General features: G+C 39.4%; 106 protein-coding genes and 1 tRNA gene (2 of these 107 only partly in view). 10 read left to right on the top strand and 97 right to left on the bottom strand.

All coding sequences use genetic code 11. The features are described from left to right. Both yqeK and rsfS read left to right on the top strand, forming a co-directional pair. Positions 1 to 219, top strand: partial view of a bis(5'-nucleosyl)-tetraphosphatase (symmetrical) YqeK gene (yqeK, locus tag BPR_RS07305; RefSeq protein WP_013280828.1) — the 3' end only. It extends 363 nt beyond the left edge of the window; 219 of the gene's 582 nt are visible here — the last part of the coding sequence; its start codon lies beyond the left edge, outside the window; it ends in the stop codon at positions 217 to 219. 11 nt (positions 220 to 230) lie between these two features. Beyond that, positions 231 to 593, top strand: coding sequence for a ribosome silencing factor (rsfS, locus tag BPR_RS07300; RefSeq protein ID WP_013280827.1), 363 nt, complete (start codon positions 231 to 233; stop codon positions 591 to 593). A 134-nt stretch (positions 594 to 727) separates the two neighbouring features. On the opposite strand, the gene lexA is transcribed toward rsfS, so the two are convergent. After that, positions 728 to 1,345 carry a transcriptional repressor LexA gene (gene lexA, locus BPR_RS07295; RefSeq protein ID WP_013280826.1) on the bottom strand — a complete coding sequence of 206 codons (618 nt, stop codon included), beginning with the start codon at positions 1,343 to 1,345 and terminating at the stop codon, positions 728 to 730. A 261-nt stretch (positions 1,346 to 1,606) separates the two neighbouring features. Here lexA and BPR_RS07290 point away from each other — a divergent pair, with 261 nt between their 5' ends. The 3 genes from BPR_RS07290 to BPR_RS07280 all read left to right on the top strand — a co-directional run bounded on the left by BPR_RS07290 (position 1,607) and on the right by BPR_RS07280 (position 4,384). Next, positions 1,607 to 2,026 carry a LysM peptidoglycan-binding domain-containing protein gene (locus BPR_RS07290; protein WP_051525907.1) on the top strand — a complete coding sequence of 140 codons (420 nt, stop codon included), beginning with the start codon at positions 1,607 to 1,609 and terminating at the stop codon, positions 2,024 to 2,026. A gap of 123 nt (positions 2,027 to 2,149) precedes the next feature. Beyond that, the gene (locus tag BPR_RS07285; protein ID WP_042256739.1) at positions 2,150 to 3,679 is read left to right on the top strand and encodes a DHH family phosphoesterase; all 1,530 of its coding nucleotides are present in this window, start codon (positions 2,150 to 2,152) and stop codon (positions 3,677 to 3,679) included. Positions 3,680 to 3,709: 30 nt separating this feature from the next. Then, a complete protein-coding gene (locus BPR_RS07280; protein ID WP_051525906.1) occupies positions 3,710 to 4,384 on the top strand; it encodes a DUF975 family protein in 675 nt (224 codons plus the stop codon). An 83-nt stretch (positions 4,385 to 4,467) separates the two neighbouring features. Here BPR_RS07280 and BPR_RS07275 read toward each other — a convergent pair whose 3' ends face one another. Beyond that, the gene (locus BPR_RS07275) at positions 4,468 to 5,529 is read right to left on the bottom strand and encodes a tyrosine-type recombinase/integrase (protein WP_013280822.1); all 1,062 of its coding nucleotides are present in this window, start codon (positions 5,527 to 5,529) and stop codon (positions 4,468 to 4,470) included. A 265-nt stretch (positions 5,530 to 5,794) separates the two neighbouring features. Here BPR_RS07275 and BPR_RS07270 point away from each other — a divergent pair, with 265 nt between their 5' ends. After that, entirely contained in the window at positions 5,795 to 6,925 is a 1,131-nt protein-coding gene (locus tag BPR_RS07270; protein ID WP_052301809.1) for a D-alanyl-D-alanine carboxypeptidase family protein, read from the top strand. A gap of 262 nt (positions 6,926 to 7,187) precedes the next feature. Here the strand turns inward: BPR_RS07270 and BPR_RS07265 are convergent, their stop codons facing one another. The 7 genes from BPR_RS07265 to BPR_RS21080 all read right to left on the bottom strand — a co-directional run bounded on the left by BPR_RS07265 (position 7,188) and on the right by BPR_RS21080 (position 14,571). Further along, positions 7,188 to 7,769: a Crp/Fnr family transcriptional regulator gene (locus BPR_RS07265; protein ID WP_013280820.1), complete on the bottom strand. Its 582-nt coding sequence runs from the start codon at positions 7,767 to 7,769 to the stop codon at positions 7,188 to 7,190. A gap of 112 nt (positions 7,770 to 7,881) precedes the next feature. Beyond that, positions 7,882 to 8,310, bottom strand: a complete 429-nt coding sequence (locus tag BPR_RS07260) for a hypothetical protein (RefSeq protein ID WP_026662550.1) — start codon at positions 8,308 to 8,310, stop codon at positions 7,882 to 7,884. Positions 8,311 to 8,468: 158 nt separating this feature from the next. Continuing rightward, on the bottom strand, positions 8,469 to 9,938 hold the full coding sequence (locus tag BPR_RS07255; protein WP_013280818.1) for a DUF1266 domain-containing protein: 1,470 nt from the start codon (positions 9,936 to 9,938) through the stop codon (positions 8,469 to 8,471). Then, on the bottom strand, positions 9,938 to 10,996 hold the full coding sequence (locus BPR_RS07250) for a DUF5067 domain-containing protein (RefSeq protein ID WP_013280817.1): 1,059 nt from the start codon (positions 10,994 to 10,996) through the stop codon (positions 9,938 to 9,940). Before BPR_RS07250 ends, BPR_RS07255 begins: the two co-directional genes overlap by 1 nt. A 247-nt stretch (positions 10,997 to 11,243) precedes the next feature. Next, entirely contained in the window at positions 11,244 to 12,461 is a 1,218-nt protein-coding gene (locus BPR_RS07245) for an iron-containing alcohol dehydrogenase (protein ID WP_013280816.1), read from the bottom strand. A 202-nt stretch (positions 12,462 to 12,663) separates the two neighbouring features. Continuing rightward, complete coding sequence (locus tag BPR_RS07240) at positions 12,664 to 13,206, bottom strand: histidine phosphatase family protein (protein ID WP_013280815.1); 543 nt, start codon at positions 13,204 to 13,206, stop codon at positions 12,664 to 12,666. A gap of 315 nt (positions 13,207 to 13,521) precedes the next feature. After that, a complete protein-coding gene (locus tag BPR_RS21080; RefSeq protein ID WP_042256736.1) occupies positions 13,522 to 14,571 on the bottom strand; it encodes a hypothetical protein in 1,050 nt (349 codons plus the stop codon). A gap of 885 nt (positions 14,572 to 15,456) precedes the next feature. On the opposite strand from BPR_RS21080, the gene BPR_RS07230 reads away from it, so the two are divergent. Together BPR_RS07230 and BPR_RS07225 are read left to right on the top strand one after the other, a co-directional pair. Then, positions 15,457 to 16,788, top strand: a complete 1,332-nt coding sequence (locus BPR_RS07230) for an MATE family efflux transporter (protein ID WP_013280813.1) — start codon at positions 15,457 to 15,459, stop codon at positions 16,786 to 16,788. A gap of 163 nt (positions 16,789 to 16,951) precedes the next feature. Beyond that, positions 16,952 to 17,452, top strand: coding sequence for a DUF2798 domain-containing protein (locus tag BPR_RS07225; protein ID WP_013280812.1), 501 nt, complete (start codon positions 16,952 to 16,954; stop codon positions 17,450 to 17,452). Between the two features lie 161 nt (positions 17,453 to 17,613). Here the strand turns inward: BPR_RS07225 and BPR_RS07220 are convergent, their stop codons facing one another. From BPR_RS07220 to BPR_RS20365, 51 genes are all read right to left on the bottom strand, one after another. After that, positions 17,614 to 18,555 carry a phosphatase PAP2 family protein gene (locus tag BPR_RS07220; protein ID WP_013280811.1) on the bottom strand — a complete coding sequence of 314 codons (942 nt, stop codon included), beginning with the start codon at positions 18,553 to 18,555 and terminating at the stop codon, positions 17,614 to 17,616. A 250-nt stretch (positions 18,556 to 18,805) separates the two neighbouring features. Beyond that, positions 18,806 to 19,315 carry a hypothetical protein gene (locus BPR_RS07215; protein ID WP_013280810.1) on the bottom strand — a complete coding sequence of 170 codons (510 nt, stop codon included), beginning with the start codon at positions 19,313 to 19,315 and terminating at the stop codon, positions 18,806 to 18,808. A gap of 110 nt (positions 19,316 to 19,425) precedes the next feature. Next, complete coding sequence (locus BPR_RS07210) at positions 19,426 to 20,274, bottom strand: polysaccharide deacetylase family protein (RefSeq protein ID WP_242662211.1); 849 nt, start codon at positions 20,272 to 20,274, stop codon at positions 19,426 to 19,428. Beyond that, positions 20,271 to 21,236 (bottom strand): homoserine O-acetyltransferase MetA, encoded by a 966-nt coding sequence (gene metA, locus BPR_RS07205; protein ID WP_013280808.1) that lies wholly within the window; start codon positions 21,234 to 21,236, stop codon positions 20,271 to 20,273. Before metA ends, BPR_RS07210 begins: the two co-directional genes overlap by 4 nt. 31 nt (positions 21,237 to 21,267) lie before the next feature. After that, on the bottom strand, positions 21,268 to 23,295 hold the full coding sequence (ligA, locus tag BPR_RS07200; protein WP_013280807.1) for an NAD-dependent DNA ligase LigA: 2,028 nt from the start codon (positions 23,293 to 23,295) through the stop codon (positions 21,268 to 21,270). A gap of 59 nt (positions 23,296 to 23,354) precedes the next feature. Beyond that, complete coding sequence (locus BPR_RS07195; RefSeq protein WP_013280806.1) at positions 23,355 to 24,068, bottom strand: pseudouridine synthase; 714 nt, start codon at positions 24,066 to 24,068, stop codon at positions 23,355 to 23,357. Between the two features lie 72 nt (positions 24,069 to 24,140). Further along, positions 24,141 to 25,025, bottom strand: a complete 885-nt coding sequence (locus BPR_RS07190) for an adaptor protein MecA (RefSeq protein WP_013280805.1) — start codon at positions 25,023 to 25,025, stop codon at positions 24,141 to 24,143. A 69-nt stretch (positions 25,026 to 25,094) separates the two neighbouring features. Next, positions 25,095 to 26,105 carry a hydrogenase expression/formation protein HypE gene (gene hypE / locus BPR_RS07185; RefSeq protein WP_013280804.1) on the bottom strand — a complete coding sequence of 337 codons (1,011 nt, stop codon included), beginning with the start codon at positions 26,103 to 26,105 and terminating at the stop codon, positions 25,095 to 25,097. Positions 26,106 to 26,127: 22 nt separating this feature from the next. Next, on the bottom strand, positions 26,128 to 27,171 hold the full coding sequence (hypD, locus tag BPR_RS07180; protein ID WP_013280803.1) for a hydrogenase formation protein HypD: 1,044 nt from the start codon (positions 27,169 to 27,171) through the stop codon (positions 26,128 to 26,130). 1 nt (position 27,172) lies between these two features. Continuing rightward, positions 27,173 to 27,391 carry a HypC/HybG/HupF family hydrogenase formation chaperone gene (locus BPR_RS07175; protein WP_013280802.1) on the bottom strand — a complete coding sequence of 73 codons (219 nt, stop codon included), beginning with the start codon at positions 27,389 to 27,391 and terminating at the stop codon, positions 27,173 to 27,175. Positions 27,392 to 27,393: 2 nt separating this feature from the next. Next, positions 27,394 to 29,805: a carbamoyltransferase HypF gene (hypF, locus tag BPR_RS07170; RefSeq protein WP_013280801.1), complete on the bottom strand. Its 2,412-nt coding sequence runs from the start codon at positions 29,803 to 29,805 to the stop codon at positions 27,394 to 27,396. Further along, entirely contained in the window at positions 29,805 to 30,305 is a 501-nt protein-coding gene (locus tag BPR_RS07165) for a 4Fe-4S dicluster domain-containing protein (protein WP_013280800.1), read from the bottom strand. The genes hypF and BPR_RS07165 overlap by 1 nt, the downstream gene beginning before the upstream one ends. A gap of 44 nt (positions 30,306 to 30,349) precedes the next feature. Then, entirely contained in the window at positions 30,350 to 31,432 is a 1,083-nt protein-coding gene (locus BPR_RS07160) for a hydrogenase large subunit (RefSeq protein WP_013280799.1), read from the bottom strand. Positions 31,433 to 31,447: 15 nt separating this feature from the next. Then, a complete protein-coding gene (locus BPR_RS07155; RefSeq protein WP_013280798.1) occupies positions 31,448 to 31,780 on the bottom strand; it encodes an NADH-quinone oxidoreductase subunit C in 333 nt (110 codons plus the stop codon). Continuing rightward, positions 31,780 to 32,466: an NADH-quinone oxidoreductase subunit B family protein gene (locus BPR_RS21575; protein WP_013280797.1), complete on the bottom strand. Its 687-nt coding sequence runs from the start codon at positions 32,464 to 32,466 to the stop codon at positions 31,780 to 31,782. The genes BPR_RS07155 and BPR_RS21575 overlap by 1 nt, the downstream gene beginning before the upstream one ends. 29 nt (positions 32,467 to 32,495) lie before the next feature. Then, complete coding sequence (locus tag BPR_RS07145; protein WP_013280796.1) at positions 32,496 to 33,365, bottom strand: complex I subunit 1 family protein; 870 nt, start codon at positions 33,363 to 33,365, stop codon at positions 32,496 to 32,498. After that, the gene (locus BPR_RS07140; protein ID WP_242662209.1) at positions 33,365 to 35,164 is read right to left on the bottom strand and encodes an NADH-quinone oxidoreductase subunit 5 family protein; all 1,800 of its coding nucleotides are present in this window, start codon (positions 35,162 to 35,164) and stop codon (positions 33,365 to 33,367) included. The genes BPR_RS07145 and BPR_RS07140 overlap by 1 nt, the downstream gene beginning before the upstream one ends. 163 nt (positions 35,165 to 35,327) lie before the next feature. Beyond that, a complete protein-coding gene (locus tag BPR_RS07135; RefSeq protein ID WP_013280794.1) occupies positions 35,328 to 35,630 on the bottom strand; it encodes a metal-sensing transcriptional repressor in 303 nt (100 codons plus the stop codon). 133 nt (positions 35,631 to 35,763) lie between these two features. Next, positions 35,764 to 36,207, bottom strand: a complete 444-nt coding sequence (locus tag BPR_RS07130; protein ID WP_013280793.1) for a MarR family winged helix-turn-helix transcriptional regulator — start codon at positions 36,205 to 36,207, stop codon at positions 35,764 to 35,766. Between the two features lie 78 nt (positions 36,208 to 36,285). Next, complete coding sequence (locus tag BPR_RS07125; protein WP_143754273.1) at positions 36,286 to 38,703, bottom strand: HAD-IC family P-type ATPase; 2,418 nt, start codon at positions 38,701 to 38,703, stop codon at positions 36,286 to 36,288. Positions 38,704 to 38,765: 62 nt separating this feature from the next. Beyond that, the gene (minE, locus tag BPR_RS07120) at positions 38,766 to 39,044 is read right to left on the bottom strand and encodes a cell division topological specificity factor MinE (protein ID WP_013280791.1); all 279 of its coding nucleotides are present in this window, start codon (positions 39,042 to 39,044) and stop codon (positions 38,766 to 38,768) included. Positions 39,045 to 39,060: 16 nt separating this feature from the next. Further along, positions 39,061 to 39,840, bottom strand: coding sequence for a septum site-determining protein MinD (minD, locus tag BPR_RS07115; protein WP_013280790.1), 780 nt, complete (start codon positions 39,838 to 39,840; stop codon positions 39,061 to 39,063). Positions 39,841 to 39,852: 12 nt separating this feature from the next. Further along, on the bottom strand, positions 39,853 to 40,605 hold the full coding sequence (locus BPR_RS07110; protein ID WP_013280789.1) for a septum site-determining protein MinC: 753 nt from the start codon (positions 40,603 to 40,605) through the stop codon (positions 39,853 to 39,855). A gap of 134 nt (positions 40,606 to 40,739) precedes the next feature. Continuing rightward, positions 40,740 to 41,693, bottom strand: coding sequence for a translation elongation factor Ts (gene tsf, locus BPR_RS07105; protein WP_013280788.1), 954 nt, complete (start codon positions 41,691 to 41,693; stop codon positions 40,740 to 40,742). Between the two features lie 177 nt (positions 41,694 to 41,870). Then, entirely contained in the window at positions 41,871 to 42,611 is a 741-nt protein-coding gene (gene rpsB / locus BPR_RS07100; RefSeq protein WP_013280787.1) for a 30S ribosomal protein S2, read from the bottom strand. Between the two features lie 301 nt (positions 42,612 to 42,912). After that, the gene (locus BPR_RS19760; RefSeq protein WP_013280786.1) at positions 42,913 to 43,698 is read right to left on the bottom strand and encodes a hypothetical protein; all 786 of its coding nucleotides are present in this window, start codon (positions 43,696 to 43,698) and stop codon (positions 42,913 to 42,915) included. Positions 43,699 to 43,721: 23 nt separating this feature from the next. Further along, positions 43,722 to 44,681 (bottom strand): DUF6115 domain-containing protein, encoded by a 960-nt coding sequence (locus BPR_RS07085; protein WP_013280785.1) that lies wholly within the window; start codon positions 44,679 to 44,681, stop codon positions 43,722 to 43,724. 51 nt (positions 44,682 to 44,732) lie between these two features. Then, positions 44,733 to 45,125: a hypothetical protein gene (locus BPR_RS07080; protein WP_013280784.1), complete on the bottom strand. Its 393-nt coding sequence runs from the start codon at positions 45,123 to 45,125 to the stop codon at positions 44,733 to 44,735. Between the two features lie 76 nt (positions 45,126 to 45,201). Further along, the gene (locus BPR_RS07075; RefSeq protein WP_013280783.1) at positions 45,202 to 46,779 is read right to left on the bottom strand and encodes a FapA family protein; all 1,578 of its coding nucleotides are present in this window, start codon (positions 46,777 to 46,779) and stop codon (positions 45,202 to 45,204) included. Positions 46,780 to 46,800: 21 nt separating this feature from the next. Continuing rightward, on the bottom strand, positions 46,801 to 47,574 hold the full coding sequence (locus tag BPR_RS07070; RefSeq protein WP_013280782.1) for a FliA/WhiG family RNA polymerase sigma factor: 774 nt from the start codon (positions 47,572 to 47,574) through the stop codon (positions 46,801 to 46,803). Between the two features lie 26 nt (positions 47,575 to 47,600). Continuing rightward, complete coding sequence (locus tag BPR_RS07065) at positions 47,601 to 47,954, bottom strand: hypothetical protein (RefSeq protein ID WP_013280781.1); 354 nt, start codon at positions 47,952 to 47,954, stop codon at positions 47,601 to 47,603. Beyond that, positions 47,951 to 48,436: a chemotaxis protein CheD gene (locus BPR_RS07060; RefSeq protein WP_013280780.1), complete on the bottom strand. Its 486-nt coding sequence runs from the start codon at positions 48,434 to 48,436 to the stop codon at positions 47,951 to 47,953. Before BPR_RS07060 ends, BPR_RS07065 begins: the two co-directional genes overlap by 4 nt. Before the next feature lie 15 nt (positions 48,437 to 48,451). After that, entirely contained in the window at positions 48,452 to 49,084 is a 633-nt protein-coding gene (locus tag BPR_RS07055) for a chemotaxis protein CheC (protein WP_013280779.1), read from the bottom strand. Between the two features lie 14 nt (positions 49,085 to 49,098). After that, on the bottom strand, positions 49,099 to 49,593 hold the full coding sequence (locus tag BPR_RS07050) for a chemotaxis protein CheW (protein WP_013280778.1): 495 nt from the start codon (positions 49,591 to 49,593) through the stop codon (positions 49,099 to 49,101). 44 nt (positions 49,594 to 49,637) lie between these two features. Continuing rightward, positions 49,638 to 51,764, bottom strand: coding sequence for a chemotaxis protein CheA (locus BPR_RS07045; RefSeq protein WP_013280777.1), 2,127 nt, complete (start codon positions 51,762 to 51,764; stop codon positions 49,638 to 49,640). Positions 51,765 to 51,905: 141 nt separating this feature from the next. Then, on the bottom strand, positions 51,906 to 52,976 hold the full coding sequence (locus tag BPR_RS07040; protein ID WP_013280776.1) for a protein-glutamate methylesterase/protein-glutamine glutaminase: 1,071 nt from the start codon (positions 52,974 to 52,976) through the stop codon (positions 51,906 to 51,908). Then, the gene (locus BPR_RS07035; RefSeq protein ID WP_013280775.1) at positions 52,977 to 53,699 is read right to left on the bottom strand and encodes a flagellar brake protein; all 723 of its coding nucleotides are present in this window, start codon (positions 53,697 to 53,699) and stop codon (positions 52,977 to 52,979) included. A 39-nt stretch (positions 53,700 to 53,738) separates the two neighbouring features. After that, complete coding sequence (locus tag BPR_RS07030; protein ID WP_013280774.1) at positions 53,739 to 54,668, bottom strand: MinD/ParA family protein; 930 nt, start codon at positions 54,666 to 54,668, stop codon at positions 53,739 to 53,741. A gap of 11 nt (positions 54,669 to 54,679) precedes the next feature. After that, positions 54,680 to 55,948 (bottom strand): flagellar biosynthesis protein FlhF, encoded by a 1,269-nt coding sequence (gene flhF / locus BPR_RS07025; RefSeq protein ID WP_013280773.1) that lies wholly within the window; start codon positions 55,946 to 55,948, stop codon positions 54,680 to 54,682. Position 55,949: 1 nt separating this feature from the next. Beyond that, entirely contained in the window at positions 55,950 to 58,007 is a 2,058-nt protein-coding gene (gene flhA, locus BPR_RS07020; protein WP_013280772.1) for a flagellar biosynthesis protein FlhA, read from the bottom strand. 46 nt (positions 58,008 to 58,053) lie between these two features. Next, positions 58,054 to 59,205 carry a flagellar biosynthesis protein FlhB gene (flhB, locus tag BPR_RS07015; RefSeq protein ID WP_013280771.1) on the bottom strand — a complete coding sequence of 384 codons (1,152 nt, stop codon included), beginning with the start codon at positions 59,203 to 59,205 and terminating at the stop codon, positions 58,054 to 58,056. Next, positions 59,180 to 59,965, bottom strand: a complete 786-nt coding sequence (locus BPR_RS07010) for a flagellar biosynthetic protein FliR (protein WP_013280770.1) — start codon at positions 59,963 to 59,965, stop codon at positions 59,180 to 59,182. The genes flhB and BPR_RS07010 overlap by 26 nt, the downstream gene beginning before the upstream one ends. A 15-nt stretch (positions 59,966 to 59,980) precedes the next feature. Then, positions 59,981 to 60,253 carry a flagellar biosynthesis protein FliQ gene (gene fliQ, locus BPR_RS07005; RefSeq protein WP_013280769.1) on the bottom strand — a complete coding sequence of 91 codons (273 nt, stop codon included), beginning with the start codon at positions 60,251 to 60,253 and terminating at the stop codon, positions 59,981 to 59,983. A gap of 21 nt (positions 60,254 to 60,274) precedes the next feature. Beyond that, the gene (gene fliP, locus BPR_RS07000; protein ID WP_013280768.1) at positions 60,275 to 61,219 is read right to left on the bottom strand and encodes a flagellar type III secretion system pore protein FliP; all 945 of its coding nucleotides are present in this window, start codon (positions 61,217 to 61,219) and stop codon (positions 60,275 to 60,277) included. After that, entirely contained in the window at positions 61,209 to 61,556 is a 348-nt protein-coding gene (locus BPR_RS06995; protein WP_013280767.1) for a flagellar biosynthetic protein FliO, read from the bottom strand. The genes fliP and BPR_RS06995 overlap by 11 nt, the downstream gene beginning before the upstream one ends. Positions 61,557 to 61,573: 17 nt before the next feature. Further along, positions 61,574 to 62,812 (bottom strand): flagellar motor switch phosphatase FliY, encoded by a 1,239-nt coding sequence (gene fliY, locus BPR_RS06990; protein ID WP_013280766.1) that lies wholly within the window; start codon positions 62,810 to 62,812, stop codon positions 61,574 to 61,576. A gap of 4 nt (positions 62,813 to 62,816) precedes the next feature. After that, positions 62,817 to 63,800: a flagellar motor switch protein FliM gene (gene fliM, locus BPR_RS06985; protein ID WP_013280765.1), complete on the bottom strand. Its 984-nt coding sequence runs from the start codon at positions 63,798 to 63,800 to the stop codon at positions 62,817 to 62,819. 66 nt (positions 63,801 to 63,866) lie between these two features. Beyond that, positions 63,867 to 64,406: a flagellar basal body-associated FliL family protein gene (locus BPR_RS06980; protein ID WP_013280764.1), complete on the bottom strand. Its 540-nt coding sequence runs from the start codon at positions 64,404 to 64,406 to the stop codon at positions 63,867 to 63,869. A gap of 22 nt (positions 64,407 to 64,428) precedes the next feature. Next, entirely contained in the window at positions 64,429 to 65,262 is an 834-nt protein-coding gene (locus BPR_RS06975) for an OmpA/MotB family protein (RefSeq protein WP_013280763.1), read from the bottom strand. Further along, positions 65,262 to 66,065, bottom strand: coding sequence for a motility protein A (locus BPR_RS06970; protein ID WP_013280762.1), 804 nt, complete (start codon positions 66,063 to 66,065; stop codon positions 65,262 to 65,264). Before BPR_RS06970 ends, BPR_RS06975 begins: the two co-directional genes overlap by 1 nt. A 70-nt stretch (positions 66,066 to 66,135) precedes the next feature. Next, complete coding sequence (locus BPR_RS20365; RefSeq protein ID WP_013280761.1) at positions 66,136 to 66,312, bottom strand: flagellar FlbD family protein; 177 nt, start codon at positions 66,310 to 66,312, stop codon at positions 66,136 to 66,138. A gap of 528 nt (positions 66,313 to 66,840) precedes the next feature. Here BPR_RS20365 and BPR_RS06965 point away from each other — a divergent pair. Continuing rightward, entirely contained in the window at positions 66,841 to 67,695 is an 855-nt protein-coding gene (locus BPR_RS06965) for an alpha/beta hydrolase (protein ID WP_013280760.1), read from the top strand. 133 nt (positions 67,696 to 67,828) lie between these two features. Here the strand turns inward: BPR_RS06965 and BPR_RS21285 are convergent, their stop codons facing one another. From BPR_RS21285 to BPR_RS19745, 36 genes are all read right to left on the bottom strand, one after another. Further along, on the bottom strand, positions 67,829 to 70,978 hold the full coding sequence (locus BPR_RS21285; protein ID WP_013280759.1) for a flagellar hook-basal body complex protein: 3,150 nt from the start codon (positions 70,976 to 70,978) through the stop codon (positions 67,829 to 67,831). Between the two features lie 207 nt (positions 70,979 to 71,185). Then, entirely contained in the window at positions 71,186 to 71,611 is a 426-nt protein-coding gene (locus tag BPR_RS06955; protein WP_026662520.1) for a TIGR02530 family flagellar biosynthesis protein, read from the bottom strand. A 48-nt stretch (positions 71,612 to 71,659) separates the two neighbouring features. Further along, positions 71,660 to 72,373 carry a flagellar hook assembly protein FlgD gene (locus tag BPR_RS19750; RefSeq protein WP_013280757.1) on the bottom strand — a complete coding sequence of 238 codons (714 nt, stop codon included), beginning with the start codon at positions 72,371 to 72,373 and terminating at the stop codon, positions 71,660 to 71,662. A gap of 74 nt (positions 72,374 to 72,447) precedes the next feature. Continuing rightward, positions 72,448 to 73,992 (bottom strand): flagellar hook-length control protein FliK, encoded by a 1,545-nt coding sequence (locus BPR_RS06945; protein ID WP_042256726.1) that lies wholly within the window; start codon positions 73,990 to 73,992, stop codon positions 72,448 to 72,450. Positions 73,993 to 74,110: 118 nt separating this feature from the next. Continuing rightward, a complete protein-coding gene (locus tag BPR_RS06940; RefSeq protein WP_013280755.1) occupies positions 74,111 to 75,037 on the bottom strand; it encodes a MotE family protein in 927 nt (308 codons plus the stop codon). A gap of 23 nt (positions 75,038 to 75,060) precedes the next feature. Beyond that, the gene (locus BPR_RS06935) at positions 75,061 to 75,513 is read right to left on the bottom strand and encodes a flagellar export protein FliJ (protein WP_013280754.1); all 453 of its coding nucleotides are present in this window, start codon (positions 75,511 to 75,513) and stop codon (positions 75,061 to 75,063) included. Between the two features lie 8 nt (positions 75,514 to 75,521). Further along, the gene (fliI, locus tag BPR_RS06930) at positions 75,522 to 76,880 is read right to left on the bottom strand and encodes a flagellar protein export ATPase FliI (protein ID WP_013280753.1); all 1,359 of its coding nucleotides are present in this window, start codon (positions 76,878 to 76,880) and stop codon (positions 75,522 to 75,524) included. A gap of 20 nt (positions 76,881 to 76,900) precedes the next feature. Continuing rightward, on the bottom strand, positions 76,901 to 77,776 hold the full coding sequence (locus BPR_RS06925) for a FliH/SctL family protein (RefSeq protein WP_013280752.1): 876 nt from the start codon (positions 77,774 to 77,776) through the stop codon (positions 76,901 to 76,903). After that, positions 77,769 to 78,827: a flagellar motor switch protein FliG gene (gene fliG, locus BPR_RS06920; protein ID WP_013280751.1), complete on the bottom strand. Its 1,059-nt coding sequence runs from the start codon at positions 78,825 to 78,827 to the stop codon at positions 77,769 to 77,771. Before fliG ends, BPR_RS06925 begins: the two co-directional genes overlap by 8 nt. A gap of 31 nt (positions 78,828 to 78,858) precedes the next feature. Further along, complete coding sequence (locus tag BPR_RS06915) at positions 78,859 to 80,478, bottom strand: flagellar M-ring protein FliF C-terminal domain-containing protein (RefSeq protein ID WP_013280750.1); 1,620 nt, start codon at positions 80,476 to 80,478, stop codon at positions 78,859 to 78,861. A gap of 65 nt (positions 80,479 to 80,543) precedes the next feature. Beyond that, the gene (gene fliE / locus BPR_RS06910; RefSeq protein ID WP_013280749.1) at positions 80,544 to 80,882 is read right to left on the bottom strand and encodes a flagellar hook-basal body complex protein FliE; all 339 of its coding nucleotides are present in this window, start codon (positions 80,880 to 80,882) and stop codon (positions 80,544 to 80,546) included. 48 nt (positions 80,883 to 80,930) lie between these two features. Then, complete coding sequence (flgC, locus tag BPR_RS06905; RefSeq protein WP_013280748.1) at positions 80,931 to 81,380, bottom strand: flagellar basal body rod protein FlgC; 450 nt, start codon at positions 81,378 to 81,380, stop codon at positions 80,931 to 80,933. Between the two features lie 41 nt (positions 81,381 to 81,421). Next, positions 81,422 to 81,817, bottom strand: a complete 396-nt coding sequence (flgB, locus tag BPR_RS06900) for a flagellar basal body rod protein FlgB (RefSeq protein ID WP_013280747.1) — start codon at positions 81,815 to 81,817, stop codon at positions 81,422 to 81,424. Positions 81,818 to 82,086: 269 nt separating this feature from the next. Then, positions 82,087 to 82,866: a GTP-sensing pleiotropic transcriptional regulator CodY gene (codY, locus tag BPR_RS06895; RefSeq protein ID WP_013280746.1), complete on the bottom strand. Its 780-nt coding sequence runs from the start codon at positions 82,864 to 82,866 to the stop codon at positions 82,087 to 82,089. 165 nt (positions 82,867 to 83,031) lie between these two features. Continuing rightward, positions 83,032 to 85,140, bottom strand: a complete 2,109-nt coding sequence (gene topA, locus BPR_RS06890) for a type I DNA topoisomerase (RefSeq protein ID WP_013280745.1) — start codon at positions 85,138 to 85,140, stop codon at positions 83,032 to 83,034. 141 nt (positions 85,141 to 85,281) lie between these two features. Then, positions 85,282 to 88,032, bottom strand: a complete 2,751-nt coding sequence (locus BPR_RS06885; RefSeq protein ID WP_042257725.1) for an FAD-dependent oxidoreductase — start codon at positions 88,030 to 88,032, stop codon at positions 85,282 to 85,284. A 143-nt stretch (positions 88,033 to 88,175) separates the two neighbouring features. After that, positions 88,176 to 88,520, bottom strand: coding sequence for a hydrogenase maturation nickel metallochaperone HypA (locus BPR_RS06880; protein WP_013280743.1), 345 nt, complete (start codon positions 88,518 to 88,520; stop codon positions 88,176 to 88,178). 116 nt (positions 88,521 to 88,636) lie between these two features. After that, positions 88,637 to 89,305, bottom strand: a complete 669-nt coding sequence (hypB, locus tag BPR_RS06875) for a hydrogenase nickel incorporation protein HypB (protein ID WP_013280742.1) — start codon at positions 89,303 to 89,305, stop codon at positions 88,637 to 88,639. 2 nt (positions 89,306 to 89,307) lie between these two features. Continuing rightward, positions 89,308 to 90,426 carry a DUF5692 family protein gene (locus BPR_RS06870; RefSeq protein WP_013280741.1) on the bottom strand — a complete coding sequence of 373 codons (1,119 nt, stop codon included), beginning with the start codon at positions 90,424 to 90,426 and terminating at the stop codon, positions 89,308 to 89,310. A 262-nt stretch (positions 90,427 to 90,688) separates the two neighbouring features. Continuing rightward, positions 90,689 to 92,272 carry a coproporphyrinogen dehydrogenase HemZ gene (hemZ, locus tag BPR_RS06865; protein ID WP_013280740.1) on the bottom strand — a complete coding sequence of 528 codons (1,584 nt, stop codon included), beginning with the start codon at positions 92,270 to 92,272 and terminating at the stop codon, positions 90,689 to 90,691. Beyond that, positions 92,266 to 92,928, bottom strand: coding sequence for an MBL fold metallo-hydrolase (locus BPR_RS06860; RefSeq protein WP_013280739.1), 663 nt, complete (start codon positions 92,926 to 92,928; stop codon positions 92,266 to 92,268). Before BPR_RS06860 ends, hemZ begins: the two co-directional genes overlap by 7 nt. Before the next feature lie 68 nt (positions 92,929 to 92,996). Further along, positions 92,997 to 95,279, bottom strand: a complete 2,283-nt coding sequence (locus BPR_RS06855) for a RelA/SpoT family protein (protein ID WP_013280738.1) — start codon at positions 95,277 to 95,279, stop codon at positions 92,997 to 92,999. Between the two features lie 4 nt (positions 95,280 to 95,283). Then, positions 95,284 to 95,808 (bottom strand): adenine phosphoribosyltransferase, encoded by a 525-nt coding sequence (locus BPR_RS06850; protein WP_013280737.1) that lies wholly within the window; start codon positions 95,806 to 95,808, stop codon positions 95,284 to 95,286. A gap of 127 nt (positions 95,809 to 95,935) precedes the next feature. After that, positions 95,936 to 96,008 (bottom strand) — tRNA-Thr (locus tag BPR_RS06845). 104 nt (positions 96,009 to 96,112) lie between these two features. Next, entirely contained in the window at positions 96,113 to 98,650 is a 2,538-nt protein-coding gene (glgB, locus tag BPR_RS06840) for a 1,4-alpha-glucan branching protein GlgB (RefSeq protein WP_013280736.1), read from the bottom strand. A 77-nt stretch (positions 98,651 to 98,727) separates the two neighbouring features. Beyond that, positions 98,728 to 99,966, bottom strand: coding sequence for a DUF1015 domain-containing protein (locus BPR_RS06835; RefSeq protein ID WP_013280735.1), 1,239 nt, complete (start codon positions 99,964 to 99,966; stop codon positions 98,728 to 98,730). A gap of 122 nt (positions 99,967 to 100,088) precedes the next feature. Then, positions 100,089 to 101,258 carry a phosphoglycerate dehydrogenase gene (locus BPR_RS06830; protein WP_013280734.1) on the bottom strand — a complete coding sequence of 390 codons (1,170 nt, stop codon included), beginning with the start codon at positions 101,256 to 101,258 and terminating at the stop codon, positions 100,089 to 100,091. A gap of 23 nt (positions 101,259 to 101,281) precedes the next feature. Further along, entirely contained in the window at positions 101,282 to 102,361 is a 1,080-nt protein-coding gene (gene serC / locus BPR_RS06825) for a 3-phosphoserine/phosphohydroxythreonine transaminase (RefSeq protein ID WP_013280733.1), read from the bottom strand. A 249-nt stretch (positions 102,362 to 102,610) separates the two neighbouring features. Continuing rightward, positions 102,611 to 104,206 carry a L,D-transpeptidase gene (locus tag BPR_RS06820; RefSeq protein ID WP_042256720.1) on the bottom strand — a complete coding sequence of 532 codons (1,596 nt, stop codon included), beginning with the start codon at positions 104,204 to 104,206 and terminating at the stop codon, positions 102,611 to 102,613. A gap of 51 nt (positions 104,207 to 104,257) precedes the next feature. After that, on the bottom strand, positions 104,258 to 105,940 hold the full coding sequence (ilvB, locus tag BPR_RS06815) for a biosynthetic-type acetolactate synthase large subunit (RefSeq protein WP_013280731.1): 1,683 nt from the start codon (positions 105,938 to 105,940) through the stop codon (positions 104,258 to 104,260). A gap of 26 nt (positions 105,941 to 105,966) precedes the next feature. Next, positions 105,967 to 107,640: a dihydroxy-acid dehydratase gene (ilvD, locus tag BPR_RS06810; protein WP_013280730.1), complete on the bottom strand. Its 1,674-nt coding sequence runs from the start codon at positions 107,638 to 107,640 to the stop codon at positions 105,967 to 105,969. Positions 107,641 to 107,654: 14 nt separating this feature from the next. Next, entirely contained in the window at positions 107,655 to 109,346 is a 1,692-nt protein-coding gene (locus tag BPR_RS06805; protein WP_013280729.1) for a glycosyltransferase family 39 protein, read from the bottom strand. Beyond that, positions 109,321 to 110,424, bottom strand: coding sequence for a 3-isopropylmalate dehydrogenase (gene leuB, locus BPR_RS06800; protein WP_013280728.1), 1,104 nt, complete (start codon positions 110,422 to 110,424; stop codon positions 109,321 to 109,323). The genes BPR_RS06805 and leuB overlap by 26 nt, the downstream gene beginning before the upstream one ends. Positions 110,425 to 110,538: 114 nt before the next feature. Beyond that, positions 110,539 to 110,892, bottom strand: coding sequence for a preprotein translocase subunit YajC (gene yajC / locus BPR_RS06795; protein WP_013280727.1), 354 nt, complete (start codon positions 110,890 to 110,892; stop codon positions 110,539 to 110,541). 69 nt (positions 110,893 to 110,961) lie between these two features. Continuing rightward, on the bottom strand, positions 110,962 to 112,143 hold the full coding sequence (gene tgt, locus BPR_RS06790; RefSeq protein ID WP_013280726.1) for a tRNA guanosine(34) transglycosylase Tgt: 1,182 nt from the start codon (positions 112,141 to 112,143) through the stop codon (positions 110,962 to 110,964). Positions 112,144 to 112,190: 47 nt separating this feature from the next. After that, entirely contained in the window at positions 112,191 to 113,312 is a 1,122-nt protein-coding gene (locus BPR_RS19745) for a M15 family metallopeptidase (protein WP_013280725.1), read from the bottom strand. Between the two features lie 220 nt (positions 113,313 to 113,532). Here BPR_RS19745 and aroC point away from each other — a divergent pair, with 220 nt between their 5' ends. Next, a complete protein-coding gene (gene aroC / locus BPR_RS06780; RefSeq protein WP_013280724.1) occupies positions 113,533 to 114,639 on the top strand; it encodes a chorismate synthase in 1,107 nt (368 codons plus the stop codon). 131 nt (positions 114,640 to 114,770) lie between these two features. Here aroC and BPR_RS06775 read toward each other — a convergent pair whose 3' ends face one another. After that, positions 114,771 to 115,343 carry the 3' portion of a lactonase family protein gene (locus BPR_RS06775; protein ID WP_013280723.1) on the bottom strand. The gene runs 492 nt beyond the window's last position, so 573 of the gene's 1,065 nt are visible here — the last part of the coding sequence; its start codon lies beyond the right edge, outside the window; it ends in the stop codon at positions 114,771 to 114,773.

The raw sequence follows: 115,343 nt of genomic DNA, 5'->3' as shown, positions 1-115,343 counted from the left end.
TCTCTTCTTGAAAAAATAGTCTATATTGCTGATTTTATTGAACCTAACAGGAAGCCACTTGAAGGTATGGACGAAATCAGGAAAGAAGCTTTTTCAGATATAGACAGATGCCTTGCTCACATTCTTCATGATTCTGTTCAATATCTTAATACAATTGGAAAAGAATGTGATGATGCTACAATGGAAGCTTACGAATATTATAAAAAGTTTTATAAATAAGTGAGGTAAGAATGGCAGATTTAAATGTATCCAAAAAAATGGCTCTTATGGCTGTAGATGCTCTTGAAGACAGAAAAGGTGAAGACGTTAGAGTTATTGATATCAGTGAGATATCTACACTTGCAGATTACTTTATAATAGCAGGTGGTACTAACATTAACCAGGTCCAAGCTATGGCTGATAATGTACAGGAAGTACTCGGAAGAGCAGGCTACATGACCAAAAATGTAGAAGGTTATGAATCAGGAAATTGGATTTTACTTGATTTTGGCGATATTATTGTTCATGTATTTGATAACGAGAACAGACTCTTTTATGATCTTGAGAGAATCTGGAGAGACGGAAAGAACATTACTAAAGAGGAATTAGCATAAGTCAATAATAGAGTTGAAGACTGTTAGTCTTAAATCTTAAAGAGCCGCTGGTAAGATAAACTTACCAGCGGCTCTTTAAATATCTAAAACAATATATTGCTTGTAATGCATTTGCTCTATAAAAATATAAAGAATCAATAGAATCTCATAACTCCAAAAACCTTACCGAGTATCTGACAATCATCTACAATGATAGGATCCATGGTATCATTTTCAGGCTGCAATCTGATATGGCCTTTCTCTTTATAAAAAGTCTTAACAGTAGCAGAATCATCAATAAGAGCTACAACCTGATCGCCATTTTTAGCAGTGCTACACTGCTGAACAAAAATCTGATCTCCATTATAAATACCGGCATTGATCATTGAATCGCCTTTAACCTTAAGTATAAAGGCATCAGCTCCCTTAGGACACATACTTGCAGGAATAGGGATATATGAATCTATATTCTCCTCAGCAAGTATAGGCATTCCTGCAGCAACCTGACCAATTACTGGTATACTGACAATCTCAGTCCTGACCATGTTAAAGCCGTCATCGCATATCTCAATAGCACGTGGCTTGGTTGGATCACGTCTTATATATCCATTTTTTTCCAAAGTTTCCAAATGAGAATGAACTGAGGATGTGGATTTGAGATTAACCGCCTTACAAATATCCCTTACAGCAGGTGGAAATCCTCTCTGAAGAGTCTGTTCCTTGATATAATCAAGAATCTCCTGTTGTTTCTTAGAAATATTACCTTTTTCCATTTGTCCCTCCTGTTATCATTTCATTTATCTGGTCCATGATCACTTATACAGTAAAAAACGCAAGTATATAAGGATCTACATGGTATAAGTATACCATCACAGGATAAAATAAGCAAATATTTGTTCGGAAAATATGTTCGATTTTTGTTGACAAGCAAACGTTTGTTTTGTATTATTATGTCAGAACAGTTGTTCGTAACAAATGTTCGTCTGTAACTGATATGATTCTATATTTGGTTTCGATATGAAGAGGGCGTGATTATGACTAATGCTATGTATGCAGCCGCAAGTTTGTATAATGATCCCAGATTTTTTAGTAAGAGTGAGGTCAGGATTAGAGCTAATAAGGTCAGAAGACAGCGTATTTTTCAGCTTCAGTTAACTACAACTATCATAATAGCAACAATTGTTTTATTTGCTATTATATTTATGTGTTCTTCTTTTAGTTCAGATGCTCAGTCTGATATGTATAAACCAGAGTTTAAATACTATACAACAGTTATGGTCCATAGCGGAGATTCTCTTTGGAGTATCGCATCTGATCATTATTCCGAAGATCATTATGATGATCTGAATTCTTATATTACAGAGATATGCAGAATCAATAGAATGAATACTGATAGCATTCTTAATGCAGGAGAGAGCCTCATAGTTCCATATTATTCCTGTGAATACAAATAATTTTTCGATATTAAATTTACTATATTTTTCTGAAAATAATAAATAATTTAACAAAAAATTCAATAATACACTTAAAAAAATACTCCTTGATGATATATAATATATTCATTGAGGAGATTTTTTATGAAACTTTCTGCACTGCTTAAGTATAATTCCATAGTCATCCAATGCCATGATAATCCGGATGCTGATGCTATATGCTCAGGATATGTGTTATATAGATATTTTTTAAAACACGGAAAAAAGGTACGTCTTATCTATTCTGGTAATTTCAAGATTACTAAGAGTAACCTTGTTTTCCTTATTAACGAACTGCATATTCCAATCGAATTTGTCAGCAATCTTAAGTCCAAGCCTGAACTGCTTCTTTTAACTGATTGTCAGTATGGAGAGGGTAATGTCAAGAAATTCCCGGCCAAGGAGGTAGCTGTAATAGATCATCATCAGGTTTACAGCACTCTCCCTAAACTAAATGAAGTACGCAGTAATTTGGGCAGCTGTTGTTCTGTTATATGGAATCTTATCAAAATAGAAGATGAGACTAGCAGTATAGATATCGATGAGAATATCGCTACTGCTCTTTATTATGGCTTGTATTCAGATACTAATGCCTTTTCTGAAATGTCTCATCCTCTTGACCGAGACATGATAGAAGCTCTTGACTATAACAAGAATCTTATTATGAAGCTCAAGAACATGAATCTTACGCTCAAAGAGGCCAAGATTGCAGGAGTTGCCATGCTTGGCGTTGAGTATCATGCAGAAAATAAGTATGCAATTCTCAGAACAGATCCGTGTGATCCTAATATTTTGGGACTTATTGGAGATTTTATCGTAGCTGTTGATAACATAGATGTTTGCCTTGTTTATAGTGTTCTTTCTTTTGGTGTCAAGTTCTCAATCAGAAGTTGTTCCAATGAGACAAGAGCAGATGAACTTGCAACTTTTCTTGCCAAGAAAATTGGATCCGGTGGAGGACACACTGAGAAAGCCGGAGGTATCCTCAAGAATGAACTTATTATCAAACAGTATCCTGACTATATAGAGATTGATGATGATTCAGCCAGACACTCTATCTCCAATATCATTCGCGAACGTATGGCAGATTACTTTGAAAATGCTGAAATTATTCATGCAAATGATACAACTCTTGTTTTGTCTCATATGTCCAAATATGAGAGATCGCCTATTACTTTAAGTTATATAGACCCTCATGAGCTTGTTCCTACCGGTAATATGGCTATCATCAGAACATTGGACGGAGATGCCAATATAGAGATCAGAAATAATACTATTCTGATTTTGGATTCAAATGGTAGCGTTAAGGTCATCTCTGCCGAAAAGTTTAATTCAAGCTTTAAAAAGACACGCAAGAAATTTAAATTTAACAGTGACTATATACCTTCTATCAAAAATGCAGATACCGGTAAGTCTTTTTCATTATTACCGCTTGCCAAGAGCTGCGAATCTACTGGAGATATTAAGATATATGCCAAAAAGCTAACCAAAACTACCAAGCTTTTTTCTTTTTGGGACAGTGACAAATACATGATTGGACAAAAGGGGGATTATCTAGCTGTAAGCCAGGATGATATTCATGACATATTCATCGTGGAAAAAAATATATTCAAAAAAACTTACAAATCTGTTTAACAAACATTATTTATGAGGAGGAGAACAATTATGTGGAACAGAAAAGAAGTAAAAGAAAAAGGAAAGGCAAATTTTAAAAAGAATTATGGAAGATCAGTTCTTGTAGCTCTTATTTATTCAATTTTCTTTATTTCAACATCGAGTATATCCAGTAAGACAAGTGCTGAACAGCTTCAGAACAATTTGGAGACAAATCCGGATTTTGTTTATATTTTCATGGCTACTATGGCTGTATTATCAGCTCTTATATGCATCATGACAATTCTGGATATATTTTTATTAAATCCGCTTGAAGTAGGCTGTATGAGATTCTTTTTGAAGAATCAGGATGTAGAGGGCGACTTTGGAGAACTTGGTTTTGCATATAAGAATAATTATCTTAATTCAGTTCTCGCTTTATTTTTAAGGAGCATTATTGTCTCAATTTTCTTTTTCCTTTTGGTTATTCCTGGTTGGATCCTGACTTATTCTTATAGAATGGTACCCTTTATTCTTGCGGATGACCCTAATGTATCAGCTATCGATGCGCTTAAGAGATCAAGAGCAATGATGAAAGGCCATAAGTGGAATGCATTTGTTTATGACCTTTCATTTATAGGATGGTTTTTCTTATCCTTCATTACATTAGGAATTGTTGGAATCTTTTATGTTAATCCTTACAAACACAATGCTGATGCTGCACTTTATCAGGCTATTAGAGGATAACCTACTTTACAAAACACAAATATTCATGACGATAAAAAGCGTTAAAGATAACAATTTAGCTATCTTTAACGCTTTTTTTAATACTAATCTCTAAGGTGTACCATTTTGGCAGCTTTTCGTCTATTGGCATCATCCTGAGCCGCATAGTGCTTACGTGTAGTATTAACATCTTTGTGCCCGAGAACGTCAGCTACAAGATAAATATCCCCGGATTCCTGATAAAGGTTAGTACCAAAGGTACTACGGAGTTTATGAGGAGTTATCTTTTTAAGAGTTGTGACATTTTGAGCATATTTTTTTACCAGCTTTTCGACTGCTCGTACTGAAATCCTCTTATTCTGAAGAGAGAGGAATAGGGCATTTTCACTGCCTTCTTCAGGTATGATTTCTTTGCGCTGATTTATATAGGTTAACAGGGCTTCTCTTACCTCATCAGGAAAATAAACTACAGTGTTATATCCTCCCTTTCGATGAATTCTGAGACCATTTGTGTCAAAATCAATATCATCGAAATCTATTCCTACACATTCAGAAACTCGTATTCCTGTCCCGAGAAGAAGAGTTAAAAGAGCTACATCTCTAAGCTTTGTTTTCTCATGGTATTTGAGCTGAGCCTTGGTAAGTTTTTCTCCGGCTTCAACCTGATCTAGAAGAGTAGCAACTTCATTTGGCTCAAGTCTAATGATTTCATGTTCATGAAGTTTGGGCATATTTATAAGTTCTGCTGTATTTCTGGAAATCTGTTCAGATTTATAAAAGTAACTATACATTGAACGAAGAGCTGACATTTTTCTTTTTTTGCCCTGTTCATTATTAGTTATTTCACGGTCGTCCTTGGCATATAAAGATAAATATTCCAGGTATTCTTCTATGTCTTCACGTTCTATCTGATTTAAAATGGAAACATCATAATCTCGTATATCTTTTTTACTTAGAGATGGATTAACATTGTGAAGATATTCAAAGAAAGTGCGCAGATCATATGCATAACCAAGTCTTGTACGGGCAGAAGTCGTAGGCTCTATGCCTCTAAAAAACTGTTTGCAAAATCTGGGCAGAGTATCCAGAACCTCACGCATTCTGAGGATATTTATTTTATCCTGTTCATTATAATATTTGTCATCATTTTTAATATTGTTCTGCATATCTACAGTATATCACATTCATGAACATGTGATACAAATTATGGTATTATATATAGATCAATTCGCTAGATATAGATACATATTATCTTCGAAAAGAATTGATTTTATGGTCGTATTTACGTAATGAATATGACATCATTTTGACATATTTAATGTGCACAAATAGTCAAATGTAAATATGTTTATTATAAGTATTGAAGTGACTTTAATATAAATGTTAAAATTTTGAAAGTTGCTTTATTCTTTTGTTGGGTGGTATAAGATTTTGAATAATAAAATAAATTATAGAAAAAGAGATGGCCAAAGACTGACCATTTCTGAATATAAAAAGAGAAGAAAAGTAGAAATAATAAGAAGACTATCACTTTTTTCTCTATCTGTAGTTCTTGTGTTAGTTATGATCATATCAGCAGTAATCAATTTTAAGAATACAGACAAAAATGAAGATACTTCTGCTAATGCGGATGAGTCTGTTTCCATGGCTTCAGAGACTGTCATAGTTGATACGATCGTTGAAGAGTCTCAGGAGCCTGAAGAAATTAGTCCATATAAAGAAAAATCACTAGATTCTGCCTCTTTTTTTGAAGGATACAAGGTTGAGGTTTCTGATTCCACTGATTATATAAATAGCGAAAATGTACTGAGTACATACGCGCTTTTAGTAAATCTGGATAATGGAACAGCAGTTGCTTCCAAAGAGGGCACAGTTCGTATAAATCCGGCATCCATGACCAAGATTCTGACCCTTCTTGTAGCGGCTGAACATATAACTGATCTTGATGATACTTTTGAAATGACTCAGGAAATTGGGGATTTTGTCTATTCCCATGATTGCAGTGCCGTTGGATTTAGCGTAGGAGAGAAGCTTACTGTAAGAGATCTGTTGTATGGAACAATTCTGCCATCTGGTGGAGACGCGGCTATGTGCCTTGCTGAGTATGTTGCCGGAAGCCAGGAAGCATTTGTTGATATGATGAATGACAAGCTTACTGAACTGGGATTATCAGATTCAGCTCATTTCACAAACTGTATTGGAATCTATAATGAAGATCATTATTGTACATTAATGGATATGGCCATGATATTAAAGGCTGCAGAAGAGAATAATCTCTGTCATGAAGTTTTAAGCACAAGAGTATATACGACCTCGAACACAGTTGAGCATCCTGAAGGAATAACAATATCTAACTGGTTTATTCGAAGGATAGAAGATAAGGATACTCATGGAGAAGTTGTTGGCGCCAAAACGGGTTTTGTAGTACAATCAGGTTGTTGCGGTGCAAGTTATCAGATTTCAAATGACGGAACTCATTATATTTGTGTTACTGCAGATGCATGGAGTTCCTGGAGATGTATTTATGATCATGTTGAAATATATGATACATACACAAGCTAACTTATAGAATACCGAATTTCTTCAAAAATACGGTATTCGTATTGGTATAAGGCATAAGCCCAAAGATTATTTTGAAATTTATTTGAAGGAAGTGAGAAACATGAAATTAAAAAAATATGATAAAGTCATAGCTGTTATAGCACTGTTTTTGATTCTTGCCATGGTACTTGGTTCGGTTGCAGGATCTTTCTTGTCATTATGATAAAATACAATTTTTAACTATTCGCAAAACACATGTTTAACGAATAGTTGCTAATCTGGATCAAGGGCGTGCAAGACTTTTTTGTCTATGTTCCTTATCCAGATACTTCATTCCCGGTACGTTATCAGTCTGTTCATCACCAGAGGAATTATTGTCATATATTGCATAACTTCTCAGCATATTTTTTATCATATCGGATGTCTTATAATTCTCTGAATTATTTAGATCATTGCTCAGTTCTGCAATTTCAGTTGTAAGCTGGCCAATTTGATGCTGCATTCGCATCATATTATTTGCCATATTTTTCATGATCTGAAGAACATTTTCCGGATTTGCTTTCATGAAATCCATCATTAGTTCTTCTGTTACACGAAGAATTTTAAGGTTTGAATACGCAATTATTGTATATATAGCCGGCTTTTTGGTCAGAATTCCAAATTCACCAAAGCAGGTTCCGGGACCAAGAAGCCCTAATAGAACCTCATTTTCTGTCCCGTAACCTGTATACATTTCTACATGTCCCTTGAGAATTTTGTACATATCAAGGTTAATTTCGCCTTCTTTAAGGATTGTCATTCCCTGAGGAACATCATATATCTGATTTCTGATAGTTACACTATTTTCATCAAATTCTTTTACCATATTGACTTCATCCCATTATTGAAAACGTTTATTTTACACAAATAGTATATATTTTTATGTATCAAAAATCATCAATAATGCGATAAAGTATCTATTAAAAATATCTTAATCCTTAGTCGTAGCTCTGAATCTGCTTAACCGCATCAGCTGTCATGTATTCGCATGCATAGAGCCTTCCGTCATCTGTTATCAGGAAAGGTGTTCCGTCTAACATAAAGAAGTTAACTACAAACTCATCAACAGTATACTTTTCTACGCTTCCTATTCCATTGTAGGTTGCATTTTGAGCGGTATAGCTCTGGTATACATGACTATGTCCATCATTAATGTAAGCAACTTCATTGCCATCCGGTCTTTCATACAGAGCCATAAGGATCTCTTCATCATTTTCATCCTGTCCATGGAGAGCTACCAGGAATTTGGCTCCGCTTATGTACTTGGATGCATCATTGGCAGCAAATACATTAGTAGTGGCAAATCCCCCAAATACCATTACAATTGCTAGAATAAGGCCTGTTAAAAAAGTAAGAAAATTTTTCATCACACTTCACCATCCTTTTTTGTATTTTTTAATTACACTTCTTTATACGATAATCAAAATACATGTGGCAAAAAATCGTAAATAAATAATCTCCTGCATTATCCATACGCAAAAGCACCTATGCATTTATCGTGCACAGGTGCTTCTTAAATTACGTTTTAGTTATTTTTTCTTTCTCTTGCCTTTTCTATGTTTTTCTCAAGATTGTTAAAGGCTGAGTTTCTGATGTAACTCTCAAATTGCTCAGATTTAGTTTCGTAACAGTTTATTTCAATATCAGATACTTTTTTACCGTCAAAAGAAATACTGAGCGTACTTTTGTTAACATAATCATTAATTGCAGCTAAAGAAATCTCAATTCCAGCTTCTGTTTTCTCATATTCTCTGTTTAATGTCTTAAGTAGTAAGAGACATTCACTTTTATTCATACCAACTTCAATATTTGAAGGTAGTATAAAGGAAACATCACCAAGAGAACTTGCAGATATAGTTTCTACCAAAGCTTCCTCTGCTCTTCCGGAAGTTCTTGCAACACTTGTGCAAACAAGATTAATACTCTTTCCACCACGTGTAAGGCATATCTCATTGTCTGTGGTTCCAGGCTTAAAGGTCAGATCATTTTCCTCAAGGCTCCATTCATTATCAAGGAATGCTTGTACAGTAGCAGGAATATGATATAAATCTCCTTCAATCTCTACTATCCCACTTGTTGGCATTATGCCGAGGTTCTCCGGAGCAATATATGCCTGTGCAACTTCGGGAACTTTATCATTTTGCGCAGGATATGGCTTTTGAGGATCCATATGATCATAGTACATGGCGCTTGCCTTGGGAGTAAGCTCCATATCAAAGTCTACAGCATATGGTCCTGTGTAATACTCACCACAGGTCACAAAGTACTGATGCCAGTCAAGCCTCTCCTGAATATCTCCGGAAAAACCAAAGCCTCCCTTTGATATCCAGTTAATATAGCCCTTAAGATAGTTATCTCCAAAGCTGTCCCAGTCAGAAAAGCGTTTCTGTATAAGCCTTCCAAGAGGTATAGCATATTCCAGATATTCATCAAATTCAAGGTAACCAAGACAATAACCTTGAGCCAGTATTTGCTCAGCTCTTGACATATCCCAGCCATCATCTGAGTCAATGCCATCAAAACATGTAAGTTTATCTAACTGCTCAAGAAGAGATTCTCTGTCTGTAACATGCCATCCAGCTTCCAGTCCCCCTGCAAGCCAGTCAAGGTTCTCATCATCTCGTTGCATACCGCCAATAACTGTAACATCAAGGCCGTTGATTTTGGATTGAACGGCATTTGTGGCACATAGCCATGAAATAAGATCGGCACTGACATCATCAATTGTGAGTCCTGCGTAAGACTCATCCTTTTGAAATACAGGTATATCTGATACAGGCGACTTATTGTATTCATTCTCTTCATTAGAAAAAGAGTAATCATCGTTGCCATCAAAATGATCGTCATATTCATCGATTTCCAGAATATCTTTGATAAATAGATCAATGTTACCATATACGGCATCAATAATACTGCATCCAGTCACGCTAATCATCATAATACTGCTAATAATAACAGCTGACAGAATTCGAATAGTTTTTTTACCTATTTTCATTATTTGCTCATTTCATCTTTCATATCAGTTACAAACTTGCCAACTATTGTGTCAAGAAGTGTAAATCTGTCGATATATACTGATGAATCAAAGACATTGTTATTGAAATCTTCTGAATTCTGGAAGAGTTCCTCAGGTGTGTATGTTCCTGATGCAATTACACTGTTCATATTAGAAGAATCAAGAAGTGAAAACTCAATTTCACCAACTTCATTTGTTCCAAAGCAACTGATGATCATGTCTGATTCGCCAGGCTGTAATTTATTTCTTACATCCCATCCACCAGCATGGATTTTCTCAAGTTCTTTGCCGTTCTGAACAGCTTTTGCGCCTATCTTCTTAAGGTCAAGTTCTTCATCAGTTGTGTTAGTAATAGTTGAAATTACATAAAATGCACCACTGTCATCATGCAATTTGTCAACTCCAAGAAGAGCTAATTCTATATCAGCCTGAATTGCACTTTCAACTGCATAAGGAGTAGCTACAATTACTTCTCCATCAGTTTCTGTTACAGCATCTGCAAGCTGGATGTAGTATTTAAACATTCCGTCTTTACCTTCTACTACAACAGGTGTATTAAGATCAGTTAATTTGTATACAATTCTAAGATTCTTGGTTTCACCGGGAAGAGTTTTTTCTGAAAGATAGAAAACTTCATCCTTTTTCCTGAGATCATTGATTCCGGTAGATGCTGTTTCATCAAGTTCTACTCCATTCTGAGTAGCTTTATCATACAGTCTGTAAAGTGACATTTCCTCATCTGAATTGTTTGTAAATGCGAAATCAAGCATCAGAACATCATCACCAAGATCAGCTGTTCTTGCGATGACTGAAATATCATATTTGTTGGCTTCCTCGTTAGTAGAAGCTTCTTCTGAAGCCTGAGTGTCGTCCAATGATGCTTGCTCAACACTCTCGGCAGAATCCGACGTAGCTTCAGAAGATGTTTCAACAGCAACGGCTTCTGTATCTGCAGCTTTTGCATTATCTTTACCACATCCGGCCAGCATAGATATGGCCATCACCCCACATAAAACACTTGCAACAATTTTTTTCATATCTTTTTAATCTCCTTAAAAAAAATCCTCATGCGAAAACGCACAAGTGAAATTATATCATTCTATAATTACTACAGACAAGTGACGAATTATGTTTCAAGAATCAAAAAAAATATCTCATCGATATGTTTTTTTCTGGCTATTGCGCAAGACACATTTTCAAAGTCCTATTGAACAAAACAAAACGCCCCTGTAGAAAATACTACAAGGGCGCTTATATTAAATATAGTTAATGACAAAAAAGCAATTAGAAATCTACTTCTGTATCATAATAGCAGCACTTAAGGAGCTTCTCCATTTCTTCCTGACTAGGCTGACGAGGGTTAGATCCTGTACATGCATCAAGAATTGCATTTGCTGCGATGTCATGGAGTCTTTCAAGGAATACATCCTCTGCAACAAAGCCCTGATCTGCAGGAAGTCCATCTGCACCATAGTGATTGATGCTGTGAGGGATGTTAAGGTCATCATTCATCTTGCGCAGGTAATCAATGAGGAGTTTAACCTTCTCATCATCATTTGATCCGCCAAGATGCATATAATCTGCAATTACGCCATAGCGCTTTTTAGCAGTCTCATCCTTGGCATTAAATGCGATAACCTTAGGAAGGTACATAGCATTAGCAGCACCATGAATAATATGAGCTCCTTTATCTGCAAAAACAGCACCTGTCTTATGTGCCATAGAATGAACAATTCCAAGAAGAGCATTTGAAAATGCCATTCCGGCAAGGCACTGAGCGTTGTGCATAGCATCTCTTGATTCCATATCACCATTATAGGATTTAACAAGATTAGCCTGGATCATCTCAATTGCATGAATTGCAAGTCCATCTGTATAATCACAATTAGCTGTAGAAACATAGGCCTCAATAGCATGGGTCATGGCATCCATACCGGTATGAGCTACAAGCTTGATTGGCATTGTATGTGTGAGTTCAGGATCAACAATAGCAACATCTGGTGTAATCTCAAAGTCAGCTATAGGATACTTGATACCCTTCTGATAATCAGTGATGATTGAAAAAGCTGTAACCTCTGTAGCTGTTCCGGATGTAGATGGAATTGCACAGAAATGAGCTTTTGTACGAAGCTTAGGAAGTCCGAATACCTTGCACATATCTTCAAAAGTAGTCTCAGGATACTCGTATTTGATCCACATAGCCTTGGCAGCATCGATAGGTGATCCACCGCCTATTGCAACAATCCAGTCAGGCTGGAACTTCTGCATAGCCTCAGCACCTTTCATAACTGTCTCAACAGATGGATCCGGCTCAATTCCCTCAAACAGCTCAACTTCCATACCGGCTTCCTTAAGGTAATCTTCTACCTTCTGAAGGAATCCTCCTTTTTTCATGGAGCTTCCACCAACACATACGATAGCTCTTTTACCTTCGAGAGTCTTAAGAGCTTCCAGCGCTCCCTTTCCGTGGTAGATATCCCTTGGTAGTGTGAAACGTGACATAAGAAAAATCCTCCTTCTAAATTGTGTTAAAAATATAACGTAACCCTATTAAATTATAACTCAATTTATCGTAAATATATACTATTTCTTAGTCATTTCTAAGCTCTATTGCACTGTTTTCATTGATTTAATTTATCCAAATAATTCATATGATAAATTATTATGATTCGCAGAAATTAGTACTAACTGCAATATTCAGTTATCATGGATTTGTAAAAATATATTTCTTGATTTCGCAGTTCTGGATACCGCATGAAGAGAATTCCTCATTATTCATGTCCCTGAAATACGATTCGACAATCCTGACGATACCATTGTGGGCTACAAGGATAACTTCCTTATCTCCTGCCTTGATATCATCGAGAAGATTATAGATTCTCTGAGCCATTTGAAGCATAGATTCTCCCGTTCCAAAGCGGCATGCCATATCTTTTTTGGCCTCATGGAACTCTTTTCCATCACGGGGAGTCGATTCCCAAATTCCAAAATTCTGTTCTATTACTCGAGGCTCAACTTCCATTGGAATGCCTGTTATCTCAGAAATATGTCTGGCTGTCTCTTTGGCTCTTACAAGAGGTGATGTCAGGATAATATCTGCATGGATTCCCATATCCAGAATCTTACGCCCTGTCTCTATAGCCTGCAGATGCCCTCTTTCAGTAAGCTCAATATCTGTCGCTCCGCATATCTTGTTTTCTACATTCCACACGGTTTCACCATGTCTTACAAAGTAAAAATGATCCATTTATCTATTACTCCATTTCATTGAGATATAAGTCTATTAACTATGTCATTTGCCATAATTAATAGTTGACTTTATTTATTGGAATTATATTGCTACTTTTACCTACTTCAGAATAATAACATGAATAACTGGATGAAATGAAATTATTTCAAATTCTTATAGCTTAATCAATGAGTTTGCACTATAGATTTATTTTTTTGCATTAAATAATCCCCTGCAGATTATATCTGCAAGGGATCATGAAGGTGACGATTTTTTATTGATTACTATTACTTATATTTCATCATATAATTGTTTCTTAATAAGAATAATAACTTATTCTGATAATATCGTAGCTCCGAATATATCTACAAGATGCATATATCCGCAATAACCATTAGCATCAAGAAGTGTTGTTACAGGATAACCAGCCGGAATAGTAACTCTGAGCTTCTGTCCAAGCTTATTCTTAAATACTATGTTAATTGCTACGTCAGGTCTCTGTGTAAAGGCATTTACCATATTCTTATCAAGACAAGCTTCTGTATTGGTCTCAATAACTACTTCGCCACCCGTTGGTGCATTTACTACTGTATCAGTTACCACAGATACTAGCTGGGCAGGTGTGATAGTGAAAAGATCAAGAGAAACTGTCTTGGTTGGAGCTGTTGCATTTCCAAGTTCTGTAGTAGGAAGTGCATTTCCTACTGCTGTAGTAACAACGTTAATTGCTACAGGTGCCGGAGCTTCTGGTTCCTGAGGCTGCTCTATTGGCTGATATACAGGCTCTGGAGCTGGTGAGGATTCTTGCTGCTCGGGATCTAGTGTAGGTGTTTCCTGAGGTTGATTTTCATCTGTTGCAGGTGCAGGATCTGGATCAGAGGATGGGTATGGATCAGGTGTTGGTGTAGGTGTAGGTGTAGGTGTAGGTGTAGGTGTTGGCGTAATCTCTGAACCCGGCGTAGCCCCTGAGCCTTTTGCAGTTAAAGTTAATGTATAATTTGTGCCATTATACTTAAGATTTACACAGTCGTTTTCTCCAAGAGCTCCACTAATAGGATCAGCTAAGCCAGTGGCTTCTTTGTATGTTCCTGGATCCCATTGACAATCAAAGGCATGTCCTGCTCCATAATCAATTCCATTCGGTCCGGTTATATCTCCTGATATTAATGTACCTTCTCCTGTTCCAGGATAAGGATTATCATCATTCTTAGCATTTGTGTCGTCTGTTAAATAAAAACCGGCATGTCCTGCAAACAGATAGTCACCTTCACCTAACTTATAGAGGTTTGCTGTATCAGTGTATTCATCTGCAAACGCTACTACAGGCGCCTGCACAAAAACAATTGCGCTTAAAGCTACAGCTATAAATTTACTAATCTTCATTAAGTACCCCTCTTTCATAAAAAAACGCGGCTTAATAAATCTCTTGAAGTCGCATATTTACTACGTTACATGGGTAGTTTACCACCCCTCCGACAAAAATTGCAATTAAACTGCGTTAAAGTTTATATAAACTTGAAATAATATTATTAAAAGCTAATAAATAGTTCTTCGTAATATTTATATAGTTTTTTCTATAATCATGTAGTGTTTATAGCCATAAAAATCTCCAAATAATACCACGTAATATATATACCCCAATTTGTTATTACAACGAAATTTAAAAATAGGAAAATAATAATAATAAATCAATTATTTATCTGCCAATGGTATTATATTTTTGCTCTAAAATTAGCTCATATAGAAAAATTTGAAATATTTTATAATAATAAAGGGCTACATTTATAAGAGTTAGTATTATTTTAAAGCTCACCATAATAACAAGATATACTTATCCAAGCATTTGGTATTACAACAATCTTACATATTTATCCAGACCGTTATCTAGACCTATTACTTACTCCAGACCGTTATCTAAACCTGTTACTTATTAAAAAGAGACATTTTAGAATTTTATCCAGGCTTGTTACTTATTAAAGAAACATTCCAGAACTTTATCGAAGCCAACTACTTATTAAGATTTGACGCTACAGACCATTATTCAGGCCAACTACTTATTAAGATTTGACACTCCAGAACATAAATGCTAATATATCAAAGTTATAAATATAGTGAGTAGGGCGGATTATATCTGCCACGGTACGGATATCCATAATCCTTGAGGAATATGGATATCCTTTTTTATTTATTGATCTAATAATACAATGAATATAGGCTAACATGAGAAAAAGTATTTTGTGTTAGCTTAGCATCAAGAAAGGACTTTAAATGGAAAACGAATTATTTGAAAAAGCCCCAATTCCAAAAGCTTATCTTAAGATGGCTCTTCCTGTAGTAATGGGAATGATTGTAACGCTCATCTACAACCTGGTTGACACTTACTTTATAGCCTTAACTAATGACACTAATCTGATAGCGGGTATTTCTCTTTGCGCGCCGCTATTCACCCTTCTTTTGGCAATAGGCGATATATTTGGCATAGGAGGAAGCTCTGTAATATCTAGGCTTCTGGGCACCGGTGATATTGAAAATGCCAGGAGAAAAAGTACATTTTGCTTTTACCTGTCTGTAATAACAGGCATTATTTTTACGGTATTGATGCTGATATTTAAGGATACAGTTCTGTCAATTCTCGGTGCAGATCAGGTAACATATCAGTTTGCCAATCAATATTATTCCTGGCTCATACTTGGATCAACATTTGTAATATTCGCACTTGTACCATCTAATCTCCTACGAGCAGAGGGAATGTCACTTAGTTCAATGATAGGCTCTATTATCGGAACTATTGTTAATATTATCCTTGACCCGATCTTCATCTTTACGCTTGGGCTTGGTGCTGCCGGAGCAGCAATTGCAACTGTAATCGGCTATATTGTAACATGTCTCTTTTTTGTTATATGCATTATCAAAAAGAGCAAAGTCCTAAGTCTGGATATAAGACTTTTAACACTTGATGCTGATTCATTTACTGATATTTTTTCAATCGGCCTTCCTTCAAGTATTACCAACCTGATGCAGACAATCGGAATCACTCTTACCAACAGATTTCTTTTGCCATATGGCTCGGATAATGTTGCAATAATGGGAATTGTTCTTAAGATTGTTAATATCGCGCTTTTAGTTATTGTAGGCCTTTCCTTTGGAGGCCAGCCTCTTATCGGATACAATTATGGTGCTAAATTAAAAGATAGACTAAAGAAGATCATCAGATTTGGTATGGCGCTTACAGGAGGCACAGGATTTGCATTTCTGGTTATCCTATCAATTGCAGCTAAACCTATAATAGGAAGATTTCTGGATGATCCCGAGATGATACAGACCGGTGCATATATGTTAAGACTGCAGCTCTTGGGTGCTCCTCTTATGGGAATATGTCTTATAATAATTTGCACATTCCAGTCAACGGGCAAAGCTATAGGCGCATTTATTCTATCAGCCTGCAGACAGGGAATAGTCTTTTTGCCTGTTATATTTGTAATGAGTCATATCCTGGGGCTTACAGGCGTAATCGCTGCGCAGTTTGTAGCTGACTTATTTACTACAATTATAGCATTTGCCTTATTTAACAGGCTTTTAGGAAAAGAAATCAAGAAATAAAATTTACTATTACATAAACCAAAATTATGTGATACAATCAGAACTCGATGCAAAAAATAACGAAGATATAGAGCTGGTTTTTATTGGAAACGAACACCATTTGGTGACTAACGAACAACACGCCTCCGGTCTTCCCCTGGTTTAAGAAAGGAGAACCCCAGGTATGTTACCACAGAATAAGATTCAGGATGTATTTTTCACTATTTTAATGGCATTTGTCATGGTGTATGCAATGATCTGCTACAATATTTCTCTTAATGTAGGCGGACTTCAGAACTTTGTATTTCTTGCCGCATTTAAAGAGATGCTGATCATGTGGCCAATAGCAGTTGTACTTGAGCTTTTATTTGTAGGAAAGCTTGCCCAGAAACTTGCGTTTAGATTTGTTACTCCGGGTAAGGACCCTATGATCATGATGATACTTGCAATTTCTGCAATGTCTGTATGCCTTATGTGCCCACTTATGAGCCTTGCTGCTACTATTTTATTTAAGTCTGCAGGCTCTGAGTTTGTAGCTGTTTGGTTTCAGACAACAGCACTTAATTTCCCAATGGCGCTCTGCTGGCAGATATTCATCGCAGGACCTCTTGTAAGAAATGTATTTGGATTTTGCGTAAGAGCACTTTTCAAAAATGCCGGAAATAAGGATAAAGAAGCTGCTTGATGCATATATTTCTATAAAGTAATTCATATATCATAAAATGGACCATTAGCACCTGATGCCTGAATATCTCATTATATGGCATATAGTAAATGCTAATGGTCTTTTTTCTTAAATATTTAATTTTATACATCAATTGCATTTGTATATGATGCTACTTACTCTTACTCCGCACACTCTTTTCTAATAACTAGAGGCCAAATTATCATAGCAAATAGTACCATGATCAGTCTTGCAATGAAATTTCCCCAATGACCGCCAAATGCAGCAACGATTGTTGCAGGAGCAAACAGTTCTTTCCAGGCAAGGCAGAGACCAGCACCAACGCATACAAGCAATGGCAGATATCTGGATCCAAATGGGATTTCGTAATGAATATAGTGCCTGTCTACATAACTACCAATTAAGAATCCAAGGAAAGCGCCTGCAGCCTTAAAGCAGTCATTCATCATCTTCTGAGGATCAACAAGGAGTTTTCCTGCTGCGTCATAATCCATAGGATATGACTTAAGCTGAATGTATGCTAATGAAGCAATAACTACTATGACTCCAATAGCAGTCAGGATATCATAAACCTTCTCATTTCCATCTATTTTTTTAGAAACGATACCCACAACGAATATTACAAGAATTGATTCAAGAAAAGCTACAACAACGTCCTGAGGAGTATGTACTCCAAGGAAGTTTCTGGAAAATCCTGTAAGTACGATTAGAACTGCGCACAAAACTGCGAGCCACTTACGTTTATCTTTTTGCCAGACAAAAATCGTTCCATATACTGTAGTTGCTGTTCTGGTATGACCACTTGGGAAAGAATATCCTGTTGCAGCCGTTTTGGAATCACCTGCAGGCTCTATAAGATCTGACCTTATCCATGGGCGATAAGCACAAACTGTAAGCTTAATTACGCCGTTTAAAAGCTCTCCAAAGAAATGGTTTGTCATGAAGATATAGCCCCACTTCTTATCAACTCCCCAGAAAATAATAAATGGTAAAAATGGTAAGAAGTTTACTGCAAACTTAGATAAAGCATTGAAAAACTCATCAAACAATCCCCCTGTTGCACCTCTCAGTTCCTGAAGCCAAAGTAAATACTGAATGTCCATAGCACCCTCCATAAAAATGATTATTAGTTATTTTATGCTCTAAGCATTTCACGTCTATATATACGAATAGAAAACTAATCAGGGCAAAAGTATTTAAAGTTTTTAGATATTTGTTTGGCATGGTGATTTAAGCAATTAAAATGCCCTGAACATATAACGCTAAAGAACTTAACGCATAATTATCAGGGCATAAAATATCAAACAATTATTATCTCAAAATCATAAGTATCCTGCAAAGCAGATTAAATAATCATTTGTATTTGGCATTTAATTTTTCAATTGCATCTTCGTGTCTCTGGATTGCAAAAGTAGCTGATTTAATCCTGAGCTCAGTATTCATACGTTTCTTATGAATCTCGTTGCTCTTAACATAGTAATTGTAAACAGCCTCATCATCAACTTCCAGGAATTTATCTGCAATACAACCGGGAAGAACAAATTTCTTGACCACATCGGCAAACTTAACTTCGATATACTTGCCATCCTGAGTCACTACCTGTCCTTCTCCATATTTTTTGTGAGTAACCTTTAATTTAAGCGCAGATTTCTCACCAAGATCTTTTTCCTCTTTATCAAGTTCACTTAGCGCAGCAGCAAGATCTACCTGCTCCTGTTTAAGCTCTTCAATCTTATTAGCATTTTCTTCGAGCATTTCCTTAGTCTTTTTAGTTGGCGTTTTCTTTTTTTCTGTGTTCTTAACTTCAACTTCTTCGTTATCCATGCTAAGGCCCATAGTTATAGTCTCCTTGTCAAAAAACATAAAGAAATTATCGACTTAACAATAATATTTTATCGTATTTCTTGTTAAAATACAAGTTGACTAAAGCCTTTAGAACACGCAGAAACAGCCAATACCCCCTTAAATATTTATTAAATTTCTGTATACTTACCCGGTAATAGTATAACGGGCTTTTTATCAACTTCTATCCAAACACTTATTGCACTTGGATTGTATGCAAATGTTCCGTCGACTGATACCTGAATCCTTGATGATGCATCCAAATAATCTACAATATCAATATTGGTTGCATACCAGATATCATCGTGTCCATACATTTCTCTTGCAAATTTCTCTATAATATCCCAGTTATTATCTCTCTCAAACTCATAACTATGTCCCCAAACATAGAACATGTACATGTATTGAGTTTTATGAAGATCAGTAAACTCTTTGGCCAGATCAAAAAGAGACTTATCTGCATGATGACATGTAGGATGCCATTTAAGGTAATCCTCCGGAAGTGCAAAAGAATGCGTTGAATTAACTGTCCTGGCGTGCACAATTCCGCAGCTTCTGAATATTTCAGCTACTGTATCATCATAGGAACCATTGGGATATGCCATGCCTCTTACAGTTCTATGAAGTTCTTTTTCCAGTACTCTTCTATCTTCCAGAACCTGAAGCGCTATCTGCTCTTTGGGGCATCTGGCAATAGTCGGGTGAGTATAGGTATGGCAGGCAACTTCGTGGCCTTCATATAGGCTCTTATATTCAGTAACGGGAATTCTCTCATTGTAAGCTTCACTATAAGGTATATCAAAAAGACCGGAATTTACGTTAAAAGTTCCCTTTAAACCGTACTCATTAAAAAGAGCAACCAGCCTTCTGTCAGGAATCTTGCCATCGTCGTAGCTAAGAGTCAATACTTTATGCTTACCTTCAGGAAAAGCAGTATATATATTCCTAAGCTTTATATCCATTTCTATGCCTTCTTTCATACTTTTTTGGTAAGTACATCAGATGCCATTTTTATCTTCTCATCATCAAGGATCTGGCCCCATTTATAAGGTGTATTCTGATATACGTAGTAGTTGAGCCAGTTTGTATAAAGATTGTTGGCATGAGACCGCCACAAGAGGTCTGGTCTGTTATCTGGGTTATCATCAGGATAATAATTATCCGGAACATGAATCTTAAGCCCCTTAGACAAATCTCTTCTATACTCAGAATCCAGCGTGAGCCTGTCATATTCAGCATGGCCCATTACAAAGATCTGACTACCGGTTTTATTCATGCACAAAAAGATTCCGGCTCTGGGAGACTTAGCAAGTACCACCAGATCTTCGCATTTTTCTATTTCTGAAGCCGGTGTTTCTGTATGTCTGGAATGAGGCATATAAAAAGCATCGTCAAAGCCACGAACAAGCGGAACTTTTCTGTTCATTACCCTATGCTTGAACACGCCAAACAGTTTCTCATCGAGAGGCTTTTTATCTATTCCATAGTGATAGTATATTCCGGCCTGGGCACCCCAGCATATATGGAAGGTAGAAGTTACATTTGTTTTGGACCACTCAAATACCTTGCACAGCTCATCCCAGTAATCAACTTCTTCAAAATCCATCTGTTCAACAGGAGCTCCTGTAATAATGAGTCCATCATAGGTGTTATCTTTAAGCTCATCAAAGGTGCTGTAAAACCTGTTAAGATGATTAGGTGATGTATTGCTGGAATGATGTGAACTCATCTGCATGAACGATACATCAATCTGAAGAGGTGTATTTGACATTGACCTGAGGAGTTGTAATTCTGTGTCCTCTTTAAGTGGCATTAGATTCAATATGCAAATCTGCAGGGATCTGATATCCTGATGCAGCGCTCTGTTCTCATCAACTGCAAAAATATTTTCCTGCTCCAGTATTTCCCTTGCAGGAAGGTCATTCTGAATCTTAATTGGCATATATGTTTACCTCTGTCTTATAATTTGTAGGTTACTTGATCATTTCAAGAAATTCTGCTTCGTTAATTACCTTTATACCAAGATCATTTGCTTTAGTAAGCTTACTGCCGGCCGCTTCTCCGGCAAGGACAAGGCTTGTTTTCTTGGATACGCTTCCTGAAGCTTTACCACCATTTTTGACGATAAGTTCCTCTGCTTCTTTCCTTCCAAGAGTTGGTAGTGTTCCTGTAACGACAATAGTCATGCCTGAAAGCTTATCTGAGGAGTCATTTGATTCAACAACTTTCATGTTAAGGCCAAGAGAATTCATCTGCTCCAGAATTTGCAAATTATGCTCATCGTGGAAGAATTCATACAGGTCATTTGCGGTTGTTTCACCAATATCAGGTATCTGCAAAAAGCCTTCTCTGGTAACTTTGGTAAGTTCCATAAGATCATCAAAATGCTTCATTATCTCTCTGGCTGTAGACTTTCCTACATTTCTGATAGCAAGTCCTGTCAGGAGTCTTACAGGATCATTCTCTTTAGACTTTTCTATCTCTCCAAGGAGCTTATCAGTATTTTTTACCTTACCGATTATTCCTTTTTCAATAAGTTCATCTCTATGCCTACCAAGTGTATAAATATCTGCGTAGGTTTTGAGATAACCTTCTGATACAAGTGCATCTACAAGTGTATCTCCAAGTCCCATGATATTCATGGCATCGCGGCTTGTGAAATATGCTATAGTTCTTGTAACCTGTGCAGGACATGTAGGATTTATGCATCTGATATCTGCTGTATCTTCTTCTCTGACAAGTAGTGAGCCGCAAACAGGACAATGCTCAGGAGCTTTATAAACAATTTCAGGCGCCTTAACACATCCATTAAGCTTTGGAATGATCTCTCCACTCTTAAAGAGCTTATATTCGCCGCCAATTCCAATCTGCATCTCATTAATATAATCCTGATTGTGAAGAGTAGCTCTTGAAACGCTGGTACCACATAGTCTTGCAGGTTTACCTGTCTCTCTGTCATGGAAGCTTCCTGTAAAGGTTAGCTTACCGGTTCTTCCAACATCTACTATAATTTCGTCCATGACTACTACGCGTTCTTCTGGAGGATACTTATAGGCTATATGTCCACTTGAATACTTACTTCCGGCAGGAAAGTCATCTCTCCAGGCTGTGTGGTCAACCTTAATAACAGCTCCATCAAGGTCATATTCCAGGTTTTCTCTCATATTGCCAAATTCGGTGATTGCAGCAATTACTTCCTGAGTATCACTGCATTGTTTATGGAATACAACTGGAACACCGGCATTGGCTAGTATCTCAAGCCCCTTACAATGAGACTCCATTAGTTCCTGTGGGCCATCCTGAATGTTAAAAACAAACATCCTAAGCCCTCTGTCTCTTGTGATAGTAGGATCGAGCTGTCTTAAGGTACCTGCTGCAAGGTTTCTTGGGTTCGCAGCTATTTTTTTACCTGATTTTTCCTGTTCCTCATTAAATTTCTCGAAATTCTCGTGAGACATATATACTTCTCCTCGAAGTTCAAGATAATCATAAGGAAGGTCTATTACTCTTTTTACATCCGGAATCATAAGAGCGTTGGCAGTTACATCTTCACCTATAAGTCCATCACCTCTTGTCTCAGCAAGCTCTAAATGTAGCTTATCATCTTCCGGACTCTTCCTGTATCTTAGTGACATACTAAGGCCATCAATCTTAATTTCCGCAGAAAATAAAGCACCAGGATGAAGGGCGTGCACTTTTGTGACCCATTCACTTACTGCCTCAGTGGTAAATACATCTTCAATTGATAGCATTGGAACATTATGAGTAATCTTGACGCCAGCTTCTCTTTTGGCAACTCCGCCGACAATCTGGCTTGGAGAATCATTTGATACAAGTTCCGGATATTCAGACTCCATTTTCTTTAGCCTGATCATAAGCTGATCATATTCATAGTCAGATATTTCCGGCTCATCCTGATTGTAATATAAATCCATATGATGCTTGATCTCTGAAACAAGTGCATCATAATTATTTCTGATTTCTTCTGTAATTTGTGACATTTTCCCCAACCTTTTAAGTATATTATATGAGCAAAACTAGCTCAGGTTTTTCATAATAATTATTTTCTAAGTCCGCAGGCCTTATATAAAGACTCGATACTTTTTTTATCGAGTTCCACATATTGCCCAGGCATAATATCATAGTCAGATAGTTTTACTGTCATGACTCTGATTCTCTTTAGGCTTTCTACATTATAGCCAAGAGCATTACACATTCGTCTGATCTGCCTGTTGAGTCCCTGCGTAAGGATTATTCTAAAACTCTTTTTGCCTGTTCGTGTGACTTTACAGCCTCTGGTGGTCCTGTCAAGTTCTTCCAGATACACTCCATTAGACATTCTATTAAGGAAATCCCCACTAATTTCCCTATCTACTGAAACCTCATATTCTTTTTCATGTTTATTGGAAGATTTCATCATTGCATTTATAAGATTTCCGTCATTTGAGAGGATCAGAAGCCCCTCAGAATCCTTATCAAGTCTACCTGCATAAGTAACTCTTGTAGGATATTTAACTTCACTGGTAACAGTCCTCTCAGCATGGGTGTCTTTCTCAGTACATACAACGCCAACAGGCTTGTAGTAAGCAAGAACAACATTTTCTTTTACCAGACTAATCTTTTTATTATCTACAAATACTTCATCTGAATCCTCAACCTGAATTCCTGCCTGGGCTGATATCCCGTTAACCTTGACTCTTCCGGCTGCCACCAGCTTATCAGCTTCACGTCTTGAACAGATTCCGCATGCAGCTATGTATTGATTTAACCTCATTTTGTATCCTTATATAAAAAAGAAGCGGCTCAGCATGAATCTAAACCGCTCCGTATTTATGTTTATTTTCGTTTAAATAACCTTGGCAAGCTCAGCAAGCGCATTTTCTTTGATAAGGCAATCGAAGTTCTCCTTGTAATGAGCAATCACGTGCTGATTGGTAGCCTGAAAATGTCCGAATTCATAAGCCATCGTGAAAAGAGCCGCAAATGCCTTGGCATCTTCGTCACCACGCAAAAGATCAAGATAATACTTACCATCCTCAGGATTCTTGTAAAGAGCGCTCTGAACACTAAGGCTCTTAGGAGCTTTAGCACAGAATGAAATCACCGTGCGTATATCGTCAAATGTAAATACATACTCATGGAATTTGAGTCTGCCAGCATCTCTCTTGGCTTTTTCTTCAGGAGTCAGAGCTTCCTTGGATATAGTGGCTCCGTTAGATAAAAGAGCTGCTTTTTTCTTACCATCTTCTATAGTAGCATTCTGGTTGATCTCAACTTTATCTGAAGGTTCCTGTTTCTCAGCAATGCCTGTCTCTTCCATAATATTCTTTACAGAATTGGTGAGCTGTTTGAGACTCTTTAAATAATCATTAAGTCTGTTGATACGTTCTTCATCAACTGAATCACCTAAATCCTCAAGAACATTTTTAGGAATCTTGATGCCGGCCTTATCAGTGAGATTGCGAAGAATCTCTCCAAATGAAGCTGAAGCATTTTCTGAAAGAGTAAGAGAAATCGAATGATCAGGTAATACTGTAATCTGCATCGGCATAAAGGAACCTGTTGGTTTATAATCAACTTCCTCCTCAGCTTTCCTCATAACTTCATGCAGAAAATCCATAGCTTCTTTCTTTTTCTCAAAGAGATCCTCGAGCTTGATTCCCTGCTCATCCATATCATCTTCTGTAATAATACAGGTTACTGTATCTTTATTAATTCTCTTGAATTCCATTAAATATATAATTCCTTTCAATAAGAACGGGAAAATCAGTTTTAAAAGTCAAAACCTATTTTACAACATTTAACAAATTCTTGGAAGTCCTTCTCCATACATAAGACCAATTATACGTTTTCCGCCAATTCTGGTATTTAAGACCACACTATTATTTTCGGCAGTTTGATCATTTTTCTCAACCCTGCCAATTATACAGCAGTTTTCGCCATATTTTGACTCTTTTATAAGAGAAACTGCTTTCTCTGCATCATCCCTGTGAACAGATAAGACCATCTTTCCCTCATTACCCATATACATCGGATCAAGGCCAAGTATTCCGCAGAAATCCTTAACTGCAGGAGAAACCGGAAGTGCCTCTTCTTCAAGCTCAATAACGCATTTAGAAGAAGAACTAAATTCATTGAGTACAGTTCCAAGGCCACCTCGGGTAACATCTCTCATAGCATGAACTCTGATGCCATTATCAAGAAGCTTGCCGACCATTTCACAAAGTGGAGCAGCATCAGATACAATATTTGACTCAATTCCCATTCGGGTTCCGAGTATTGCAGCGTGATGATCTCCAAGAAAACCGGATATAATAATCCTATCTTCATCCTGAAGTTTGAAAGGTCCCGGAACATCAAGGTTCTCATCAATAAATCCTACACCTGATGTGTTAATGATAAGACCGCTCTCACCGCCTTTATTTTCAACTACTTTGGTATCACCTGTAATTATCTTAATACCTGCTTCATTCGCTGTCTCAGCCATAGAAGCAATAACCTTATCAAGAACTTCAATATCAAGACCTTCTTCAAGAATGCATCCACAAGTCAGATACATTGGCTTGGCGCCGCTCATGAGAAGGTCATTAACTGTTCCGCATACACAGAGCCTTCCGATATCACCACCTGGGAAAAGAATAGGTGTAACAACAAAACTGTCAGTTGTAACTGCAAGTTTTCCTGCTCCGGGAACAACTGCAGAATCCTCTAACTTATCTAATATTTCATTATGAAAGTGCTTGGCAAAAACATCTCTTATAAGCTGTGATGTTGATTCACCGCCACTTCCATGGGCCATAGTAATCTTCATTTATAACTCCGAATTTATCTATTTATTTTCTTCCTGATACAAAAAAGTTGTAACAGCTTCCTTCTGTTGAAACCATGCACGCACCATGAGCATTGTCAGGTGTGCAGCTCTTTCCAAATAAAGGACACTGACTGGGTTTTATCTTGCCAACAAGTACGCTTGCGCAACAACATCCGGGAGGCATATGATCTTCATCAAGATCAAGACTTCCTGCGTCATATTCTCTGTACTCATCCTTAAGGACCATTCCAGAGCCGGGTATTTTACCCATTCCTCTCCAGGAAGCATCTGACGTAGTAAAATATTTGTTAACTACTTCTTTTGCCTTCTCATTGCCATTTTCAGTGACAGCACCCTTGTACATATTTCTGATTCCGGTTTTTCCCTTCATAGAAACAAGAGCATAAATTGTCGCAAGAAGCTGTGGGCCTTCAAAACCTGAAACAACAAATGGAATTCCCAATTCTTCTGATAGTTCTTTATATTCATTACTTCCGGTAATGGTAGCCACATGTCCAGGAGCAATGAATCCGTCTATTCCTCCGCCGTTATTAACAACCCACCTGATCACCTGTGGCATAGTTTTAAGGGAAGTGAGAAGTTTTAAATTATGGAGTCCTTTCTCAATAGCCTTCTCAAGTACCATTGCATATACAGGAGTTGTTGTCTCAAAACCAATAGCAGCAAAAACATAGGTATGAGAAGGATCTTCTTCAGCCATTTTGACTGTTTCCATTGGAGAGTAAACCATTCTGACATGAGCTCCGTCTCCCTTGGCATCTGCAAGTGACTTCTCAGAGCCTCTGACTCTAATAAGATCTCCAAAAGTCAGAACAATTGTGTCATCCCTCATAGATAGTTCAATGAGCTTATCTATTACTGCTGTTACTGTTACACAAACAGGGCATCCCGGGCCTGAAATAAGTTTAATTTTGTCAGATAACATAGAAGGAATACCATTTTCAGAAATAGCTGCTGTATGAGTACCGCATACTTCCATGATACGCACTTCTTCGCCATCGTATTCTCTTAATGCCTTAACAATATCTTTTAATTCCATTCCCATATCAGATGCTCAGACCTTCAATTTCGTTAAAAAGTTCGTTCATCTCATTTGCAAGCTTATCATCCATTTTCTGGATTATACAGCCTGCGTGAACAAGAACGTTGTCACCAATTGCAACATTTACAAGCCCTGAATCAGCAACAACCTTATTCCCATTAAAATCAACAGTTGCAAGATTGCCATTAAGCTCAACAATCTTACCCGGAAGTGCAACGCACATAATTATTCCTCCTTGAGCATCAGGTAATACGCCTGACCTACAGAAATTCCTGCATCCCCTGCTGGAACCTGTTCATTAACATATACATCAAATCCAAAATCAGATAATCTGTCAATCGTTTTGGATAAAAGAAGCCTGTTTCCAAACACTCCACCGGAAAGACAGACCTTATTCTCACCTCTTTTGTTCCTGATCAACTGGCACATTCTGACTATTGTATCAGTAAGAGCCATATGAAAAGAAAAGGCAAGTTCATTTGAAGGTATTTCATCTTGATAAAATGCTTTTTCTATCTGTTTAAAAAGGCTAAGCTGATCAGCTATGAAGTGATCATTCTCCTGCAATATATCGCAGTTAAGCTCACGATATATGCCTTCACTATCACTTGAACCATTTGCTTTGGCAAACTCCCAGGCTGCCTTTTCAAGTGCTATGGCACATTCTCCTTCAAAGGAATTTTCATCTCTTATCCGAAGAAGTGAACTGATACAGTCAAACAGTCTTCCTATGCTTGATGTAGTGAATACATTTATATTATTATCAAGTGCTGCTCTTATAATTGCAGATACTTTTTCTGAATATCCTGCTGCATTATAATAACACTCTTTTACAAGTTTTGCATTCCTTGAAGCATTATCGCCTCCGCAGAGATTAACATAGCTCATATGGCCGTCTCTTTCAAAATCTGCTCCTGATAAGTACATGAATTCTCCGCCCCAGATATTGCCGTCAACGCCATATCCAGTACCATCAAAAGAAACTCCTATACAGCTTTTTAGCCCTTTTTCTGCCATGACAGATAAAATATGCGCATGATGATGCTGAACCTTGTAAATTGGCAAATTATGCTTATCTGAGTATTCTGTGGCCATTCTCGCAGACTCATATAAAGGATGCATATCGCAAACTATTTTTTCCGGTGCAAATTTATATAACCTTTCATACTGAGATATCAGTCTCTTTAGATTATCGTTGACGCCATAATCTCTTAAATCCCCCAGGTACTGAGAAGGAATGATCTTATCCTTGTAAGCCAAAGAAAAAGTGCTCTTAAGGTCACCTCCGAAAGCAAGAATTCTGGAAGAAGTTCCACTATATGAGGTATAAACAGGAAGAGGTACAAATCCTCTGGCTCTTCTGGTAAAGAGGCCTAAAGTATTCCCGTTTCGTAAGGTACAGGTATACATGACCGAATCATCCTGAGGCATATTGATCCTTCGTTTATGCATCAGAACAGCCTGAACCTGAGTATTAGTAAATTCTTTAATAAAAATATCATCATCTATTATTATCGGCTCATCGGATCTATTGGCACTTGTAACTATTAATGGTCCAACAGCATCACAAAGCAATCTGTGAATTCCTACAGATGGCAAAAAAGCTCCAATATATCTGCTATCCTTGCATACTTCATAATCAAAAGACTCTTTTGTATTTAAAAGGACAATGGGTCTGGCCGAGCTTTTTAGTAGTTCTTTTTCCTTAGAATTAACAAAACAGTATTCTTCTATTGAATCAATATCAGAAAACATTACAGCAAAGGGCTTTTTCTCTCTTCCCTTAGCATTTCTAAGTTTAAGCGCAGCATCATTAACCGGTTTACATACAAGTTGATAACCGGAGGAGCCCTTAAGTCCTATGATTTCATTATTCTCAAGCAGCTTTATTGCATTTTTAACTGAATCATAAGAATTATTATCAGATATATCATTGCGTATAATATTTATTATGTCTATTTTATTATTTGTATTATTGTCACTATCATTTATAAGGGACAAATACTTTATCTCATATTGAGGCCCACAGTTATGACATGAGATAGTCTGGGCGTGAAGACGTCTTCCTGTCTTATATTCCCTTGCACAGTCAGGGCACATCTCAAAATCAATCATCGCTGTAGTCTTGCGGTCATAGGGGAGCTTATCAAGTATGCTTATCCTGGGCCCGCATGAAGCGCAACTAATAAGAGGATAATTGTATCTTCTGTCACTGTCATCAAGCATTTCAGACATGCAGTCATCACATATGCCTATATCAGGAAGAAATACAGGTAGTTCAGATGATAGATCAACTTCCTTGCTGTCTATGATCGTAAACTGTAACGGCTCTTCCAAGTTATGAATACTGTTAGAATTAGAGAAAGCTGAAGATAATCCGTCTAAATATCTGTCATACTCAGCTTTATCAATTATCGTCTTTTCTACACTTAAAATAAAAGCACCTGAAGGATACTCGCTCTCTAACATCCTGGTAAAGTCGATAATTATCTTTTCTTCACCAAAAACAAGTATATCAACAGCTGCTCCAATATTTCTCACAAATCCTTTAAGACCATATTCAGTTGCTTTTTTTAATATAAAGGGGCGATAACCAACTCCCTGTACCGCCCCTTTAACTGTGATCTTATAAATCATTATTTCTCTTCTGTTTTCTCCGGTGCCTTAGCTGGAGCTGCCTGAGCATTTGCTCCAGATGCAGGAGTTGATCCTGCCTGAGCCTGTGCCTGTGCAGCTTTTGCCGCAGCTGCTGCAGCCGCTCTTTCTTTGGCTGCCTTCATTAGTGCTTCCTGAGCTGCGATAGCCTTTTCAGACTGTTTGAAGGTCTTGGTAACCTTCTCTTCGCCTGGCTCCTGGAAACGAAGTCCCATTGAAAGACATTTTTTTGGACAGTTATCAACGCAGCATCTGCACTGAATACAGCTCATAGGTCTGATTGACCATGTCTTAGCTACCTTGTCAACTGTAATAGCGTGAGTAGGACATTTGATGGAGCAAAGTCCACAAAGCACGCATACATCCATATCGTTTTCTACATGTCCTCTTGTACCTGTAGGATATTCCTTTTCGACTTTTCTGGTCTTAGGTTTTGATACAAGATTATGAAGAATTGTATTTTTAAAACTTGCAAGTGCCATTTTTAATCTCCAATCTAAAATTCATATTCTGTGTATCAATATCCTTATCTTTCAGTACAACTGATACATGGGTCGATAGTAAGTACAAGAATCGGTACATCAGCAAGGTCGCATCCCTTAAGAGTCTCAACCAGTCCAGGAAGGTTAGAGAATGTGGGGGTGCGGACTCTAAGTCTGTCGATGAACTTAGTTCCATTAGCCTTAACATAGTAAAGAGCTTCACCTCTTGGCTGCTCAATACGCATCATATATTCGCCATTTGGCATGCCTTTAACAGGAACATCAATTTCTCCATCCTTAGGCATTTTGTCGATACACTGACGAATAATGTCAAATGCCTGGAAAATCTCCTTGATACGGCACTCTGTACGAGCATATGAATCGCCTTCTGTAGAAATAATAGGCTCAAAATCTATATCGCCATAAGCAGCATAACCTGTACATCTGATGTCTCGGTTAACACCACTTGCACGCAGGAAAGGGCCAGCACATCCGAGCAGATCAGCCTGTTCAGCAGAAAGATAACCTACTCCGCGAAGTCTTGTCTGAACAGCTGCATCTGTAAGGAAAGGCTTAGCAATAGCTTTCAGATCCTCTTCCATCTTATTGATCCTCTTATAGAAGTCCTGAAGCATTTCGTTTGAAACATCTCTTCTGATACCACCAACCTTCATGATAGAGAAGATTACACGGCCACCGGTAGATTCTTCAAACATATCAAGAGCATCTTCTCTAAGTCTCCAGCAATCCATATAAAGAGACTCAAATCCAAAAGCATCAGCCAAAAGGCCAAGCCACAGAAGATGTGAATGAACTCTTGAAAGCTCAGACCAAATTGTTCTCAAATATTTAGCACGTGTAGGCACGTCAATATCCATAATATGTTCAATAGCCTCTGAATATCCAAGGCCATGACCTAATGAGCAAATACCGCAGACACGTTCTGCGACATAAACCATTTCATTAAAATCTTTTTTGTCGACCAGCTTCTCAAGACCTCTGTGAATAAAACCGATAGAAGGAATTGCTTCTACTACCTTCTCATCCTCCATAACGAGATCAAGGTGGATAGGTTCCGGAAGAACCGGATGCTGGGGTCCAAATGGAATTACACTTCTTGTAGACATTTTTGGTTCCTCCAATTATTTAAATGGTGTTTCAATCGCTGTGCGATAGAACTTACCTTCAAAATCTAAATTGATCATCTTGATATTGACTCCGAAGAGATCATGCATCTCGTTCTCATGTATGAAAGCACATGGGAATGCACTTGAGATACTGGAAATCTCCTGATCCTCTGAAAGAGTAATCTTGAGCTGTTTAACTTCGTAATCTTTACCAAATGTATAAACAAGTTCGTAACCATCAGGAATACGTGTAGCACACTGCTGCATAAGATGATAGCCCTGAAATTTGAGCTTTTGAACTTCATCAAGAATGCTTTCAGGAGCAACATTTGTAAAATCCATATTCATTATTTGTTCTCTCCTTTCTGAGCATTAGCTGCAGGTGCAGCCGCAGAATTAGCAGCCTGAGCAGGTGCCGCAGCCGCAGGAGCTACAGGTTTTGCCGCTGGAATAGCGGGCTTAGCACTGGCTTTAATTTTCTCTTCAGCCTGCTGTCTAAGAGCTTCTTCAGTAAGAACTGCATCATACTGAGTACTTGGATCATAATCATCAGCAGTCATATGAACAGCCATCTTACTGTAATCTACTGTACAGTAACCAGCCTTCATAGACTCTTTAAGTTTCTTTCTCTTTTCCTCAAGGATACCTACAGCCTTAACTACACCTTCAATAAGAGCTTCAGGTCTTACAGCACATCCCGGAACATAAACATCAACCGGAACAACTTTATCAGCACCTCCAAGAATGTTGTAGCACTCCTTAAAAATACCGCCGTCACAAGCACAAATACCACAAGCAACAACAACCTTAGGATCTGGCATCATGTTGTAGAGCTGTCTGATTACAGGTGCAGTCTGAGCATTCACACCGCCTGTAAGAAGAAGCACATCTGCATGCTTAGGATTACCGGTATTGATAATGCCAAAACGCTCAACGTCATAAAGAGGAGTCATTGTGGCAAGAACTTCTATATCACAGCCATTACAGCTGGAACCGTCATAATGTAACACCCATGGTGATTTAGAAATATTCATTGATCTTCCATTCCCTTCATTTTCACATATTATTTCAATACGTTCAGAATTAACAGATTAGTTCCTGCAAATGCAAGAATCACACTCCATGTAACAATAAGCATTGTTTTGTACTTAACTCGTGGGAACAGATTATCAATAAGTGTTTCCAGGAAAAATACAACTGCAACTGCGATAAGTGCCCAAACTCGGCTGATAGGATTGTTAGTAATAAAGAACATTCCTACGATACCAAGCATAAGTACAAGATCGTACCACTCTGCTATTTCTACAAGTGCAAGGTTACTACCGGAAAGATCTGTTTGTAGTCCCTTAACCATCTCCTGATGCATATGATGAGATGTACTAAGGTCGAAAGGAGACTTTCTGAGCTTGATGATAAGAATAAATACAAATCCAATGAAGAAACCTGGAATCTGAGCGATAGCAGGAATTTCTGAATGGATAAGATCATCTACCATGAAGCTTCCGTTTGCATAGTAGAAACCAATAGCAACAAGAAGTGTCATTGGTTCATAGCACATCATCTGGAGAAGCTCACGCTGTGCACCCATAATACTGTAAGGGCCGTTTGTTGAAAATGCTGCAAGAACAAGCATTACCTCAGACATTGACAGTGCGAAGAAAACCAAAAGCATGTCACCGCCTGCAAAGAAAAGGCTTCCAGTAAAAATGGTAAAAATAAGATATACAGTTACAAACAGAACCTGAATACCGTTAACAACAGTAGTCTGCTTATGAAGCAACTTATTAACATCATAAAATGGCTGGATAATTGGCGGGCCCTGTCTTCCCTGCATACGAGCAGAAAAAACTCTGTCAAGACCTGACATAAGTCCTCCGATAATCGGTGCCAAAAGTATATAAATTAAAGCTTTTACAATCATCCAAATAGTCATCAGATAGCACCTCCAACCACAACAATAAGCATAACCAGAACAAGGATTGTTGAAACCCAGATACATGGCCAGAGCAGTTTCTTCTCACCAAAGAAGTCTTCCATGTACCAGTTGGACATATAAAGTGCTCTCTCCTTGCCAAAAGAATCGATGTAATGTCTGTCATCACCAGCATTGACACCGGCTACATAAGACATTGTCATCTTGGAATTCTTACCAATTGAAAGGAATCTTGCACCAATTGGAATCATAAATATCATTGTGACCATGATCATCATAATGATGACATCACCGCCTCCAATAACATCAGGAATATTTGTATGGAATGCCTCATCAAGAATAGGCTGGATCATGTGACCTGACATCCAAGGGAATGCAAAGCACATAACAACTATCATTGCTGTAAGAGGGAACATGGAAACCATTTCACTCTTAGGTGTAATATCTTCAAGCTCGAAAGACTGATGAATTACTGTACAGATCTTGCCAAGCCATTTAGCCCAATAGAAAAGTGTTGAGCCTGAACCAAATACAAGGAACAGTACAAGCCATACAGAACCTGAATCAACGAATGATTTAAGGGCAGCCCACTTGGAAACAAGCATGCCAAATGGAGCCATGAACATTCCGCAGATACCAATGATCATGATAAATGCAAGTCTTGGAAGTTTGATAATAAGACCATGCATATCCTCAATATCACGGCTGTGCATGCAGTTCTCAATATCACCAACTGTCTGGAACAGAAGTGATTTAGAAACAGCATGGAACAGAACAAGCATTACTGCAGCCCAAACACCTTCTGTTGTGCCGGTTCCGGCGCAGGCTGTAATAAGACCAAGGTTTGAAATTGTTGAATAAGCAAGTACCTTCTTACCATCACTAACAGTAATTGCAAGAAGTGATGCTGCGAAGAATGTAAATCCGCCAATAACGGTGATCATAACACCTGTAAGTGTTCCTTCCATAACAGGAGCAAGTCTTATAAGCATATATACACCGATCTTAACCATTGTAGCTGAATGAAGAAGTGCACTTGATGGTGTAGGTGCAACCATGGCACCAAGGAGCCATCTTGAGAATGGGAACTGTGCACTCTTTGTAAGAGCTGCAAAAGCAAATAAAGTTACAGGAATCATTATAAGCTCTGAAACACCGGCACTTGTAACCTGACTGAGATTAGAAATGCCAAGAGCAAGATTACAGTACATAAGTCCGGCTGCAAAACCGCATCCGCCTAAAAGGTTCATCCAAAGAGCTCTGAATGAATTGTCTACAGCTTCCTGAGTTCTGGTGTATCCAATCATAAGGAATGAACATACACTAGTAATCTCCCAGAAGAAATAGATCCATGAAAGGCTGTCTGAAGAAATCAGACCAAACATTGCTCCAAGGAATACGAACATGAGAGCAAGGAAATAATTAGAACGATCAGCAACATCAATATGATGATGATGATAATCCTTCATGTAACCTGAAGCATAGATACAAATAAGAATACCAACAATACCCACGATAAGATACATAACTGCAGCAAATGTATCAATACGGAAATGTGTATTGCCTTCTACAGCCTTACCGGTAAGATCCATCCACAGAACAGGAATTGTTCCTACAAGTGAGATAAGGATAGCATAGTATTTTTTGTATTTAATACTAAGGAAACAAACAAGACACATAAGAACTACTTCACCGCACATGATCACAGTGTCGGCAACGTGTGTCTCTTCAAGATACATAAACTGTGATGTATCACCGGACATAAGAACATTCACAGCTACGTAAATAGCTACTGCCATGATAGAAAAACCACCTAGAAAAATTGTGATACTTCTAACGGGTGTAGCTTCTTTCTGGATGAAAACAAGAAATGCAATCAAGAAAGGAAATAAGATAAGAAAATTAACTAAGTTTGGAATAGCCAAGGTGTTACGCCCCTTTCACACAATATTTCATGATTCCTCATGAATTTTTCATAAATTTGTCGATAGCTTCATTGAGTTCAATGATAGCTTCTTCGTCACCATCTTCTACCGCATGAACAATGCAATGCGCAATATGCTCTTTAAGAATCTCTTTGCCACAGTTATTTATAGCAGATTTAACTGCTGATAACTGAATAAGAACTTCTGAGCAATCTCTATCGTCCTCTACCATTTTCTTAACAGATTCAAGGTGTCCGATAGCCTTGGAAAGCCTGTTAACAATGACTTTGGTGTGGGCAGGATCATGGTGATGGTTATGATTATGGGTATGAGAACTCATAAAAACCTCCAAAAATAATGTGCGTTTTCGTTAATTTTTTCACGCACTCGGGTGAAAAAATTAAAAAGCCGATAAAACGCACACTAAAGCCGAAATTTATTATATTTCTATTGCAACAAAAAATCAATAAGGATTATCTTACATTTCCTATAATCTTATACAAAAGACTATACAATAATTCTGCATCCTTAGAAGCTAGATTTACACAAGAGCCAATTTTGCCCGGAATACATACAGCCTGATCCTTGAGTTTCTCACCTTCATCAGTAATTGTAACAACTAGGTTTCTCTCATCCTCATTGGATCTGACTCTGCTTATATAGCCTTTAGATTCAAGCTTTTTAAGCACAGGAGTAAGTGTACCTGAATCAAGATACAGACACTCGCCAAGCGTCTTAACATTGACACACTTCTTCTCCCAGAGGACCATCATAGTGATGTACTGGGTATAAGTAAGATCAATCTCATCAAGATATGGTTTATACTTTCTGATAATTTCCTTGGAACATGCATACAAAGGAAAGCAGATCTGATTCTCCAATTTTAATGATGCGTATTTTTCTTCGTTGTTTTCCATAACACTTCTCCTAATATAATTGAATACTATTAAATTATATCATAAACTTTAATATAATTGTCATTTAATTATTAAATTTTATTGAGAATTTAGGCATTTTTTTGTAAACTTTTTCTCAATAAAAGTAAATAATCTAGTTAAATATCGCATAAATGGTTCTGTTGCAATTGCAAAAAGCACAAATAGCATCACACATTCTGTCGATACATAATTTATTGAAAACAAATCATGAAACAAAAATGCTCCAATGATCATAATTAAAACACAGCCAAGAAGTACTCTTAGTCTGTAAGCATTCAGTGGTGCCGAAATATTTGCGAGAATGATAAAACCAACAATTGCCAGTAAAAAAGTTGATGCAACTGATATATCATCAGGCTTAACTCCAAAAGTATTTCCAAATACAACCAGTGCTGCGATTGCAAAGAAGTCAGTTAATGCAGCCGGCATAGCTTTTAACAGCACCTTCACAAGAAAATTACCGCTGATTCTCTTGTTATTAGGCTCAAGAGCAAGAAAGAATCCCGGAATTCCTATATTAACAAGGCTGACCATTGTAATCTGCGAAGGTTGAAGCGGATAAGTCAATACACTGATAATTGAAAACAGTGCAAGTAATAAAGAAAAAATATTCTTAACCAGGAACAATGTAGCTGTCCTCTGTATATTATTGATATTCCTTCTGCCCTCTGCTACTATTCTGGGCATTTTGGAAAAATCACTATCCATCAAAACAACCTGCGAAGCCTGTATGGCAGCATCAGATCCGGCGGCCATGGATATCGAACAATCAGCGTCCTTCATAGCCAGGATATCATTAACACCATCACCAGTCATTGCTACTGTTCTGCCCTGTTTCTTCAAAGCTCTAACTATTATTTGTTTTTGCTCAGGTGATACTCTGCCAAATACAGTGTACTTAGTCGCGCATTCCGAAATCTCTAAGTCATCAAGTAATGAAGCGTCCACATATTTATCTGCTCCTGCGATTCCAGCCTGTATTGCCACTTCGGAAACTGTAACCGGGCTATCACCTGAAATAACCTTTATATCAACGCCCTGCTTATTAAAGAATTCAAAAGTCTCTTTGGCATTTTCTCTAATAGGATTCTGTAAAAGAATAAACGCAAGAGGCTCACAATATGCCCCCTTTAAGCTTCCTTCCGGTGCCTTAAGGGATACATTTTCATTAGCAGGATCAAATATTTCCGTTCCCATTGCTCCGCCTAAATATCTGGCAAAGCATAATACTCTTAGTCCCTTTGATGCAAACCTATTGATTGCATCCTTATATAGATCATAATTACTATCAAGTATAAATTCCGGTGCTCCCATAATGTAAGTAGAATTATCAAACTGTACACTACTGTATTTATACTTGGAATTAAAAGAGTTAAAGCTTAAACATGTTCTGCCTGATGCACATTTAAAAAAGTCTTCAAGAGCATGCATAGTAATATTATCATCAGGAACGCAGCTAATATAATCAGAAATCAAAACGTTCATTTTCTGCAACTGATCATCGTCATCTGTATAGCCTGAATCTGCCAGAACAATATCAGCAACAAGCATACTGTTATCTGTAATTGTTCCGGTTTTGTCAACGCATATAGTATCTACTCGTGCCAAAGATTCTATACTGCGCATATCATGAAGCATTACCTTATTTTGAGCAAGCCTTATGGTACTAAGGCCCAAAGTGATACTAAGAAGAAGATACAAGCCTTCAGGAATCATTCCTATAAGGGCAGCAACAACAGATGGTACGGTCTCAGCGAATGAATTTCCCTGTATCACAATGCTTTGAACAAATAAAGCAATTCCAATAGGAATTATCACAGCACCGGCTGCTATAACAATTCTATTGATCGATCTGACCATTTCTGACTGCTCCGCAGAAGGCATCTTTTTGGCCTTTAGCATAAGCTGTGAAATATATGATTCAACGCCAACTCTTGATAGCCTGGCAAGACATCTTCCGGATACAACAAAACTGCCGGATTTAAGTTCACAATCCCTGCCTTTTATTATTTCATCTGCTTCTCCGGTAAGAAGAGCTTCATTCACTGAAACTTCCCCATCAATGACAACAGCATCTGCGCAAATCTGGCTTCCTGCCGTCAAAAGAACCACATCCCCGAGAACAAGTCTATCAATGAAAACAGTATCTTCGCTTCCATCTCTTATAACTCTTGCAGACGACTGATTCAAAACACTAAGTTTATCCAAAACCTTTTTAGCCTTTAATTCCTGTGCAATTCCAATTAGTGAATTGCATATAATTACAGGTAAAAAAGTAAGTGATTTATAAGCACCTGCTGCAACTAAGAGAATTGTCATTATCAGGAAAATAAGGTTAAAATATGTAAACACATTTTCCTTTATGATATCTGCTGTAGTTTTGGCAGTATTATCAATTTGTACGTTTCCATAGCCTTCTTTATATAGTTCTTTGGCTCTTGCTGTTGTTAACCCTACGTTGTATTCCTCGTACATTTTGTGCACCCCTCAAGGTCAAAAAAACTCGGAAATCTGATGAAATCCGAGTTTCCTGACTATTATTTTGCTGAATGATTCATGTTCTTTATAGGAATATTGGCATAAAGAGCAGGAACTGTCTTGCCATCGTTTTCTTCAGTATCCATCTGTGTAAAGTTGATATCAATGCCTTCCATATCGATTTCTGCATATTTAGAAAGAACTTCTATAATATCGCTTCTGATTTTCTGCATAATCTCAGGAGAGCATGTGGCACGGTCTGAAACAAGTACAAGCTTAAGTCTGTCTTTAGCAACATCACTTGAAGATTTCTTTTTGAAAAAATCTGATAGTTTCATAAGTCCCTCCCCCTATTTACTTTTTCTTAAACCAAGAAAAAATACCTTTCTTGGCATCGAGATCCAAGAATGGAACCTGCTCGCCTGTTACTCTTCTGCAAATATTCATATAAGCCTGGCCGGCAAGCGAATTATCACCTACAAGTGGCTCACCATTGTTTGTTGCAATAACAATATTCTCATCATCAGGAACCTGACCAATGAGTTCAACTGCAAGAATATCAATGACATCTTCAGCAGACATCATATCGCCGCGCTTAACCATATCAGGGCGAAGCCTGTTAACGATAAGATGAGTCTTGCCAATCTCATTAGCCTCAAGAAGCCCAATGATCCTGTCAGCATCACGTACAGCAGAAACCTCAGGTGTAGTAACTACAAGAGCTCTGTCAGCACCAGCTATGGCATTCTTAAATCCCTGCTCAATTCCGGCCGGACAGTCAAGAATAATGTAATCATATTCCTGTTTAAGTTCATCTGTAAGCTTCTTCATCTGTTCGGGAGTAACACTTGTCTTATCCTTGGTCTGAGCAGCAGGTAAAAGAAAAAGTGACTCATATTTCTTGTCACGAATAAGAGCCTGTTTGATCTTGCAATTACCTTCAATAACATCAACAAGGTTATAAACAATTCTGTTCTCAAGTCCCATAACCACATCAAGGTTACGAAGACCTATATCTGTATCAATAAGAACTACTTTTTTATTGAGCTTGGCAAGTCCTGTACCAAGATTGGCAGTAGTGGTTGTCTTACCAACACCACCCTTACCGGATGTTACAACTATAACTTCTCCCATACTATCCTCCAATTATTTTTTACCAAATTGTCTTAAAAATGATGGTCCATACAAAGCTTTTATGATATGACCATTTTCTATGTACGCAACCTCAGGCTCATTCTCGCTGCACATGATCTTCTTTTTCTTGAATCTGAGCTTCGAACCCTTATCAGCATCTGAATCAGGTGAAATAGCAATTGAATCAGCTATCCTGACCTGTAAAGGGTTGAGTTTAAGAGCCATTACTATGGCACTGGTGTCTCCACCTGCACCGGCAAAAGCATTGCCTCTCAGTTCACCCAGTATAAAAATACTGCCATATGAAGTAACACTGGCACCAGGTTTGACATCACCCAGTATTACTACGTTTTGTTCGCAGGAAACATCTTGACCGGAACGAAGATTACCAACAAGAACCTGCGCATTATTATCGCAAGCGTCCGTTGGAACTGTCACATTGACTTTCTCAGACTTGTCAGGAAGAACCTTATCGTCTGCCTTCTTGGACTTACTAAAAAGTCTCTCTGTTTCAGATTCCTCGTCTATGATACAAGTGATACTAAGCTGAGTATTATCAGCGATAATGTTAAGGACATCCTCTTCCTCTGACTCTGAAAGCTTTCTCCCCCGAATGATAAGCCCCATGTTATTCTTGCCAAGGAATGAAGAAGCCTCAATAAAATGATTCTTAATGTCTTCTCTCAGCTCTTCAAATGCCACACCAGGATCAAGTACAAGGATTATTCCTGACTTTGTACCTTTAATTGTTACTGACTGATTCAAAATTACTCACTCCCAACATAGCTTATAAAAATCACACCCTATTAGTATACAACATATTTCGAATAAAAAAAGATGTGAAATTGACGAAAAAAGGGCTTCGGACATTCATCCGAAGCCCAATATTACTATAATAATTAGTTAAGACCAGCTGCCTGCTTAGCAACTTCCTCAGCGAAGTTCTCGTTCTTCTTCTCGATACCTTCACCTGTCTCAAAACGAACGAATCTCTTGATTGAAAGATTTGCGCCATTAGCCTTACCAACCTGTGCGAGGTACTGGCCAACTGACTGCTTGCCATCTTCAGCCTTTACATAAACCTGATCGTTAAGGCAGATTTCCTTGAACTCCTTGTTAAGACGTCCAATAAGCATCTTCTCGATGATCTCCTGAGGCTTTCTCTTGTTCTCAGGAAGCTCTTCGTTCTCTTTCATTGCCTGAGCAAGAAGGATCTCCTTCTCGTGGTTTCTGTACTCTTCAGAAATTTCATCAGAAGAAACAAATTTAGGATTAAGAGCTGCAACCTGCATAGCTACATTCTTAACAGCATCCTTGATCTCATCGTTAACAACATCTGTTGTAGCCTCTACAATAACAGAAATTCTTCCGCCACCATGTACATAAGGAACTACGATACCATTTGAAGCAACAACCTTCTCAAATCTTCTGATGCTGATCTTCTCTGAAATAACTGCTGTAATCTCAACAAGAGCCTCATTAACTGTCTTGCTCTCATCAAGGTTCCACTTCTCAGCCATGAATGAATCAAGATCAGCTGCATCTGAGTTAACAGCCTGAGTAGCAACAGCCTCAACGAATGCCTGGAACTTCTCGTTCTGAGCAACGAAGTCAGTCTCTGAGTTTACCTCAACTACTGCTGCAGTCTTGTCATCCTTAACTGCGATTCTTGTAAGACCTTCAGCTGCAATTCTGCTAGCCTTCTTCTCAGCCTTCATGATACCATTTTTTCTAAGATACTCAACGGCTGCGTCCATATCTCCGTTAGTCTCTGTAAGAGCCTTCTTACACTCCATCATACCTGCGCCAGTTGACTCACGTAACTCTTTAACCATTGCTGCTGTGATAGCCATTTATTTATCCTCCGTATTTATAAAATTATATAAAATTATGAGACAAGACTCAGAATCGAAAACAATTCTTCGTTTTGGCTATTCGCCAAATGAAATCAATAATAAATACAACTAAATATAAGAATATAAAATTGTATTTATTATTGTTTCGCTTGTCTCATTAAAAAAATTACTCGTTTACTTCCTCAGTTGCCTCAGCATCCTCTGCACATAATCAGCTGCAGCGTCTGACTCAGCGCCCTGGTTAGCCTCGATAACAGCATCAGCCATCTTACCAACGATAAGCTTAACTGCTCTGATAGCATCATCGTTACCAGGAATGATGAAATCAAGCTCTTCTGGATCACAGTTTGTATCGCCGATACCGATAAGTGTGATTCCAAGAGACTCAGCTTCCTGAATGCAGATTCTCTCCTTCTTAGGGTCAACTACGAAGATAGCGTCAGGGATTCTCTTCATATCTCTGATTCCGCCAAGGTTAGCCTGAAGTTTAGCAAGCTCCTTCTTGAGCATAGCAACTTCCTTCTTAGGAAGAACATCGAATGTTCCATCTTCCTGCATCTTCTCGATAGCTTTCATTCTAGCGATTCTGCTCTGGATTGTCTTGAAGTTTGTGAGCATACCACCAAGCCATCTCTCGTTAACATAGTACATACCGCAACGCTCTGCCTCAGTCTTAACTGCATCCTGAGCCTGCTTCTTGGTTCCAACGAAAAGGATTGTTCCACCCTGCTGTGCAATCTCAAATACTGCCTTGTAAGCCTCATCTACCTTAACAACTGACTTCTGAAGATCGATGATGTGGATTCCGTTTCTCTCTGTGAAGATGTAAGGAGCCATTTTAGGGTTCCATCTTCTTGTCTGGTGTCCGAAGTGTACACCTGCTTCAAGTAACTGTTTCATTGATACAACGCTCATGTTATTACCTCCATTTGGTTAATTCTTCCGTATACCCCTTGGCCTCATATTGCATAGAAGAAGCGTCATCTTCCGTGCGAGACTCTCATACTGATCAGCAGCATCTGCCGACACCGGAATGAGAATTAGATATACGTGCATATTTGTGTTACTGTCAAAAGACAGTCTGCAATTCAGGGCATAAATATCCCTTAAATCAACAGCTCTCTAATATTAGCATAGCAAACCATACATTTCAACACTTTTTTGGCAAAAAATAGCAAAAAAAGAGACAACCATGACTTAAAACATGTATTGTCTCTTAACCCTGACATATTATTCTTGCAATATCTTCATAAGATGAACCCGCAGGAAATGTCTTCTGCCCGGCCCTGATGCTCCTGTCCATCTTACGTTCAACAAGGTAGTTATTAAAGGTCACCGCATCATCCACAACTCCTGCATTATAAAGAACTCTTGCAACACCTTCTGATCCTAGTCCGCTCGGAATTGTAACATTTTTGGTAACAGTTGTTTTATTACCAACAGCCTGACTTTCTGATGGCTTAGGCGCCTCTTGTACTGACGAATCAGTAGTTGCTGAACTTTTATTATCTGCGGCAATTTCTTCTGCTACAGCTGTCTCATCTGCAGACTTTATTGCTGCAGCCTGGTTTTCCTCAGCCTTATTTATTCCGCTTTTTCCGTTTGAAGCTTCATTTTTTTCTTTGGTGCTTTCAGCTCCTGAATTCTCATTTTGAACTGTTGAAATTTCTGCTTGCGAATCTTCTCTTTCCTCCGTTTCAGAAGCCATGTCCGAAACATATTCACCTGACGAAGAGATTTCTTTGTCGATTTCCTGAGATACTTCTGTTCCTTCCTGAGCCAATGCCGAACCGGGTGTAAGTGAATCATCCAAACTAACCTCGTTACTATCAGTACCTGAATCAAGGACTCCGTTTCCATCAATCATGCCAAGAGCCTTGGCTCTTTCTATAACTTCAGCATCGCTGATAGTTGTCTTTCTGCCGCCAAGGGCAAACCCCATAACTATCGCAGTAAGTATTATTCCAATCCCCATACCGCGAAGGTAATACTTTAACTTCATACCTGTTTTATCCTTAAAATATTTTATTTAACTTTTCTATGCTTGTTTGAAAGATCAATAACGAGCTTGACTTCTCCAATACCAAGGCCAAGTTCTCTCGCTATGACCATATTAGATTTGCCGGCTTTATGCATTTCTATGATCCTTCTGTTCTGTGAAATCGGATCATTGGCTGTAAGCTCCATCATGTTTCTGTCAGGATTAGCTGCTCTTGCCTCAGCAATAGGAACAACCTTGGCAGAAGCCTGTTCACCCTTATTGCCTATGACATGCAGTCCGCTTGCCTGATCTTTGGTAATAACTTCAGCTGCAATATCCTTAAGCTCCTGAATATTTTCTTCAGAGACATAACCGCTATTTTCTGGCTCAGGCTCTTCCGGTTTAACATGAACAGTAATAGAATCTTTTTTCTCATTATAGGGAATTCTGATTCCGCTAAGTCTGTCTTCATCTTCATCAAGAAGAATGGCTCTTACATTTTCTTTTTTGGATGTAATACTGTTAAGGTTTGATGTAGCGACCTTGGCTTCCCTTGCTGTAGCCTCAGCATCTCTAACTGTAGCTTCTGCATCCTTGACAGCCTGCTTAGCCTCATCAGTTTTCTTGGTAACTTCAGACACCACACTGGTAAGGTTTTTATGTTTATCATTGAGCATGTCGTACATAAACATAACTTCATCATGATTTTTATGAATATCATTGATGACAGTATCAGAATATTCATTTATTGCAGAGAGTTTTTCATTAGAAATGCGTTCCATCGCACGTTCTGTGCGATCAAGAGAATTGTCCACGGTGTCATCCACCATGTTTTCGATGGTTTCCTTCTGATCTTCAACCTCACGACGAACAAGCTCACGAATCTCCCTCTCCATGAGCATTTTGTCCTCCTCGTCCATTTCCTTACCGGCTGGTAGAAGGTACCCTAATATGATAGCTGCAAAACCTGCAACTATTAGAATAACCTCAGTAATGCTTATCATATCTCCGCCCAAATCCCCTCAATAACTACATATAATTATATAACAATATAATCATATCTTCAAATCAAAACCTGACGAAATACCAAAATTGACTGGCTTACCATTCCTATCAAGTACATGCCCCGCAATCTTCTCCATTTTCTCGGTAGACAGCTGTTTTTCTAGTATTGCACTTTTGTCATTGCCGTTATGGTTTCCACGTCTGTTACGGCCTCCGTCACCCATATACTCATTACTCCCCTTGTCCTGAGCATCAGAGTTAAGTTCCCCCGAACCAACATCTTCTTTTTGAGTAACCTGACTACGCTGATTGTCTACTTCCTGATTAAACTGAGCCTGGAAATTGCGCTGATCCATTAAAGGCCTTGCATCTTCTGCGGCCTTTATTGTACCGACTTCGCTACTGGCAGCCATCACGCCAAAATCAATCCTGTTTATTGACATGGTAGACCCCTCCTTCCAAGCTTATTATAACATGAAGAGACCTATTTTTCCTTTATATTATTTATATCGGCTAAAATTATATTGGAGCCAACCTTACATCTCCATCTTTTACAACAAATCTGCTATATTGAACAGGCTTTTTAACTATCATTGACAGCTCTCCAATATTGACAGTGGTACCGGGATAAGCAGTACCTTCAACGATTACAACCGCCTCCTTTTGTTCCGCAAGTTTCTCCATTAATTCTGAATACTCTTCAGAGTTATCCTGAAGCTGCTTAGTTAAAGTTTTATTCATAGCCATTAATTTCTGAACATTGGCAACCTGATCAGGTGTAAATTTGGCACCTGCCTTGAGCATCTTTGAAAAGCCTTCTATCGTTGGCTTTATACTTTCCAGGTTTTTCTGTGCTGCGGCCATATTTTTCTGAAGCTCTTTTAGCCTTAATTTTACCTGAGGATCAGCTCCGACTTCTATGATAGTATTAGCTCCCATATCAGATCCAAGAATCTTGGCCTGGATCTTGTCAGCGGCGATTACCTTGCCGCCAGCTATAAAGCCTCTTTTACCGGTTACATTTATTTCTGTTCCGGAAATCACATTAGAATGAAGGATACATTCACTTGTAATCGATCCCTTTGCTGTAAGAGTCGCATTTTCTACAAACTTGGCAATTATGTTTCCTCCGGCTGTTATATTTCCTCCGGCTTTTGCTCCGCATTCAAGTATTACGTCAGCACCCGCTTCAAGAGTGGCTCCTTCAACAATGCCCTTAACAACAATGTTACTTCCGGCCTTGACACTAAAGCCGGTTGATATAACGCCTTTTACAACGACGCTGCCTTCATAATCAATATTTCCGGTTGAAAGATCTACATTCTCTACTGTTAGAACGTCAGATACAACGACTTTTCCTTCTTTTATGGTTACATGGCCTGCCTTTTCAGCTGTAAGCGTCATCTTATCTTCAGACAAGATCGTGTTCTTGCCATATTTGATAAATGTAGTTTTGACAGAGGCAGCTTTTATATTCTCACCAAGTGTATTGATACCTGCTTCACCCGGGACTTCCTTATGCAGAGTCGCAAGAAGATCTCCTGCATTGACATTGTTTATAAGGTTGAGATTGTGATAATCAACGCTTCCATCTTCACGAAGAGCTGGTTTAGGTCTCAAGTTTACATTGAAATGATATTCAACTCTGGCATTTTGGCCCTGTTTAACAGGCTTACCCTGAGCAACAACTATCTCCGTACAATACTTTCTGTGTTCAAAAAAATCATGAATTACATCTTTTTGTATGCCATATACTATTTTCCTATAAGCAAGTGAACTAAGGACTTCTTCTTCAGTCATCAGTTCTGCCCCCTCAGTGGGAGGATAAAAAACAGCTGTGACAGTCATTCGGTCCTTGGAGGATTCAAAAATACAGCATTCGCGCTCAGGCATAATCTGAGCTTCTGTAAAAATGACAACCTCTTCTTCCTGATTTGTCACAGCTTCACTAATCTTAACGACATCATATTCAATTTTTTTATCATCAAGATAATCCCTGACACAGTTCACCTCAAGGGGCAAACCATCATCAGTAGGTTTAAAAACCTTTATTCCTGTCCCATGATCAGTTATAACCAGCTGAAAATACCCATTCATTGCGTCAACCTCTAGTAATAATCATCTTGGATTAGTCAGAATTCCCAGATAATCGCCAAGTTTTTCACGCATTTTCTGAAGCGCTTTGGTATGAAGCTGGGATACTCTGGATTCAGATACCTCCAAAACCTGACTTATTTCTTTAAGTGTCAGTTCCTCATAATAGTACAAAAGAATTACTTTTTTCTCTTTATCTGTAAGAGACTCAAGAGACTGCGCAAGCATCTTCTTAAGCTCTTCTTTTTCTATTGCTTCTTCAGGTTTAACAAAGCCGGAAGAACGGTTATTGGAATCTTCAGGAATATCAGCCCCCTGGTCCATAAATTCATTAAGAGAAACTACTCCGGTCACTTTCATCTGGTTCTGCCAGTTTGCATATTCATCTTCTGAAATCTGCATCTTTGCCGCAATTTCAGCATCCGTTGCAACGTGGCCACCGTCTCTTTCAATTTCTCTTATAGCAGCCTCGATTTTTTTCTGTCTCTGCCTTATGGTCCTTGGAATCCAATCCATCTTCCTGATCTGATCCAGAATTGCACCACGAATACGAAGGCTTGCATAAGTTTCAAACTTAACATCCTTCATGAGGTCAAACTTGTCGATAGCATCAATGAGACCAAATATTCCATAGCCTACAAGATCATCATATTCGACATTGAAGCCAAGGTACATGCTAAGTCTGCCTGCAACAAGCTTAACCAGCGGAGCATACTCCAGTATCAGCTTTTCTCTGACCTCAGCTGATTTGGTATTATGATATTCTTCCCATAATTTGTTTTTTGCCGCTTCATCCATGATCTAGTCCCCAATAATATAGTATTTTAGAATAAAGAGGGATTATCCTGGTCTTCAGGAACAACATTTAGGCCATCCCCAACCTCTGCACCTTCTGCTTCCATCGCTGCTCTGGCTTCTTCCTCGAGACGTTTTGCCTCCTCAATTTCAGCCAAAGCTTTTTCATAGTTGATGTCAACAAATTTAGTTATCATCTTTTCGACAATAAGCCCCAGGATCAGAAAAATAACTACAGAGGTACAAACAATAACAAACCAATCCCCCACCGGATAGTGCTCAAAGTACGTAAATATTGCAATTATCGCAGTACAACTAAGCACTATCAGTGGCGTGATCAGTTTTGTATTACATTTTTTTAATTCTTCAGTATCGGTATTCATATAATCTTTTCTGGTTTTCCAACCGCTCTGATTACAAAATTACCATTCTCCGGGTAAAAGATAACTGTTCTCCCGTAAGAATCACCGGTATCCTGTGCCAGAACCGGAATGTTCATCTCTTTGAGTTTTTTAAGAGAAGCCTGAACATTTCTGTCGCCAACACGCATAGTGCTGTTATTTGATTGGAACGCAAACATCTGAGCTCCGCCTGCTATCTTAGCAACAAGCCTTTGTCTGCTGGCTCCTTTAGCAACTATCTGCCTGATCAACTCTTCTATGCCGGTATCAGCGAATTTAGGGATGTTTGAGTTATTCTTTATCTCTGTTGAGTCCGGTAACATTACGTGTGCCAAGCCGCCTATCTTAGTAACGGGATCTCGCACTGCAATTCCCACGCAGGATCCAAGTCCAAGCGTAGTTATTCCATCGGGGCTAACACAAATATTCAGATCAGCCATACCAACCTTTATTATTTGACTCATAAATCGCCCCTTCGCTTATCCACTAATATCACCAATTCCAAGTGAAGAAAGAATCTTAGCATAACCGTCAACATCAGGTAAAAGAATAAAATATCCGCTAAGTTTAAGTTCATCAAAAAACTGAGTCTCAATAAGAAGGATATTATCGCCCATCATTCCAAACTGAATGGCAGGAACGCTCAAAATAGCAGCTGCCATATCAATTGCAACATACGGAATAGAAGGCACAAGCTTAAGGTTAGTCATCATGGAAAGCGAGTTAAGATACGATCCGGTGATGATATTTCCTACTTCTTTTAGCGCAGATAGCTCAACCTCATCAAAATCTGCTTCATCCGGCTTAGATCCCGTTCCCATAAGCTTGTCTACAAGGTGTCTGGCAGCAGTCTTATTTAAAAGAAACATGATTGCACCATCAATGTCTCCTTCAACTGCAAGATAAATGCCAGCCATTATTTGCTCAGCTCCGCCCATCATGTCTCCGACGTCTTTAAAATCAAGAAGTCGTACCTGCGGTACAGCCATATCTACCTTGGTTCCTATCATCTGAGCCAGTGCAGTAGTTGCATTACCTGCACCAATATTGCCCAGCTCTTTGAGAACGTCAAAGTACTGGCTGGACAAATTGTCCAAACTCATATCACCCATTCTTTATCCTCCAATTAGCTGGCGTTTGATGCCTTCTCTTTTTCTACCTTCTCAGAAACAACAGCCTCCAGATCGAGAATTGAAACAAGGCCACCATCATAATGTCCAACACCACTTACAAAGCCGGCGTTTGCTTTTTCTTTCTTGTCGTCATAGCGCATCTTTTCAATATTGTTAGACCCAAGTGTCAGAACCTGATTAACCTGATCTACAATAATTCCTACAAGATCGCCGCCCTCGGTCTTAAGTATAATGATTCTTGATTTATTGGTAATCTCATCCTCTGTAAGTCCCATCTTCATACGAACACTCATAACAGGAACTATCTCACCTCGGATATTGATAACACCCTTGAGATAATCATCAACCTTAGGGACTCTGGTTATCTGCTGCATTCTAACGATATTATCGATAAATTTGATGTTAATACCATATTCTTCGTCATCAATCTTGATAACAATATACTGAATAAGTTCTCCTACATCAGCTGTATCTCTAAGTTCATTCATTTCGCTCTTCTTCCTTTCTAAAAGTTAACGGACTATAGTAACTATCAGAAAATTGAGTTAGTATCAAGGATAAGTGCAATCTCACCATCTCCAAGAATTGTAGCGCCGCTTATGAGCTTACATTTATTTGTGTATTTGCCAAGCGGCTTAATAACGATTTCCTGCTGACCCATAAGTTCATCAATTACAAGACCTGCAAGCTGATCGCCTTTTCTTGCGATAACAACAACCATGTCTTCATCAGGTTCTCTTGTTGAATTTGTATCAAGAACTTCATTAAGTCTTACAAGAGGAAGCACGCTTCCACGAAGATTGATAACTTCCTTGTTCTCAACAAACTTGATATCTTTAGGCGATACATCCTCAATACTCTGAATTGAATCCAGAGGAATAGCGTATTTTTCCTGACCGATGATAACCATCAGAGCCTGGATAATAGCAAGTGTAAGAGGAAGTCTGATAACCCATGTGGATCCTTCACCAAGCTTGGTCTTAACTGTAACTTCACCGGAAAGAGACTCTACTTTGGATTTAACAACGTCAAGTCCAACACCTCTTCCTGAAATTTCAGATACAACCTTAGCTGTTGAGAATCCGGGATGGAATAAGAGTTCAACACACTGTTTTTCTGTTAAAAGAGCTGCCTGTTCAGGAGAAACAACGCCCTTTTCAATAGCTTTATTCTTGACTGCTTCTGCATCAATACCGTTACCATCATCACCAACCTCGATAACAACGCTGTTACCATCCTGGAAGGCATGAAGGAAAATCTGTCCAACTTCAGGCTTACCACGCTGCGCACGAAGTTCAGCATTCTCAATACCGTGGTCGGCACTGTTTCTGATAAGGTGCATCAAAGGATCACCAATCTCATCAACAACGGTACGGTCCATTTCTGTGTCTTCACCAGTCATTGTAAGTTCCATTTTCTTATTAAGGGTCTTATTAAGATCACGGATCATACGAGGGAATTTCTGAAGTACACTCTCGATAGGAACCATTCGAACTTTCATGACAGATTCGTGAAGGTTTGTGGTTACACTCTCAAGGTATTCAATCTGCTCGTTTACGTTACTAACACCTGATGTATTGGCTGCAGAAATAAGTGAGTTCTTGGCTATGATAAGCTCAGATACAAGGTTCATAAGAACATCGAGCTTTTCAATATCTACACGGACAGTTCTGTTTACTACAGGCTTGCCAACAGGCTTCTTGCCGCCAGCTCCGCCGCCGCTACCTGCTGCAGGTGCTGGCTTATTTGCTGCAGGAGCTGCAGCTGCTGGTGCCTGTGCAGGCGCTGCAGGTGCTTCTGCTGCAGGAGCAGCTTCTTTTTCCTCAGCGGGCTTAGCGCCACTAGGATCATACTCGCCAACCTCACAGCTCTCTACTTCAGAAACTGCCTTAACAATCTCTTCAATCTTCTCTTTACTTTCATCAGTGATCAGAATAAGACTGAAAGAATATTCAAATTTTTCATCTTCAATATCCTGGGTATTTGGCTCGGAAACAGCAATCTCGCCGATTTCTTCGAGACCTTTGAATACAAGGAAGCCTCTCGCAGCCTTAAGAATGCAAGACTCTTCAATGTGAACAGTCACACCGTAGAGCTTCTTGCCCTGTGATTTTGCTTCCTCTAATGTAGATTTAACAGACGGATCAAGGCGAATAGCCCTGTAATCCTGAGTTCCATCAGCGCCAGGAGCCGGTCCGTCTGCAGAAGCTGCTTCCTCCTTAGGAGCTGCTGCTTCTGCTGCAGGTGCTGCCGGAGCAGCGTCGCCGCCACTTGCGCCGCCATTTCTAATATCAGCAAGGGATTTAATTATGTTCTGATGCTCGTCAGTACCCTCATCCTGATTCTCTGTAATATTATCAACATAGCCCTGAATAGCATCAAGACACTGAAGGAGAACGTCGATATCAGCAGATTTGATCTTAATCTTACCTGCACGAACATCTGAGAAAACATCCTCCATATCATGAGTAAGGTTCTGCATTCTGGTATAGCCCATAGTTCCAGCCATACCTTTCATAGAATGGGCCGATCTGAAAATCTCGTTGATACAATCCTCATTCTCAGGATCCTGCTCAAGAGTCATGATGTTGTCATTAAGAGACTGAAGGTGCTCTTTTGCTTCATCAAGAAAGACACTTAGATACTGGGAAACATCCATAACCTATTTACCTCCATAAGAAAAGTGATAGTAGTCAAAATGCATACGTTTAACAGCATACTTTTGAACTATATATCGGTTTTATGAATGGAGGAATTTATTTTATGAATATAAAGAAAAGATAAAAAGTTTTGTAATCCCTCAATTCACACCGACACGCATTATTATTTCCTGAGCAACGTTCTCAAGTTTAACAACCTGATCTACAAGCCCAGCTGTTGCTACTGCCTTAGGCATCCCGTATACAGTGCAGGTGCTTTCTTCCTGACCGATAACAAAAACTTTTTTCTTAGACTTTAGATTCTTGATTCCCTCTGTACCATCTGCTCCCATTCCTGTGAGTACGACGCAACAGATCTCGTCGAAATCCGAATCCATAAGGGATTCATACATGAAGTTCGCACATGGTCTAACGCCTTCTCTTGTAGGACCATCAACATAGTGAATCGTGCTCTTCCCCCCACTCTTCACTATATGCATATGCTTGCCGCCTCGCGAGATGTATACCGTTCCTGCGGTAAGGACATCTCCTTCAGCCGCCTCCTTGACCTTGACTTCACTAAGTGAATCAAGTCTCTCGGCAAGAGAAGCTGTGAAGCCTTCCGGCATATGCTGTACCAATACAACAGGCGTTTTCAGATTCTTGGGAAGTTTAGGAATAACTGATTGAAGCGCTCTGGGGCCTCCGGTGGAGCTTGCGATTGCAACAATCCTGTTACCGGTAATCTTGTTTGCAGATTTACTGACAAGATCGATTACCTTTCTAGTTTCCTTAACATCCTCAATTGAGAAGGCCTTCGTACTGACAGGAGCTCTTGATTCTGCTACAGCCGCCAGAGTGTTAATGAAAATCTTGGTAAAATCTTCTCCTCTACACTCGGAAGCCCTGTCAGGTTTATGAACGAAATCAAGTGCACCCAGATCAAGACAGTCCATAGTGACCTTAGCACCTTCTTTTGTATCGGTGCTGGCCATCATGATCTTGGCCTTGATCTTGAGTTTCTGAAGCTCCTTTAGCATCGTAATACCGTCCATTCTCGGCATGTTAATGTCAAGAACTACTGCGTCATACGTATTCTTTTTGAGGAGTTCCAGACCTTCAACTCCGTCTTTAGCCTTATCAACTACCTGGAATCTAGCATCTGAGTTAATAATATCACTCAGTACAGTTCTCATAAGTGCAGAGTCATCAATTAATAAAATTTTTCTCATTTACGTTTGCTTCTTTCTTATTTTTCGTTCTTCTTCAAAAATAAAGTGAATGATATCTTCTCTGGAATTCTCGTCTATATATATGTATTGTATGCGGTGTTCAAAGAGTCCCGGCCTGCTTTCCAGCTCTGTGACTTTAAGCACATTGCACAGCATCTCGTACTCTTTGTCATTGGCATTTCCCGGTAGTCTGTATGAACAATAAATCGTATTTCCTTCCTCATAGCTGAAATTAGCGACAAATCGTAAACCGCCACCGCTTATGTCAACAACAACACTTTTCTGAAGATTCTCTCCCGGATCAACAAGATATCTCCGGTTCTTTTCAAAAGCATCAACTTCCTCAGGTGTGCACAGCCTTGATTTAAGCTCCAATGCACAACTGAATCTGTAATACTCACGTCTTTGAAGCTTGGCAAGCTCACTTGTGAGGTCCAGAACCAGAATATACATGTTGTCACTTCTGTACCTGTCAACTATCCTGCAAAAGCATTGAAATAAGCCCTTAGTACTGTAAAAGCATAGACTATATTCTCCATCAACAGGTAAAAGAACTATTCTGCCTTTCTCATATGGCATCAGAACTTCTATCCTGTCATCTGAAGTAATGTCCATTACTTTGCTCATATAAATATGCCTTGTTCTGGCATCTTCATCCATCCACATCTTGCCCGTAGCCTTGAGCTCGACACGGTTACCGGGTGCAATATAATCAGCAAGCATTTTGTATTATTCTCCATTCGCTATAGTGTTTGGAAAAGATTAAGCTGGTAAATTTGGTGAACTGCTCAAATTCTGAGTTGGTGTACTACTAAGTTTTCTTCCTGTAATAATATGTGAAAAGAAAGCAGCCATTCCTCTATGCTTGACTTCGGCAGTATTCCCCGGGTTCATCAGTTTACCGGCAATTGCCTCAAAAGCTCTTACCGACTTGGCATTTGGGTACTGAAGAGAAACCGGAGATTGCTGCATTACGCTTCTTGCAAGCATAGGATCCTGTGGTATGGCTCCCATATAAGTAAGTGGAAGCTTAAGATACCTTGCAACAACAGCATTAAGCTTATTAAAGAGCTGTTGCCCTTCCTCTTCAGATGTCACCCTGTTGGATACTACCTTAACTTTTGTATCCTCTCTGGAAAACCTCGGAGACTGATTAAGTGCTTTTAAAAGAGAATACGAATCCGTAATTGAAGTAGGCTCTGGAGTAGTAACAAGAATAACCTCACCACTTGCAACCAAAAATTCCATTACCGCACTCGATATTCCCGCACCGGTATCTACAATGATAACGTCCGCAATTGCATCAAGCTCAGCCAGATTGACTATTATATATACCAGATAGTCCCTGCTAAGGTTATACATTCCGGATATACCTGAGCCGCCAGATATAAAGCCAACACCTTCCGGTCCCCAGGTGATGATATCTTTGATATTCTTGCCCTGATAAATAAGATCACACAAATTGTGCTTGGGAACAGTTCCAAACATTATCTCAATATTTGCCAGACCAAAGTCTGCATCGAGAATTATAACTCTTTTCCCCATCTTACGAAACTGTATGGCAAGATTAATAGCCACATTGGACTTACCTACACCACCTTTACCACTTGTAACTGTGATGATCCTGGCAAGAGGTCTTTGAGGCTTGTTTGTATTCTTAATAATATTGCGAAGCTGTTGAGCCTGATCCATAAAGTCCCCCGTTAACTTTTTCCACCCAATAGATTCTTGACAATACGCTGTGCATCAAAAACAGCAATATCATCTGGGACATTCTGTCCGTTAGTAATATAGGCAACAGGTGCTCCGGTGTGCATTCTCATATTATAAACATTACCTTTAGCCCCTGTTTCGTCCATCTTGGTAAAGATAAGCTTATAAGCAACAAGTTCTGAGTAGGAATCAGCTATCTCTATAAGATCTCTGTACTTGGTAGTTGCTGACAAAACAAGATAATTCTCGCAGTCCATAAGATCCTCAAGAGTTCTGATATAAGCTTCAATATCACTCTTAAGTTCATCGTTATGCTGGGAATGGCCTGCTGTATCAACCATGATATAGTCATAGTCTTTAAAGTCTTCAGCAACCTGTTTCATTTCATCAACTGAATAGATAACCCTAAATGGTATTTCCAGAATAGATGCATAGGTACGAAGCTGTTCGGCAGCAGCTATTCTGTATGTATCAACCGTAACAAGAGCAACTTTCTTTTTCTGGGTGACAGAGAGTTCAGATGCAAGCTTGGCGATAGTAGTAGTTTTGCCGACACCTGTAGGACCTATGAAAATCTCCGCTCTTGGTCCCTGCCCTTGTTCGATAGGCTCAATAGGCTCTGATTTACCAAATTTGAGAACCATTTTCTGGTATACATTTGCAAGTGCAAAATCAAATGGCATACCAGGTTTACTAATTTTTTCCACTTCATCTGTAAGCTGATTTACATAAATCTCATCAACTTCATTCTCTATAAGAGTATTATACAACAATTTAATGAAGGACATCGTCTCGTCAGAAATATCACTTCCTGATGGAGAAGCCTTAGAAGTTGTCTCTTTTTCAGGCTCCAAAGCCTTGTCCTTAACATCATCTTTTTCGTTAAATTTAATATTTTTTTCAAGAAGATTACTAAGGTTATCAAGCTTTTCTTCTATGGCGCTGCCCTCATCAATAATATCCGGAGACTTATTGACCTTGATCACAGGCTTGACTATGTCAATCTGACTACCTTCTACAAGAGGATTTCTTCCTACAGGTTTGGAATTCCTGTCAGGTGTCAGAGTCCTTGTCACAGGCCTTTCTGTCTCTTCTTCCAAAGCTACAGTAACCTCGATCTTTTGAGCCTGAAACAGTGAAAAGAAACCATTCTTTTTAAGAGGTCTCACATTCATCACTACAATGTTCTGCCCCAGCTCCTTCTTAGCTTCTTCAGTTGCCTCACTCTCAGTTTTTCCAACATACTTTTTGATAATCATATTAAGCCGTTACCATCCCCACAGATTGTAATTCAATGTTAGGTTCCACTTCGTTGTAAGAAATCACAATCAAATCTTTGTAGTAATCTTCTGTCATCTTCTTAAAGTACATTCGTACTATAGGAGAAGCCATAATGATCGCAAGCCTGCCAGCCTCTTCAAGTTTCTTTACCTGTTCCCCGACAGCATTTAGAATTGCCTTGGTTCTTGCAGGATCAAGAGTCAGATAAGCTCCTGTCTCAGTCTGCTTGACACTGCTCATTATTTCCTGTTCTATCTTAGGATCCAGTGTAACAACGCTGGTAGTCTCTCCTGGCATAAAGTACTTACTTGAAATTGCACGTTTCAGACTCTGTCTGACGTATTCCGTAAGAATATCGGGATCATGCGTAGACGGTGCAAAATCAGCAAGGGTTTCGAATATAGTAACGAGGTCTCTGATAGAAACTCCCTCTTTTAACAGATTCTGTAATACTTTCTCAATCTCACCAAGGCTCATGAGCTTAGGCACAAGCTCGTCCACAAGAGCCGGATGATTTTCCTTGAGATTATCAACGAGATTCTGAACATCCTGTCTGGTCATAAGCTCAGCAATGTGCTCTCTGATGATCTCAGTAAGATGAGTAGCAATGATTGATGGAGGATCAACAACTGTATATCCAAGACTCTCCGCTCTCTCTCGCTGGCTTTCCGTAATCCAGATAGCCGGCAGATGGAATGAAGGTTCAAATGTAGGAATACCCGTGATCTCATCCTCTACATGTCCGGGATTCATGGCCATATAATGGTCAAACAGGATTTCTCCATCACTCACCTGTATACCTTTAATTTTAATGATATATTGATTAGGATTCAACTGAATATTATCTCTCAGTCGAATGATGGGAACCACAGTACCTAGTTCAAGCGCAACCTGTCGCCTTATCATAACAACTCGGTCCAAAAGGTCTCCGCCCTGATTAACATCGGCAAGAGGAATGATTCCATAACCAAACTCAAGCTCGATAGGATCTACCTGCAATAGACTCGTTACATTCTCAGGCTGCCTAATTTCTTCTGCCTGCTGTTCTTCAGGAGTTGCGACCTCCGATTCAACAGCAACCTCTTCTATTGTCTGGGATGTTATCCTTCCAAGTAAAATAAATCCTGCTCCGAAAGTAACATACAAAAGCGTTGGAAGCGGTGAAAAAATACCAAGTCCTGCCACTACGCCGCCTACAAGATAAAGAGTTTTCGGCATTCCAAAGAGCTGATTGATAAGAAGGTGGCCAAAGTCTGCTTCTTTCGAGCCCTTTGTAACAAGAATACCTGTGGACATAGATATCATCAGCGAAGGGATCGAGCTTACCAGTCCATCACCCATGGTAAGGATTGAATAGGTATTTATGGCCGTATTTACATCCATTCCCTTCCTGAGAACACCCATGGCAATTCCGCCAATGAGGTTTGTTGCTGTAATGATAAGACCAGCTGTAGCATCGCCCTTTACATACTTGGTAGCACCATCCATGGCTCCGAAAAAGCTTGCCTCTTCCTGGATCTTATCTCGCCTTTTCTTGGCCTCTGCATCAGTTATAGCACCGGTGTTAAGGTCTGCATCAATAGCCATCTGCTTACCGGGCATAGCATCAAGAGTAAATCTTGCACTAACTTCAGCTACTCGTTCAGAACCTTTGTTGATGACCATCAGCTGAACGATGATCAAAATTACATATACAATTGCTCCGACGATAAGGTCGCCGCCACCAACGAAACTTCCAAAAACTGTAATAACTTCTCCGGCGCTTCCTTCTGTAAGAATGAGTCTTGTGGAAGACACATTAAGTGCAATTCTGAAAATGGTTGTAAAAAGAAGGATTGTCGGGAAAAATGACATTTCCAGTACATCCGTCGCAAACATTGATGTAAACATGATCACAAATGAAAGGGCCATATCAAAAGCAAGGAGTATATCTAAAAGCCAATCCTTTAAAGGAATGATCAGCATTACAACCGCCGCAACAATATAAAGAGCCAGACCATAGTCATATATTCTGTTTACGATCTTTTTTCTATCCATATGCCGATCCTCCTTTCCCTGATAGTCTTAATATACTGTCTCTATATCACGCCTTGCCCTTAAGGTGATAAACATAAGCAAGTACTTCTGCCACAGCCTTATAGAGCTCGGGAGGAACCATCTCACCAATTTCAACATTTGCATATAGCATCCTGGCAAGGGGCTTGTTTTCCACGATTTCTACGTTGTTTTCTTTAGCAACTTCCTTGATCTTCTGAGCAATGTAATCAGCACCCTTGGCTACAACTATAGGAGCATCTGCTTCCTCTGCATCATACCTGATAGCAACTGCATAATGAGTAGGGTTCGTGATAACAACGTCTGCCTTGGGAAGTTCCTGCATCATACGTCTTCTGGAAGCCTGCATCATACGGCGTTTCTGAGCCGATTTGACTTCAGGATTACCTTCAGTATTCTTGAACTCATCCTTGACTTCCTGCTTGGTCATCATCATATCTTTGTGGAACTTGCGTCTCTGGTATATAAGATCCGCAAAAGCAATTATCATATAAGCTGCCGCAATGCGAATGCCAAGATCTATTATGAAGCTCCCCATAAGGCCGATAGCCTGCTTGAGCGGTATGTCATATAAAAGAAATATGGACTCCTGCCTATTACTAAAGTACGAAATGATCACAACTCCCATGATCACAAGCTTCAAGATGGACTTTAACAGGTCAAATATCTTTCTGGTTGAAAAGATCTTTTTCATACCGCTGATAGGATTCAGCTTGGACAATTTAGGCTGAAGCGGCTTGGAAGTAGGCTTAAAGCCAACCTGAACAAGATCACATAAAAACGCAATCAGAAATCCAAAAATAAAAAACGGAGCGCAGATCAAAAGTACTGTTAAAAGAGCTTTATTAATAGTGCTATAAATATAATTTACAGGCAAAAAGCCATCATACATCCTGGCTACAAAAGGGATAGTGTTATACACACTCCCGAATATAGCTTCGAAGTTTTCGCCCATAAAGCCATAGCCAAACCTGAGTATCAGGAAAAAAGCAAGTAATGAAAATGCAGTGGCAACCTCCTGGCTCTTGGCAACCTGACCTTCTTTTCTGGCGTCATCAAGCTTTTTACTGGTAGGTTCTTCTGACTTCTCCGCGCCATTTGCATCTTCTGCGAAAAACTGAAGGTTATATGGAATTAAAAGTTTTGTCTCAGCATCAGCTGCTCTGCAAACTATATACAAAATGTTCCATCAGCTCCTTCATGTTTATAAAAACAAAGTTTGATGCATCGTTTAACATGGTAACTGTAATAAACATAATAAGCAGTCCAATAATAATCTTTATCTGAATTCCAACAGCGAACATATTCATCTGTGGAGATACCTTAGCAAGAACACCAAGGATTACATTTGTAATAAAAGTAATGATAAAGATTGGCAGGCATATCCTGAAACCAATAACTATATAATCTCTAAGAAACTCCATTATGGATGCAAGAAGCCTGTCAGCGTTTATTACTGCTCCATTTATTGGTATCAGATAAAAAGTATCAGCCAAAGCCTTGAGTATATACTGATACATGCCAGTAAGTATGAGCATCATTGTCAGAACCTGCGAATAAAGGCTTCCTGTAATAGTGACCTGTTCGTTGGTATTAGGATCAAAAATATTGACCATAGAAAGACCAACCTGCATATCAACTATGGTTCCAGCAAAAGCAGATATAAGCTCGCACAACTGAACTGCATATCCTATGAGGAAACCTGCCAAAACCTCTTTTAACACGATCACTGTATATCCGATGATTGTGTTATAGGACGGGGCTTCAAAAGGAACAGCTCCATAGAGCATGATCGAAAGTAAGAGTCCAAATCCAATCTTCACAAGGTTAGGCGTTTGTCTTCCTCCAAAAAATGGTGCAATAAAGATAAAACTCGCAACCCTGACAAATATCAGAAGAAAAATTTCTAAATCTCCGTAACTAAAACTGTAATCAAGCATGCAGCCCCCTGTTTTCTACCTGACATACTGAGAAAAGTCAGACCACAGCGTAGTTATAAATCCAGCTAATTCTGTTGCCATCCAGTTACCAAGAATCATGATCATAACAAAAACTCCCAGAACTTTAGGAACAAAAGTAAGGGTCTGTTCCTGGATGGATGTAACAGTCTGAAAGATTGAGATAACAAGTCCAATGATCATTGAGGTAAGAAGTACAGGCAGAGACATTTTTATTACCATGAAAAGTGCCGAACTGATAATCTCATTGATATCACCTATCGTAATCATATGCCCATCCTCCTCTCATTCTTAGTAAAAAGATTTAACAAGATTGCCTATAATAAGGCTCCATCCGTCTGCAAGTACGAATAACAATATCTTAAACGGAAGTGAAATTGTTGTTGGCGGCAGCATCATCATACCCATACTCATAAGAACCGATGCCACAACCATGTCTATAACAATAAAAGGAATATAGATCATAAATCCGATTATGAATGCTGTTCTAAGCTCACTGACTATAAAACTGGGGATCAGGACCACATTTGGAATACTATCAAGTTCTCCATCCCATTCTATTCCATCAATATTCATAAATAGGATCACATCTTTTTTCTGTGTCTGCCCGTACATAAACTGTCTAAAAGGATCCATGGCCTCTTCAAAAAACTCCTGCTGATCCATTTCACCATTTTCAAAAGGTATAACAGCTTCGTTATAAACAGTAGTAAGCGTTGGCTGCATTATGAAAAGTGTCATAAACAAAGCTATCCCAAGCATCACCAGATTAGGCGGTGAAGTTTGGGTACCTATGGCAGTTCTTGTAAAATGAAGTGCGACGATGATTCTCGTAAAAGAGGTCATCATCACCAAAAGTGTTGGTGCAAGGGAAATAAGTGTAAGTGTGATCAGAATCCTGAGTGCACCATTAAGTGAACCATTACCATTGTCATAGGTTACCGTAACAGTATTAGCAATGTTTAGTTCCTTAAGGTCCTCCGGATCCTCGCTAGAACCAGGCTCATTAATATTGGTCCTCTCTCCCTGAGTACCGGTCAAATGACTTTCTTCGTCAGTGGTAGGATCAGTGGGCGTGGTATCAGATATAACATTTTGTGTAGCCTTAGCTGTAACAGAAGTAGAAACAAAGAGGATACAAACCAGGCCAAAAGATAAAGCTATTGCAGCAAATACCCTGGCCAGTCCAAACCCCTTATTATTTTGGTAAACTCTCTCGCCCCTCTTATTTACCATTATTGTCCTTTTTCTCACCCTTTATTTTGTCGAAAATCTCTTTAAAGCCAAGGTTTTCTCCTGTCTGCTCTTGTACAAGTTCAGAAGGATCAACCTCCCCGAGGTTTGTAATCTGATCATTCGAAACAGCGATTGAAAGATACTTATCGCCAATTCGAATGATCTGAATATACTTGTTGGTAGATATCTTGCAGGTATCAATTATCTCAATATTTCTGCTGGAATTAGAGCCTTTCTGATAATTAGCCATCCATTTGGTGACATACAAAGTAGCTGCAAGAACAAGAATGAAAATTATCAAAACCGAAATAAACTGCAAGTAAGAATCAAGTCCCATATTATCCCCAATCGGCGTTACTGTACTATTTCTGTAACTCTGACGCCGAAGCTTTCTTCAATAACTACAACCTCTCCTTTGGCTACAAATTTACCGTTAACAAGAACATCAACAGGTTCACCTGCAACCTTATCAAGCTCTATGATAGTGCCAGGAGCAAAATCGAGAATATCTGCAATAGGCTTGGCTGTTCTTCCGAGCTCAACAGTAACTTCAAGAGGAACATCCTTGATGATACCTATATTCTCGCCGCCTGCCATGATGGTTGTTCCACCGGCAAAATTCTGGAACTGAGCCGGCTGAATATTCATATTCATCATCTGCGGCATCATCTGCATAGGCATGCCCATTTGAGGCATTCCCATGCCCATACCCATCTGAGGCATTCCACCAGCCATCATATTCGGGTCCATCTGAGGCATTCCTGCTGCATCAGGCATAGGACCGGCTGCTGGAGGTGGCGTAGGTGCCGGCGCCGGTGCCGGTTCAGGAGCAGGTGCAGAATCTCCGCCGCCACTATCACCGGTAATAACTGTATCCTTCAAAGTCTTGGCAAAATCTATAGGATACAGCTGCATAAGAGTTGAATCCACAAGATCTCCGACCTGCATCTTGAAAGAAATCCTTACGAAGGTTCCCGTCAGGAATTCTGCGATGTCAGAAGGATCATCATTGATCATATCAAGAAGCGTCGCCTGTGGCGGGCTGATATCTACCTTTTGATTGATCATTGTAGAAAGAGATGTCGCTGCAGCACCCATCATCTGGTTCATAGCCTCAGAAATAGCTGACAACTGCAGTTCACCGATCTCACCCTCTGTATTTGTACCATCACCGCCCATCATAAGGTCGGTGATAACCATAACATCGTGTTCCTTGAGGATAAGGATGTTAGTTCCATCAAGACCAACTGTGTACTTGATCTGGATAAATACACAAGGTCTTTCATAGTTATCAATTACATGCTCCCAGTTTGCAAGTTCAACCTGAGGAGTAGTAATATTAACCTTCTGATTAACCAGGGAATACAGCGTAGTTGCTGATGATCCCATACTGATATTGGCAACCTCACCAATCGCATCTTTTTCTGAATCCGTCAAAAGAGATTCATCTATAGAGCCACCCCCAACAGGAGCAGCAGAGGCGTCATCAGCTGCCGGTGCATCAGCAGGAGCATCCCCGCCGGCGTCACCGCCTGAAGTATCCATTCCGGCTAGCAAAGCATTAATTTCATCTTGTGATAACATTCCATCCATGCTGCTACTCGTCCTCCTCTCTTACAACCGAAGTTATTCTTACGGCATATTTATCTTTGGCAGTACCAGGCAGTGCAGTAAACTTGAAAATATTTCCTACATATACCTGCATATCTGTATTTACTCTGTTATCAAGCCTTATAATGTCCCCTGCCTGCAAATGAACAAAATCGCTTACTGAGACATTGCACTTACCAAGAATGGCTTTGACGGGAACATCAACTCTTTTAACCATGCTCTCAAGTGTGTCCTCATAATCCTCATCTGCATTTTTCTGCATAGTCGAGAACCAGAACTTGGTATTGAGCTTATCCATGACAGACTCAAGTGTGAAGTAAGGAAGACAGACATTCATAAGACCTTCCGTATCACCAATCTTGATATTAAGAGTTACAATAGCGATCATATCTGTCGGAGAAATAACCTGAGCAAACTGCGGGTTTGTCTCAATTCTTTCCATAACAGGATTGATAGCTACAACGTTCTGCCAAGGTTCAACCATCAGCTGCATACAGATGGTGACAAGCTTTTCTATAAGTGGCATCTCAATGTCAGTAAAGGGTCTGGGCTTATCAAGAGTTCCCCCTTCACCTCCAAGCATTCTGTCAATAAAGGAAAAACCAATATTGGCCTGTAATTCCAGAATTATAGTTCCCTGAAGTGGCAGGAAATTAATAACTCCAAGAATAACAGGGTTAGACAACGCATTACTAAACTCCGAATAAGTAACTGTCTCCGAGTTAGCAACCGAAACCTGTACATTCTTACGCAGGTACAAGGGAAGCGTTGTCGACAAAAGTCTTCCATAATGTTCGTAGATCATCTCAAGAGTTCGTAGATGCTCTTTGGAGAACTTGGCAGGACGTTTGAAGTCATAATCTTTGACTTTCTTTTCGTCAGCCGCCTGCATTTGATCTACATCCAGCTCACCTGTACTGAGTGCTGCCAGCAGACTATCTATTTCGTTTTGTGACAGGACTTCACTCAATCTTTTTTCTCCTCTCTCCCGATACTAATTAGCGTATAGAGAATATGAAAATCCCAGCGATCAAATTTACTGATACAGAACGCTTGAGAATGTTACATCATAAATAAAGTTCGAGTTGTAGAGTTCCTGAACCTCTTCAAGAATCTTTTCTTTGGCAGGACCATCATCTGCCTGTAGTTCTTCGATGGTATATGAAGAAAGTGTATTGGTGACTTTACCTTTGATAAGTTCTCTCATGCCCGCAAGAGACTCAGAAGTTCCAAGTGTCGCATAGTCTGCACTTGCAGTGTTCATAGAAAATACAACTTCAACCAGCATGTAGTGGGCCTTACCATCAGATCCTGGCTTTAAGTTGATCGTAAGCTGATCATCTCCGGTAAAACCAAAGGTAGCAATATTGGAAACTCCAACGTTTCCTGAAGCTGATCCAGAGAATCCACCTGTATTACCGCCATTAGCTTCAAGCTCAAGAGCTGCCGCTATATCAGAGATAAGTTTGGCTGTCTGTGAATTGGTAGTCATAACACTTAGCATCATAAAGGCTGTCATGCCAATATTCACAACAAGAAGTGCCAGAATAATGATTGATAACAAATTCTTTTTCATTTTATTTTGTCCCCTTCACAATTTAATATGATGAACTAAGTGGATTATAGATCTTAATCTCTACTCGTCTGTTTCTGGATCTGCCTTCATCTGTGGAGTTATCTGCTATGGGATCGTACTCACCTCTTCCGGTATGGATAAGGTTTGCAGGATCAAGCGTTGTATTCTCTACCAGATAATTAAATACTGCCAGCGCTCTCCCCGAGCTGAGCTCATCGTTATTAGCGTATTTTCCTCCGGACGACATAGGAACATTATCTGTATGTCCCTCTATATCAACAGTTCCTCCGGCATAGGATTCAAGAATCTGTCCAACCTTATCAATTACAGGAATCGCATCAGATTTTATTTCAACTTTACCTGAATCAAACAATATTGAACCCTGAATAGTAAGCTGTACAAACTGGCTCGTATAATTCAGAGAAACCACGTCCTCTATATCTCCTTCTTCAAGCTCTGCCTGTATTTTCTCAGCAAGCTTTTGTGAAGCTTCAAGCTGTTCTTCTTCCGCCGCCTCCATCAGCTCTTTTTGATCCATCTCTCCAACTGCATCTCTTTCTTCATCTGCATCATCACCTGCCTGAGCAAGTCCCATTGAAGTGATGTAGGAAGATAATTCAGTAAGCTGCGATACACCATCGCCTATCAGAGCTCCTTTTCCTATAGCCATCTCGCCACCTGAAAAGATGCTGAAAGCTGAACTGAAGGATGCTGCAACCTCTTCAAATTTGGCTGCATCCATACTGGCCATTGAGAAAAGCAAAACGAAGAAACAAAGAAGCAGATTCATCAGGTCGCCGAATGTACCCTGCCAGGCCGGCAATCCAGGTTTTATTTCTTCCGGTTTCTTTGCCATTATTCTCCGCCTCCATCGCCAGTGCCATTTTCAGCCTCATATGCTGCTCTATCAGCAGGTGACAGGAATGATTTAAGCTTCTCTTCTGTAACTCGAGGGTTTTCTCCAGCCTGAATGGACAATAATCCCTCTATGACAATACTCTTTGCCATATATTCTGCATTGTCTCTGGCTTTGAGTTTATTTTCTGCGGGATAACAGAACCAGTTGGCAAGAACTGATCCATAGAAAGTAGTAATGAGGGCAACCGCCATGGACGGTCCGATAGACGAAGGATCTGACATGTTCTGAAGCATCAGAACCAGACCAAGAAGGGTACCGATCATACCCCAGGAAGGTCCCATTCCGGCCAGGTCACCGAAGAAGGAATAATTTGATTTATGTCGTTCTGACATGGCATCGATCTCAGCCTCTAAAATACTCTTAACAAGTTCAGGCTCAGTACCATCAACTATAAGGCCAACACCTTTTTTCATAAAAGCATCTTCAAGATTTCCTGCAGCTTCTTCAAGAGCAAGAAGTCCTTCCTTACGAGCAGTATTGGACAAATCGATGATCTGTTTGATAGTGCCCTTTGTATCGTCAGCAGGCATCTTGTAGATCAGCGTGTATGACTTAAGTCCGTTTATAAAGCTCGGCATACTTCTCGAAGCCAAAACCGCCATAAGCGCACCACCAAAAGTGATCATGGCAGAGGGCGCATCCAAAAAGTATTGAACACCGGCAATGCCAGCCGAGAACACGATACTGAGGATCATGAAGACGAAACATAGTCCTACACCAAGTAATGACGCAATATCCACAACATTTACCCCTTTCGTTAGATTAGTACAATCTTACGTAAATAAGAAAACCGCATACACATTCAAAACTTCAGTTATCCTGAAGCATTTCGTAAATCTCTTCAAGACTCTCCTTAACCAGGATTTTCTTGCCCCCATCCAAAAAGATAACTGTATCAGGATTCGCTTCTACCGTCTGGATATTCTGAACATTTATAAGAATTTTTCTGGTATCCAGCTTGGTCAGCATCAATACACTTTTTTGCATTTTAAATTTCACCTCTCCCCAAATTTTCAATATTTAGTGAAATTTTATTTCTACATGCATTAATTTTACCACTTTTCGTACATAAAAGCTCTAGAGTTTGTTCACATTTTAGTCATAAATGGTGCATAATTTCATTTTTGTTAATTTGTTATGAAATTATGTTGCAATAATATTGCTATCGCAATTGTTTTTGTGATATTTAGCGACCACAAACACTATATATTGTGGTATTTAATTTCATTTTACCACTTTTAAATGCACTGTACACTACTTTTTTACAAATCATTTTTGTGGGGATATCGATATTATCTATTTTATTTCGATAACATTACTTGATTATATAGATTTTATGCGGCTGTTATAAGCGTTATACCGTTTATTTATGGCAATAGTTCGTATTGACGTTATTTTGATTATAGCAAAGCAATAGCTACCAATTTTATCGCAATAAGTTAGAGGATATCCATATGAAGAAAACATATAATTAACCATATAAACCAAAAAACAAAACATCAGGAGTTTAAGCTTATGAATTACGTTTATGAAATGCCAAAGGAAATGCTAACAGAATGCACTAATAAAGGAACTGTCGAGCTCTTCGAGTACACATCTGAGACCTACGACGACAGTCATAGAAAGCTTAATAAAAGAGCCTATGTATATCTTCCATACGGATACGATAAATCTCAGAGCTATAATATCCTCTACCTTCTGCACGGAGGTGGATTCATGCAGGAGTGGTGGCTTAAAATGTTCCCGGATACAGTTACCATCCTCGACAACATGATGGCTAAAGGCATCTGCAAACCATGCATCATTGTGACACCTACCTTCTATCACGATGAGGAAAGCAAAAATACTCATGATGAAGGAATATGTGAGAACTTTAGATATGAGCTTAGAAATGACCTTATACCAGCAGTAGAGAGTCACTATAGCAGCTATGCAAAAGGCGATGTAACTGAGGAAAATCTCATTAAGACCAGAAATCACAGAGCCTTTGCCGGTCTGTCTCTCGGATCTATGACAACTTACAGAGCTGCATTTTACAATAACTTTGATCTATTCTCCTACTATGGCCCATTTTCCGGCTGCTGCGGGCCTTTCGGTGATCATGACCTTGAAGTTGAGAGAATCTGTAAGACACTTGCCGAAGGACACGATAAAGGCCTTGTGCTTGACTATATGTTCTGTGCTAATGGTGATAAAGACATAGCCTTTGAAGAGCATAAAGAGATCATGGAAAGAGCTCTTGCACAGTCTCCATATCTTAAAAAAGATGTAAACTATGACTTTTTCATAATTCCTGGCGGTGTTCACGATATGAAAGCCTGGCAGCTACATCTATATCATGCACTTCAGGTATTTTTTACAAAACATTGAAGCAAATGACTCACCTAATAACGATAACTAAATGAATAATCCAAAGTGTTAGTAAATGCATTAATACAGCCCTGTATCCGACCGAAGATACAGGGCTGAAGCTTTGCCTATGATCATTTAATTTACTATCTTATTATCTCTTAAGGTTTGTAAGTTCCTCAAGAAGTGTATCTGATACTGTGATGATACGGCTGTTTGCCTGGAATCCACGCTGAGTTGTGATCATCTCAGTAAACTGTGATGAAAGGTCTACGTTGGACATTTCAAGTACTCCTGTATTCATATAGCCGCCATCAGTTGTGATATCCTGTACTGTAGCTTCACCTGAGTTAAGAGTTGATGCATAGAGGTTGTCACCCTCTTTAGAAAGACCTGATGCGTTAGCAAACTCTGCAGATGCAATCTGTCCAAGGAGTTTGGTCTGGCCATTTGAATATGTAGCATAGATCTGTCCATCTGTTGAAATTGAAACGCCATTCATCTCACCAACTGCTCGTCCTGTGTTAAGACTCTTCTTATCACCCTTAACTGCCTTGATTGTTGATGATCCGTTAGTGTTGTAGTTAGTTACTGTAGAGAAATCAATTGTAATATTTCCTGCTCTATCCTGCTCATCAGCGTTAGTAGCAGATGCCTGGAAACCGAATGGCTCAAGTCCATAGCCCTCAGTTTGATCAAAGTGAAGGTCAACAGTCATTGCTGCATCTGTGTTTCCGTCAACAGCTCCAATAACACCATTTTCTGGTTTGAACTCAAGTGTAATAGAATGCTTACCAACATTGAGTGTCATTGCTCCGTAGTTTGATGATCCAGGTGTATTATCGATTGAGTATGTTCCATCAATACCGAAGGCATCAGCTGCCTCATCAGATATTCCATATACTTTCTTCAAAAGACCTGCATATTCGCCCTTGGCTGTCTCTAAAAGATCGCTGATATTTCCTGTTGCAGGTACATCTTCATAAGCTGCAGATGTGGAATATCTGATTGTTCCATCTTCATTAGTATCAATAGTATACTTTTCAAGCTTACTATGTGGTGTTCCGCTTGTTTCTTTGTGCAAGAATGTAACGTAACCTTCTTTTGATATCGACATTGTGAAGGTTCCAGTTCCCATATTGTTTATAAAGTCTTGAATATCAGCAGATTTTCCAGCAAATACTGCTTTAAGAAAATCTGCGTTGATATTTGTAGCTGTAACATCATCTCTTGTAAGCGCATTATCAAGTACGTAATAAGATGTTCCATAGGTACTTCTGTTCTGATATACATAAGATGGTGTTGTCTTTGTGTAGTCACTTACATAAGCTTTATCATACTCAACAGCTCTTGCAACATACGTTGTTGATGATAAAGCTGCATCTGGGAATCCCTTCTCTACTTCTTCTGTTGAAGGATATTTAACAACTATAGCAGGAGTTCCAGTTAACGTTCCAAACTTAAATGAAAGACCAGAAACGTCTGCTGCAGTAGTAGTTGTACCTAATGTTGCATATATATCGTCCATTTTATCAACAACTGCCTGTGCTGTTGCTATCTCTTCAGCAGAATATGTAGGGGTTGTATCCTGAGCAATAGCTAAAACATCTGCATAAGTCGTATATCCATCTGTTCCTTTTACTAGTTTCCCATCTAAAACAGTAGCATCTGCTGATACAACTCCTGTAAGCTGAGCTTCATCAGTATAATTATCAGCCGGCTGAGTTACTTTCTGAGTAATTGTAAGTTCTCCACTTGCAGAATATGTATAAGAAAGCTTGCTTATATCATTTCCTGCTGTAGAAGCCCAGTTTTCAATAACAGTATGAAGAGTATCTGCTGCACTGGAAGATGTTCCAAAATACTGTGAAATATCTGCTGAAGAACCGGCTGTATATATATCAGCAATTGGTCTACCTGAAGTTGTTGTAGGATTTAGTTCTATATTCTTGTATATTGAAAGCTTACCACTTCCGTAAGTGTAAGAATATAATGCCTTTCCGCTGGCATCAGTTGCTGTATAATCTGTTGTGATATTAAATACATCCTTAAGAAAATCTGTTGTAAGATCTGATGCATCTTTCTTGCCGCCTTGAGATGAAGGAACTTTATATGCCTTCTGAGAAGCAGCATTTGTGAAGTACTCATCAGTATTCTTTGTTCCAAAATCTACCTGTTGGAAAGTATTTGCATCATAAGGAAGTGATGAAAGATCTGGCTTCGCAAATGTTACTGTAATATCGCCATTAGTAGCTATATCGTATTCAGCTTCCTTGAAGAGAGTCTCACCATAGAGCTCTTTGATCTTGTCATCAGACAGATCATAAGCATCCTGAAGGAGGTTTGCTGTCTTAGCATTAGTTGTTGCTGAACTCATAAGGTCAACAAGATTACCATGCTTAGCAACGTTATCATATTTGATATCGCCGCCATCCTTGTTGATTGTAATCTTAGTTGAGTCTACAGACTGTACTGGTGTGTATCCCTGCTGAACTTTTGTTGTCTGTGATCTTGCCTTAGTATTGGTCTGATCTCCAAGAGTAATAAGGCTAAGTCTGTCTATTCCTTCTGGATTGTCATTGATAGACTTTCCGTTAGAATCGATAATATCTGTAAGTGTAAGAGCAAATAAGTGCTCAGTTTCTGTATCCTTAAGTGTAAATTTTCCTGTATAGAGATAACCCTTGTTGTCATAGAACTCAAGAGTAATAGTCTTACCATCATCAGAAGTTAGGTTTGAATCGAAATCATCAATATTTCCGCTGAATAATGATGATGTTGTTGATGCTGGTGAATATGTGCTGTTCTCAGGGCTCATGATCTGAAGTCCTGTAAGCTCACCCTTACTGATTGTAATTTCTCCAGTATCTCTGTCTTCTACTGCCTTCCAGCCCTGTACAAGATAACCATTAGACTGCATCGCAAGGTTTCCGGCACCGTCTACGTAGAAAGAGCCATCTCTTGTATAGAGGTTCTCATTACCGTTATTAACGATAAAGAAAGACTCACCAGTTATCATGATATCAAATGGGTTATTTGTTGTCTGAGTAGCTCCCTGAGAAGTAATCGCTGTATTGATAGCACCTGACTTGGCACCAAGACCGATCTGGCGTGCATTTACACCACCCTTGGTCTCTGTGGCACCTGATGCTGTCTGAGTTGTCTGATACATAAGGTCTGAGAATGTAATAGACTGTGATTTAAAAGATGTGGTGTTAACGTTGGCAATGTTGTTACCAATAACATCCATCTTGGTCTGGTGGGTCTTAAGACCAGCAACACCAGAATATAATGATCTCATCATAAGGCAAAGTCCTCCAAAAATGATCAAGTGACAGTATACGGGAACTTTTTTGATAGTAATCCCGGTTACAGTTTTCACTTAAATTTTGGACGGATGCGTGAAAATGCGGATGATTCCTTCTATCGGTCGGGAATCTAAGATCTCCTGATGCCGGTAATAACAGTTATATTCGATAACCGTTAACCCTTGGTCGGCACTTCGGTCCAATCATGCAATCACTGCACCGTCGATATTTGTAAATACGTTATTTTTAGTTTCGGTCTGATCCATTGCAGTTACAACTGTGTTGTTAGGAACATTAACGATAAATGCCAGCTGATCAATTAAAATGAGAGAATCTTTTATACCTTTTTCAGACGCCTCTTTTGCACCCTGATTTAATCTGAGCATCTGATCATTTGTCAGCTCTATGCTTCTATCATGTAGCCTGTTTGCAGCATGTTTGGAAAATTTAATATTTCCTCTTGCTACATTACTATTATCGGCTTGTTCCTGAATTTTATTTAGTACCTGAGCAAAAGAACCTTCACCTGTTGGCAGAGGTTTCTTATTACCAGTAGCAGGTACTTTCGGGTTTAAGTACTGATCCTGGACCTGACCTATTGAAGAAAATCTAAGTTCATCAATTGTCATGTTCTTGTCTCCGGATAAAAACAAAATTAACAGTTACTTATTAAAGACTTATTCAGTCTTTGATTCTTCTTTCTTGGTAGAAGAAGTATCATCAATCTTAAAGGTTCTGTGCTCATCGCCGCGGATATCATCGATTCTGTGAACATACTGCTGAAGGGATGTAACATAATTGGGATCCATCATATTTCTGGCCTTCTTATCCATCTTGTTCATGTAGAAGTCATACATTGTATCGATTGTAAGACCATGATCCTGCTCATTTACAAAATCAACGTTACTTGGAAGGTTATCGATGGCTTCCTGGAAGTCCTTAACAACTGCCTTGGCATCTGTATAATCAGTATCAAATACTTCTGTAACATCCTCGACATTGTAGTTGGTGCCTTCAATGTTGAGATATGCCTTATTTGCATTGTAGGTAACAAAATCAACAACGCCAACAACCTCAGTTGTCTTGCCGTTGTCAGGATTATACTGAGTAACTCTTACAGTCTTGCCAACCATCTCTGATGCTCTTGAAAGAGCCATTGAATTAGCCATATTACTGAGCTGCTCGACCTGAGTAAAGGTTGCGTACTGATTGATATACTCTGTATTTGATGTAGGCTCCATAGGATCCTGATACTTCATCTGAGCAACAAGTATCTTAAGGAATGAATCTTTATCATAACCGGCAGTAGCATTTTTTGTAGCATCTTCTTTAACAGTATTAGCTACTTCACCATTTTTTATAACAGCACTAACCTGATTTATATCTGCCATAACATTTACCTTTCTATGCTGCTATGAAGTTTCCTCCATAGCAGCAATCATAAATCAAATTAAAAGAAATTATCTCAGGCACTATAATCAACTGAGTTACCGTTTGCTGCCATCATCTGTGCTGCAATCCTGTCAGCATCAGAAAGGTTTTCTTCCTCCGCCACATCATCAATCTCAGATAGATTGATCCTTCGAAGCGATCTGCTTTTTTTAGCCTGCCTCTCGTTGTAAGCGTCATTTCCGCCATCTCCCTGCTGGAGATTTTGTTCAAATGCATGGCTTGCAATCGTAACTTCAATCGATGTAACCTTAATGCCCTGCTCATTAAACTTTTGCTGAAGCGTCATCATCTGGCTTTCAACAGCTTCTTTAACAATTTCATTCTGAGCTGTAAACTTGGCTACAATTCCTTCCTTACTGCTGGTCAGGAGTATGTTTACATTGCCAAGGCTTGCAGGATGCAGCTGCATTTCAATGCTATGCTCATCAGCAGCCTGTGTAACAGTAATCCTGTCTGCAATCTGCCTGATGATATTCTCAACCTGTGCCTTGTCTGTATAGGCAGCAGGCCCTGTAGGTACAACATCAATATTATCTGTTTGATTATTGATAAGCTGGTTAAAGAGATTTGGACTTTGATCATTACCTGATAAGCTGCCTTCGCTGTTTCCTAAGTTATTCTTACTTGTCTGCGAGCTTGTTTCTACAGGTTTAAAAATCTCTTCTGTTTCTGTCTCAGAAGTAATCTCTTCAATTTTAATTTCAGGAGCGGAATCCTTAGACTGTGGTGCAGTCAGTTCTTTGTTCAGATCCTGAGCAGCCTCATTAACAATTATTTCCGGAACTTTTTCTTTAGCATTTTGAATATGCGTTCCCAAATCTTCCTTGTTATCAGCTACTATCTGGTCAAACTCTTCCTCGGATAAGTCAAACTCATTCATAAGTTCGCTCTTCATACCCTCTGCACCCTCATAGAGGTCCTGCATAAATGTATTTAGATCTGAATCCGTTATCAGATCAAGCGCCTTATCCTGTCCACCAAGTTCATTAACCAGTTGCATTGTATTCTGAGGAGTTAAAAGATCTGCAAATGTTAGTCCAAGCAGTTGCATTGCATTTAGTATTTCTTCCTCTGAAATATCAAGTGCCTTTGCTATATCAGAAATGATTTCCTTACCACCTTCTTCTATAGCCTTCTGCAGCTTATTATTTGCTTCCGTGCTATCTGTCTCTTGTATATTCGTAGAATTTATCTCTTTCCCTAATGGTTCTTTTATGTTTTCATCAGAAACCTTTGAGTCATTGTCAGTATTTGTATTATTAGTCTTAGCATCATTAAGCTTTGAGGTATTATCATTAGCTTTTGTCTGGTCATTTCTTTGATTGATATTTTCCGTAAGGCCTGCCTTCTTAGGATCAACTCCCTTGGAAAGCGTTTTTTTCACGTCTACTGTTCTGGCATTTATCATGGTGTCAGAAACCTTACTTAATATTCCATCAAAGCCGGACTGGACTTTATTCGAGCTTTTTGTTGTAAATTCTACTTTTGAAACAGATGTCGCTGCAGTACTTGTTTTAACAGGCATCAAAGTGCCTATTCCATTAGTAGTACTGCTCATCAAGTACCTCCTTTTTTAGTTATTCAAGGTGCATAGATTCTCAACTTGTATATCGGCAGAGCACAAAAAAACTTCACCCGACCGGGTGAAGTTTTTAAATATTTATAATTATTTAATATTATTTCTTTTCTCCTGTGACCTGTGTAGATTCTTTTTCCAAAGCAGATGGCTCAAGGAGCTGAGTAAGCTTGGCAGCGTTAGGCTTTTCCATTTGAGCAAGCACATCTCCTCTGTTCTCTATTGTCATCTGCGCAAGAATCCTTGCAACAAGCTGTATCTGGTTCTCATTGATCATTTCATCAAATATCTGCGCAGCCTGTTTGGCTTTCATTCCCGAATAGGTTGTAGCAAAGGCTTTTATAGCTTCATCATCAAGCTTTCCCTGAACAACTTCCTGATAGAGTCTTTCGGCTGTTTCGGGATCGATCATGGCATAGTAGGAAGCATAGGCAGCAGCATCCGGCGCATAGTCACCATAAACAACACTTGCATAAAAGCTGGCTCTTTCCTCATAGAACTCTTTTTGTTGTCTTTCAAAGGGCTCAAGTCTTGCTACCTCAGCCTCAAGTTTTTCTATAGAAGATGCATAGCTGCTGTTCTTGGTCATTTCCTCCTGAAGCGCCTGCTCAAGTCTCTTAATATAAGCGTTTGCTTCTTCCATGCTATTTAGTGATGAATTAGAGCTTTCAGCAGAGCTTATATCTGTTGGCTGCTCTGATTGTTTGGTGGCATTATCCGGAAGGATAAGGTTTAGTCCCGGGATATCTCCTATAATTGGAGCCAGGATATCTGAACCAAAGCCACCTACATCAAGCTTTATTAAAAGAGCCATGATAGCAAGCCATATGAGAATGATCAAAAATGTAATGACAATAGTAGCAAAACCGCCGGCATTATCGCCGTTAATTTCCGCAGTCCTATCGGCAAATTCCTGAGCCTTTTCCTTGGCTTCTTTTCTTTGAGCCTTTAACTGTTTCTGATATTCTTTTTTATCCGCTTTAAGTTTGGCTTTGGCGGCTTTTGGATCTTCAATCTGATCGGCCATTTATTCCCCTCACACTTGATTTGTTATTCGCGCTGTCTCTGTGTATAAGTAAAACTCGTGCGCTGGTCGTTCTCTTTAGCTTCTTCCTGCTTCTCTTCCTCTACCCATTCAGCATAGGCGCGCTCTCTTAGTGTTTCCTGCATCTTGCGCTCCTGAATGGCTCTTGTAAGTCTTATTCTGACCTTCTCAACAATTTCCTGATGCTGGGCAACAACTTTGGACTGGGAAGCGATCATAACATCCATCTGAGCTGTTGCATACTGATTGTCAAGAATATCCTGAAGTTTTAGAACTTCTGCATTTCTAAGTTCTTCTGCCTCTGCAAGATAAGCCTCTTTTCTTCTGACATATTCATCAAATATATCAATCTGCTTATTAAGTTCAGCCTGAGCAGCAGCAAATTCCATCTTGATCTGCCCCTCAGTTTTTTGTTTGATATTAAGGACGCTCTGCATCCTGTATACAAATCTTGCCATAAATACTCTTAATCATTAAACATATCAATCAGCATATCCCGAATTTCTTCAAAACTGAACTTCTCATCTGTTTCCTGTGTCAGAAAAGCATTTACCTGTTCGATCTTGGAAACAGCATAATCTATATTCTTATTTGCTCCGCTTCTGTATGCTCCGATATTTATAAGATCCTCGGCGTCATTATAAGTTGCAAGAACATTTTTAAGTTTTCCTGCAGCTTTTTTATGCTCCGGATCTGCTATTGCCGACATACATCTTGAAATACTGGCAAGTACATCTATAGCCGGATAATGGTTTTTTTGCGCAAGCTTACGATTTAATACTATATGTCCGTCAAGAATACCACGGGCAGTATCCGTGATAGGTTCGTTCATGTCATCGCCATCTACAAGAACGGTATATAAGCCTGTAATGGAACCTTTTCTTGATCTTCCGGCACGTTCCAAGAGCTTGGGCATCTCAGCATAAACGCTTGGAGGATATCCTCTGGATACAGGAGGCTCACCACTTGCAAGCCCAATTTCTCTTTGAGCCATGGAAAATCTGGTAAGAGAATCCATCATAAGCAGAACGTCTTTGCCCTTATCTCTAAAATACTCTGCTATAGAAGTTGCCGTTTTGGCAGCCTTAAGGCGCTCAAGAGCAGGCTTGTCCGATGTGGCACAGACAACTATTGATCTCTTCATGCCTTCTTCTCCAAGGTCACGCTCTATAAATTCTCTAACCTCTCTGCCTCGCTCTCCTATAAGTGCAATAACATTTATATCCGCCTGTGTATTTCTGGCAAACATTCCAAGAAGTGTACTCTTACCAACACCAGACCCAGCAAAAATACCGATACGTTGTCCTTTACCAACTGTCAGAAGTCCATCTACTGCCTTTACCCCAAGGGACAAAACCTCTGAAATAGGGTCCCTGGTCATAGGATCCGGTGGCTGATTCTCAACAGAATAGGCAACGCCATCTTCTAGCATAACGCCTTTTCCGTAGCTTGTTCCATCAATTCTTCCAAGCCCGTCAAGTGTCTGGCCAAGAAGTCCTTCGCCTACATTAACTCTTAGCGGAGAATCTGTGTTTTCTACTATACTTCCATTTCCTATTCCGCTTGTATTTTCGTAGGGCATGAGCTGAACATGGTTGTCTTTAAAGCCGACAACTTCAGCCATAGCAGGTCTGCCCTTGGAATCTGACATGGTTTCGTTATCTTTTTTCTTGGGGTAAATAAGGCATATATCACCAAGCTTAGCATCAGGTCCTGCAGACTCGATGGTAAGCCCAATAACATTCACCACTTTACCACTCATACGATAAAATGGAGCATTCTGCATCTTTTTGTACTTGGAAAGATCCACCTGAGATGTCAGCATATTGGCTCCTGTAAATATTATTAGCGCTTTGCTCTGTCAAAAGATAAAAGCTTAAGCTTTCTGGATAATTCTGAAAGCTCAACGCCAAGACTACAATCAAATACACCGCTGTCAGACTCAATCATACATTCATTTTCTTTTAAAAGAGGGTCCTCTATGATCTCCATCGTTGTGTTTGGAGATGTAATGCACGCTTCTAAAGATTCTCTTTCTTCTATGACATCGTCATAGTCATCAGAAGAAACATGTACGATAAGGTCTTTCCCCGGCTCAATTCTTGATAAGGTTGATTTCAGAAGATGAAGGATTATTTCTTTATCGTCCCTAAGCTCCACACCAAAAACATGCTCATAAATCTGGGTGAGAACATCAACCATTTCAGGTTCAAGTCCATCAACTATCTGCTGATACTGAGCTTCAAGGTCGCCTCTTTGCTGTTCAATATCAGCCTTAAGAGCTTCCGCAGCCTGAACGCCTTCCTGATACCCGGCTTCATAGCCCTGTCTGTGGCCTTCTTCCTGAGCCTGGGAAATTATCTGATTGGCCTGTTCCTGCGCATTTTGAATGATCATATCAGCCTGTTCCTGTGCCTGTTGGATCTTTAGATCCATCTCAGCCTGCATCGCTTCCATATCAAATTGAGGATCAGGATATGGTTCCATCATGCCTTGATCCTCAGTAAGCTGAGATAATTGCTCCATATCTATGCCGGGAACAAAGTCTCCATCATTGCCCTCAGGAGCATAGCCCTCTTCTTCAGACATCATTGCACGCTGACGTTTAAGCTCCCGCTCCTGAAAAGCTTCAATTTTCTGGTTTGCAAGTTCGTTACTATCAATAACAAACTTCTCGGTGTCATCGTAGTTAACAAAACCGCCTTTAAATAAATTAGACAACTAGCTCATCACCTCCACCTCTGGAGATAACAATTTCGCCTGCATCCTCAAGCTTACGGATAACATTAACTATCTTCTGCTGAGCTTCTTCAACATCCTTCATACGTACAGGACCCATAAAGTCCATATCTTCCTTGATCATAGCAGCAAGACGTTTGGACAGGTTATTAAAGATAGCTGTCTGAACATTCTCTGTAGCGCCCTTAAGAGCAAGTCCAAGGTCACTGTTTTCAACATCACGCAGCACTCTCTGAATAGATCTGTCGTCCAGAAGAAGAACGTCCTCGAATACAAACATCTTCTTTCTGATCTCGTCGGCAAGCTCCGGCTCTTCGATTTCGAGAGTCTCCATGATATGTTTCTCTGTAGCACGGTCTACTGTATTCAAAATCTCTACTACCGCGTCTACACCACCAACGATTGTATAATCCTGGTTTACAAGAGATGATAGCTTTGATTCCAACACTTTCTCTACCTCTTTTATGGTATCAGGACTGGTCCTGTCCATTGCAGCAATACGTTTTGCAACATCAGCCTGCCTGTCCGGTGGAATAGCTGAAAGGATAAGTGAGCTCTGGGCAGGTGACATATAAGACAATATAAGAGCTATTGTCTGAGGATGCTCATCCTGTATGAAGGTAAGGATCTGAGAAGGCTCTGTCTTACGAATGAACTCAAATGGCTTAACCTGAAGTGAAGCAGTAAGCTTACTGATAACATCAAGAGCTTTATCTTCACCAAGAGCTTTTTCAAGAAGTTCCTTGGCATAGTTGATACCGCCTTCTGCGATATACTGCTGTGCAAGGCAAACTCCATAGAACTCTTCCAAAACTGCCTCTTTTATCTGTGAAGTAACACTTCTGGTATTGGCAATTTCAAGAGTTAATTCCTCAATCTCTTCTTCCTTAAGATGTTTAAATATGGCGGATGATTTCTCCGGTCCAAGTGCAATTAACAGGATCGCCGCTTTTTGAGTGCCACTAAAGCCGGCAGTTAAGGAGGCAAGGTCACCGCCGCCACCGCCACCATTAGCATTTATATCAGCATCCATAGTCTATACTCCCCACAAAATTTATTTTTGCTCACAATCCATAGTCCTCGTTTAGCCAGTTACGAAGAAGTGTAGCTGCAGCTTCAGGATTTTCATCAACGAATTTCTCGATGAGCCTCTTAGTCTCTGAGCCTGTATCCATCTCAATATCCTCAAGAGTTTCCTCAGGTGTAGACTCAAGAAGCTGTTCAACAGAAAGTTCTTCCGGTTCCGGTTCTTCCTCTGTCTTCTTGGATGTCCACATGCTCCTGATCACGATAAATGCAAGAAGTCCTAGGATAATGAGGATAGTTGCAATCTGCAGAATATCTGTAACTGTAATATTTGCACCGGTCTTGTCAATAAATACATACTGGGTATATGCAGCCATAGCTACATTGCCTGCAGCAATTCCTGTTGCTTTAGCTACAACATTTATCATTTCATCGGGAACTTGCATAGTAGCAGGCTCTGTATTGGCAATTTTATAATCCTTCCAGTCAAGATCGCCATTAGCTGCTTTATCATAGTCTTCTTCCTTCATTACAACATAGTTTATTGCTGTAACGGAAATCGAAGATTCATCATATTTTATCGCGCCCGGGATATTGGTCCTGGTTGTAATATCTTCGTTAGGTAAGTAGGATCTGTCCTCCTCTGTAATCGTTGATGATGAATTGGTATTATCCTGAGTAACATATGTAGTCTCATCATCTTCATTGGTATCAGTACCCGGAATGCCACTAACACCATTTACATTCTCTGCATTATAAATTGATTCATGAGACAAAACACCCTGTGTCTGATCTTCAGCAGGCGTATAGTTATGTGTTGTTCTCTCTTCCTTGGAAAAATCAAGAACAAGGTTACTGGCTACCTGAATATCATCATATAATTTGGTTCCAAGAAGTACCTTTTTGACTTCATTTTTAACTATTTGTTCTGCCTTTGTTTTGAGGTTTAATTGATTACTTGCTATTCCTGCATCTGTTGTTTCTTCACTTCCTGAAAACAACAGATTTCCGCTATAGTCCAGGATTACAATATCGTTGGTAGATTTTTTTCCAAGGGAAGCAGCAACAGCTTTAGCAACGAAATTGGCATTTTCTTCTCCAAAGCCATTTGGATCATTGATATTTAAGAGGATCCATGCCGAAGCTTCATCTTTATTTCCTATAAGGGTTCCGTCATCGTCAGGAATATGAAGAGTGACATTTGCTGAATCAATTGTGTCAAACTTGGCAAGCATGTCATGTTCCAATTTACTTTCAAGATATTTGACATACTTTTTTTGCTTGTCGTATTCAGTCGTAGAAAAGCTTCCTTCTGTGACATTATCAATTGTGTATGCATACGATTGAATGTCATTTGCACCAAGAATGAGGTTGGCGTTTGCCTGATCCTTTTTGAGGACCCGAAACTCCAAACCGTCATCAGACATTTTGTAGTTAATTGAATTGGAATCAAGAAGATCCTTAATTTCGGATGCTTCTTTGGTCGAAGTGGCCTGAGCCAATAGAACATACTGAGGCTGGTTAAGTACTGTAACCAGAATGATAATAGTGAGCAGCACAACAGTACCAGCGCCGACTATCAAAGTCTTCTGCTTGGCTGTGAACTGGTTCCACCAATCGAGAACTTTTTGCCACGCGGCTCTTAATCTTTCAGCCATTATTCTCCCTCCCCTCATGAAAAAATAAAAAACTAAAATTCCTTGTCCTCAAATCCCTATATCGCTCAAATCTGCATCTGAGTAATTTCTCTATATGCAGAAAGTGCTCTGTCTCTTACCGCTATAGTATATTGCAGAGCTGTCTGAGCTTTCTGAAGCGCGATGGACAGATCATGAGTATTATTGGTCTCCCCAAGAGCCCATTTAATCTCCTCATTCTCTGCATCCGACAGATAAGCATTGGTCGTATTGATGTTCTCCATAGCTCTTCCAAATATACTTGAAAAAGAGTTGTTGTCATCCTGCGGACCAAGAACATTGTAAACTCTGCTGTTGACCTTCTCGGCGTTTCTTATAACGTCAGAAGATACATTTCTAAGTTGAGAAATATCAAGAGATGCCATTTATCCCCTCCATAAATGTACAAACAAACTAACTCAAAGCACATCTAATTAGCCTTGGCCTAGTTCAAGACCTCTTGCTGCTATATTCTTACTTGCATCAAACGCGGTTGCATTTGCTTCATATGATCTGCTTGCATCAATCAGGTTCGTCATTTCAGTAACCGTGTTGACATTAGGATACGTAACATAACCATTGGCATCCGCATCGGGATGTGAAGGGTCATATACTATATTATACTGAGTCCATGTATCATCCTGTACCTGAGTAACCTTAACGCCTCGGCCTGAGTAATGATCAAGTCTCTCATTTAATATTCTGGAAAAAGGAGTCTGCGTACCCTTTTCAGCAAATCTTACTACCTTTCTGGTATAAGGAGTATCTCCATCCTTGGTTCTGGTTGTATTGGCGTTGGCTATATTTTCAGAAATGATATCCATTCTGAATCTCTGAGCCGTCATACCTGATGAATTGATGTTAAAAGAATCAAATATATTCATGCTCGTCTCCTTTCGCTTCTAACATGAATCACCTTCGCAGATTATGATGATTTGCATGCAGCCTGAAGGTTTGAGAATTCAGATTTAAGTCCTGCCATAAGTCCCTGATACTTGATCTGGTTGGCAGCAAGTGTAACATTCTCAGTGTCAATATCTACATTGTTCTTGTCTAGTCTGTAAGAGAAATTAGAGTAATCATTAATTACTCTTGGCCTAAGCTCGCGTTCCTTAAGTCCGGCTACCTTGGCATCCATGGTAACATATCTTGAATTACCCAAAGCTCTTTCAAGTTCATCCTCAAAATTAAGGTCCTGTCTCTTATACCCGGGAGTATCAACATTGGCGATATTGTTAGCTATAACTTCATTTCGAAGCCAGGAAGCATCTGCAGCTTTATCCAGTACGTTGATGTAATCAAAAGCGTTACTATTGATCATGGCTACCTCCAAAATATGCGGAATATAGACACAATAATGTTATTATATTAATAATAAAATTTTTTCTAACAAAATACAAGCATATTATACTTTATATTGTGTATATCATTCCGAAAAACTACAAGATGTATAAACAAAAAGAAGGGGTTTATCTATCTGATAAATCCCTTCATCAACATCCATCCATTCTATATGTACTTAAACAAATGTATGTTATTATCTGTTGTTAATATCGGTCAAAGAAACCAATTACTTAATTACTTTAAAAGTCAAAGCTCTGCCTTAAGTTTCTTGATCTCATTAAATACAACGTCGTTGGTAACCTTGATATAAGTTCCTTTCATACCGGAGGACCTAGACTCTATAACACCTGCACTTTCAAACTTGCGGAGAGCATTTACAATTACGCTTCGGGTAATTCCTACTCTGTCAGCAATCTTGCTGGCAACAAGAACGCCTTCCATTCCATCAAGTTCATCAAATATATGGATAATTGCCTGCATCTCTGAAAATGAAAGTGTACTGATAGCTGATTTAACAACTGCAAGCTTTCTGCTCTCTTCAGCACTCTCCTCATTCACAGCACGGAGCATCTCAAGCCCTACTACTGTTGTTCCATACTCACATAAGATAATATCATCAATATCATACGGAGCATCTGTCTTGTAGATAAAAAGTGTTCCAAGTCTTTCTCCGGCTATCTCAATCGGTGTAATAATAGCCTGGAATTTAGAGCTGTCGATTCCTTCAAAGCCAAGTGTCTCAAGATTGACATTCTCTTGGGTGGAAAGAATGGTCAGGAGCCTTTGGTTTAACATAGGATCAATAAAAGATCCGACATTATCTACCAAAAGGTCGCTTAATGAAGCAACGTTTGCGCTCTCGCCAATACCAAGTACCTTTCCTTTTTTACTAATTACAAACATGTTTGAAGCAAGAATGTCACACAACACTCTGCAAATATCATTAAAAACCACCTTGCCTGAATTGCTGTTGTGTAATAATTTACCTATCTTACGTGTCTTGTCCAGTAGCTGTACACTACTCATCGGAATTCTCCTTTTTTGATTATTTCCCCATTAGTAACATTATTAACGTAAATACGTTTAAAACATTACTACGCTATTTGTATCATAGCATAAAAAAATAGGCGCTTCAAACCTTAAAGCGCCTACAATTATTAAAATACACTTAAATTTTCAGAAAACTCATGTTTATTCTTTTTTCAATTCGTCTTTATTGCATGAAAATCCGCATTCCTGATCGCTGCAGGCAAGCTTATTGCTCTTGGCAACCATATACTTGCCACACTTAGGACATTTCTCTTTAACAGGTCTTGCCCATGACATAAAGTCACATTCAGGACTTCCAATGCAGCCATAATAGATTCTGCCTTTTCTGGTTCTCTTAAGGACTAGATCTTTACCGCATTTAGGACACTCAACACCAATCTTCTCAAAATAAGGCATTGTATTCTTACATTCAGGGAATCCGGGGCAAGCAAGGAACTTACCGTGAGGTCCATATTTGATGACCATATTTCTGCCACAGTTAGGACAGATTTCATCAGTAACTTCATCCTGTACCTGAATCTTCTCCATCTCTTTTTCTGCAGCTTCTACGGCTTCATTAAGATCAGGATAAAAATTCTCAACTACAGTCTTCCACTTAACATTGCCATCAGCTATGCCATCAAGAAGAGCTTCCATGTTAGATGTAAAGTTAACATCAACAATCTGTGGAAAAGCATCATTCATCATCTTGTTAACAGCCTGGCCAAGCTCAGTAATGAAGATTGCCTTATTCTCTTTGGTAATATAGTGTCTTGCAAGGATCGTAGAAATGGTAGGAGCATAAGTACTCGGTCTGCCAATTCCAAGAGCCTCAAGGTCATGTACTAGAGAAGCCTCTGTATAATGCGGTGCCGGCTGTGTAAAATGCTGTGCACTGTCAAAGCTGTCAAAAGAAAGCTTAGTATTAATATCAAGATTCTTCATGAGAACATTTTTCTCAATCTGATCATCTTCATCTGTATAAACATTAAGGAAACCATCAAAAACAGTCTTGGAAGCAGCTACAGTAAATCTATGCTCTCCGGCATCAATCTTGACTGATGTTGTCTCATACTTGGCAGGAGCCATACGGCTGGCCATGAATCTTCTCCAGATAAGCTGATACAATCTGAACTGATCTCTTGATAAAAATTCCTTAACCACTACAGGTGTGTTTTCTACATAGGTAGGTCTGATAGCTTCGTGAGCATCCTGAATCTTGGCGTCGCTCTTCTTGGCAGTAGTACCCTCAGATAAATATTTATCTCCAAAATTAGAAGAAATATAAGCATTAGCTGCAGCTACAGCCTCGTCAGAAACACGTGTCGAATCCGTACGAAGATATGTAATAAGACCGACAGTTCCCTGCTTGCCAAGCTCAATCCCTTCATACAACTGCTGCGCAACACGCATTGTCTTCTGCGTTGAGAAATTGAGAGCCTTGGAAGCTTCCTGCTGAAGCGTAGATGTAGTAAAAGGAAGAGGAGCTTTCTTGTTTCTCTCACCCTTTTTAACATCACTTACTACATACTTGGCACCTTTTAAAGATGCACATATCTTATCAAGCTCTTCCTTGGACTTAATTTCTTTTTTGTCATTGCCTGTGCCATAGTAATGAGCAACAAGAGGTTTTTTCTCACCTTCTGCAGCAAGATTAACATCAAGTGTCCAATACTCACTAGGAATGAAGGATTCAATCTCTTCCTCTCTGTCAGCGATGATCCTAAGAGCAACTGACTGAACTCTTCCGGCGCTAAGGCCTCTTTTTATCTTGGACCAGAGAAGTGGTGAAATAGAATAACCAACCATTCTGTCAAGAACACGTCTGGCCTGCTGAGCATCTACTAGATTCATATCAATATCTCTTGGATGCTTCATAGCCTCTTTAACAGCGTTCTTGGTAATTTCATTAAAGGTAACACGCTGAATCTTGGCATCTGCCTCATCAAGCTTAAGAGCCGCGATAAGATGCCATGAAATAGCCTCTCCCTCGCGGTCAGGGTCAGTTGCAAGGTACACGTGGTCAGCCTTCTTGACCTTCTTACGAAGATCGGCAAGAACATCTCCCTTGCCTCTGATAGTTATATATTTAGGTTCAAAATCATGTTCAACATCAACGCCCATCTGGCTCTTGGGAAGATCTCTTACATGACCATTGCTGGCTGCTACGTCATAGCCATTACCTAAAAACTTCTTGATAGCCTTGACCTTAGTAGGTGACTCAACTATAAGAAGTGAATTTTTCTTGGTAGTAGTTGTTTTTGAAGCCATTATGTATAAAAATACCCCTTCATAAAAATATTGTTTACAAACACTAATTCTTATTAATATACATTTTTAAAGATTAAGTCAAGTGCATGATCATGACACTTGACTTAATCTTCTAATTTTTTATCTCATTTATATAGATAATTATTCATCAAGCCATGCAGTTTCTTTAGATGTTTTCTTAACGAAAGGTCTGGAAACAGCCTGCTTTAATCCATTTGGAAGAATATATTTAAGCTTATCTTCCGCTTTTCTCATCGTAGATGCATCAGGGTTATCTCTCGTAAGCTTGATAGCATCAAATTCACAACGAGTTGTGCAAAGTCCGCAGCCCACACACTTATTAGGGTCAATAATTGAAGCTCCGCAGCCAAGGCAACGAGAAGATTCCTTTTTAACCTGTTCTTCAGTAAATACAAGCTTGGTATCACGGAATGTAAGCTTGCCATCAGCACTCTTGGTATTGCCGGCTACCTGACGTCCTACGTGATCATAATCATTGATCTGAATGTCGTCTTTATCAAGCTCGATAAAGAAATTAGGATCACGGCCTATTGTAAGTGAAGAATGAGGCTGTACAAATCTGTGAATAGATTCCGCGCCTTCTCTTCCGCAGGCAATAGCATCAATAGCAAATCTTGGGCCGTAGAACATATCTCCGCCAACGAAGATATCCGGAACTGTTGTCTGGAAAGTAACCTTATCAGCAACCGGAGCAGGTCCTCTGAATTCTACAGCTTCTCCTTCAAGAAGGTTGCCCCAAACAGTTGCTTGTCCAACAGAAAGAATTACATTTGAACATGCAATTTCCATAGTCTCATTCTCATCATACTGAGGATCAAAACGTCCTTCAGCATTCTTAACCTGAGTACATTTCTTAAATACGATTCCCTTAACCTTACCGTTTTCTGTGAGGATTTCCTTAGGTCCCCAGCCGCCCTTGAACTCAATTCCTTCAGATTCAGCAAGTTCAATTTCCTCAGGAAGAGCAGGCATGATATCTCTGGTTTCAAGAGAAACCTGAGTTATCTTAGGAGAACCACAACGTATTGCTGTACGGCTAACATCAATAGCAACATTACCGCCACCAATTACAACTGTATCTCCTGTAAGCTTATAGCTCTCATCATCAATTACATCGTGAAGAATATCTACACCCTTGATAACACCCTGAGCGTCCTCTCCAGGTACATTTACTCCGCGGCCACCCTGACATCCAATAGCAATATAGAATGCCTTATAGCCTTCTTCACGAAGCTGTTTCAGTGTAATATCCTTACCAACCTCTACACCAAGGCGAATATCTACGCCGAGCTCTCTAAGGACATCAACCTCGGCTTCAATTACATCTTTTTCCATTACGAATGAAGGAATACCGTATGTAACCATTCCGCCCGGTTTCTTGTTCTTATCAAAGAGTGTTGGCTTGTATCCCTTAAGAGCAAGATAATAAGCACATGAAATACCTGCAGGGCCCGCACCAATGATAGCTACCTTCTCATCAAAGCCGCCATCAATCTTAGGGATTACCTTCTTAGGAATATGTCTTGTCTCAGACTTAAGATCTCTCATAGCTACAAACTTCTTGATCTCATCTATAGCAAGAGCCTGATCGATAGTTCCTCTTGTACAAGCATCTTCACAACGACGGTTACATACATGTCCGCAGACTGCAGGAAGCGGATTGTACTTCTTGATAAGTGCAAGAGCTTCATCATATCTGCCCTGAGCAGCCATCTTGATGTATCCCTGTACAGGAAGATGTGCAGGACAAGCAGTCTTACAAGGAGCTGTACCTGTCTTGTGTGTGTTGATACGGTTAATGTCTCTATAATCCTCAGTCCACATCTCACGAGACCATTTCTGTTCTGTAGGAAGTGGCATCTTAGGATAAACTACTTCGCTTCCATCCTTCTTGCAAAGCTTCTGGCCAAGTGTAGCTGCACCAGCCGGGCAAACCTCTACGCAGCGTCCACAGGCAACGCACTTTTCTTTGCTGACATGAGCAACATAAGCTGAACGTGACATGTTAGGTGTGTTAAAGAGCTGAGAAGTACGAAGAGCATAACATACATTTACGTTACAGTTACAGATAGCAAATATCTTGTGCTGTCCGTCAATGTTTGTGATCTGGTGAACAAATCCGTTTTCTTCAGCCTGTTTAAAGATTTCAAGAGCCTCTTCTTTGGTGATATAACGGCCATCTTTCTGTGTCTCGACAACATAGTCTGCCATATCACCAACAGCAATACACCAACCCTCTGGATCATCAGCGCATCCCTGATCAAAAGTTTTTCTAGATCTTCTGCATGAGCATGGAGAAGCAGCATACTTTCCTTCATAATAATCAAGCCAGTAAGAAATCTTCTCAAGGTTAATAGCCTCACCCTGCATCTCAATAGCCTTCTCAACAGGGATAACATGCATACCTACACCGGCCCCGCCCATAGGAACCATGTGAGTAAGTCCCTCAAGAGGAATACGGCTCATTCTCTCAAAGAATGCTCCTGCCTCAGGATGAGCTTCAAGAACCTTATGATTCATGTTTCCAAATTCTGCTGATCCCGGTACATACATTGGAAGAACGTACTGTTTCTCATGTTTGTCATTCTCATAATTCCACTCGATAACGCCGTTAAAAGACATTTCATCAAGCTGCTTCTGTAATTCCTCTTTGGTATATTCAGGGCAAAGGGCAGCTATCTCTTCAAATGTCTTAGGCTTACGCTTTTCCATCTTAAGAGCAATTTCGCACTGCTCATCTGTTATCAGATTATAAAGGCCCCAGTACTCCGGGCTCTCTTTTGTAATCTTCTCAAGCCCCAACTTGATTTCTTTCCTGTCCGTAACTGTCTTGGAAAATTTAGCCAATGGCTCACGGAAAGGAGCATTCATATCAACTGAATCAGGAATGATTCCGGCTCTGGGATCCACTTTATTACGGTTTGGATCCAGAGAATATGGAGTCATCAAATCCTTCATATCAAAATTATTTTTATCCATCTCTCTACCTTAATCCTTTCAAAACAAAACATTACTCATGTAGCAGATATCTCCTTGATCAGGAATTCATTTCCTCTTAAAAGATAGGTGTGTTCACTGCCGCAATTAGGACAAATCTTACCATGCGCAACTGTCTCGTATTCGCATTTACAATCTTCACAATATGTGACAGCCGGAAGAGTCTCAATGATCAGTTCTGCGCCTTTCATAAGCTCTGTCCTGTCAGCTGCCCATTTCCAGGCATCTGTTAAAAGAGATGGAACAACACCTGAAACTTCTCCAAGCTGAAGAGTAACCGTGTGGATCTTCTCAATCTCATTTTCTTTGCCAAGTTCTGTAAGATCATCAATTATACGAAAAACAACACCAAGTTCGTGCATTTTATTACCTAATTTCCTAATAATATTTTATTTTGTCAAAAAAGCTGTGCGTCAAACAAAGATTATAATAGTCCCTGCCTGCGCACAGCCCGTAATTTGCCACAATGATATAAAGCTTACTTAATAGCTTCTTCTATATTCGCTGACAGCCAATCAGCCCACTCCTGCATGCCCTCTCCTGTCTTAGCGCAGATAGGAATGATCTTGGCATTAGGATTACGGAAAAGAATATTCTCCTTGCATTTCTCAAGGTCAAAGTCAAAGTAAGGCATTACATCAATTTTATTGATAAGCACTACATCGCAAATAGAAAACATAAGCGGATATTTAAGTGGCTTATCATGTCCTTCAGGAACAGAAAGAATCATCGCATTCTTGGTACTTCCTGTATCAAATTCAGCAGGACATACCAGATTACCAACATTTTCAAGAATCGCAAAGTCTACATCACTTGTATCAAGCTCTTTGATTCCCTGACGTGTCATATCAGCATCGAGATGGCACATACCGCCTGTGTGTAGCTGTATTGCCTTGACTCCTGTTGCTGCTATTGTCTTGGCATCAACATCTGAATCAATATCTGCTTCCATAACACCTATTCTGTACTTGTCCTTAAGAAGTTCAATAGTACGTGTAAGGGTTGTAGTCTTGCCTGATCCGGGAGAAGACATAAGGTTTAAAAGAAAAGTCTTTGACTCCTTAAGCTCTTGCCTGAGCTTATCCGCATCCTTATCATTACTCTCAAAAATACTTCTTTTTACTTCGATGACTCTAACATTATCCATTATTACTCTGCACGCTCCATAGCTAATTTGAAATCTTTGGTATCACCAAATACTTCGTTAGCATAAGGGTTCTTACCAAGCTTAACTGATCTCTTGATGATCTCTGTGATGCAGATTACGTTAATAACAATTGCGAGAATTGCAACGAATCCCTGCATTCTAGGATCAGCTGTGATACCCATGCTCTCGATGATCTGGCCAGCTTCTGCTGTCTTACCATTACCTGCATTATAAAGTGCAATAGCCTTCTCGTAAAGGTCCATTGTAGTAATTCCATTAGCAGTTGCTCCGCCGTAAACTGAAGGAAGAGCTGCTGCAAACTTAGAACTAAGCTGGAATGCAGGAACAACCTGAGCCCACATACACCAGATTGCAAGTGTATTAGCACGGTTCTGGATCCAAGCTCCCTTGTTCCAGAATGCATTAGCAAATGTAGGAGCAAGTAAGAGTGCAACACCGCAATACCATGAGTGTGTAGGAAGGTTGAGATATGTGTACTCAAAGTTCCAAACATCATATGCAATGATGAACCAGATTGTCATATCAGGCCAGAGCATATCTGACTTGTTCTTGTCTTTTGATGTGTAGAGGTGAACGCAGCCTGTCATACAGAAAATATTGATAAGACCTGCGATAGCGTTAACAACGTTCCACCATCCGCCATAGATAAATACGCCTTCGTTAGAAGCCCACCAAGCACCAGTAAGGTTGCCTGTGATTGAGTAAGCAGCAAGTGCTGACTCCATATCAGATACATTAGCAATCATGATATTGGCAGCAACGATGAACCATGGGAACCAGGCAAACCATTTCTCTTTACCAATGCCCCATTTGTACTTGATCATCATGAAGCCTACGCAGCCGATATCAGCAGCATAAAGTTTGAAGTAATGGAACCATCCGTCCATGAATGCAACAGTAGGATTCTGTGCACCTCCAAACATACCAACATGTGCCAAAATAAAGTAAACAGTAAGAATACATGGAATAACAACGAAAACTATCATTCCACCTAACTTTGTTCTACGGCCAATCTCATTCATGAGAATAAGTCCGCAGAATACCAACACCCATCCGATTAACTGCATCGCAGCATGATCGCTATAAAGTTGGAATAGCATATAAACCTCCTTGTGATATTGCCTTTTCTCATACTCCTAGCAATATCGTCATATTTTTGACAATATTATAGCATGTTGCACAATATAAAACAATGATAGAAGTCTTAAAATATGCAATGTGGGGTACTGAATATTTTATATTTGGTTTCCATTTATTTAATCTTTTTTATATATTTTAAGCAATTATCAAACAATTATCGTTGTATCGTAGCTTTTATAGAAATTTTAAACCTTATTTTTGTTTAAAAGTTACATAAATGCATCATTTAAACAAAATATTTTTTCTGTCTATCATTTCCTGTATATTTTCCATATACATTTTTATGTCCTTGACATTGTCGCATCGTTCTATTCGTCCATTGCCATAAACACGCTTGGTCACAGTGCCGGCGCCAAGTGCAACAATTGATTGTACTTCTTCATTGATGAGAATATTGTATATTCCGGCTTTACCTTTTCTGGCATAACCTGTATTTTCAAAGTTTCCACTGATATTCTTTTGTCTGTAGAGATAATAAGGTTCTAAAGACAACTCTGCAGCTCCCCTTGAAGCTATATTCATCATCTCTTCAGTATTATTTATAGATTCCAGAATTGGAACCTTCAGTTCTCCCTTAAGTTCTTTTTCATGAAGAACTTCTGCAAGACGAGATCCTCTTTTTATGGCAAGTGAATGAACTGTTAGATCATCCGGATCAAGTTTTTTGATCTCACTCATTGTATAAGCAACATCTTCAGCGGTTTCTCCCGGAAGTCCCAGGATAATATCCATATTGATGTTATCAAAGCCCTCTTCTCTGGCCATATGAAAAGAGTCAATCAGCTGAGCTACCGTATGTCTCCTGCCAATCAGACGAAGCGTCTCATCTCTCATCGTCTGGGGATTTACAGATATTCTTGTTACTCCCATTTTCTTCATGGTCTTTAATTTCTCTCTTGTAATAGAGTCAGGTCTTCCTGATTCAACCGTAAACTCTTTGACATGAGATGTATCCAGTTTATCCTGTAGGTATCCTATAAGTCTTTCGAGCTGATGAGGCTCAAGAGTTGTAGGGGTTCCGCCACCTATATAAATAGTATCAAGCGTCTTTCCCTCAAAATTTTCAGCAACATAATCAATCTCTTTTTCAAGGCAGGAAATATAATCGTCAACTATCTTGCTGTAAGCTCCAATCGGATAGGAAGTAAATGAGCAGTAAAGACAGGTTGTTGGGCAAAACGGTATTCCTATATAAAGGCTGTAGCCGTTTTCATAATCTATTTCTTTTAATACTTCTTTTTCTCTTCTGGCTATGGAAATGCTTAGTCTTATCTTCTCATCGCTGACAAAATAAGTATTTTTCATGTACTCAAAGATTTCTTCATCGCTTTTGCCATTGTCTATAAGGTTCATGGCAATTCTGGTTGGTCTGATACCGGTAAGGTTTCCCCATGGAAGATCTCTTTTGGTTACTTCTCTAAGTGCCAGATAAATTGCCTTTTTAACAGCATTTTTGCTTGTGTCTACTGTATAAGCATCTCCACTTGTAGAAGCGTTTTCATTTTTACTGACAGTAAGATGATCGATGTATGCAACTTCCTTTTGAACAGGAACAATCTCTTTTGAATTAAGCCCCGCAGAAACAACAACCTTTCCTCTTACCAAATCAGGACTTTCTTCCTCTGTCAGTATATTTACGAGGGCAAAATAGTCTCCTTCATCATTAGAACTTCCGGAGACTATAACTTTGACATCCTCATTCCCATAAAAAGCTTTAAAAAGAGAATGGATGTCGTACTGGTACTTATCAATATTTAAATTTACTCTAATCACTTTATATACCTTTATTTCTAATATTTTTACCATCCAAGAACAAATGGATTGTACTCTTTTTCATGGCCTATAGATGTTGTCTCGCCATGTCCGGGATAAACAATCGTGTCATCCGGCAAAGTAAATAGTTTATCATTAATTGAACGAAGAAGCTCACTTGTAGAACTTGTGGGGAAATCAGTTCTTCCTACCGACTCTTCAAAGAGGGTATCCCCCGCAATAACAAACTTGCCTTCCTCGCAGTAATAACAACATCCGCCTGATGTATGGCCAGGAGTAAACAATACCTTAAAAGTTAATCCTGCAGCCTCTATAATATCACCATCTTTATAAGTGATATCCGGTTTAACCTTAAGATGCATTCCATAATCATTAGACAGATTCAAATATGCATCCTGGCATAAGGCCTGTTCTTTCTCATGACAGCCGAGTTTGGCTCCGCTTAACTCTATTAGCTCATTTGCGCCACCTATATGATCAAAATGACCGTGCGTAAGAAGGATAAGGTCAATAACAAAGCCCTTCTCCGTCAAGGTATCATATATTCTGCGTCCCTGATCCGCAGGGTCAAATAATACACCGTGCTTCTTGCCATTGTCATCAGTTTTAGCTTCATCAAACACAAAAAAACAGTTTGTTCCGACCATACCAAGAGTCATGCAGGCAATCTGTATATTCTTGTCAGCCATATAAGTTATACCCCTTTCCAATATCTGTTCCAATAATATTCAATCAAATAAAAGAAAAACTACAGCTATTACCCTGTAGTTCTCTCTATGTCAATAACACTATCTATCTGTCTGATCTTATCAACAATCTCGCGGAGCTGGTCTCTTGAAGATACCTGGAAAGAAGTTTCCATTGTAGCAAGTCCCTGCTTGCTTGTTCTGGTATTCATAGAAATAATATCAATATCTTTCTCAGACAAAGTTCTGGAAATATCTGCAAGAAGTCCGCTTCTGTTATTGGCAAAAATCTTAATGGTCGCAGCGTATTTACCGCCAGGACCTGAGGTATCGGACTGCCACTTAGCCTCGATGAGTCTTGTTCTATCCTCTTCCTGCATCTTGATCACATTGACACAGTCTTTTCTATGAATAGAAACTCCTCTGCCACGTGTAACAAAGCCGCAAATATCATCTCCCGGAACAGGATTGCAGCATTTAGAGAATCTGACTGCAACATCGTGAACTCCCTTAACAATAATGGCATTATCAGAGCTTGAAACCTGAGGAGTAACATTGGATTCAGCTACAGCAGCAAGAACCTCTTCATCAGTAATATTCCTCTTATGCTCCTTGTCGCCAAGTTCCAGCATCTTGTTGATGATCTGGCCTTCACGAAGTCCCCCGTGACCTACAGCTGCAAGAATTGCTTCCCAGTCATGGAAACCATATTTTCTCGTAATGATATCCTGATATTCAGGTTTGGTAATTGCAAAAAGATCTATGCCCTTACTCTTACAGTATTCAATAAGCTGCTCTCTACCTCTGGCAATATTCTCTTCCTTAAGCTCATGTCTGAACCATTGATTGATCTTGTTCTTGGTAGAAGTAGCCTTGGCAATAGACAGCCAGTCTCTACTTGGTCCTCTGGAATTCTGGCTGGTAACAATCTCTATTCTGTCACCATTCTGGATCTTGTAATCTATAGGAACAAGTTTGCCGTTAACTTTAGCGCCAATCATCTTGTTGCCGACAGCACTGTGAACACTATATGCAAAATCAATAGGTGTAGAGCCTGCAGGAAGGTTTTTGACTTCTCCTGTAGGTGTAAAGCAATAAACATCATCTGAAAACAGGTTAAGATCACTCTTAAGAAGATTCATGAATTCCTGATTGTCAGACATATCCTGTTGCCATTCAAGGATCTGACGCAGCCAGGTAAGCTTCTCTTCTTCACCATTCTCTGCCTTCTTGCCATCTGATGTTTCCTTATATTTCCAGTGAGCAGCAATACCGTATTCAGCTGCCTTATGCATATCATAAGTTCTGATCTGAATTTCAAAAGGCTGTCCGGTCTGTCCTATAAGTGTAGTGTGAAGAGACTGGTACATATTAGGCTTAGGCATGGCAATATAATCCTTGAACCTGCCGGGAATAGGCTTGTACATTTCATGGATCACGCCAAGAGCCGCATAACAGTCTTTGACAGTCGCTACAATTATCCTGATAGCGAACAGATCATAAATCTGATCAAGAGTCTTATTCTGATTACGCATTTTCTTATAAATACTAAAGAAATGCTTAACCCTGCCATTAACTTCACCTTCTATTCCGGCTGTTTTAATGGCATCTCTGACATTCTCGCAAATGTCCTCTACATATTTTTCTCTTTCACTTTTTCTAATGGAAACCTTATCTACAAGATCATAGTAAACATCAGGTTTAAGATATTTCAAAGACAGGTCATCAAGTTCAACCTTGATCCTGCTGATACCAAGTCTGCCTGCAATAGGCGAATAGATATCAAGAGTCTCCTGGGCAATCCTCTGCTGCTTCTCAGGCGGCATATGCGCAAGAGTCCTCATATTATGGAGTCTGTCGGCCAGTTTGATCAGAATAACTCTGATATCTTTAGCCATAGCAAGGAACATTTTACGCAGATTCTGAGCCTGCATATCAATCTGTTCCTGAGTCTTGTTAGTGTTATCAGTAGACAACTGCAAAGCTGTCAGTTTGGTAACTCCATCTACCAAAAGAGCAACATCAGCTCCAAAAGATTCCTGAATTTCTTCCTTGGTGCAGATGGTATCTTCAACGACATCATGAAGAAGCCCTGCTGCTATGGTCTCTTTATCCATTTCCAAGTCAGCAAGGATTATAGCAACGCAAAGAGGGTGAATTATGTAAGGTTCACCTGATTTACGTAACTGTCCCTGATGAGCTTCCGCAGCCTGATTGTATGCTTTTTCAATAAGGGAAATATCATCCGATGGATGATATTTCCTGACCCTCTTGATAAGCCCTTCATACAATGTATCAGGTGTAAGGAACTCCTCTATGGCTTCAATTTTACCATCGTCGAAATTCTGGGGCATCTAATTACTTCCCTTCATAGCTAATAGCTGCATCAAGTCTGTAATTCTTAATTCTCTCTCTACCGTTAAGTCCCTTAAGTTCCATGAGAACTGCAACACCTGCAACTTCTCCGCCAAGTTTCTCAACAAGCTTGATCATAGCTTCAATTGTACCGCCTGTTGCCATAAGGTCATCAACAAGAAGAACCTTCTGACCAGGTTTGATAGCATCCTTGTGAAGCTCAAGGACAGCCTTACCATACTCAAGGTCGTACTCAACCTCAATAGTCTCGCATGGAAGCTTACCTTTTTTACGTACAGGAACAAGTGCCTTGCCTCTGTTGTAAGCGATAGGTGCACTGAAGATAAAACCTCTTGATTCTGCTCCAAGTACAACATCAAAATCAAGATCAGCTACCATATTCTGCATTGTCTCAATTGCAAGATGGAAGCCATCAGGATCCTGAAGTACAGAGGTAATGTCTCTGAACATGATTCCTTTCTCAGGAAAATCAGGTATTGTTCTTACGTAATCTTTTAAATCTTTCATTTCTCATCCTCTCTATATCATTGCCTCGTTCCATACAATATGAAACCTAAGGCAATTTTGCTCTGTGAAACATTAATTCATATTAAATTATATCACAAAATATTATTTACTTTTACAAAAATAAAGAAGCTGGAAAAGGGACTCGAACCCTCGACCTACTGATTACGAATCAGTTGCGCTACCAACTGCGCCATTCCAGCTTGTGTCAAAACACAAATTTTATTATACATTTGAGAAATGCAATATACAAGAGCAACTTATAAAATCCTCTGCAAGAACTTATCTTGCAGAGGATTTTATGTCATTATTTCTTGGATTTACCGCTTGTCTTTTTAGGAACAGGCTTTTTTGCTGTTTTTGAAGTTTCCTTTGAGCCGGTCCTGGATGATGTCTTGGATACCTTATCTGCAGACTTAGCTGTCTTTTTGCTGTCCGCAGCCTTTTTTCCTGCGCTAAGTCCCTTTACGGCAGCATCTGTGACAATGCTAAAGATTCTCTCTTCCTCAATCTTCTCATATTTTTCTTCAATAGCTTTTTCCTGCTCCGCAAGCTCTTTTTCATATTTGAGCTTGAGCTGTTCAAGGAGTTTCTGCTCCTCGAGGCTCTGTTTTTCCTTAAGAGCTTCTAAAGCTTCCTGGCGCTCTTTTTCTTTCCTTATTTCCTCTTCTTCCTTAATTGCACGGATTTTCTTTTCCTGCTCTGTATAAGGAGTAAAGCTAAAGATAGCAAGAGAAACAGGAGCAATCTTAATAGAAATGCTGTAATTTCTGCCATCTATATCATTTCTCTTTGATTCAATCCTGCCTTCATTTAAGATACCTGTTCCGCCATAACTGAGGTTATCGCTGTTAAATATCTCAGTGTATCTTCCATCTACAGGAACACCAATCTCATATTCTCTCTCAACTCCTGCCATATTAGCGACAACAAGAAGAGTTTCCATGTCACCGGTACTCTTTCTGATAAATGAAAGCATGCACTGATCAGAAGCCATATTGTTGATCCATTCAAATCCCTTATCAGATCCATCAAGTTCGTGAAGAGCATCGTGATCATAATAAAGTTCATTAAGCTTTTTGAGGATATTCTCCACAAACACAGACTGATCAATTGTAAGGGCATCAGGCGACATGTACAGATGCTTACGTCCGGGGTGTACCATCATAAACGAAAGAGCAAGTCGCAAATTAGCCATCTTCTGTGAGGAATCACCAGGCATCAGATAATACAGGCCCTCGAGTCCCTTTTCAACATCCTCGTGAGTAAATGCTAGTACAAACCTCTCAGTATAGCTATATATGAGACTGAATGTCAGCTCATCGTGATGTCCTGCTCTAAATAGAGGATCATTTTGCATATATGAAAGGAAATCTCTTGTCCAACCATTGTTCCACTTAAAGTCAAAGCCAAGTCCGCCCTCATCTACACTGTCTGTAAGCTGCGGCCAGCAGGCTGTTTCTTTGGTAATTGTTATAATTCCCGGATTATTCTTGTGAATAATAGTATTGAACTGTTTGAGGAATTCAAGAGCCTCAAGATTCTCATTACCGCCATAGATATTAGGCAGCCACTCACCGGGTTTTCTGTCATAATCAAGGTATAGAATTCTTGAAATGTCGGATGTTCTAAGACCATCAATATGGAAATTCTCAATCCAGTAAAGAGCGTTTGTAATAAGGAAGTTAGTAACCTCCTTACGTCCATAGTCAAAGATCATATCTCCTGACTTGGGATGAACTCCAATTCTGGGATCTTCATACTCAAACAGAGGCCTTCCGTCAAAATCACTAAGCCCGCATGATGACTTAGGGAAAAATGTCGGAACCCAGTCAAGGATCACTCTGACACCGGAATTATGCATGGTATTAACGAATTCCATAAACTCATTTGTATTTCCGCTTGAATTATCCAGGGCAAAAAAGTCCATGATATGATAAAAATGTCCCGGAAGATGCTTCATTACAGGCATAAGTTCAATAGTGTTAAAGCCATGGTTCTTGACATACTCAAGAATATCGGCAGTAATTTCCTTCATACTGCTCTTATCATTATGTCTGTCAGCAAATGCCTCAAGAGAAATCTCACAAATTGAAAGCGGGTCTTCATCGAGTTCAAATTTGCTGCGCTGCGCAAGCCATTTCTCATCAGTCCATCTGATCTGCTTCAGACTTCTGACAACAGAAATAACTCCATTTTCTCCTTTTGATTCAAAAGCAAAAGGATCCGGTCTTTTATAGACAAGTCCGCTTCTGGTCTTAATTTCAAACTGGTATCCATCACCTTCCGCAGCTCCCGGAATAAAAATCTCAAAGATGCCTATAGGATCCAGTCTGTGCATCTGGCATGTTCTGCCATCCCAATTGTTAAAGTCTCCAATAACACTGACTCTTGCAGCAGAAGGCGCCCATACAGCAAACTCTGTACCTGCAACTGAATTTCTGACCATAGGATGAGCGCCAAGTTTCTCATAAATATGGTAGTGAATGCCACTTCCGAATTTAATGAAATCCTCTCTATCCATAAGAGGTCCGAAGGCATAGGGATCATCTTTGACAATCTCCTTACCCTCTGCGTCCTTGATAACAAACTTATATTTGAGCTTATCAGTATAAGGAATCAGCGCTGCAAAAAAACCTGCCTCATCCGCAAGTTCCATCTCATATTCCTTGCCTGTCTGCTCAACCCTCACTTTAATAGTATCTGCATCAGGATAAAAAGCCTGAATCAGATAACTGCTCCCAACTTTATGTGCGCCGAGTATTCTATGAGGATTATCGCCATCAGAATAGATAATCTCTTCAATCTCGGGCCAGTTCATCATTTTATACAGTTTACTTGTCACTGCATTCCCCTCCAGATGATATATTTTTCAGAACTCATATAATTTTATCACTAATTGTGTATATTATTAACACAAAATCAAATGCCATGTATAAACAAGCCACTAAGAAGCTTGGGCTCAAACCAGGTAGACTTAGGAGGCATCAAAAGCCCTGCATCCGCCACGTCAAACAGCTCGGAAATAGATGTTGGATAAAGAGAAAACGCAAGTTTGCAGTCTGTATGGCATCTCTTTTCAAGTTCATCAAGTCCCCTGATGCCGCCAACAAAATCTATTCTCTTATCTGTCCTCGGATCTCCGATTCCAAGAACCGGTCCTAGTACATTATCCTGTAGCACCGATACGTCAAGCCCTTTTACCGGATCCGATGATTTGATACTATCTTTGGCATTAAGCCTGTACCACTTATTGTCAAGATAAAGCCCGTATTCCCCTTTACAAGATGGCTTAACCTGAGCATCTGACTCAGTGACTTCAAACAAATTCTTTAGCTTATCCATAAACTCGCTGGAAGATAAGCCATTAAGGTCCTTGACGACTCTGTTATAGTCCATGATCATAAGCTCATCATCAGGGAAAAGAACTGACAGGAAATAGTCAGAATCAAGTTTTCCTCGAATTTTTCCTTCAAGCTCTTTTCTTTTTTTCAGTCCAACCTTGACCGCAGAAGCACATCTGTGATGTCCGTCAGCTATATAAATAGAATTAATAGTAGTAAATACCCTGCAAATAGTCTCGGTTTCCTCAAGATCAGAGATAATAAAGATCCTATTTCTGACACCATCTTCAGAAACAAAATCATATATAGGTTCATCAACCTCTTTAACCTTATCAACAAGATCCGAGATCAGCTTATTCTTCCTGTAGCAGAGAAAAATAGGGCCAGTCTGAGCCTGACAGGTATAAACATGATTTATCCTGTCCTGTTCCTTTTCCTCTCTGGTGTTCTCATGCTTTTTAATAACATTACCCAGATAATCATCAATGGAAGCACAAGCGACAATTCCAGTCTGAGTTCGTCCATTCATAGTCTGCTCATATATGTAATAGCAAGGGTTCTCATCCTGTATAAAAGAGCCATCTGCCATTTTGGCCTGTAGCATGTCCCGGGCCTTGTCATAAACTTCCCGAGCATACATATCATGTCCCGGCTCAAACTGTGTTTCAGGCCTGTCTATAGCAAGAAATGAATCCGGCTCTCTTTGTACCTTTTCATAAGCTTCCTGTCTGTTAAAAACATCATAAGGTAAAGATGCTATTTTCCCCTCAAGACCCTGTGCCGGTCTAAATGCCTTAAAAGGCTTGATATCAGCCATAATAGTCCTCCCAACAAAAAGTCTAAACAACAAACTATAATAAAAATATTAATGATGTCCGAATGTAAAAATCGGGCAGGAATCTGATTCCCACCCGATAATTATAGCATAAATAAGTGATTTTACACGTCCTTGCGAACTATTCTCACTCTTATTACATCATCGATTTTTTCTATCTTACTTACAATTGCATCTTCAATCTCATCTTCAAGGTCAATTAGTGTATATGCATAGTCTCCCCTTGACTTATTGCTCATATCCTTGATATTGTAACCCGCATTTCCAAGGAATGATGTAAACTGACTGATCATATTGGCTACATTCTTGTGGATGATGGCAAGTCTTGGTCCGGCGCACACTCCCATATCACAGTTAGGAAGATTAACAGAGTTATTAATATTACCATTTTCGAGATAATCCTTGAGTTCAAGAACCGCCTTAACAGCACAGTTATCTTCAGATTCCTCAGTTGAAGCTCCAAGGTGAGGAATAACAATGCATCCGTCATGTCCTGCAATAGTAGGATTTGGGAAATCAGTTACATATTTGCGGATCTTTCCGGAATTGATTCCCGCAAGAACATCTGCTTCATTACAAAGAATATCTCTTGCAAGGTTGATGAGGATCACTCCCTTCTTCATCTTGGAAATAGCAGCCTCATTAACCATACCCTTTGTAGAATCAAGGGCAGGAACATGAATTGTAATAATATCGCACTTAGAGTAAATATCATCAACATTAGTAACATGCTTAACATCTGAAGACAGTCTCCATGCCGCATCAATTGAAAGATATGGATCATATCCATATACCTCCATGCCCAGCTGTCTTGCCGCATTTGCGACTCTTACACCAATAGCGCCAAGTCCGATGATTCCAAGCTTTTTACCAAAGATCTCAGTTCCGGCAAATTTCTTTTTGCTCTTCTCTGTAAGCTTAGCAATATCCGGATCACCTGCATTTGCCTTAACCCACTCTGTTCCGCCAATGATATCTCGGCTTGCAAGTAACATAGCAGCAAGTACCATTTCCTTAACACCGTTAGCATTAGCTCCCGGAGTGTTAAAAACAACTATTCCTTTTCCGGCACATTTATCAATCGGAATATTGTTAACGCCGGCACCGGCGCGTGCAATCGCAAGAAGGTTATCAGAAAAATCCATTTCCAGCATGTTAGCACTTCTGACAAGGATTCCGTCAGCGTCATCTACATTATCTACGGCCTCATACTTGTCAGTAAAATTATTAAGACCAATCTTGGCGATCGGATTCATGCATTTATACTTGTACACGTCTATTCCCTCCTAAATATCAATCAATTGTTCTTTTCAAATTCATCCATGAAGTCAACAAGCTTCTGAACACCCTCGATAGGCATTGCATTGTAGATACTTGCTCTCATTCCGCCTACAGTTCTGTGTCCCTTAAGGCTTACAAAGCCTGCCTTTGTAGCTTCTGCTATAAACTTAGCATTAAGCTCCTCGCTGTCTGTAACAAATGGCACATTCATAAGAGAACGATCCTCAGGTCTTACTGTCCCCTTAAACATCTTGCTCTGATCAAGATAATCATAGAGAATCTTGGCTTTGGCTTCATTTCTCTTCTTCATTTCCTCGAGGCCTCCCTGCTCTTTGAGCCATTTGAACACAAGGCCGCACATATAAATGCTCCAGCAGTTAGGTGTGTTATATAAAGATCCGTTATCTGCCTGTGTTTTCCACTTGAGCATTGTAGGTGTGTAGGATGGAACATCATCTGTTATGAGGTCTTCCCTGATAATGCTGATGACAAGTCCGGCTGGTCCTACGTTTTTCTGAACTCCACCGTAGATAACGCCATACTTGGTAACATCTACAGGTTCTGATAAAAAGCAGGATGAAACATCCGAAACAAGAATATGGCCCTTGGTATTAGGAAGTGTCTTAAACTTAGTTCCATAAATCGTATTATTCTCGCAAATGTATACATAATCAGCATCTTCCGGAATATCCAGATCTGAACAATCAGGGATATATGAGAATGTCTTGTCTGCACTCGAGGCCACTTCTATAGCTTCGCCATATTTCTGTGCTTCCTGATAAGCTTTCTTGGCCCACTGTCCGGTGATAATGTATGCAGCCTTCTTATTCTTCATAAGATTAAGGGGAATAGCTGCAAACTGTTGGCTTGCTCCGCCCTGTAAAAATAGCACCTTGTAGTTATCAGGGATATTCATAAGATCTCTGATATCCTGTTCAGCAGTCTGGATAACATTATCAAAGGTCTTGGATCTGTGGCTCATCTCGTTGATAGACATTCCACATCCATTGTAATCAAGCATCTCTGCAGCAGCCTGTTTGAGAACCTCCTCAGGTAAAACTGCTGGTCCGGCAGAAAAATTGTAAACTCGTGACATATATTACTCCTCCTGATCATGTATTTTGGCTACATTAACGATTAATAGATAAAATTCTTTATCCGTTTAAACTGATAAATTCAAGCCTTAAAAACATTGTATTATCAAAAAAAAATTTGTCAATATCGTCATTCAATAATTAATGTTATTAAATGATTTATTTTGACAAATTTCTAGTAATTTTACAAAAAATACTGGTAGTTTTCGGATAAAAAAACTACCAGTAATAATTTAGTCTTCAAGTATTTATCAGTAATACAGGACAACAGGTGTCCCAACCTCTACAACTTCCCACAGAAGTGATACTTTTTCTTCAGGACAATTTATGCATCCATGAGATCCGTCAGTTTTATATATTTCTTCGCCAAATTTGCTGCGCCAGTTTGCATCATGAATGCCAACTCCTTTATTAACACCAAGCCAGTAATTCACATAAGACACATAGTCAGCGCCCCTCAAATAAGTGTGATAGCGTTTATTGTATACATCAAAAATTCCGGTAGGCGTAGCGCGTCCTCTATTAACATTGCCGGTAACAACAGGCATATCCATATTGAGAATGCCATCCACATAGTAATAAAGGTGCTGTTTGTTCATATCCACTTCAATGTATGTTTTTCCGAGCATTTCTTTGGCATTAAACTCTCTAATGCCTTTCACAAAAATATCCCCGGTGCCTTCTTCAGAAGCATCTACCGCTCTCTCCTCGGTATCCAAGCTGCCGCTTACAAGAAATGCATTCTTAACACTTTTAAATACCGCATTTCTGTCAACAAGCGACCCATCGCCTTTTTTACCATTTCCAATGAGAATGATATCTGAAACTCCCTTTCTATAGCGTTCCATACACCAGCCTGTGGTATATTTATCAGCAAGTTCCTCAGCATAGGCATAAATCCTGCTCTCGGATATTATGATATTACCGTTTTCATCTTCTATGAGACCGTTGTTGTCATAAAAACTATCTTCTTCAGACAGTTCTTTTTCTTCACCACCAACAATAAACAAACCTTGTCCATCGCCCTTTTTGGTGTTCTTTTCAGAAAGTGCCTCCTCAAGATCTCCGCTAGTAAGGAAAAAGCTGCATATATCATTAGGGGTGACTATAATCTTCTCACTGAAAATACCAAAAGATATATCTTTGGACTGAAGCTCGTTAATCTTATCAAATTCACGAACTATGTCCTCATGTTCAACGGCAATTAAGCTTGATATATCCTCATAGTTATTTTGGGAATACTCAGTTACAGTACCAGTCTGTATCTCATACACCTTAGAAAGATCGATTTCTGTCTGATACCTGTATATGGCATCCAAAACATTAAAAACTATATTTTGCATAATGGGGAAGTTGTCATAATTGGATTCGATTTCATAGCCATTATCCCCTTTAACAAGTTTGGCATAAAGTTCATCATTGGACGTAAGTACATCCCAATTCTGAAGCTTGTAGGCAAGAAGATCCTCATCAAATGAAATGTTTGGAGCTATTTCACTTTCAAGATTCTTTTTGCGATACAGAGTCTGCCACCACTTAAATCCTCCTCTGCACTCCATTATCACACCAAGAGAAGGTTTAAATGAATAATGCATGTCTATGTCATCTGCTGAGATAAAGAGCTCTTCCCCTGAAATATCTATTACTCTTATTCCATCATAAGGATACTTATTAACAAGTTCCTCATTGACCTCATCAATTGACTTACCGGTGCAATAAATGTCACCGATCCAAATAAACGCAGGAAAAACACCCTCGTACCACAAACTTAAGAATACGTAGAGTGATCCACCCGCAACCAAAACGCACGCTATAATAAGCGCTGCTATCAGGCCTCTTTTTTTCATTTTGCTCCTCAAAACAATACCATTTATTTCACACAATAAAGCTTTCTGTGATCATTCAGACTTAGAAGATAGATCCTTCTCATCAAAAGCATCACTAATAGATGCTCCAGCTGGAACCATAGGAAATACCTTATCGTCTTCTTCTATTATACAATCAATAAGCACAGGTTTATCAGATTTTAGAGCTTTTTTGAGTGCAGGAACAACTTCACTCTTCTTGGTCACACGAATAGCCATGCAGCCAAGTCCCTCTGCAACCTTGCAATAGTCTACTTTATCATGGAACACTGTCTGAGAATAGTGCTGTTCATAGAATAAAGTCTGCCACTGTCTTACCATGCCAAGAACACTGTTATTTATAACAATTTCAATAACAGGAAGATCATATCTTGACGCTGTAGCAAGTTCATTCATATTCATTCTAAAACATCCGTCACCGGCAATATTGATCACATGCTTATCGGGATTGGCGACCTTGGCTCCTATGCAAGCTCCAAGGCCATAGCCCATTGTGCCAAGTCCTCCACTTGTAAGGAAAGTTCTCGGCTCTCTATATTTATAATACTGAGCAGCCCACATTTGATGCTGTCCAACATCAGTTGTAATGATAGCATCTCCCTTAGTCAGCTTATCAAGTTCCTCGATAATATAAGGACAGGTAAGTTTACTTGTATCATAGGAAAGTGGATATTTTTCTTTATACTCATCAATTTTAGCCAGCCACTGGCTGTGATCCATCTGATCAAGCTTGGAATTGATGCACTCAAGAACTTTCTTAAGGTCTCCAACTATAGCATAATTAACATGAATATTCTTGTTGATCTCGGCAGCATCTATATCAATCTGAAGAATCTTGGCCTTAGAAGCAAACGTCTTGGCATTACCTGTAACTCTGTCTGAAAATCTTGCACCAAGAGTTATTAAAAGATCACATTCACTTACACCAAAATTAGATGTTTTAGTACCATGCATACCTATCATTCCGGTATAAAGCTTATTGGTACCGTCAAAAGCACCTTTGCCCATTAAGGTATCGCAAACAGGTGCCTGAACAAGCTCAGCAAATTTCTTTAGTTCCTCAGATGCTCCTGAAATTACTGCCCCGCCACCGACATAAATATATGGTCTTTTAGAAGCCTTGATCATCTTGACAGCAGTATTAATATCATCTGTCTTAAAAGTCTTTGCCGGCTCTTCATCAGCTATTACAACAGGTCTGAAATCACAGGTTTTGGCAGTAACATCTTTTGTAATATCAACCAGAACAGGTCCCGGTCTTCCACTTCTTGCAATCTTAAATGCCTTGCGAATAGTATCAGCCAGTTCTTTAACATCTTTTACAATGTACCCATGCTTGGTAATCGGCATAGTAATACCGGCAATGTCAACCTCCTGAAAGGAATCCTTTCCCAAAAGAGGAAGGGTAACATTGCAGGTTATAGCAACCATGGGAACAGAATCCATGTATGCTGTAGCAATTCCGGTTACGAGATTAGTTGAACCGGGTCCGCTTGTAGCAAAGCAAACCCCAACCTTTCCTGTGGATCTAGCATAGCCATCAGCTGCATGGGCAGCCCCTTGTTCATGGCTGGTCAGAATGTGCAAAAAGTTATCACTTTGCTTATACAATTCGTCATAAATATTTAATATAGTTCCCCCAGGATATCCAAAGATTGTGTTAACTCCCTGTTCCTTGAGACATTCAAGAACAATCTGTGCTCCGGTAAGCTGCATTTTTTCATACTCCTTCTAAGACAAAATTATTTCTTAATTTCCAGAATAGCTCCTCTGTTACCTGATGTAACAAGTTCTCTATAACGAGCAAGATAACCTGTATTAACCTTAGGTTCTCTTGGCTGCCATTTTTCTCTTCTCTTAGCTAGTTCTTCATCAGAAACCTTAACATTAAGGGCATTGTTAGGAATATCAATGCTGATAATATCTCCCTCTTCAATAAGAGCAATCGGTCCACCCACAGCCGCCTCAGGGGACACATGTCCAATAGAGGCTCCGCGGCTCGCTCCGGAAAATCTTCCATCAGTAATCAGTGCTACGGTTGAGCCAAGTCCCATACCGGCAATTGCAGATGTAGGATTGAGCATTTCTCTCATACCTGGGCCACCCTTAGGTCCTTCATATCTGATAACCACAACATCTCCTGCTACAATCTTACCCCCAAGAATAGCAGAAATCGCATCTTCTTCACAGTCAAATACTCTTGCAGGTCCTTCATGTGTCATCATCTCAGGAGCAACAGCTGACTTTTTGACAATACCTGTATCAGGAGCGATATTTCCCTTGAGAACGGCTATTCCGCCTGACTGCATATATGGGTTCTCAATTGGTCTGATCACCTCAGGATTAAGGTTTCTGACACCTTCAAGGTTTTCTTTGATAGTCTTACCTGTGGCTGTGATCACATCTGTATTGATAAGATTCTTCTTAACGAGTTCGCTCATTACTGCAAGCACACCGCCTGCTTCATTTAAGTCTTCCATATATGTAGGGCCGGCAGGTGCAAGATGGCACAGATTAGGAGTCTTTGCAGAAACTTCATTGGCTATTTCCATATCAAGCTCAACTCCTGCTTCATGGGCAATAGCAGGTAAATGAAGCATCGTATTTGTAGAACATCCAAGAGCCATATCCATAGCCATTGCATTCATGAACGCTTCCCTTGTCATAATATCTTTAGGTCTTATATTCTTCTCTATAAGGTTCATTACTGCATAGCCTGCATGCTTGGCAAGTCTGATGCGGGCTGAATAAACAGCCGGAATTGTACCATTTCCGGGAAGTCCCATTCCAATAGCCTCTGTAAGACAGTTCATAGAGTTAGCTGTATACATACCGGAGCAGGATCCACATGTAGGGCATGCCTTTTCTTCATATTCGCAGAGCTTCTCAGGAGTCATCTTGCCGGCAGAAACACTTCCAACGGCCTCAAACATAGATGAAAGAGATGTCTTGTGTCCATCAACTCTTCCAGCCATCATTGGACCACCGGAAACAAATACGGTCGGAATATTCACTCTGGCTGCAGCCATCAAAAGGCCGGGAACATTCTTGTCACAGTTTGGAATGCATACCATTCCATCAAAAGCATGTGCTTTGGCAAGACACTCGGTACTATCAGCGATAAGATCCCTGGTAACCAGAGAATACTTCATTCCAACATGTCCCATAGCAATACCATCGCATACTGCAATAGCAGGAACAACTACAGGCATACCACCCGCTTCAGCAACCGCAAGCTTAACAGCTTCTGTAATCTTATCAAGGTTCATGTGCCCCGGAACTATCTCGTTATATGAGCTTACAATACCAACAAGAGGTTTTCTTCTCTCTTCCTCAGTAAATCCAAGAGCATTAAATAAACTTCTGTGTGGAGCCTGTTGAAGGCCTTCCATAACTCTGTCACTGTTCTTAGCCATAATACTTTTCTCCTTTACCTCGTATATAGAATAATTGAATCATTTTCATATTGGATATGCATAGTATCAAGATATTCCCAATCAATGGTTTCATAGCTCTGATAAAACCTTGAGGCATATTCCCCATTATAGCCGGGAGTCATCAGATTTCTATCAAGTATAACAACATCACATCCATTAACATTTGTATTAGGACAATCAATATCAAATGCAAAATTCAAAAGATAGTCCTGATCAATATCAAGAACACAAGGATTCTTTCTGTGAGAAATATCAGCAATGTACATTGCATTTAGAATATCATTTTCTCTTGTGGCAATCTGTGAAGTATATGTCTTATCAAATAACCTCACTACAAACAATAATATTATTACTGCCACCGGGATATAAACACCTATTCCATCATACCATTTACCTGTGCTCTTAACATATTCATTTTCTCTATGAGTTTCAGACTGTCTGTCATCGCCTACATACTTGTTGTATGATCTGACACCGACATTTATAACCTTTTCCACTGTGGAACATATGCATATTGTCATAATAAAAGAACCATAGCCAAAGCCCCTAAGTGACGGCAGATTATGCGTACTGATAAGAATAAGGATAACATAGCCAATGTTAATGATAGCCATCAGGTTCAATACTGTTCTGCTATATGCAAAATGCCTTATGCATTCAGTTATCATAATTATAAGACCGCTAATGATAAATCCAAGAAGGATAAGCCATAGTCCCGGAAGCATATAGTTGAGCAGATCTACTATCCAGGTTAAAAACATATCCCTGAAAAGATCAACTTCTCCAATGCTCATTCTGCGTTGATCATTCATAAAACGAATTCCCGTGCCAAGAGCCTGTACAGGATTCCTGATAAGAACAGTCAGGTCAGTATCACCAAAAAACTGCGAGCCTTCCGTACCTATAAGTTGTCTTGCCCCTACCATCAGCCAAATAACTGTATAAAGCATCAACGTTGAAAAGATACACACGCCGACAGATGCAAGAAAGCTATTAAGTTTTCGAAGATAAATATTCTCCGAATCGCTATCGTATACCTGCCTGCTCCTAAATCCGTTAATAAACAGGAAAACCAGCGCTGTAAGACAAACAGGAACAGCCCAGTATATACTGCTCGGGGTTGTATATACGCCGTATACTACGCATATTATAAAAGTAACTACATGAATCTTCTTGGTCTCACCGAGCTTGCAGATTTCCGTAATACAATAAAAGGCAAGCAGAAAACAAAAAGTCGCAAGTGTATACCCGCGCCCCTGCACGGCATAATCGCTGACAACCTGCATAGAAGCATATAGAACTGTCGCCCCAAAGGGCATTGCGTGTGTAAAGTATTTTTTACAAATTCTGTATACCAGGATAAGATTACTGATTGCACAGATAAATGAAACACCGCGTAGCCCTATATAATTATTACCAAAATAGTTCAAAAATGCAGATAATACAGAATAACCAATGTGATTATTGGGTGAAGGCCAGTTCATCGCCGAATACAAAGGCCCATTATTTATAAAAAGAAAAAAGCTCTCAAGTTCTTCATGCTGAGGAGTTATAACAAACATTCTCCACAGATAATACGCTGCCATTCCAATGACAAAAAGCGTAGCCGCCATAGTTTCAGGATCATGAGGCAGTATTTCATATACTTTCTTTTCAGTTTTAGCAATTAGTAATTCGTCCTGCAATTAAGTCTCCCATCTGGCTACATGTAGTTTTGGTAAACTTATCTTCACATCCCTTAGGCATGAGATCAACGCTTCGGTAACCATCTTTAAGTATTTCTTTAACAGCCTCTTCAATAGCATCAGCTTCTTTATCGAGGTTAAATGAATATCTGAGCATCATGGCTGCTGAGAGAATGGTTGCTATTGGATTTGCTATATTCTGACCGGCAATATCAGGTGCGCTTCCATGACTTGGCTCATACAATCCAAAGCTAGAATCGTTTAATGACGCACTAGGAAGCATACCTATTGATCCTGTGATCATGCTGGCTTCATCTGATAAAATGTCTCCAAACATGTTCTCAGTGAGCACAACATCAAACTGTGATGGATCTTTGACCAGCTGCATTGCGCAGTTATCAACAAGCATATGAGAAAGAGTAACATCCGGGTAATCAAGAGCTACCTCTTCCACAACTTTTCTCCAAAGTCTTGAAGAATCAAGCACATTGGCTTTATCAACGCTGATCACGTTCTTCCTGCGCTTTCTTGCTACATCAAAAGCTTTAACAGCAATTCTCCTGATCTCGCTTTCTTTGTAAACAAGCGTATCAGTGGCAACCATTTCACCGTCAACTTCCTCGGTCTTCCTGTCACCAAAATAGAGTCCGCCTGTAAGCTCTCGCATTATAAGCATGTCAAATCCCTTTTCCCCAGTGGCTTCCTTAAGTGGGCAGGCATCCTTGAGTTCAGGATATAAATATGCCGGTCTCAAATTTGCAAACAGATTAAGAGACTTACGAAGCTTAAGAAGTCCGGCTTCCGGACGCAGATGTGGAGGAAGCTTATACCATGGAGATGTAGAAGTATTTCCGCCAATAGATCCCATGAGAACAGCGTCTGCAGCCTTAGCATCTGCAATAGCCTGATCTGTCAAAGGTTCACCACAGGCATCGATAGAGCATCCTCCCATCAGAATATCTTTATACTCAATCTCATGACCGAATACAGCACATACTTTATCAAGCACCTTTTTGGCCTCAGTAACTATTTCTGGTCCTATACCATCCCCCGGAATACAGGTAACATTCATCTTCATACTGCTTCTCCTCCTAATATTTTGTCACGTCATAAATTTAACGTGTGACAGTGACATTTTTTCAAAAAAACCTGATTGGGAGTACCAACCAGGCTTTTCTCGATACAAATCTAATTACTTCTTCTTAGAATCTGTTGACTCTGAATTTGTAGCGATTGCATCCTCAGGCTTCTCAACCTCTACGATAGCTTCCTTGTACATAGGAATACGGCAGTTCTTGTTGCTACCGAACTCAACAATTACCATATCATCAGTAATATCAAGGATAACACCGACAAATCCGCCTGTTGTTCTAACTGTATCGCCTACAGCAAGTGAAGCAAGTGTCTGAGCTTTCTGCTTCTGCTCTTTCCTCTGAGGACGGATCATAATAAAGTATAAAAATCCGAATAAAACAACATAAATAGCAATAATAAACAATGTGTTAACTGAAGAAGCTGCTGCTTCTGAAGTCAAAAGTAATCCCATAACATCCTCCAAACAAAAATATAATATACCAAAACATATTACTAAAAATATGTTTTAAATTCAAGTAATTTATCCTTTTCTCCAGTTCTTGTCAATATTGGCATACTCAGTGTTGACAACTGAATCAAATTCCTGCATTCCGTATAGCTTATTTTTCTTGTATTCCTGGAATCTTCCTGCGTCAATGGCATCTCTTATTTCTTCCATCATATGATTGTAGAAATATAGATTATGAAGAACGCAAAGTCTAAGTCCAAGCATCTCACCTGATTTGAGAAGATGTCTTATATAAGCCTTGGAATAACGTCTGCAAGCCGGACACTTACAGCCTTCTTCAATAGGAGTATCATCAAGTTCATACCTTGCATTTAAAAGATTGATGTGACCTCTGTTTGTGTACAGATGACCATGTCTTCCATTTCTGCTTGGGTATACGCAGTCAAAGAAGTCAACTCCTCTTTCTACAGCTTCAAGAATATTTGCAGGTGTTCCGACTCCCATAAGATATGTTGGCTTATTCTCAGGAAGGTAAGGAACAACTGTCTCAAGAACATGATACATTTCCTCATGTGACTCACCAACTGCAAGTCCGCCTACTGCGTATCCATCAAGATCAAGCTCGCTGATCCTCTTTGCATGTTCTATTCTGATGTCGTCAAAAATCGCACCCTGATTGATACCAAAAAGCATCTGGTCATGATTAACCGTATATTCAAGACTGTTAAGCCTGTCCATCTCTTTTTTGCAGCGTTCAAGCCATCTCGTAGTTCTGTCAACTGACATCTGGACATATTCATGTTCAGCCTTGGCAGAAGGACATTCATCAAACGCCATCGCAATAGTTGACCCAAGATGTGACTGGATACGCATACTCTCCTCAGGCCCCATAAACAATTTGTGGCCATCTATATGAGAATGGAAATATACGCCTTCTTCCTTGATCTTCCTGGTCTTGGCAAGAGAAAAGACCTGGAATCCGCCGGAATCTGTCAAAATAGGCTTATTGCATGACATAAATTTATGTAATCCGCCCATTCTGTAGACCACGTCATCTCCTGGTCTTAAATGCAAATGATAAGTATTGGAAAGAACAACCTGAGTGTCAATACCCTCAAGGTCCTCAGTAGAAACGCCGCCCTTGATTGCAGCAACTGTTGCTACATTCATAAATACAGGAGTCTGAACTGTGCCATGAACAGTTGTAAATTCAGCTCTTTTTGCGCTGCCATCTTTTTTAAGAATTTTGTACATATAAATAATAACCTCTGGATCTAAATACTATGCCGGGGTCTGTTTGATCACTCTACGTAATTACTCCAGAACTCTTCCAGGCACATACCATTTTGAGCCATAACACTCGCCGCGTCAACTCCAACATATCTAAAGTGCCATGGTTCAAACTCTATACTGGTTATTTCTTCTTTTCCTGCCGGGTATCTTAAAATAAATCCATATTTATAACTATTATCTGCCAGCCATCTACCTGCAGCAGTATTTCCAAAGCCCTCATCAAGGCTTGAATATCCATCAGTTATGATATCAATCGCAAGTCCAACCTGATGTTCAGATGAGCCTGGCACTGTTACAGCCTGAGAAGCAAGGTTATAAGCATCCATATAGGACATACCGGCATCCATATATCTGTTAACTTTATTTGTAAAGAGCATTGTCTGCCTGTCCATATCCCTATAAGGAGAACATATGATAAGACTAACCCCATCATTTCTTGCAGCCTTCATCATGTCCAGAAGAGGCTGAATTATTCTCTCGTCGCACCTCATACTGCCACTTATTGTTCCAAGTGGAAAATCATAATCATCAGGTATTGGATGCTGCTTATTAACAAGCATAATCTTCCAATCATCTCTGTTAAAAGAAATATCATGGTAAGCATCATCTGTCGCAAGAGCAACGTTTTCATCGTCTATGACAATCTCAGAGCCATCGTCGAATCCTGCCTCAAGAATATCATCAAGAGAAGCCTGATTGTCCTGATTAAGATGGTCAGCTTCAGTTACATCGGGGTTAACTATCTCCTGCGTCTCGATAAGAACCTCTGAATCCAGTTCCACCTGCTGTGCAAGTTCCACATCAGATTCAGCGATTTCTTCATCCGAAATAATTACATCACCTGTAGTACTGTCATCATGAATGATTTCAGAATCAAAACTGATATTAAGCGACATAGCCGGATATGAAAAACTACTACTGGAAATGAAAAATAAGACAATACAAGCAAGACAGGTAAATCTTTTAACATTCCTGTAGAAATAAAAAGCAATATTATAAGTAATAATAGCTATAAAAGCATAAGCCAAACCAAACAAAGAAAGGTATTTATGTTTACGGTTAAACATCCCCACTTTGCTGATGATTCTCTCTTTATAAGAGATCTTCTTCTGCAAATTACTGGCATTCATATCGGAAATCCCCTCTTATTTCAGATATTGTGCACTAAAATAGAATTACAAATTTGATTATATAACGTTTTCACAGAAAATTCACTATTTTTTTGATAATAATTCACTCTTATAAATCATCGTACACGCCTCATTATTATTTCAAATTTGATTCTTATTGGATATAACATATGATAGAATAAGTGATGATTACTAGATTATAAGAGAAAAGAGGCCGTATATGTCAGGATCTATCATAGGTAAAAACATTCAAATCTCAACATGGGGCGAATCACATGGGAAAGCCCTCGGTGTAGTTGTAGACGGTTTTCCGGCAGGTATGGAGTTGTGTGAGGAGGACATACAGAAATTTTTGGACAGAAGAAAGCCAGGTACTTCCTCTGCTACCACACCTCGTAAAGAAGACGACCTTGTCGAGATAATGTCAGGCGTTTTTGAAGGCAAGACAACAGGAACTCCCATATCAATGCTTGTAAGAAACACTTCTCAGAAATCTTCAGACTATAGTGAGATTGCAGAGTATTACAGACCAGGGCATGCTGATTACGGCTTTGATACCAAGTATGGATTTAGAGATTACAGAGGTGGCGGCAGATCGTCAGGTCGTGAAACTATAGGTCGTGTTGCTGCAGGCGCGCTTTGTGAAAAGCTTCTTGGTCAGATGGGTATATCTGTTTGTGCATATACAAAAGCCATAGGATCCGTAGAGATAGATTATTCCAAGTTTGATAAAGATGCGATAGCTCAGAATCCTACAGCAATGCCTGATTCAGAGGCTGATCAAAAAGCAATGGATCTGATTTCACAGGCACGTAGCGATCAGGATTCTCTGGGAGGAGTAATTGAATGTTGTATTAAGGGAGTCCCCGCAGGTGTAGGCGAACCTGTTTTTGATAAGCTTGATGCTATCCTTGCAAGAAGTGTTATGAGTATCGGCGCTGTGAAGGCCGTCGAGATTGGAGACGGAACAAGGGTATCATCTTATTACGGCTCTGATAATAATGATGCCTTTAGTATATCAAAAGGCAATATTGTCAAAGAAACAAATCACTCAGGCGGAATACTTGGCGGAATCTCTGATGGAAGCGATATAGTTTTAAGGGCCTATGTAAAGCCTACTCCCAGCATTGCAAGAACCCAGCATACAATAAATAAGTCAGGCAACAACATAGAAATTAACATTAAGGGAAGGCATGACCCCGTAGTAGTTCCAAGAGCTGTTGTAGTAGTAGAAACCATGTGTGCTCACGCTATACTTGATCTGATGATATCCAACATGTCAGCCAAATCCGAGAATATAATTAGTTTTTATAGAAACAACAAATAAAAAGAAAAAGAAAACTCTCCCACCAATTTTCAGGATATATTAGTGGAAAGAGTTTTCTTTTTTGCTATATCTCGTTTAAGGAATGTAAAATAGTGCTACAGTTTCTGAACATTATCAATATATATTTTGCATCAGCCTTCAAGTTTGTGGAACACAATACAGTTAGGTCTTGAAATTGGCATCTCCGGTCCATTCATGACCATTGTGCCCTTATCCATATCTACTGTAAAGAATGTCATTGAATCTGACTCATGATTCAGTGAAACAAGATGCTTGTTATCAGGGAAAAGAGCTGCATCCTTAGGATACTCTCCTGCGACAGGAAGGCAAATCTTCTCTGTTAAAAGACCTGTCTCTTTGTCTACTTTATATACAAGAACATTGTTCTCTCCAGCTGTGGAGCTTACAAGGTAGTTGTAATCCTCAGAGAAAGTAAGCGCTGAACTTGCAACACCGATAGAATCTGACTCTGCTGAATTGGAAACAGACTGGATCTTGTTAAACTCAGGGTCTCCATTATTATCTACATATTCATAAACTTCTATAGCACATTTCTGCTCAAGGCATACATAAAGGAATTTGCCTTCCTTGGAGAACTGCATATGTCTCGGAGATGATTCCTGATCACAGTGGATCACATCAACCTCTTTGATCTTACCGGTTTCATGATCAAGTGAATAAACATTAACTCTGTCCATACCAAG

It is taken from the genome of Butyrivibrio proteoclasticus B316, assembly GCF_000145035.1.
Taxonomy (GTDB): Bacteria; Bacillota; Clostridia; order Lachnospirales; family Lachnospiraceae; genus Butyrivibrio; species Butyrivibrio proteoclasticus.
Note: the sequence above shows the minus strand (reverse complement) of the source record. Positions and strands in the feature narration are given on the sequence as shown.

Excerpts from the sequence above, each read along its gene's own strand:
- rsfS (WP_013280827.1), top strand. The coding sequence starts at position 231 with ATGGCAGATTTAAATGTATCCAAAAAAATGGCTCTTATGGCTGTAGAT.
- lexA (WP_013280826.1), bottom strand. The coding sequence starts at position 1,345 with ATGGAAAAAGGTAATATTTCTAAGAAACAACAGGAGATTCTTGATTAT.
- BPR_RS07290 (WP_051525907.1), top strand. The coding sequence starts at position 1,607 with ATGACTAATGCTATGTATGCAGCCGCAAGTTTGTATAATGATCCCAGA.
- BPR_RS07285 (WP_042256739.1), top strand. The coding sequence starts at position 2,150 with ATGAAACTTTCTGCACTGCTTAAGTATAATTCCATAGTCATCCAATGC.
- BPR_RS07280 (WP_051525906.1), top strand. The coding sequence starts at position 3,710 with ATGTGGAACAGAAAAGAAGTAAAAGAAAAAGGAAAGGCAAATTTTAAA.
- BPR_RS07275 (WP_013280822.1), bottom strand. The coding sequence starts at position 5,529 with ATGCAGAACAATATTAAAAATGATGACAAATATTATAATGAACAGGAT.
- BPR_RS07265 (WP_013280820.1), bottom strand. The coding sequence starts at position 7,769 with ATGGTAAAAGAATTTGATGAAAATAGTGTAACTATCAGAAATCAGATA.
- BPR_RS07260 (WP_026662550.1), bottom strand. The coding sequence starts at position 8,310 with ATGAAAAATTTTCTTACTTTTTTAACAGGCCTTATTCTAGCAATTGTA.
- BPR_RS07255 (WP_013280818.1), bottom strand. The coding sequence starts at position 9,938 with ATGAAAATAGGTAAAAAAACTATTCGAATTCTGTCAGCTGTTATTATT.
- BPR_RS07250 (WP_013280817.1), bottom strand. The coding sequence starts at position 10,996 with ATGAAAAAAATTGTTGCAAGTGTTTTATGTGGGGTGATGGCCATATCT.
- BPR_RS07245 (WP_013280816.1), bottom strand. The coding sequence starts at position 12,461 with ATGTCACGTTTCACACTACCAAGGGATATCTACCACGGAAAGGGAGCG.
- BPR_RS07240 (WP_013280815.1), bottom strand. The coding sequence starts at position 13,206 with ATGGATCATTTTTACTTTGTAAGACATGGTGAAACCGTGTGGAATGTA.
- BPR_RS21080 (WP_042256736.1), bottom strand. The coding sequence starts at position 14,571 with ATGAAGATTAGTAAATTTATAGCTGTAGCTTTAAGCGCAATTGTTTTT.
- BPR_RS07230 (WP_013280813.1), top strand. The coding sequence starts at position 15,457 with ATGGAAAACGAATTATTTGAAAAAGCCCCAATTCCAAAAGCTTATCTT.
- BPR_RS07225 (WP_013280812.1), top strand. The coding sequence starts at position 16,952 with ATGTTACCACAGAATAAGATTCAGGATGTATTTTTCACTATTTTAATG.
- BPR_RS07220 (WP_013280811.1), bottom strand. The coding sequence starts at position 18,555 with ATGGACATTCAGTATTTACTTTGGCTTCAGGAACTGAGAGGTGCAACA.
- BPR_RS07215 (WP_013280810.1), bottom strand. The coding sequence starts at position 19,315 with ATGTTTTTTGACAAGGAGACTATAACTATGGGCCTTAGCATGGATAAC.
- BPR_RS07210 (WP_242662211.1), bottom strand. The coding sequence starts at position 20,274 with ATGAAAGAAGGCATAGAAATGGATATAAAGCTTAGGAATATATATACT.
- metA (WP_013280808.1), bottom strand. The coding sequence starts at position 21,236 with ATGCCAATTAAGATTCAGAATGACCTTCCTGCAAGGGAAATACTGGAG.
- ligA (WP_013280807.1), bottom strand. The coding sequence starts at position 23,295 with ATGTCACAAATTACAGAAGAAATCAGAAATAATTATGATGCACTTGTT.
- BPR_RS07195 (WP_013280806.1), bottom strand. The coding sequence starts at position 24,068 with ATGAGGTTAAATCAATACATAGCTGCATGCGGAATCTGTTCAAGACGT.
- BPR_RS07190 (WP_013280805.1), bottom strand. The coding sequence starts at position 25,025 with ATGGAATTCAAGAGAATTAATAAAGATACAGTAACCTGTATTATTACA.
- hypE (WP_013280804.1), bottom strand. The coding sequence starts at position 26,105 with ATGAAGATTACTATGGCCCATGGAAGTGGCGGTGAATCAACATCACAG.
- hypD (WP_013280803.1), bottom strand. The coding sequence starts at position 27,171 with ATGGGAATGGAATTAAAAGATATTGTTAAGGCATTAAGAGAATACGAT.
- BPR_RS07175 (WP_013280802.1), bottom strand. The coding sequence starts at position 27,391 with ATGTGCGTTGCACTTCCGGGTAAGATTGTTGAGCTTAATGGCAATCTT.
- hypF (WP_013280801.1), bottom strand. The coding sequence starts at position 29,805 with ATGATTTATAAGATCACAGTTAAAGGGGCGGTACAGGGAGTTGGTTAT.
- BPR_RS07165 (WP_013280800.1), bottom strand. The coding sequence starts at position 30,305 with ATGGCACTTGCAAGTTTTAAAAATACAATTCTTCATAATCTTGTATCA.
- BPR_RS07160 (WP_013280799.1), bottom strand. The coding sequence starts at position 31,432 with ATGTCTACAAGAAGTGTAATTCCATTTGGACCCCAGCATCCGGTTCTT.
- BPR_RS07155 (WP_013280798.1), bottom strand. The coding sequence starts at position 31,780 with ATGAATATGGATTTTACAAATGTTGCTCCTGAAAGCATTCTTGATGAA.
- BPR_RS21575 (WP_013280797.1), bottom strand. The coding sequence starts at position 32,466 with ATGAATATTTCTAAATCACCATGGGTGTTACATTATGACGGTTCCAGC.
- BPR_RS07145 (WP_013280796.1), bottom strand. The coding sequence starts at position 33,365 with ATGACTATTTGGATGATTGTAAAAGCTTTAATTTATATACTTTTGGCA.
- BPR_RS07140 (WP_242662209.1), bottom strand. The coding sequence starts at position 35,164 with ATGGCAGTAGCTATTTACGTAGCTGTGAATGTTCTTATGTCCGGTGAT.
- BPR_RS07135 (WP_013280794.1), bottom strand. The coding sequence starts at position 35,630 with ATGAGTTCTCATACCCATAATCATAACCATCACCATGATCCTGCCCAC.
- BPR_RS07130 (WP_013280793.1), bottom strand. The coding sequence starts at position 36,207 with ATGGAAAACAACGAAGAAAAATACGCATCATTAAAATTGGAGAATCAG.
- BPR_RS07125 (WP_143754273.1), bottom strand. The coding sequence starts at position 38,703 with ATGTACGAGGAATACAACGTAGGGTTAACAACAGCAAGAGCCAAAGAA.
- minE (WP_013280791.1), bottom strand. The coding sequence starts at position 39,044 with ATGAAACTATCAGATTTTTTCAAAAAGAAATCTTCAAGTGATGTTGCT.
- minD (WP_013280790.1), bottom strand. The coding sequence starts at position 39,840 with ATGGGAGAAGTTATAGTTGTAACATCCGGTAAGGGTGGTGTTGGTAAG.
- tsf (WP_013280788.1), bottom strand. The coding sequence starts at position 41,693 with ATGGCTATCACAGCAGCAATGGTTAAAGAGTTACGTGAGTCAACTGGC.
- rpsB (WP_013280787.1), bottom strand. The coding sequence starts at position 42,611 with ATGAGCGTTGTATCAATGAAACAGTTACTTGAAGCAGGTGTACACTTC.
- BPR_RS19760 (WP_013280786.1), bottom strand. The coding sequence starts at position 43,698 with ATGAAGTTAAAGTATTACCTTCGCGGTATGGGGATTGGAATAATACTT.
- BPR_RS07085 (WP_013280785.1), bottom strand. The coding sequence starts at position 44,681 with ATGATAAGCATTACTGAGGTTATTCTAATAGTTGCAGGTTTTGCAGCT.
- BPR_RS07080 (WP_013280784.1), bottom strand. The coding sequence starts at position 45,125 with ATGTCAATAAACAGGATTGATTTTGGCGTGATGGCTGCCAGTAGCGAA.
- BPR_RS07075 (WP_013280783.1), bottom strand. The coding sequence starts at position 46,779 with ATGAATGGGTATTTTCAGCTGGTTATAACTGATCATGGGACAGGAATA.
- BPR_RS07070 (WP_013280782.1), bottom strand. The coding sequence starts at position 47,574 with ATGGATGAAGCGGCAAAAAACAAATTATGGGAAGAATATCATAATACC.
- BPR_RS07065 (WP_013280781.1), bottom strand. The coding sequence starts at position 47,954 with ATGAATACCGATACTGAAGAATTAAAAAAATGTAATACAAAACTGATC.
- BPR_RS07060 (WP_013280780.1), bottom strand. The coding sequence starts at position 48,436 with ATGAGTCAAATAATAAAGGTTGGTATGGCTGATCTGAATATTTGTGTT.
- BPR_RS07055 (WP_013280779.1), bottom strand. The coding sequence starts at position 49,084 with ATGGGTGATATGAGTTTGGACAATTTGTCCAGCCAGTACTTTGACGTT.
- BPR_RS07050 (WP_013280778.1), bottom strand. The coding sequence starts at position 49,593 with ATGAATGAACTTAGAGATACAGCTGATGTAGGAGAACTTATTCAGTAT.
- BPR_RS07045 (WP_013280777.1), bottom strand. The coding sequence starts at position 51,764 with ATGGATGTTTCCCAGTATCTAAGTGTCTTTCTTGATGAAGCAAAAGAG.
- BPR_RS07040 (WP_013280776.1), bottom strand. The coding sequence starts at position 52,976 with ATGAGAAAAATTTTATTAATTGATGACTCTGCACTTATGAGAACTGTA.
- BPR_RS07035 (WP_013280775.1), bottom strand. The coding sequence starts at position 53,699 with ATGCTTGCTGATTATATTGCACCCGGTAACCGTGTCGAGCTCAAGGCT.
- BPR_RS07030 (WP_013280774.1), bottom strand. The coding sequence starts at position 54,668 with ATGGATCAGGCTCAACAGCTTCGCAATATTATTAAGAATACAAACAAG.
- flhF (WP_013280773.1), bottom strand. The coding sequence starts at position 55,948 with ATGATTATCAAAAAGTATGTTGGAAAAACTGAGAGTGAGGCAACTGAA.
- flhA (WP_013280772.1), bottom strand. The coding sequence starts at position 58,007 with ATGGATAGAAAAAAGATCGTAAACAGAATATATGACTATGGTCTGGCT.
- BPR_RS07010 (WP_013280770.1), bottom strand. The coding sequence starts at position 59,965 with ATGCTTGATTACAGTTTTAGTTACGGAGATTTAGAAATTTTTCTTCTG.
- fliQ (WP_013280769.1), bottom strand. The coding sequence starts at position 60,253 with ATGATTACGATAGGTGATATCAATGAGATTATCAGTTCGGCACTTTTC.
- fliP (WP_013280768.1), bottom strand. The coding sequence starts at position 61,219 with ATGGTAAATAAGAGGGGCGAGAGAGTTTACCAAAATAATAAGGGGTTT.
- BPR_RS06995 (WP_013280767.1), bottom strand. The coding sequence starts at position 61,556 with ATGGGACTTGATTCTTACTTGCAGTTTATTTCGGTTTTGATAATTTTC.
- fliY (WP_013280766.1), bottom strand. The coding sequence starts at position 62,812 with ATGGATGGAATGTTATCACAAGATGAAATTAATGCTTTGCTAGCCGGA.
- BPR_RS06980 (WP_013280764.1), bottom strand. The coding sequence starts at position 64,406 with ATGAAAAAGAATTTGTTATCAATCATTATTCTGGCACTTCTTGTTGTG.
- BPR_RS06975 (WP_013280763.1), bottom strand. The coding sequence starts at position 65,262 with ATGGCAAAGAAACCGGAAGAAATAAAACCTGGATTGCCGGCCTGGCAG.
- BPR_RS20365 (WP_013280761.1), bottom strand. The coding sequence starts at position 66,312 with ATGCAAAAAAGTGTATTGATGCTGACCAAGCTGGATACCAGAAAAATT.
- BPR_RS06965 (WP_013280760.1), top strand. The coding sequence starts at position 66,841 with ATGAATTACGTTTATGAAATGCCAAAGGAAATGCTAACAGAATGCACT.
- BPR_RS21285 (WP_013280759.1), bottom strand. The coding sequence starts at position 70,978 with ATGATGAGATCATTATATTCTGGTGTTGCTGGTCTTAAGACCCACCAG.
- BPR_RS06955 (WP_026662520.1), bottom strand. The coding sequence starts at position 71,611 with ATGACAATTGATGAACTTAGATTTTCTTCAATAGGTCAGGTCCAGGAT.
- BPR_RS19750 (WP_013280757.1), bottom strand. The coding sequence starts at position 72,373 with ATGGCAGATATAAATCAGGTTAGTGCTGTTATAAAAAATGGTGAAGTA.
- BPR_RS06945 (WP_042256726.1), bottom strand. The coding sequence starts at position 73,992 with ATGAGCAGTACTACTAATGGAATAGGCACTTTGATGCCTGTTAAAACA.
- BPR_RS06940 (WP_013280755.1), bottom strand. The coding sequence starts at position 75,037 with ATGGCCGATCAGATTGAAGATCCAAAAGCCGCCAAAGCCAAACTTAAA.
- BPR_RS06935 (WP_013280754.1), bottom strand. The coding sequence starts at position 75,513 with ATGGCAAGATTTGTATACAGGATGCAGAGCGTCCTTAATATCAAACAA.
- fliI (WP_013280753.1), bottom strand. The coding sequence starts at position 76,880 with ATGCTGACATCTCAGGTGGATCTTTCCAAGTACAAAAAGATGCAGAAT.
- fliG (WP_013280751.1), bottom strand. The coding sequence starts at position 78,827 with ATGGATGCTGATATAAATGCTAATGGTGGCGGTGGCGGCGGTGACCTT.
- BPR_RS06915 (WP_013280750.1), bottom strand. The coding sequence starts at position 80,478 with ATGGCTGAAAGATTAAGAGCCGCGTGGCAAAAAGTTCTCGATTGGTGG.
- fliE (WP_013280749.1), bottom strand. The coding sequence starts at position 80,882 with ATGGCATCTCTTGATATTTCTCAACTTAGAAATGTATCTTCTGACGTT.
- flgC (WP_013280748.1), bottom strand. The coding sequence starts at position 81,380 with ATGAATATATTTGATTCTTTTAACATCAATTCATCAGGTATGACGGCT.
- flgB (WP_013280747.1), bottom strand. The coding sequence starts at position 81,817 with ATGATCAATAGTAACGCTTTTGATTACATCAACGTACTGGATAAAGCT.
- codY (WP_013280746.1), bottom strand. The coding sequence starts at position 82,866 with ATGAGTAGTGTACAGCTACTGGACAAGACACGTAAGATAGGTAAATTA.
- topA (WP_013280745.1), bottom strand. The coding sequence starts at position 85,140 with ATGGCTTCAAAAACAACTACTACCAAGAAAAATTCACTTCTTATAGTT.
- BPR_RS06885 (WP_042257725.1), bottom strand. The coding sequence starts at position 88,032 with ATGAATGCTCCTTTCCGTGAGCCATTGGCTAAATTTTCCAAGACAGTT.
- BPR_RS06880 (WP_013280743.1), bottom strand. The coding sequence starts at position 88,520 with ATGCACGAACTTGGTGTTGTTTTTCGTATAATTGATGATCTTACAGAA.
- hypB (WP_013280742.1), bottom strand. The coding sequence starts at position 89,305 with ATGGATAATGTTAGAGTCATCGAAGTAAAAAGAAGTATTTTTGAGAGT.
- BPR_RS06870 (WP_013280741.1), bottom strand. The coding sequence starts at position 90,426 with ATGCTATTCCAACTTTATAGCGATCATGCTGCGATGCAGTTAATCGGA.
- hemZ (WP_013280740.1), bottom strand. The coding sequence starts at position 92,272 with ATGGTAAAAATATTAGAAATAAAGGTATATAAAGTGATTAGAGTAAAT.
- BPR_RS06860 (WP_013280739.1), bottom strand. The coding sequence starts at position 92,928 with ATGGCTGACAAGAATATACAGATTGCCTGCATGACTCTTGGTATGGTC.
- BPR_RS06855 (WP_013280738.1), bottom strand. The coding sequence starts at position 95,279 with ATGCCCCAGAATTTCGACGATGGTAAAATTGAAGCCATAGAGGAGTTC.
- BPR_RS06850 (WP_013280737.1), bottom strand. The coding sequence starts at position 95,808 with ATGAAAGATTTAAAAGATTACGTAAGAACAATACCTGATTTTCCTGAG.
- BPR_RS06835 (WP_013280735.1), bottom strand. The coding sequence starts at position 99,966 with ATGGCTGATATCAAGCCTTTTAAGGCATTTAGACCGGCACAGGGTCTT.
- serC (WP_013280733.1), bottom strand. The coding sequence starts at position 102,361 with ATGTCACGAGTTTACAATTTTTCTGCCGGACCAGCAGTTTTACCTGAG.
- BPR_RS06820 (WP_042256720.1), bottom strand. The coding sequence starts at position 104,206 with ATGAAAAAAAGAGGCCTGATAGCAGCGCTTATTATAGCGTGCGTTTTG.
- ilvB (WP_013280731.1), bottom strand. The coding sequence starts at position 105,940 with ATGCAGCTTACCGGAGCACAGATTGTTCTTGAATGTCTCAAGGAACAG.
- ilvD (WP_013280730.1), bottom strand. The coding sequence starts at position 107,640 with ATGGCTAAGAACAGTGACAGAGTTATGGAAGGCCTTCAACAGGCTCCA.
- leuB (WP_013280728.1), bottom strand. The coding sequence starts at position 110,424 with ATGAAGATGAATGTTACCTGTATTCCGGGGGATGGTATAGGACCAGAA.
- yajC (WP_013280727.1), bottom strand. The coding sequence starts at position 110,892 with ATGGGATTACTTTTGACTTCAGAAGCAGCAGCTTCTTCAGTTAACACA.
- tgt (WP_013280726.1), bottom strand. The coding sequence starts at position 112,143 with ATGTACAAAATTCTTAAAAAAGATGGCAGCGCAAAAAGAGCTGAATTT.
- BPR_RS19745 (WP_013280725.1), bottom strand. The coding sequence starts at position 113,312 with ATGAATGCCAGTAATTTGCAGAAGAAGATCTCTTATAAAGAGAGAATC.
- aroC (WP_013280724.1), top strand. The coding sequence starts at position 113,533 with ATGTCAGGATCTATCATAGGTAAAAACATTCAAATCTCAACATGGGGC.